Annotated in this window: 66 protein-coding genes and 1 pseudogene; 44 read left to right on the top strand and 23 right to left on the bottom strand. The window is 44.9% G+C overall.

The genetic code is table 11. From position 1 onward, the window contains the following. Together F0145_RS22665 and F0145_RS22660 are read left to right on the top strand one after the other, a co-directional pair. The coding region (locus tag F0145_RS22665; RefSeq protein ID WP_150092299.1) for a transposase at positions 1 to 643 on the top strand (643 nt) is incomplete at its 5' end. 381 nt (positions 644 to 1,024) lie between these two features. Beyond that, complete coding sequence (locus tag F0145_RS22660) at positions 1,025 to 3,208, top strand: bifunctional alpha,alpha-trehalose-phosphate synthase (UDP-forming)/trehalose-phosphatase (RefSeq protein WP_150092296.1); 2,184 nt, start codon at positions 1,025 to 1,027, stop codon at positions 3,206 to 3,208. A 271-nt stretch (positions 3,209 to 3,479) separates the two neighbouring features. Here F0145_RS22660 and F0145_RS22655 read toward each other — a convergent pair whose 3' ends face one another. From F0145_RS22655 to F0145_RS22640, 4 genes are all read right to left on the bottom strand, one after another. Further along, positions 3,480 to 4,256, bottom strand: coding sequence for a LytR/AlgR family response regulator transcription factor (locus tag F0145_RS22655; protein WP_150092294.1), 777 nt, complete (start codon positions 4,254 to 4,256; stop codon positions 3,480 to 3,482). A 171-nt stretch (positions 4,257 to 4,427) separates the two neighbouring features. Beyond that, entirely contained in the window at positions 4,428 to 5,495 is a 1,068-nt protein-coding gene (locus tag F0145_RS22650) for a histidine kinase (RefSeq protein WP_150092292.1), read from the bottom strand. Between the two features lie 4 nt (positions 5,496 to 5,499). Beyond that, positions 5,500 to 6,540: a sensor histidine kinase gene (locus tag F0145_RS22645; protein ID WP_150092290.1), complete on the bottom strand. Its 1,041-nt coding sequence runs from the start codon at positions 6,538 to 6,540 to the stop codon at positions 5,500 to 5,502. Between the two features lie 130 nt (positions 6,541 to 6,670). Further along, a complete protein-coding gene (locus F0145_RS22640) occupies positions 6,671 to 7,909 on the bottom strand; it encodes a hypothetical protein (RefSeq protein WP_150092288.1) in 1,239 nt (412 codons plus the stop codon). 803 nt (positions 7,910 to 8,712) lie between these two features. On the opposite strand from F0145_RS22640, the gene F0145_RS22635 reads away from it, so the two are divergent. From F0145_RS22635 to F0145_RS22595, 9 genes are all read left to right on the top strand, one after another. Continuing rightward, positions 8,713 to 9,960: a TCR/Tet family MFS transporter gene (locus tag F0145_RS22635; RefSeq protein WP_150092286.1), complete on the top strand. Its 1,248-nt coding sequence runs from the start codon at positions 8,713 to 8,715 to the stop codon at positions 9,958 to 9,960. Between the two features lie 157 nt (positions 9,961 to 10,117). Continuing rightward, the gene (locus F0145_RS22630; RefSeq protein WP_150092284.1) at positions 10,118 to 10,993 is read left to right on the top strand and encodes an inositol oxygenase family protein; all 876 of its coding nucleotides are present in this window, start codon (positions 10,118 to 10,120) and stop codon (positions 10,991 to 10,993) included. Between the two features lie 348 nt (positions 10,994 to 11,341). Beyond that, complete coding sequence (locus F0145_RS22625) at positions 11,342 to 11,620, top strand: hypothetical protein (RefSeq protein ID WP_150092282.1); 279 nt, start codon at positions 11,342 to 11,344, stop codon at positions 11,618 to 11,620. A gap of 178 nt (positions 11,621 to 11,798) precedes the next feature. Beyond that, on the top strand, positions 11,799 to 12,659 hold the full coding sequence (locus F0145_RS22620; protein WP_150092280.1) for a LiaF transmembrane domain-containing protein: 861 nt from the start codon (positions 11,799 to 11,801) through the stop codon (positions 12,657 to 12,659). Between the two features lie 169 nt (positions 12,660 to 12,828). Continuing rightward, the gene (locus tag F0145_RS22615; RefSeq protein WP_223816207.1) at positions 12,829 to 13,869 is read left to right on the top strand and encodes a sensor histidine kinase; all 1,041 of its coding nucleotides are present in this window, start codon (positions 12,829 to 12,831) and stop codon (positions 13,867 to 13,869) included. After that, a complete protein-coding gene (locus F0145_RS22610; RefSeq protein ID WP_150092278.1) occupies positions 13,866 to 14,606 on the top strand; it encodes a LytR/AlgR family response regulator transcription factor in 741 nt (246 codons plus the stop codon). The genes F0145_RS22615 and F0145_RS22610 overlap by 4 nt, the downstream gene beginning before the upstream one ends. Before the next feature lie 302 nt (positions 14,607 to 14,908). Further along, positions 14,909 to 15,886 (top strand): Kelch repeat-containing protein, encoded by a 978-nt coding sequence (locus F0145_RS22605; RefSeq protein ID WP_150092276.1) that lies wholly within the window; start codon positions 14,909 to 14,911, stop codon positions 15,884 to 15,886. Positions 15,887 to 16,073: 187 nt separating this feature from the next. Beyond that, on the top strand, positions 16,074 to 17,012 hold the full coding sequence (locus F0145_RS22600) for a polysaccharide deacetylase family protein (protein ID WP_150092274.1): 939 nt from the start codon (positions 16,074 to 16,076) through the stop codon (positions 17,010 to 17,012). Between the two features lie 10 nt (positions 17,013 to 17,022). After that, positions 17,023 to 17,448 (top strand): PH domain-containing protein, encoded by a 426-nt coding sequence (locus F0145_RS22595; protein ID WP_150092272.1) that lies wholly within the window; start codon positions 17,023 to 17,025, stop codon positions 17,446 to 17,448. 531 nt (positions 17,449 to 17,979) lie between these two features. On the opposite strand, the gene glgB is transcribed toward F0145_RS22595, so the two are convergent. The 3 genes from glgB to F0145_RS22580 all read right to left on the bottom strand — a co-directional run bounded on the left by glgB (position 17,980) and on the right by F0145_RS22580 (position 25,522). Further along, positions 17,980 to 19,929, bottom strand: a complete 1,950-nt coding sequence (gene glgB / locus F0145_RS22590; protein ID WP_150092310.1) for a 1,4-alpha-glucan branching protein GlgB — start codon at positions 19,927 to 19,929, stop codon at positions 17,980 to 17,982. Positions 19,930 to 20,167: 238 nt separating this feature from the next. Next, entirely contained in the window at positions 20,168 to 23,497 is a 3,330-nt protein-coding gene (gene treS, locus F0145_RS22585; RefSeq protein WP_150092270.1) for a maltose alpha-D-glucosyltransferase, read from the bottom strand. Positions 23,498 to 23,521: 24 nt separating this feature from the next. Next, a complete protein-coding gene (locus tag F0145_RS22580) occupies positions 23,522 to 25,522 on the bottom strand; it encodes an alpha-1,4-glucan--maltose-1-phosphate maltosyltransferase (protein WP_150092268.1) in 2,001 nt (666 codons plus the stop codon). 396 nt (positions 25,523 to 25,918) lie between these two features. Here F0145_RS22580 and F0145_RS22575 point away from each other — a divergent pair, with 396 nt between their 5' ends. The 4 genes from F0145_RS22575 (at position 25,919) to F0145_RS22560 (ending at position 30,287) form a co-directional block, all read left to right on the top strand. Continuing rightward, a complete protein-coding gene (locus tag F0145_RS22575; RefSeq protein WP_150092266.1) occupies positions 25,919 to 27,310 on the top strand; it encodes an ATP-binding protein in 1,392 nt (463 codons plus the stop codon). A 161-nt stretch (positions 27,311 to 27,471) separates the two neighbouring features. Beyond that, positions 27,472 to 29,133 carry an FAD-dependent oxidoreductase gene (locus F0145_RS22570; RefSeq protein ID WP_150092264.1) on the top strand — a complete coding sequence of 554 codons (1,662 nt, stop codon included), beginning with the start codon at positions 27,472 to 27,474 and terminating at the stop codon, positions 29,131 to 29,133. A gap of 77 nt (positions 29,134 to 29,210) precedes the next feature. After that, positions 29,211 to 29,489: a UBP-type zinc finger domain-containing protein gene (locus F0145_RS22565; protein WP_150092262.1), complete on the top strand. Its 279-nt coding sequence runs from the start codon at positions 29,211 to 29,213 to the stop codon at positions 29,487 to 29,489. Positions 29,490 to 29,726: 237 nt separating this feature from the next. Beyond that, a complete protein-coding gene (locus tag F0145_RS22560; RefSeq protein WP_150092260.1) occupies positions 29,727 to 30,287 on the top strand; it encodes a YcxB family protein in 561 nt (186 codons plus the stop codon). Positions 30,288 to 30,418: 131 nt separating this feature from the next. Here the strand turns inward: F0145_RS22560 and F0145_RS22555 are convergent, their stop codons facing one another. The 3 genes from F0145_RS22555 to F0145_RS22545 form a co-directional block, all read right to left on the bottom strand. Further along, positions 30,419 to 32,206 carry a glycoside hydrolase family 15 protein gene (locus F0145_RS22555; RefSeq protein ID WP_150092258.1) on the bottom strand — a complete coding sequence of 596 codons (1,788 nt, stop codon included), beginning with the start codon at positions 32,204 to 32,206 and terminating at the stop codon, positions 30,419 to 30,421. 437 nt (positions 32,207 to 32,643) lie between these two features. Continuing rightward, positions 32,644 to 32,895 carry a hypothetical protein gene (locus F0145_RS22550; protein WP_150092256.1) on the bottom strand — a complete coding sequence of 84 codons (252 nt, stop codon included), beginning with the start codon at positions 32,893 to 32,895 and terminating at the stop codon, positions 32,644 to 32,646. Between the two features lie 135 nt (positions 32,896 to 33,030). Further along, positions 33,031 to 33,315 carry a SelT/SelW/SelH family protein gene (locus tag F0145_RS22545; protein WP_150092254.1) on the bottom strand — a complete coding sequence of 95 codons (285 nt, stop codon included), beginning with the start codon at positions 33,313 to 33,315 and terminating at the stop codon, positions 33,031 to 33,033. Between the two features lie 286 nt (positions 33,316 to 33,601). On the opposite strand from F0145_RS22545, the gene F0145_RS22540 reads away from it, so the two are divergent. The 6 genes from F0145_RS22540 (at position 33,602) to F0145_RS22515 (ending at position 39,543) form a co-directional block, all read left to right on the top strand. Next, on the top strand, positions 33,602 to 34,150 hold the full coding sequence (locus tag F0145_RS22540) for a TlpA family protein disulfide reductase (RefSeq protein WP_150092251.1): 549 nt from the start codon (positions 33,602 to 33,604) through the stop codon (positions 34,148 to 34,150). 595 nt (positions 34,151 to 34,745) lie between these two features. Further along, complete coding sequence (gene abc-f / locus F0145_RS22535) at positions 34,746 to 36,350, top strand: ribosomal protection-like ABC-F family protein (protein WP_317133202.1); 1,605 nt, start codon at positions 34,746 to 34,748, stop codon at positions 36,348 to 36,350. A gap of 57 nt (positions 36,351 to 36,407) precedes the next feature. Beyond that, the gene (locus tag F0145_RS22530; protein ID WP_150092249.1) at positions 36,408 to 37,022 is read left to right on the top strand and encodes a DapH/DapD/GlmU-related protein; all 615 of its coding nucleotides are present in this window, start codon (positions 36,408 to 36,410) and stop codon (positions 37,020 to 37,022) included. A gap of 219 nt (positions 37,023 to 37,241) precedes the next feature. Beyond that, a complete protein-coding gene (locus tag F0145_RS22525) occupies positions 37,242 to 37,526 on the top strand; it encodes a hypothetical protein (protein ID WP_150092247.1) in 285 nt (94 codons plus the stop codon). Between the two features lie 221 nt (positions 37,527 to 37,747). Then, on the top strand, positions 37,748 to 38,254 hold the full coding sequence (locus tag F0145_RS22520; protein WP_150092245.1) for a GNAT family N-acetyltransferase: 507 nt from the start codon (positions 37,748 to 37,750) through the stop codon (positions 38,252 to 38,254). A 332-nt stretch (positions 38,255 to 38,586) separates the two neighbouring features. Next, positions 38,587 to 39,543: a nitrilase family protein gene (locus F0145_RS22515; protein WP_150092243.1), complete on the top strand. Its 957-nt coding sequence runs from the start codon at positions 38,587 to 38,589 to the stop codon at positions 39,541 to 39,543. Positions 39,544 to 39,751: 208 nt separating this feature from the next. Here F0145_RS22515 and F0145_RS22510 read toward each other — a convergent pair whose 3' ends face one another. The 3 genes from F0145_RS22510 to F0145_RS22500 form a co-directional block, all read right to left on the bottom strand. Beyond that, the gene (locus tag F0145_RS22510) at positions 39,752 to 40,441 is read right to left on the bottom strand and encodes a DUF421 domain-containing protein (RefSeq protein ID WP_150092241.1); all 690 of its coding nucleotides are present in this window, start codon (positions 40,439 to 40,441) and stop codon (positions 39,752 to 39,754) included. Positions 40,442 to 40,444: 3 nt separating this feature from the next. Further along, positions 40,445 to 41,140, bottom strand: a complete 696-nt coding sequence (locus tag F0145_RS22505) for a DUF421 domain-containing protein (RefSeq protein ID WP_150092239.1) — start codon at positions 41,138 to 41,140, stop codon at positions 40,445 to 40,447. A gap of 1,007 nt (positions 41,141 to 42,147) precedes the next feature. Beyond that, a complete protein-coding gene (locus F0145_RS22500) occupies positions 42,148 to 42,573 on the bottom strand; it encodes a DUF1810 domain-containing protein (RefSeq protein ID WP_150092237.1) in 426 nt (141 codons plus the stop codon). A 250-nt stretch (positions 42,574 to 42,823) separates the two neighbouring features. Between F0145_RS22500 and F0145_RS22495 the strand changes: the two genes are divergently transcribed. Continuing rightward, the gene (locus F0145_RS22495; RefSeq protein ID WP_150092235.1) at positions 42,824 to 43,453 is read left to right on the top strand and encodes a class I SAM-dependent methyltransferase; all 630 of its coding nucleotides are present in this window, start codon (positions 42,824 to 42,826) and stop codon (positions 43,451 to 43,453) included. Between the two features lie 21 nt (positions 43,454 to 43,474). Here F0145_RS22495 and F0145_RS22490 read toward each other — a convergent pair whose 3' ends face one another. Then, positions 43,475 to 44,464 carry a 2-hydroxyacid dehydrogenase gene (locus F0145_RS22490; RefSeq protein WP_150092233.1) on the bottom strand — a complete coding sequence of 330 codons (990 nt, stop codon included), beginning with the start codon at positions 44,462 to 44,464 and terminating at the stop codon, positions 43,475 to 43,477. 248 nt (positions 44,465 to 44,712) lie between these two features. Between F0145_RS22490 and F0145_RS22485 the strand changes: the two genes are divergently transcribed. Both F0145_RS22485 and F0145_RS22480 read left to right on the top strand, forming a co-directional pair. After that, positions 44,713 to 45,144 carry a GNAT family N-acetyltransferase gene (locus F0145_RS22485; protein WP_150092231.1) on the top strand — a complete coding sequence of 144 codons (432 nt, stop codon included), beginning with the start codon at positions 44,713 to 44,715 and terminating at the stop codon, positions 45,142 to 45,144. Positions 45,145 to 45,343: 199 nt separating this feature from the next. Next, positions 45,344 to 46,147, top strand: a complete 804-nt coding sequence (locus F0145_RS22480) for a tellurite resistance TerB family protein (protein ID WP_150092229.1) — start codon at positions 45,344 to 45,346, stop codon at positions 46,145 to 46,147. Between the two features lie 153 nt (positions 46,148 to 46,300). On the opposite strand, the gene F0145_RS22475 is transcribed toward F0145_RS22480, so the two are convergent. Continuing rightward, positions 46,301 to 46,894: an RNA polymerase sigma factor gene (locus F0145_RS22475; RefSeq protein ID WP_150092227.1), complete on the bottom strand. Its 594-nt coding sequence runs from the start codon at positions 46,892 to 46,894 to the stop codon at positions 46,301 to 46,303. 215 nt (positions 46,895 to 47,109) lie between these two features. Here F0145_RS22475 and F0145_RS22470 point away from each other — a divergent pair, with 215 nt between their 5' ends. The 11 genes from F0145_RS22470 (at position 47,110) to F0145_RS22420 (ending at position 67,349) form a co-directional block, all read left to right on the top strand. Further along, positions 47,110 to 48,165, top strand: a complete 1,056-nt coding sequence (locus F0145_RS22470; protein ID WP_150092225.1) for a FecR family protein — start codon at positions 47,110 to 47,112, stop codon at positions 48,163 to 48,165. A gap of 160 nt (positions 48,166 to 48,325) precedes the next feature. Next, a complete protein-coding gene (locus F0145_RS22465) occupies positions 48,326 to 51,715 on the top strand; it encodes a SusC/RagA family TonB-linked outer membrane protein (RefSeq protein WP_150092223.1) in 3,390 nt (1,129 codons plus the stop codon). Between the two features lie 11 nt (positions 51,716 to 51,726). Then, positions 51,727 to 53,505: a RagB/SusD family nutrient uptake outer membrane protein gene (locus F0145_RS22460; RefSeq protein ID WP_150092221.1), complete on the top strand. Its 1,779-nt coding sequence runs from the start codon at positions 51,727 to 51,729 to the stop codon at positions 53,503 to 53,505. Between the two features lie 468 nt (positions 53,506 to 53,973). Further along, entirely contained in the window at positions 53,974 to 55,191 is a 1,218-nt protein-coding gene (locus F0145_RS22455; RefSeq protein WP_150092219.1) for a purple acid phosphatase family protein, read from the top strand. Between the two features lie 12 nt (positions 55,192 to 55,203). Then, entirely contained in the window at positions 55,204 to 56,421 is a 1,218-nt protein-coding gene (locus F0145_RS22450; protein ID WP_150092217.1) for a purple acid phosphatase family protein, read from the top strand. 562 nt (positions 56,422 to 56,983) lie between these two features. Further along, on the top strand, positions 56,984 to 58,036 hold the full coding sequence (locus tag F0145_RS22445; protein WP_223816206.1) for a glycoside hydrolase family 43 protein: 1,053 nt from the start codon (positions 56,984 to 56,986) through the stop codon (positions 58,034 to 58,036). A gap of 784 nt (positions 58,037 to 58,820) precedes the next feature. After that, positions 58,821 to 60,236, top strand: coding sequence for a glycoside hydrolase family 125 protein (locus F0145_RS22440; protein WP_150092215.1), 1,416 nt, complete (start codon positions 58,821 to 58,823; stop codon positions 60,234 to 60,236). A gap of 389 nt (positions 60,237 to 60,625) precedes the next feature. Continuing rightward, on the top strand, positions 60,626 to 63,016 hold the full coding sequence (locus tag F0145_RS22435; RefSeq protein ID WP_150092213.1) for an outer membrane beta-barrel family protein: 2,391 nt from the start codon (positions 60,626 to 60,628) through the stop codon (positions 63,014 to 63,016). A gap of 395 nt (positions 63,017 to 63,411) precedes the next feature. Further along, positions 63,412 to 64,398, top strand: coding sequence for an aldo/keto reductase (locus F0145_RS22430; RefSeq protein ID WP_150092211.1), 987 nt, complete (start codon positions 63,412 to 63,414; stop codon positions 64,396 to 64,398). A 226-nt stretch (positions 64,399 to 64,624) separates the two neighbouring features. After that, positions 64,625 to 66,073: a Gfo/Idh/MocA family protein gene (locus tag F0145_RS22425; protein ID WP_150092209.1), complete on the top strand. Its 1,449-nt coding sequence runs from the start codon at positions 64,625 to 64,627 to the stop codon at positions 66,071 to 66,073. A 463-nt stretch (positions 66,074 to 66,536) separates the two neighbouring features. Then, positions 66,537 to 67,349: a class I SAM-dependent methyltransferase gene (locus tag F0145_RS22420; RefSeq protein ID WP_150092207.1), complete on the top strand. Its 813-nt coding sequence runs from the start codon at positions 66,537 to 66,539 to the stop codon at positions 67,347 to 67,349. 190 nt (positions 67,350 to 67,539) lie between these two features. Here the strand turns inward: F0145_RS22420 and F0145_RS22415 are convergent, their stop codons facing one another. Beyond that, positions 67,540 to 68,040 carry a nuclear transport factor 2 family protein gene (locus F0145_RS22415; RefSeq protein ID WP_150092205.1) on the bottom strand — a complete coding sequence of 167 codons (501 nt, stop codon included), beginning with the start codon at positions 68,038 to 68,040 and terminating at the stop codon, positions 67,540 to 67,542. Positions 68,041 to 68,178: 138 nt separating this feature from the next. Here F0145_RS22415 and F0145_RS22410 point away from each other — a divergent pair, with 138 nt between their 5' ends. Then, positions 68,179 to 68,487: a hypothetical protein gene (locus F0145_RS22410; RefSeq protein ID WP_150092203.1), complete on the top strand. Its 309-nt coding sequence runs from the start codon at positions 68,179 to 68,181 to the stop codon at positions 68,485 to 68,487. A gap of 179 nt (positions 68,488 to 68,666) precedes the next feature. Further along, positions 68,667 to 69,971, top strand: a complete 1,305-nt coding sequence (locus tag F0145_RS22405) for an erythromycin esterase family protein (RefSeq protein WP_150092201.1) — start codon at positions 68,667 to 68,669, stop codon at positions 69,969 to 69,971. A gap of 288 nt (positions 69,972 to 70,259) precedes the next feature. On the opposite strand, the gene F0145_RS22400 is transcribed toward F0145_RS22405, so the two are convergent. After that, positions 70,260 to 71,594 carry a glycosyl hydrolase family 8 gene (locus tag F0145_RS22400; protein WP_190277615.1) on the bottom strand — a complete coding sequence of 445 codons (1,335 nt, stop codon included), beginning with the start codon at positions 71,592 to 71,594 and terminating at the stop codon, positions 70,260 to 70,262. A gap of 219 nt (positions 71,595 to 71,813) precedes the next feature. Between F0145_RS22400 and F0145_RS22395 the strand changes: the two genes are divergently transcribed. The 3 genes from F0145_RS22395 to F0145_RS22385 all read left to right on the top strand — a co-directional run bounded on the left by F0145_RS22395 (position 71,814) and on the right by F0145_RS22385 (position 74,646). Beyond that, positions 71,814 to 72,260 (top strand): hypothetical protein, encoded by a 447-nt coding sequence (locus tag F0145_RS22395; RefSeq protein ID WP_150092199.1) that lies wholly within the window; start codon positions 71,814 to 71,816, stop codon positions 72,258 to 72,260. 356 nt (positions 72,261 to 72,616) lie between these two features. After that, positions 72,617 to 73,693 (top strand): zinc metalloprotease, encoded by a 1,077-nt coding sequence (locus F0145_RS22390; protein ID WP_150092197.1) that lies wholly within the window; start codon positions 72,617 to 72,619, stop codon positions 73,691 to 73,693. Positions 73,694 to 73,866: 173 nt separating this feature from the next. Then, the gene (locus F0145_RS22385; RefSeq protein ID WP_150092195.1) at positions 73,867 to 74,646 is read left to right on the top strand and encodes a metallophosphoesterase; all 780 of its coding nucleotides are present in this window, start codon (positions 73,867 to 73,869) and stop codon (positions 74,644 to 74,646) included. A gap of 126 nt (positions 74,647 to 74,772) precedes the next feature. Here F0145_RS22385 and F0145_RS22380 read toward each other — a convergent pair whose 3' ends face one another. Together F0145_RS22380 and F0145_RS22375 are read right to left on the bottom strand one after the other, a co-directional pair. After that, entirely contained in the window at positions 74,773 to 75,210 is a 438-nt protein-coding gene (locus tag F0145_RS22380; RefSeq protein WP_150092193.1) for a hypothetical protein, read from the bottom strand. 24 nt (positions 75,211 to 75,234) lie between these two features. Beyond that, entirely contained in the window at positions 75,235 to 76,044 is an 810-nt protein-coding gene (locus F0145_RS22375) for an alpha/beta fold hydrolase (RefSeq protein ID WP_150092191.1), read from the bottom strand. A gap of 561 nt (positions 76,045 to 76,605) precedes the next feature. On the opposite strand from F0145_RS22375, the gene F0145_RS22370 reads away from it, so the two are divergent. From F0145_RS22370 to F0145_RS22360, 3 genes are all read left to right on the top strand, one after another. Next, on the top strand, positions 76,606 to 79,629 hold the full coding sequence (locus F0145_RS22370) for a SusC/RagA family TonB-linked outer membrane protein (protein ID WP_150092189.1): 3,024 nt from the start codon (positions 76,606 to 76,608) through the stop codon (positions 79,627 to 79,629). An 18-nt stretch (positions 79,630 to 79,647) separates the two neighbouring features. Continuing rightward, positions 79,648 to 81,240 carry a RagB/SusD family nutrient uptake outer membrane protein gene (locus F0145_RS22365; RefSeq protein ID WP_150092187.1) on the top strand — a complete coding sequence of 531 codons (1,593 nt, stop codon included), beginning with the start codon at positions 79,648 to 79,650 and terminating at the stop codon, positions 81,238 to 81,240. A gap of 167 nt (positions 81,241 to 81,407) precedes the next feature. After that, on the top strand, positions 81,408 to 81,596 hold the full coding sequence (locus F0145_RS22360; RefSeq protein ID WP_150092185.1) for a hypothetical protein: 189 nt from the start codon (positions 81,408 to 81,410) through the stop codon (positions 81,594 to 81,596). 6 nt (positions 81,597 to 81,602) lie between these two features. On the opposite strand, the gene F0145_RS22355 is transcribed toward F0145_RS22360, so the two are convergent. Together F0145_RS22355 and F0145_RS22350 are read right to left on the bottom strand one after the other, a co-directional pair. Then, positions 81,603 to 82,763, bottom strand: coding sequence for an MFS transporter (locus tag F0145_RS22355; RefSeq protein ID WP_150092183.1), 1,161 nt, complete (start codon positions 82,761 to 82,763; stop codon positions 81,603 to 81,605). Positions 82,764 to 82,884: 121 nt separating this feature from the next. After that, positions 82,885 to 84,363 carry a glycoside hydrolase family 43 protein gene (locus F0145_RS22350; RefSeq protein WP_223816205.1) on the bottom strand — a complete coding sequence of 493 codons (1,479 nt, stop codon included), beginning with the start codon at positions 84,361 to 84,363 and terminating at the stop codon, positions 82,885 to 82,887. A 434-nt stretch (positions 84,364 to 84,797) separates the two neighbouring features. Between F0145_RS22350 and F0145_RS22345 the strand changes: the two genes are divergently transcribed. Then, on the top strand, positions 84,798 to 85,049 hold the full coding sequence (locus F0145_RS22345; RefSeq protein WP_150092181.1) for a hypothetical protein: 252 nt from the start codon (positions 84,798 to 84,800) through the stop codon (positions 85,047 to 85,049). Positions 85,050 to 85,115: 66 nt separating this feature from the next. On the opposite strand, the gene F0145_RS22340 is transcribed toward F0145_RS22345, so the two are convergent. Together F0145_RS22340 and F0145_RS26330 are read right to left on the bottom strand one after the other, a co-directional pair. Further along, a complete protein-coding gene (locus tag F0145_RS22340; protein WP_150092179.1) occupies positions 85,116 to 86,042 on the bottom strand; it encodes an NAD-dependent epimerase/dehydratase family protein in 927 nt (308 codons plus the stop codon). A 547-nt stretch (positions 86,043 to 86,589) separates the two neighbouring features. Further along, positions 86,590 to 86,928 (bottom strand): annotated as a pseudogene (locus F0145_RS26330) (IS4-like element ISSysp3 family transposase); the annotation flags it as partial.

The following is an 86,928-nucleotide window of genomic DNA, read 5'->3' as shown; positions in this document are numbered from 1 at the left end:
CGAAACCCGCCGCGGCCGCGTAGCCAGGCAAGCGGTAGTGGCTTTACGCTGGGCAAAAGTGGGGTTAGTTATGAAAGGCGTGGGCAAAGCCCTGTATGTGGTAGAAGCCAAGGAAATAGATGCACCCGCCGGGCAAGCGCCCATTTACTGGCGCTTGCTCACGACCCATGCCATCCAAACGCAACAACAGGCGCACCAGCTAATCTACTGGTATAGTCTGCGCTGGAACATTGAGCAGGTCTTCCGGCTGTTAAAGCAGAAAGGCTTGCAGGTGGAACTGCTGGATTTAGAAACCGGCAAAGCTTTAGTGCAACTCACGCTGCTGGCTTTGTTTGCCGCTAGCAAGATAATGCTCTTGCACCTGGCTTCTAAACAGAAAGAAGCCGTGCCGCTGGCAGAAAGCTTTACCCAGCAGGAAGTCGCTTGTATGCAGGCTTTACAAAAACGTTATGAAGGAAAAACAGCCAAGCAGCGGAATCCTTACCCCCAAGACTCTTTACAATGGTGCTACTGGATAATAGCCAGATTAGGCGGGTGGAAACCCCACGAAAAGCAGGCGGGGGTGATTACCCTTTTGCGCGGTTGGAATTACTTCCAGCATATCTTGCACGGGTGGACCCTGGCCCAAAAATTTGTGTCCTAATCGTAGCCCTAAATTAGGGAAGGAGTTGCGGCTAACGCATAAGATAAGCCTAAGTTTTGCATTAGCCAGGCTCCCCACCTTGGCTAAGGAGGGGCAGGGGTGGTTTGATTTATCTCCAGACTGCAACTATTAATGGGCACCTTGTCTTAAATGATAAAGTTTGTTAAAAGACAAACGCCTAGCCCAAAATAATCTAATTCTATCCGGCTTATATTCTTGGCACAAACCGCCAAACCACGCCAAATCAACTTGCGATTAACCTAATATTTTATACTTTGCCAAATTCAGGAAGGGAAGAATACCCGTTTGTACAGGTTATTCCGGTTGTGAAACCAACCAAAACACCTTTTAAAGAGTATCTTTTAGACAGCATTTTTACTTATGGCAAGAAAGATTATTGTTTCGAACCGATTACCGGTTAAAGTTAGAAGAGCAGATGGAACCATGACGTTTGAGCCCAGCGAAGGCGGCTTGGCTACTGGTCTGGGTTCGGTTTACAAAGAAGGCGAGAATATTTGGCTAGGCTGGCCAGGATTGTGCGTAGAAGAAAGCGAAGAACAGCAGGTAATAACCGAGCTGCAAAAAGAACGCATGCAGCCGGTTTTTTTAACTGAATCCGACATTAAAGAATATTACGAAGGTTTCAGCAACGAAACGCTGTGGCCTACTTTTCATTATTTTTCGCAGTTTGCCGTTTACGAACAAAGCTACTGGGAAGCCTACTACCGCGTTAACCAAAAGTTTTGTGAACAAATTGTAAAGTTTGCCAACCCCGACGATACCATCTGGATTCATGATTACCAGTTATTGCTGTTGCCGTCGATGGTGCGGGAAAGTTTGCCCGATAGTACCATTGGCTTTTTTCAGCATATTCCTTTTCCGAGTTACGAGGTATTCCGGATGTTGCCCTGGCGAAAACAAATATTGCAAGGGCTCCTGGGCGCTGATTTAATCGGGTTTCATACCTACGACGATGTGCGGCACTTTGTGAGTTCGGTTATTCATTTGGTGGGTCTGGCGGCTTCGCACGGCATTATCGAAACAGGTAACCGCAGCGTAATGGTAGATGCTTTCCCGATGGGAATAGATTACGATAAATATGCCCAAACGGCCAATTCGGAGAAAGTAAGCGGGATGGTACAAGAATTTCAGGAGGCGCTGCGGCACCGGAAAATTATTTTGTCCATCGACCGCTTAGATTATTCTAAAGGCATTCCGCAGCGTTTGCGAGCCTTCGAAATGTTTCTGAAACAATACCCTGAGTTTCATGAGCAGGTAACCTTAATTATGATAGTAGTGCCCTCGCGCGACCAGGTAGAAAAATACAAAGAACTTAAAATAGAAGTAGACGAATTGGTGGGCCGCATTAACGGCTTGTACCGGACTTTAAGTTGGGCACCGGTGCAATATTATTACCATTCTTTTCCCTTCGAGGAATTATCGGCTTTTTACCGGATGGCCCATGTGGCCCTGGTTACGCCCATGCGCGACGGCATGAACCTGGTTTGTAAAGAATATATTGCCAGCCGTAACGATGGCACCGGGGTCTTAATATTAAGCGAAATGGCCGGTGCGGCCAAAGAACTCTCCGAAGCCATTCTGATTAACCCCAACGATGTACACCAAATGGTAGGGGCGTTGCAGCAGGCTTTAATTGTGCCGGAAGAAAACCAGCGGGTAGCTGTTGCCAGCATGCAGGCCACGGTGCAAAAGTATAACATACACCATTGGGTAAACTTATTTATGGATAGATTAACTTACGCCAAAGAAAAACAGAACGCTTTAAAAACCACTTTACTCAAAGGCGAAGTAAAGAAACAATTAATAAATAATTACCAGCAAGCTCAGCAGCGCCTTATTTTCCTGGATTACGACGGCACCTTAATGCCTTTTACCCGCGACCCCAACAAAACCCAGCCCGACGAAGAACTACTGCACTTATTACAGACCTTAGCCGCTGAAGCGGCTAACCGGGTGGTAATTATTAGCGGCCGCGACCACAAAACTTTGGCTAAATGGCTGGGCCACCTGCCCATTGATATGATTGCAGAACACGGCGTTTGGCTGCGCAAGCACGAAACCGAGTGGCGCATGATTCAGAACCTAGATAATAGCTGGAAAGAAGATATCCGGCCCATTTTTGAGATGTACGTGAGTCGCACCCCGGGCACGTTGCTCGAAGAAAAAGATTTTGCCCTGGTGTGGCATTACCGCAAAGTAGACCCGGTATTGGGCGAAACCCGCGCCGGCGAACTAAGCAGCCACCTGAACTACCTGATTGCAAACCGGAACTTACAGGTAATGGAAGGCGACAAAATTGTAGAAATAAAAAATATTGAGGTAAATAAAGGTATAGCGGCTTCGCGGTGGCTCCACCAATACGGCAGTGATTTTGTGCTGGCTATCGGCGACGACCGCACCGATGAGGATACGTTTCGGGTAATGCCCAAAGACGCGTACACCATTAAAGTAGGCAATATTCGATCGATTGCCAAATACCATGTGCAAAGCCCGCAGCACGTGCGCGAATTATTAAGGCAACTGGTTAACGGCAGCGCCCAATAGGCTAATAATTTGGCAAAGAAGCTTAATACTAATACTCCTACTTAATAGGAACTGCGCTTAAGTGTACATTATTGGTCATCCTGAGCTTGTCGAAGGATCTAATAAAACTGTGAAAAAGTAGATTTAGATGTTTCGACAAGCTCAACATGACTACAATAATAGAAGCGCATTAGCCAATAGGTATGGGTATATGCTTTTGATTATCAGTAATTAACTTTGAATATCAGCCAGGTAAAAGGGCAATGCTTTTATTTTGGAAAGTTGTAATTTATCAAGCGCCGTTAAACCAGTCTTTAAACTCTTGTACCCGTTCGCGGCTTACCACAATTTCTTTATCAAACTCAGCTTTGGGGCGAATTAAGAGGCGGCTGTTGGAGTAAACCACTACATCGCGGATGGCGTTGATGTTGATGATAAACGTGCGGTTTACCCGGAAAAACAAGCTGGGATCGAGGGCATCGTCCAGTTCCTCCATTTTATAATCAATAATATATTTCTTGCGGTTTTCGGCCAGTAAAAACACGTTGCGATCTTCGGCATAAAACAAAGTAATTTCCTGGGCCGGAATAGAGTGGATGTGCTCGCCGGTGCGCACCATAAACCGGTTTTTGTAGTTTTTTTTGTGCAGCATACCCAGTGCCTGCTCTAGCTGCGATAGCTGCGAAGCAGTATTAGCGCCGCCCAGTGTTTTGCGGAGGGTATTTAATTTTTGCATGCTGCCCGCTACCGCCTCGTACGTAATAGGCTTGAGTAAATAATCTATGCCGTTGCCTTTAAAAGCTTCTATGGCGTATTCGTTAAAAGCGGTGGTAAATATTACGGGTTTTTCTACTACGGTCTGCTTAAATATTTCGAAGCTTAAGCCATCGGTTAGCTGCACATCCATAAATATTAAATCTACCTGGTTGTGGGTGTTACCCAGCCAGCTTACGGCTTTCTCCACGCTGTTTAGCCGGTCGGCTACCTCAATGCTGGGATCGTATTTCCGGATGTGCCTTTCGAGCTTTTCCGCGGCCGGTTTTTCATCTTCAATAATTAACACACGCATAGGAGAGTAGGTTTAATATTTAATAGAGTAATATTCAAAAATTAAAGGTTGAATAAGGTTAACAGTTTAGGGTTATTTGGTTGAATATTCTTTGGGCGATTTTTAAATAATTTAATCTGGCTTAACTTCTATTCTTTCAGAAAATCAATTACACATTCACGCATTGAAAACTCATTCGGTAAAAACCGGCGTGGGCGTAGCTACGGTAAGCAGCGGGATGCGCACGGCCACATGCGTCTCGTCCTGGGAACATTCGAGCGGACGATCGGTAAAAAAGCTATACGCACGGGTAAGTTCGGGCCACGGACTTGGGTTAAGATTGGTTACTAACAGGCGTTCGCGTAACTCGTACCGGAAAATCAGGTTCTCGGTGTGCCCTACGTGTACGTGCAGCTGCAGAGGTTTGCAATCGGTAATTAACGAGCGATTAATGGCGTGTTCAATTAATTTTTGCAGCGTACCCGGCAAAATCATTTTGTGGGAAAGCACTTCTGTGGCATTGGTTGGCAGGTGCAGTTGTATAAGGCCCTGGTGCATGTAATTATATAGCCTTATAATATCCTGCGCCGCATTTAACTCCCGGCCAATGGACACCATATCCTGCTTTTTATTTTCGAGTACGTTGCGGTAAATTTTAGATAAATCATGAATAAAGGCATCGGCTTCGTCGGGGTTGTGGTGCAATATTTTTATTAAGGTTTCGAGGCTGGCGTAAAGCAATTGCGGGTTTACTTCGTTTTTTAAAGCATTTACCTGAAACTCCATTTTTTCGCGCAGGTTATGTTCCTGCTCCAGGCGGCGCTGGTTAAAATGGTTGAGGTAATAAATGCCAAAATATACCAAGGTATAAAGCACCACCGAAACAAGGAAAATACTGTTGAGCGTAAGCAACTCTACCTGAAAAGCAGAATAACCCAGCCACCAGATAAAGTAACCCGAAACTACCGCCGAAACCACTACCAGCGAACAAAGCAGATTAGCAGCCAAGTAAATAAAAATACGCCGCTGCACACTCCGGAATACCGGGAAAAGCTTGTTGATGCCTATTAACACCAAACGTAAGCTTTCGGTAAGGGAATAGGTAAGGCCCACACATAGCAAAGCCTCTTCGCTAAAAAAGTTTTGTTCTACTTGCTGAATGCTGTCGAAAACCAGCAATACCAGTACGTACACCAGCAGGCCGTAAACGGGCGGAAATAAAAACCGGAAATAAGGATTATGAATAAATATTCCTTGCATGATTTCAGGCCGCGTAAATCAAAGGCAATTCAATTTTAAACAAATCGGTTTTGTCTACCTTAATATCGGCTTTGGCAAAATAATGGTAGCGTTGCCTGATATTATCGAGCCCTACCCGGAAAGAACTGGCTTTAAAATTATTCTCTACGAGGTTGTTGGTAATGGTGAGCAGGTTTTTATCCGAAACAAATATGCGGATGCGCAGGGGTGTTTCTTCGGATGGAGCGTTGTGTTTAACGGCATTTTCGAGGAGCAACTGCAACGTAAGCGGCGGAATTTTACTGCTTAATACCCGGCGCGGCAATTCTACATTAAGCTGTACAGCATTATCGAAACGGCTTTTCAGCAGGAAAAAATAAGCTTTTATAAAATTTAATTCCTCGGCCAGGCGCACCAGGGGTAAGTTTTGGTTGGCCAGAATATATTGGTACGTTAAGGCCAGTTTCCGGATAAATTCTTCGGCCTGGTTGGGGTTAGAATATATTAACGACGAAATGGTATTCAGGCTGTTAAATAAATAATGCGGGCTCAACTGGCTTTTTAGTACTTCAAATTGTAAAGCCAACTGGGTACTGGCTATTTTAACTTCCTCAATTTGAATAGCGGCGTACTGGTTGTAGCTGTAGAGGGTAAAATCGGTAATGGTATAAATAAACAAGGTAACCACCGCCAGAATACCAAATTTAATAAGCGGGTCGTGGTATTCTTGAGCAAAGAGTGCCCAGGCTATTCCTTCCCAAACTAAATAAAGCCGCAGCAAACCAAAAGAAATTGCTGCCAGGCATATTCCCATTATGGCCAATTCTAAGGCAAAACGCCAGGCAGTAGCCTGGTGCCAGGGCGCTTTTTTATTTAAAAACCGGCTCAGGTAATAAAAGCTTATGCCTACGGCATTGGCCGCTAGTAAACTAAACAAACCGTGTTTTAAGGAGCTGCCGCTAATATTTATATACCCGTTTACCGAATAAAATAAATACAGGAATAATAATATTCCGACCAGGGTACTGATTATAACAGAAATTATTATCCGGCGGTCTGTTTTCATGCGCAAGGTTTAGGGGTTGGGCGGCTGGCAGTAGCACTGAGTTTTAAAATATTGGCTTCTGAATAATTAGGAATAAAAAATAGCCAGTTAGCCGGGTGTTGACTGGTGCAACCAACATCCCAAAAGTAATTTATTCTACGCCGTGCATTACGCGTTGGTATTCGTAGTCGGAGTTAATGGTTCTGGCGGTTTTTACATAAGCGGCCCGTACCTGTTCGTTGTCGGTGGGCATGGTGGTTTTTAGCCTTTGCAGGGTACGGCTTTTTTCTTGCGCCGAGTTAATATCGGCTACTACCGGAAATACCTGCAAATAATTTTGTGGGGTAAGTTTGTGTTTGGTAACCAGGTAAGCTAGGGCGCGGCTTTTTTCGTTATCGGAGCGAATATTCCGGACGGCTGCCAACACCTCATTAAAATGCTGGTCCAGAAATTTCTGGTTACTCATCATGGTAAATATTATCCGGTTCTTTTCGTAGTCCGAATCTATATTACCTAATTGCACAATTACATCTTTATAAGCGCGTTCGGGCAGGGCCGGATGAACAATTACCTGTTTTAAAACTTTGGCCTGCTCGTAATCCGATGAAATTTGTGAAACTGTATTAATGGCCTGGGAAAAATGCGCCGGACTTAACTTGCCGTTTTGCACAATATACGCCACAACTTTAGCTTTTTCGTAATCGGAGCCCATAACGGCTACGGCGTTAAAATATTCCTGGGTTATTTTATCGTTTTGCAACAGATGCGGGCTGGTTTTGCGCAGCAGTTTTCCTTTTTCGTAATCCGATTCAATAAATTTGTTAACGTTAGCAAAAATATGCCGGAAGTCGTTTTCTTTCAGGCGCGGCTGGTTTAGCAGGCAAGAAAAATAAAGGCCTTGCACATGGTCGCTTTCCAGTTTGCCAATCTCGTTTAGTACCCCCTGCAGGCCCGATTTAGCATAAATACGGTGTACCCGGTCTTCGGCCCCTAAGCCGGTGGTGGCAATAATATGGGGTAACATTTCCTGCAGCCATTGGCGGCCTTCGGGTTCGTAAGATTGTTCGGTGCGGCCCACAAAATAGCGTCGCTGCAGTTTGCCATCGTTATCGCTCAGAACCTGAATTTCGCGGCAGTTGCCAAAAGTGGTTTTGCTGTACTTGAAAAAGCCGCCGGGACTAATGCTTCTAATATCGCGCTCATCTTCTGTAAAGTATATTTTGCCGTTGTACGAAAGCGTGGTAGACGAACCATTATCGCGGTGCACCCACGAGTAGCTTCCCCGGCCTTGCCGCAATGAATCAAAATCCGGAATTGGCTTACAAACATTTGCATTGGTGGCAAAAGCGTGGGCAAAAGACAAAAAGCTTAGCAGGATAGTAAAGATCATAACATAGGCAGCTTTATTTTTTATAGTAAACCTTTTCATAATATTAACTTTTTCTGGTAATTTCTCCAACAAAAATCAACAGAAAGCCGCCCGGAAAAAAATCAGAAGCAGCCAGTTGTAGAATTAGGTACATGAAATGCCAATTGCCGGTAGTAAAGGCCGTCAGAAGTTACTGATTTAACCTGGCTTTTAAATAATTAAGCATATTAAAGATGCTGGTGGTAAATATTTATGTGTAGCGTAAATATTTCGTGCTAAGCATTAGCTGGCAAGCCAATTGCTAAATAACCTCACCTTTGCTATGCGTAGAGTTAGCGCAGCGCTCTACGCATTTTTCGGAAAGCCAATCTCTGATTGGCGTATTGAATAAATAAGAAAGAAAATCCAAAAGAATATCTATAGCCATAGCCCTGGTATTATGTTGCTCTTTACGAACTTAGGTTGTTTTGAATATTTTTGTATTTCGCCAATCAGAGATTGGCTTTACAAAAGTGCGTAGAGCGCTGCGCTAACTCTACGCACAACAAGAGATGCAAAAGTTCTCACAACTATAAAGCTTGTTATTTTCCCTTATTTAGAAGCAGCGTTATTGGCCTGGTATTTATTTAGTAGTAGCTGAATATGCCAATCAGAGATTGGCTGTCCGAAAAATGCGTAGAGCGCTGCGCTAACTCTACGCACAACATGGACGAGCTACGCACAACGAGAGCAACCATAATCCTAAAATAAGTAGCATAATTTAATCCAATATTTATTATTCAGCCGCTTCTGATTTATTTTAAATTGCAGAAAAAAGTAAAAGTATGTTAGGAGAACGGAAAGCCGCGCTTAGTTTCATTTTTGTAACCTTGTTGCTCGATGTAATTGGGTTTGGCATTATTATTCCGGTTATTCCCAAATTAATTACCGAACTAACAGGCGGTACGCTGAGCGATGCTTCGCGCTACGGGGGCTGGCTCATGTTTGCTTTTTCGGTTACGCAATTTTTGTTTTCGCCGGTGCTGGGTAATTTAAGCGACCAGTTTGGCCGCCGGCCGGTTTTGCTTTTTTCACTATTTGGTTTTGCCCTCGATTATCTTTTTGTAGCCTTTGCCCCAACCATTACGTGGCTTTTTGTGGGGCGTATTGTGGCCGGCATTACGGGGGCCAGCATTACCACGGCATCGGCGTATATTGCCGATATTAGCACTCCGGAAAAACGGGCGCAGAATTTTGGCTTAATTGGCGCTGCTTTTGGCTTAGGCTTTATTATCGGGCCGGTAATAGGCGGGGTGCTGGGCCAGTATGGTTCCCGGGTGCCGTTTCTGGCCGCTGCCGCTCTAACGCTGCTCAACTGGCTGTACGGTTACTTTATTTTACCGGAATCGCTGAAACCCGAAAACCGCCGGCCTTTTAGTTGGCGACGGGCTAACCCCATAGGCGCGTTGCAGCACCTGAAAAAATATCCGGTTATTACGGGTTTAATTGGTTCGCTAGTATTAATTTATATTGCCGCTCACGCCACGCAAAGCACCTGGACTTATTACACCATGGAAAAATTCCGGTGGGACGAGGCCATGGTAGGCTATTCGTTGGGTGCGATAGGCGTATTGGTAGGTGTGGTACAAGGGGGACTTATACGGGTAATAAATCCCAAGCTTGGGCAGAAACGTTTGGTTTACTTTGGGTTGCTGCTGTATACGGTTGGGTACGTGCTGTTTGCTTTTGCTACCCAGGGCTGGATGATGTTTCTTTTTCTGGTGCCTTATTGTTTGGGTGGTATTGCGGGCCCGGCCTTGCAAGGTATTATATCGGGGCAAGTGCCGGCCAACGAACAAGGCGAATTGCAAGGGGCTTTAACCGGTTTAATGAGCGTTACTTCTATTGTAGGCCCGCCGTTTATGACCAACCTGTTTTCTTATTTTACGAGTAGAGCGGCGCCCATTTATTTTCCGGGTGCGCCTTTTCTGATGGGCGCTGTTTTAACGCTGGTTAGTGTTTTATTAACCATGCGTTCGCTGGCAAATTACCTGCAGGTAGCGGCACCGGTGCCAGAAGAAGTTACCTCTTAAGAAATTATAAATATTGCAAAATTTTGTTTTTGCCAATGCAACTAATAGGGGTTCCGGCACGCATAAAGGGTATCAATGTTTAGCTATATTTTTATGTGTTATAAAATTTTAATATATTGTGCCTCTTGTGTTTAATGGTTAATAAACTCGCCAAAATATGAACAATTCAGAAACACTTCGTCCCGAAGAAATTGCGCCGCTACCTAGCCTGGATGTTTGGGAAGACGATTTATTGGAACGCTATCCCGAGCCCGACGCTAAGGCTAAAGAAGAATACCGGAACTACGATAATCCGGGCCGCGATACCGTGCGCGAATTTTACCGCCTGAACCACCAGTACCAGACCTACGATTTTGTGCAGCAGAAAAAGGCCGAGTTTCTGAAATTTGATAAAAAAGAGCTGGCAATATGGGAAATGTTTGATTACCTGAATACGCTCGTAGACGATTCTGACCCGGATATTGAACTAGACCAGTTACAGCACTTGCTGCAAACTTCCGAAGCCATTCGCGCCGATGGCCACCCCGATTGGTTTGTATTAACCGGCCTGATGCACGACGTAGGTAAAGTGTTGTGTTTGTTCGGCGAACCGCAGTGGGCTGTGGTGGGCGATACTTTCCCGGTTGGCTGTAAGTTCTCCGATAAAATTGTGTACCCCGAATTTTTTGAATTAAACCCTGATTCTAAAGATGAGCGCTACAATACCAAATACGGCGTTTACGAGCCAAACTGCGGTTTACGCAATGTGCACATGTCGTGGGGCCACGACGAATATTTGTACCACCTCATGAAAGACTACCTGCCCGAGCCGGCTTTGTACATGATTCGGTACCACTCGTTCTACGCCCAGCACCGCGAAAATGCTTACGACCACTTAATGGACGACCACGACCGCGAAATGTTTGAATGGGTAAAGAAATTTAATCCTTACGATTTATACTCCAAGAGCCCGAAACCACCGGTAGTAGAAGAACTAAAACCTTATTATTCCAAGTTGCTGGCTAAATATTTGCCCGCCGTAATCCGGTTGTAAATTTATTGAAGTAGAATTTGGGGTAGGAGGTGTTTTTTTCAACCACTTTCGGAGATTTCTACAAAATGAATATTTATTAACTCATATTACGCAAAATATCTTTATAAAGAGTTTGTAGGTCTAAGGAACTCATCTTTGTCATTCAGGAGGAAACTATTTGGTTTCCTGCTAAATAGTTTTCTCCTGAATGACAAGAATGGACTGCTTAACCCCTATATCAAATCTTTGTGTAAGAGGAATTATAAATTAAAGTAAAATGAATAAGCCATGCCCTTACGGTGTGGCTTATTTATTTTACTTTAATTTATATCCAATACATGTAGGGCGAAATCAATTAAAAAGTTTAAAATGTATGTTGAATTAGAAGTTGACCAGGAGTTTGCTGCCATTTGTAAACAAATTAAGGAAGAAAATAAAAGTGAAGCGGAGTGGCGGCTAATAGAAAGCGACAGTATGTTTCAGACCGAAAATTATGAGGGCGGGTTTGATGCAACAGAAATGGAATTCTGTTTTAGCTATTATGATGCAGCAGGGAGGGAATATTGGTTTCAGCTTCCACTTGCCCAAGTACAAGAAATAGCCGCTGGTAAAAGTTTAAAGCTTTACTTAAGAGAAGCCGAAAAATAAAGATTATTTGTATTTGGCCGGGCGCAGAAATATTCAGGCAATTACTTAGTTTAAGGCCGTGCCATTCGCAGGCATAATTCCGCTGTTTACCGGAATAGTAAGGTAGGTAGCCTAAGCGCAATTGCCGCTGCCGCCCGGTTTAAGTACCTTTGAATAAATAATTTATTTAAATACGAAAATGCAAAATACACCAACTCCCCGGTCCAACTCAGGTAAAGCCATGGCCGGATTAATATTAATCGCGGTAGGTGCGGTGCTGTTGTTGTCCCGCCTGGATTTCTTCTTTTTTCCCGGTTGGCTTTTTAGCTGGCCCATGATTTTAATTGTAATTGGCTTGTTCATTGGCGCTAAGCACCAGTACCGCAATCCGGCCTGGATTGTGCTGGTAGGGCTGGGTACCGTTTTCCTGATGGAGCGCTTTTACCCCTCAATTAACTTCAGCCGTTTTATTTGGCCAATTTTATTTATTCTTTTTGGCGTATACATGATTTTTGGCCGTCGCCGGTCGCACCGCTACCAAAACTGGCCTGACCCAAACGGCAATATCCCGATTAATGGGCCAATTGGCCCTGGTGGTTTTAACAATACTACAGCTTCGGCCGATGCCCCGTTTACCGGCAGTGCCGCTGCCACCGATTATGCGGGGAGCCCTTATAATGCCACCGGCAATTCGGCCAATTATGCCGGCGGAGCCTACAGCAGTGATTATTTAAGTTCAACTTCTATTTTTGGTGGTGTAAAAAAAATAATCATCTCTAAAAATTTTCAGGGCGGCGAAATCGTAACTTTTTTAGGAGGTGCCGATATAAACCTGAGCCAGGCCGATATTAAAGGACGGGTAATACTGGATGTAACGCAGGTGCTGGGCGGTACCAAAATTATTGTGCCGCCCCATTGGGATGTGATTTCAGAAGTATCGGCCGTTTTTGGCGGCGTAGAAGATAAACGCTTTTTGCAGCCCGGCACCATCGACCACAGCAAAGTGCTCATAATTCGGGGAACTTCCCTTTTAGGCGGTATTGATATCCGGAGTTATTGAAATTCGTGCATTATTTCAACCACCTGATTTTGCCGCAAGCGTGCCCGCAGCTTAATTTGCAAACCCCATGTTCAGGAATTTAATTATTCATTTTTAATATTCTACGCTTAAGTAAACGGCTTTTACGGGCTGTTTACTTTTATTTATAGCTATTCTTATTATTTAAACGTTGGCTACTTCTCCTTTTGCCTTAATAAAATTTCGCCTGTATTTTGTAGGAGCGTGGGTGGTTTGGGCGCTGCTGCACGCGGCAGTGCTTCATTGGTTTAAGCTCTCCGTTGAAACTGCCCTGCTCGATAGCCTGGTGAGTAATGCTTTACTAGCCGGCGCGTGCTGGTTTATTAGCAGCAACCTGCAATATTACCAACCCGACCAAGCCCGCCTGCTTTACTTTGGTATCTGGTGTTTATTGCTGAGCGGCTTATGGCTGCTGGTGCTGGAATATGTGCTGCCTCTAATAATTGAAAACGACCCGGCTTACGAAATATTCTTAAATAACTCGTTGCCCGTTCGGTTTGGTATTGCGTTTTTAACCATTGGGTGGATGGTAATGCTAAGCGTTTTGTGGTACAGCCAGCAAGATCAAAAACAAAGCGAGCAACGCCAGGCCGATGCTGAAAAGCTGGCCCGCGAAGCCGAATTATTTAAACTCCGGCAGCAATTGCAGCCCCATTTCTTGTTTAACAGCCTAAACTCGGTAAATGCATTAATTGGCAGCCGGCCGCAGGAAGCCCGGCGCATGGTGCTGCAACTTTCCGATTTTTTGCGGGGCACCCTTAAACGCGAAGAACACCAGTGGGTAACCTTAACCGAAGAACTGGAGCATTTACGCCTGTATTTAGAAATAGAAAAAGTACGGTTTGGCCACCGGCTGGCTACCGAAATAATTGCCGATGAAGAATGCGGGAATATGCGTCTGCCCTCTATGTTGCTGCAGCCCCTCGTAGAAAATGCCATTAAATTTGGCTTATACGATACCACCGATGAGGTAATAATTCGCCTGCAGGCCTATTGCCAACCCGACCTGCTGGAAATAAGCGTGCAGAACCCGTACGATGCCCACACCGCCCAACCCCGGCAGGGCACCGGCTTTGGTTTAAGCGGGGTGCAGCGGCGTTTATATTTGCTCTTTGCCCGTACCGATTTATTACAAACTTTTGCCGATAATACTACTTATACGACCCTTGTAAAAATACCCCAGCTACCATGAAAGCAATATTAATAGATGATGAACCCCTGGCCCGTTCGTTGGTTCGGGAATATTTAGCCGCTTTTCCGCAGATAGAAATAGTACAGGAATGCAACGATGGTTTTGAAGGCCTGAAAGCCGTTACCCAGCACCAGCCCGATTTAATATTTCTGGATGTGCAAATGCCCAAGATAAACGGGTTCGAGATGCTGGAATTATTAGACCAGCCGCCAGCCGTAATTTTTACCACCGCCTTCGATGAGTTTGCCATTAAAGCTTTTGATGCGCACGCCATCGATTATTTGCTCAAGCCTTTTAGCCAGGAGCGTTTTAACAAAGCCGTGGAAAAATGGCAGCAGCAAAAAGACCAGGCCGAGCTCATCAAAAATACGCAGGCATTACTCCAGACCACCGCTGCCGCCCCCGACCGGCAAGACCGGATTGTGGTAAAAATTGGTACCAAGATTCGGATAATACCCGAACCTGATATTTTGTACCTGGAGGCCGACGATGACTATATAAAAGTATATACTCCAGACGGCGCTTTCCTGAAAAGCAAAACCATGGGCTACTTTGAGAATAGCCTCGACCCCAAAAAATTTATCCGGGTGCACCGGTCTTACATGCTGCAAATCAGCCAAATTACCCGCATAGAACCTTACGAAAAAGACTCGCACATAGCCATTTTAAAGAATGGGGCCAAAGTGCCGGTAAGCCGCTCGGGTTACGCCAAACTAAAGCAGGTGCTAGGCTTGTAAAAAGAAGCCAACTAGTTAATATATTGGGCTACGTGCAAAAGATTAGTTCGGGATTTTAAGTAGTCGGATAAATTAAAGTATCTGTAAGCAAAGGTGCTGAAAGCTCCCCTCCTATTTTAGGAGGGGCAGGGGTGGTAAAATTTACTTCTTATTTTTTGCCTACTTATTTTGTCCTTGTACTTAATTAAAGCGGGTAACACAAATCAGCTGGGAATTATGCCGGTTTTACTTGTAAATGAGAGAAGAGTATTACCTTTGGGTTTAATTAAATCTAGAATCTGTACTAAAAAATCTTTCTAACAATGAGAAAGCCCATTTTACTAGCCAGTTTGTTTTTTAGCTTGGTGTTGGTAAGTTTTTATGCCAAAAACGCCCTACAGTGGCGTATGGTAACTGGTACCAACGAACCGGTGCCCCGCCACGAAAACGCTTTTGCCCAAGCAGGCGATAAATTATTTTTACTCGGTGGCCGCAATAAATTATTTGTGGAGGCTTACGACCTGAAAAAGCAAACCTGGGAAAAAATGGCCGAAGCCCCGCTGGAAATGCACCACTTTCAGGCCATCACTTTTAAAAACGAAATTTACGTACTGGGTGCCCTTACCGGTAAATATCCGCACGAAACCCCTATTCCGCGCATTTATATTTTTAATCCGCAGCAAAACAAGTGGCGCGCTGGGGCCGACATACCCGAAAACCGGCGGCGGGGTTCGGCCGGGGCAATGGTTTACAATAACAAAATATACTTAGTAGGCGGCATTACCGACGGACACTGGGACGGCCACGTAACCTGGTTTGATGAATACGACCCGGCAACAAATAAATGGCGAATATTGCCCGATGCACCGCAGGCGCGCGATCACGTGTCGGTGGCGGTAGCTAACGGGCAAATGGTAGTAGCCGGCGGTAGGCGTTCTACTGCCAAAATCGGCAAAGTGCTGGATCTAACCATTCCGGAAGTAGATATTTTTGATTTTAAAAGTAATAAATGGCGCACTTTACCCGCCGCTCAAAATATTCCTACCCAGCGGGCCGGCAACTCGGCGGTAACTTTAGGTAGCAAAATATTAATTATTGGCGGTGAAAGCCCGCAGAAATTAGCGCATAACCAAACCGAAGCCTTTGATGTGAAAACCCAAACCTGGACTACGCTGGCACCGATGCAAACCGGCCGGCACGGTACCGGTGCCGTGGTTTACAAAGGTAAAGTATATACCGCGGCCGGCTCCGCTAACCAGGGTGGTGGTCCCGAGCTGAATACCATGGAAGTGCTGGAGTAACAAAATAGCTTTAGCCAAAGCAAAATAATTTTAAATGCTTTTGGTGTTTGCTGCATTACAATGTTGAAAAATTTATCTGGGGCAGCTCTTGTAGGCTGCCCTTAATTTTTATTAATTCCGATAATATTTTTACGCCCAATCCACGCGCGAAAGTGGCCGTAACCTTACTTAATTTCTTTTATCGTACATGCAGTTTACCCTTTGCCCCAACCGGCCGTTTACCCGTTTTACTTTAATATTTTTTGCTGTATTTTTTCTAATTGTTAGTTGTTCAGAACCTGCCCAACAAACTGAAAATACTGCCGCATCCCAAGAAGCTAGTAATATTCAAACAGTATCAGCGTCGGAACCTAAAGCCGAAACGCCTGCTCCTGAAGGTACAAATATTAGCGATGCACTAGCCGCATCGGAAACCAAAGTAGCCGATGCCGCCACTATCCTGGCCCGGAAGCAAGTGCCTATTTTGTGTTATCACCAAATCCGTAACTGGACCAACCGCGATTCTAAATCGGCGAAAGATTATATTGTGCCGGAAGAAACATTCCGGGCGCAGCTAAAAATGCTCTACGACAGTGGTTACCAAACCATTTTGCCAGATCAGCTTTATGCGTATTTAACTACCGGTGCCCCGCTGCCGCCCAAGCCCATCATGCTTACCTTCGACGATACCGACCTGGACCAATTTACGGTGGCGGCGCCCACCATGCAGCAATACGGTTTTAAAGGCGTATTTTTTATCATGACGGTATCGTTAGGCCGGCCGCGCTACATGACCCGGGCGCAGGTAAAAGAATTAGCCGATGCCGGCCACGTAATTGGCTCGCACACCTGGGATCATCAGAACGTGAAAAAATTGAAAGGCCAGGATTGGGTAACCCAAATAGATAAACCCACCGAACAACTAAAAGCCATAACAGGTAAAGAAATTAAATACTTTGCTTATCCGTTTGGTTTATGGAGCCCCGAAGTTATTCCGGAACTGAAAAAACGTGGTTTTACCGCGGCCTTTCAGTTATCGACCAAGCGCGATCCGGAAGAACCGCTTTTTACCATCCGCCGGACCATCGCCAGCGGGTATTGGAGCCCAGGTACGTTGCATAACACGATGCTGGAAAGATTTAAGTAGAATAATTGCGATGACTGCCCCAAACCACAACCGCGTTTATTATTCCAAAATAAGCTGGAGCTTGTTAAGTTTTGTGGTAGTGGCGTTTGCCGCACCTTTAATATTAATGCTGGTACAAGGGCAGTGGGTTGGTTTGGCCATTCTATTGGGCGTAAGTTTATTGCCTTTTTCCATTTATTGGCGAACCTGCTACGAGATCCGGGAAAATCAATTGCTAATTACCTGTGGCATTTTGTATAAGCAAAAGATAGATATTGGCCGCATTCGGAGCCTTCGTGATTCAGACACTATGCTTTCTTCGCCGGCGCTGTCTTTAGATCGCCAGGAAATAAAATATAATACTTACGACGAGGTGTTTATTTCCTTAAAAGATGAGGATAAGGAGCAATTTTACGCTACTATCAAACAGCTCAACCCCGGCGTGCAGTTGCTTTAATTGACTGTGCTAAACTTGTTTTCGGTAATAATATCTATGAAGCTATCAAGCATTTGGATAATTGGAGAAAACCGTTGTTCTTGCTGCGTGTTTGCACCAGCAAGCAGCAAGGGAACGAGCTTTATAATTGGCGGTGATAATACTACCAATGGCGTTAAATTTTCTTCTAAACACAAATACTAACCAGCTTCTATTTCTGCTTAACCAGTAAACCGGTTCGTACACTACCTTTTCAGATAACATTATACTATTATCAATTAATTTATACGCTTAAATTATTGTAGTCATGTTTAGCTTATCGAAATAGCTAAAATGGTTTTTATAATGCTGTTATAGATCCTTCGACAAGCTCAGGATGACCCCTGATTCAATTTATAAGACATAGTAGGTTAATCGTATGTGTTAAACTATTTTATTCCAAATACCCTGAAATATAAGGTAACTAGTCTTACTTGTTTAGCTATTAAAACAGTAAAAGCCAGGAATCTTAACTCCTGGCTTTTACTGTTTTAAATATTTTAATAGTTGGATTTACTCCGGATTATTATCTAGCTTATAATACGTTACCGCCAGCGGTGGCACATCCAGAATTAAGGAGTAAGGTCGGTTGTGGTACGGAATTGGGCGGCTCCAGAAACACGCGTATTCTAAGCCGCTGCCCCGGTAATTTTGGGCATCCGAATTAAATATTTCGGTCCAGGCACCTTTTACGGGTACTCCAACCCGATAATTTTGCTGTACTACCGGCGTAAAGTTGCACACCACCAAAATCATATCTTTTCCCGATTTTCCTTTCCGGATAAAGCTGATAACGCTGTTGGTGGCATCGTTCATATCTACCCATTCAAAACCCTGCGGATCGAAGCCTAGTTCATGGAGCGCGGGTTCCTGTTTATATAGGCCATTTAATTCCCGCACCAGTTGCTGTACGCCTTTGTGGTAGCTGCCATCGTGTACCAGGTGCCATTGCAGGCTGCTATCGTGGTTCCACTCGGCCAGTTGCCCAAACTCCAGGCCCATAAACAAAAGTTTGGCGCCCGGGTGGGCATACATATAACCGTACAACAGGCGCAGGTTGGCAAATTTCTGCCATTCGTCACCGGGCATTTTGTTTACAATAGAACCTTTGCCGTGTACCACTTCGTCGTGCGAGAGCGGCAGCATAAAATGTTCGGTAAAGGCGTAGTGGATGCTAAAGGTAATCTGGCCCTGGTGGTAGCTGCGGTAAACCGGTTCCAACGCCAGGTACCGGAGCGTATCGTTCATCCAGCCCATCATCCATTTCATATCGAAGCCTAAGCCACCTACCGGAACCGGTTGGGTAACCATGGGCCAGGCCGTAGATTCTTCAGCAATGGTAATTACCTCCGGATATACGGCCTCCACTGCCTCGTTAAATTCCCGCAAAAACTGAATAGCTTCCAGGTTCTCCCGTCCGCCAAACTCATTCGGAATCCACTCGCCGGCTTTTCGCGAATAATCGAGGTACAGCATGGAAGCCACTGCATCTACCCGCAAACCATCTATATGAAATTCCTCCAGCCAGAACAAGGCATTAGAAATCAAGAAAGATTTTACTTCGTTCCGGCCAAAGTTGAAAATAGAACTCTTCCAATCGGGGTGAAAGCCTTTGCGCTCGTCGGCGTGTTCGTACAGGTGCGTACCATCAAAAAAGGCCAGCCCGTGCTGGTCAGTCGGGAAGTGGGAGGGAACCCAGTCCAGGATAACCCCAATACCCGCCTGGTGCAGCTTATCGATGAGGTATTTAAAATCCTGCGGGGTGCCAAACCGGCTTGAAGGGGCAAAGTACCCGGTTATCTGGTAACCCCACGAACCGTAAAAAGGGTGCTCCATTACCGGCATAAACTCTACGTGGGTATAACCCATGTACGTTACATAGCCCACCAGTTGGTCGGCAATTTCGCGGTAAGTAAGGTGGCGGTTACCTTCTTCAGGAACCCGCCGCCACGAACCCAGGTGCACCTCATAAACCGAGTAAGGTTTATCCTGGCCGGTGGTTTTACTTTTCCGGTTTTGCATCCACTCCTGATCTTGCCACTCGTAGCTGCTTTCCCACACTACTGATGCCGTGCGGGGTGGCGTTTCGGCAAAAAAGGCGTACGGATCTGCTTTTTCTACGGTGAAATGGTCGTGCTTCGATCGGATGAAATATTTGTAAGCCGTACCCTGACCTACACCTGGCACAAAGGTTTCCCAGATACCCGACCCATCCCAGCGCGCGTGCATCGGGTAACTATAATGATCCCAGAAGTTGAAATCGCCAATAACCGAAACCTGCTCGGCGTTGGGCGCCCACACGGCAAAAAACGTACCTTTTACGCCCCGGTGCTCGCCTACGTGCGCGCCTAGTTTGTTGTACAGGCTATAGTGGCGCCCTTCCCGCAACAGGTGAATATCAAAATCGGTGAGTAAACTCGAAAAACCGCTATCTGTTTCCTGGTCAGCCGGAGCTTCTGCCATAACTGGAACTTCGCTGCCAACTTCCAAAATATTCGTTACAAAATCTGCCAGTTTGCGGCGCACGCCACCTTTTTTAACGGGTGGCGTTTCTCCGGCCGGTGGTAGCTCCGCCGGTGCTGGCGGCGGCAGGGCGGCATCCAGTTTTTTGCTTCGACCGGTGCTTCTAGGCTTTTTAATCGGATTTAAATCAGGCCCGGTACCTGGGCTGCCCAGGTTTTCTGGATTCTCAAAGTTCTCGTTATCTATCGCCATCTAAGTGCCTCCTCATAATATACTTGATGCCTCTGATTGGGATGGAAACCCAATCCGGCCGGTTATTTAATTCATAATTCAATTCGTAGATCGCTTTCTCCAGCAAGTAGGTCTGAATTAGAATATCCAGGTGCCGCTTTTCTGCCGGAATAAAATCGCTGCCTTTTACAGTGTTTAGGTAAGCATCGAGGTAGAACCCGCTAATGTAGTGGTACCATTGTTCGGCCCAGTTTTCCAGCACGGCCATATCTTCTTTGCGCACGCCTTGTAGTTGGAACAGAGCATTGTAAGCGGCATAATGGAAGGAGCGAATCATGCCGGCAACATCGCGCAACGGTGAGCGCTTAAGCCGGCGTTCGCTAAAGGCACGGGCCGGTTCTCCCTCAAAATCAATAATCATGAAATCTTTGCCCGTAAACAGCACCTGACCCAGGTGATAATCGCCATGCATCCTGATTTTCATGGTGGTTATTTTTTCGGCAAATATTTCTTTCAGCACCTCCAGAATATTGTTTTTCATGCCCATTATTTCCTGCGCCTCTACCCTAACCGATTCTGGTAACTTCTTTAGGTTTTTATCCAGGCTTTGGAACGTGCTGCGCACCAACGAAGTGAAAGAAGAATACATGGATCGCTGATAATGCAACGAGAAAGGCTCTGGATCAAAATCAGGGGTTTGCGGACTGGCGTTCAGGGCCAGGTGCATCTGGCCGGTGCGTTGCCCCAGCAGGTTTACCCGCTCTACGTAAGCGCCGCCCAATATAGTTTGGTATTCTTCCGGAACCTGGTCGAAAGTAGCCGGCTCCGATAGGCTTCCCAGGGTTGGTGGCAAATTTTGGAGATTTCCCTGCGCCACCACTCTATCAAAATAGCGTTTCAGCGATTCGCCAAAATAAGCCCAGGCATCTCCCTGATTCGGTACCAACTCCTGCATCATGCCCAGCACCATAGAAGGTCCGTTACCTTGTTTCAGTTCGATGGCTCCTATAAATTTAGGTACCTGCTCAAACTGGGCTACTTCGGTCAGGAAGCGGGTAATTTCTAAATCCGGGTTAATGACACTATCGAGTTTCCGGTAAAGCTTCATAAAATAAGCATTCTCAAAAACTATCGACGTGTTGCTTTGCTCGGCGCTCAACACTTTGGAGTTAACCGTATCACCGGCTTTTTTAATATTATCCTGCACATACAGGTTCAGTTCGCCCGAATCGGCTTTTATTTTTCTCCGTTTGGCCATAAGCTCGAACAAGGCTCCCCGGAAAGTGCTGCTGTAAACCGCATCGTACAAATAGCCCCGCCGTCCACCAACCGATATAGCCGCAATAATGCTCTGCGGACAGGTATTGCGCAGATCTTGTTCCTCTGTTTGTTCGACGAATGAAACCGGTAACTGGTAAAGTTCGGGCAACCCTTCGTTGTAATTCACCCGAATAATAAGGAAACCGGCATTCTCGTTTTTGAGCTGAATAGGCACGTGGTGTACTACCTCCATTTTCTGAATTACCCGCGCCTTGCCACCAAACCACCGGCACTTCCGGAAATAATTAGGGAATGCTTTATCCAGGAGTACCTGTTGCCGGCGTCCGGAAAACATATCTTCCCAATTTTTAACTTCCAGCGCCAGCGGTGCATCATCGGCTCCTATCTGTTCATCTACCTGTTGTTTTTCCAGCAAGAGCCAATAAAATCCGTAAGGGCCAACCGTAAAAAGGTAAGGATCGCTTTTAATCTCTGGGAATTTATTCTGGCTGAAAAGTTCTTTTGGAACGAAGTTCTCGTAACCTTCCAAGGGTAGTTCGGCAGCTTCGGAATACCGCGATAAATTGGCAATTACCAAAATAGTTTGGTCTTCGTAGGTGCGCAGATAAGACAATACCTTGGCGTTAGAAGAATTTAGGAATTTAATATCGCCCCGGCTAAAAGCCTGGTATTGCTTGCGCATGGCAATAATGCGCTTCATCCACCAGAGCAGCGAATTAGTGTTTTTCTGTTGGTTTTCTACGTTCACCGATTCGTACTGGTATTCGGGGTCGATGATAACGGGCAGGTATAACCGTTGCGGGTTAGCTTTGGAAAAACCGGCATTCCGGTCGGGGGTCCATTGCATAGGTGTACGCACGCCGTCGCGGTCGCCGAGGTAAAAGTTATCGCCCATGCCAATTTCATCGCCGTAATAAATAACGGGTGTACCTGGCATCGAAAACAAGAGCGAGTTCATTAACTCTATTTTACTGCGGTTATTATCGAGCAGGGGCGCTAAACGGTGCCGGATACCCAGGTTAATTTTAGCCAGCGGATCTTTGGTGTACACTTTGTACATATAATCCCGCTCCTCGTCGGTTACCATTTCCAGGGTAAGCTCGTCGTGGTTGCGCAAAAACATAGCCCACTGGCAATTTTCCGGAATGGCCGGCGTCTGGTCAATAATATCTGTAATAGGGTAGCGGTCTTCCATCTTCACGGCCATAAACATGCGCGGCATAATGGGGAAGTGGTAGTTCATGTGGCACTCGTCGCCGTCGCCAAAATAAGCCGCCGAATCTTCGGGCCACATATTGGCTTCGGCCAGCAACATTTTGCCCGGAAAATTTTTATCTACGTGAGCCCGCACTTTTTTCAGGAACTCGTGGGTTTGGGGCAGGTTTTCGCAGTTGGTACCTTCGCGCTCAAACAGGTAAGGCACGGCATCGAGCCGGAAACCATCTACGCCCATGTTCAGCCAGAAATCCAGTACCTTAAACACTTCTTCCTGCACCTTTGGGTTATCAAAGTTCAGGTCGGGCTGGTGATGAAAAAAACGGTGCCAGTAATATTGGCCGGCTACAGTGTCGTAAGTCCAGTTAGAAGCCTCGTAATCTTTAAAAATTATTCGTACTTCGTTGTATTTATTCGGGTCATCGGTCCAGACGTAATAATCGCGTTGTACGGAGCCCTTTTTAGCCCGGCGGGCCCGTTGGAACCAGGGGTGTTGCTCAGAAGTGTGGTTCAGCACCAGTTCGGTAATTACTTTAAGCCCGCGCTGATGCGCTTCTTTCATAAACCGTTTAAACTGCGAAACATCGCCGTAAGACGGATTAATGCTGTAATAATCGGCAATGTCGTAGCCATCGTCGCGTAGCGGCGAAGGGTAGAAGGGCAGCAGCCAGATAGCCGTTACGCCTAAATCTTCGAGATAATCGAGTTTTTCCAGCAGCCCCTCAAAATCCCCGATGCCGTCGCCGTTGCTGTCGCGGAAGGCCTTAATGTGGAGTTCATAAATGATAGCGTCCTTGTACCAGAGTAACTGGCCGTCCGTGTTCACCTTATTTTTTGCCATATATGATTTTGTTTTCAGCTTAGATTAAAAAGAATTAAACTGGTCTTGCGGCTGTTTCTGAGCCGGGCGGATGGCCGAATATTCTACCCGGAACACATGGGCCGGGAATAAATAAGGATTCAGCTCTACAAAATTCCACTCGCCTTGCCACTGGTATTTGGCCCCGCCAATCAGGTCGTGTACCCAGTAAGGCTTATCGTCCGGAATGCCCAGTTGTTTAAGCGGTATTTTTACCATGCTTTTCTGCGTGTTCTGGTAATCCAGGTTAACCACAGTAATTAATTGGTTCGAGAAATCAGCCGTGGTTTTGCCGTAGCACAGCATATTGGGGTTGTCGGCCTCCCCAAAAATAATATTGTTGGTTTCCTGCAAGGCCGGATTTTCGCGCCGGATGGTGTTCACCAACTTAATAAACTCGCCAATACGGGTTTCCTGTTGCCAGTTCCAGTGCTTTACCTCGTATTTCTCCGAGTCTAAATATTCTTCCTTGCCCGGCACCGGATCATTAATTCCGAACTCGTACACCGGACCATATAAGCCGTAGTTCGACGACAAAGTGCCGGCTAATATTAACCGCTGAATAAAGGCCGGTTCGCCACCTTTTACCAAGTGCGGCGGCAATATATCGGGGGTGTTGGGCCAGAAGTTAGGCCGGTAATAATATTGCCGGTCGGTTTTGGTAAGCTCCGTTAAATATTCTTTAAAGTCTTCCTGGGTTTCGCGCCAGGTAAAATACGTGTACGATTGGTTAAAGCCTATTTTGCCCAGTTGCTCCATAATACGCGGACGGGTAAAAGCTTCGGCCAGAAATATTAATTCGGGATGTTCCCGGCGGGTTTCCCGGATAAGCCATTCCCAGAAAGGAAACGGTTTGGTATGCGGATTATCGACCCGGAAAATAGTAACGCCCTGCGCTACCCAATAATCCACGATGCTTTTCAGCTCCTGCCACAAATTTTCCCAATCATCGTTTTCGAAATTAATGGGCAATATATCCTGGTATTTTTTAGGCGGATTTTCGGCGTATTGCACAGTGCCATCGGGCCGCCACTTAAACCATTGCGGGTGCTCTTTTACATAAGGGTGGTCGGGCGCACACTGTAAGGCTAAATCCATGGCTATTTCTATGCCCAAATCTTTGGCTTGCTGCACCAGTTGCCGGAAATCTTCTACAGTACCCAACTCCGGATGAATGGCTTTGTGTCCGCCTTCTTCGGCACCAATGGCCCACGGCGAACCCGGATCGCCGGGGTTAGCCGTAGTAGAGTTGTTCAGCCCTTTGCGGTGGTTGCGGCCAATGGGGTGCACCGGCGGAAAATATAACACATCGAACCCCATTTCGGCAACGCGCGGCAGCAGCCTTGCGCAATCCTGAAAAGTGCCGTGCTTGCCGGGCTCCTGCGCCGCCGACCGCGGAAAAAACTCGTACCAGGTGCTAAACTGCGCTCTTTTGCGCTCTACCTCTATGGTATTAAGCTTGTGGTAGGTGGTGGCGTTGCTCCGGTCGCCGTGAAGGTACATAAGTTCGGTTACTTCGGGGCTCAAACCCAGCATCACGGCCGCCGGACCAGTTAGTTTTTTCAGAGAGTTGGCGGTAGCGGTTAGCTTTTTGGCGGCATTGGGCTCGGCGGTAGCCGCCGCTTCCTGCAGCAGTTGCACCCCAATCAGAATTTCAACGGAAATATCCTGTTCGGCTTCAAACTTCTTTTTCAGGGAATATTGCCAGGTGCCAAAATGGTCTATCCAACCCCGCACCGTATATTCGTATGGGCCTAATTCGTCTGGTGTAAAAGTGGCTTCCCAATGGTCGTTAAGTTTAAATTCCATGGGCACCTCCTGCCAGTTTTGGTGGCCCTGCCGCCGGAAAAGCACAATTACTTTTATTACATCGTGGCCATCCGCGAAAACATCCGCCGAAATATTAATTTTTTGTCCGAGCACTGATTTAACCATATATTGGCTACAGCCTATTTCGGGGGAGACATTTTGGATGACAACTCGTTGTTTTCCTGCAAAATCTATCATAGGTACGCGTAAGGATTTACGATAATGGGAAAAATATGAAGTGGATAAGGCGGTAGTTATGGTAGCGGTATTTAAGTTTACGCTTCTTAAATACCGCTACCATAACTACCGCCCTATATTTTATCCTGCCCTATTAAACGGGCGGTCTCCGTTAGGGTTGGATTAAAACGGGGTACTTGCGCCCCATTTGGATTTTTTTTGGGACCTTTTACAGAGATATTACGGCCACCGCTAACCTTACCTTGGTTGATTAGAATACTTTTAAGCTTTGTTTAAATTTTTGTTGGGTGAATATTTAGGGATTGGTATTGCAAATATTCCGCCTAACGAAAATAGCCGCTGCAAAATATTGGCCGGTTAATTACCCGGTTTTCGAAATAATTACCAACTTTAACTATGGCTGATTTTGATGTTGCTTATTTACAAGAGCTCCCGGTTTTTAAAAATATTCCGGGCGAACACGTGCAGTGGTTATTAAATACCGGCGAAATTCAGGCTTTAGCACCCGGCGAGGCGCTTTTTACCAAAGGCCAACCCTCTGATTATATGCACCTGATACTGGAAGGACAGATTAATATTAGCCTGGAGCAAAATGGTACTTATAAATATTTTGTATCGGTAAAGAAAGGAGAAGTTACGGGCGTATTGCCTTTTTCGCGGTTGCGGGCAGCGGCTGGGCAAGGCATAGCCGCGGTGCCTACCAAGGTGCTGTCGCTGCACCGGCAACACTTTCCGGAACTGGAACGGGTAAGCCCGGAACTGGTACAGGAGCTGGTGGGCATTATGACCGACCGCGTGCGGGATTTTACCCGCAGCCAGCAGCAAAACGAAAAACTCATGGCTTTGGGTAAACTTTCGGCTGGGCTGGCCCACGAATTAAATAACCCAGCGGCCGCTATTGTGCGAAGCTCTTCGGAATTGCTGCGCATTCACCACAACGTGCCCGAAAAGTTTAAGCGCATCATGACCATGCACGTTACGCCGGAGCAGGTAGATGCGGTAAACAATATTTTGTTAAGGGTAATAGCCGCGGACTTGCAAAGCAATTTAACTTTACTGGCGCGCAACAGCCTGGAAGACGAAATAATTGATTGGCTCGAAGAACAAGACGTACCGGATGGCTACGAACTCGCCGAAATATTGGTAGAATCGGGCGTTACACTAACGGATTTAGAAGCGATTAAAACTATTTTGGCGGGGAATAATTTGCCCGAAGTACTGGATTGGTTTGCCAATACCCTGAACACCGAAAAATTAATCTGCGACATACAGGCTTCGGCTAAACGGATTTCGGAATTGGTAAATGCGGTAAAAACGTACTCCCACATGGACCGGGGCCAGGACAAAGAAAAAACCGATTTACACCACGGCCTTAAGAGCACCCTCACCATGCTCACCCACAAACTAAAAGAAAAAAATATTCAGGTAGAGCAGGATTATCAGGCCAATCTGCCCCCAATAACCGCCTACGTGGGCGAGCTGAACCAGGTCTGGACTAACCTGATTGATAATGCCATTGATGCCCTGGCCGCCGGTGGCAAGCTGCGGCTAGCTACCCGGCAGGAAGGCAACAGTGTTAAAGTAACAGTTGCCGATAATGGTGCCGGCATTCCGGCCGATGTGCTTAACCGGATATTTGAGCCTTTTTATACCACCAAACCAGTGGGCAAAGGTACTGGCCTGGGCCTGGATATTGTAAATAAAATATTGCTGCACCACGATGCTTCTATAAAAGTGCAGTCGCAGCCCGGCAACACGGTATTTGAAGTTTGCTTTCCGGTAGCTTAAAAATTTAACAGTTAAAAAGAGCGTTGCCGCAGGAGGAAGCCGGTCCGTGAAATACAAAATACTTGTTTGTTCATAACCGCCATTTAGATTTCTTTACAACCAATATTACGATTTTAGCATAGCTTTACTTAAAATAATCCTTCAGGAGAAGATCTCTGATAATGAAACAACCCATCATTTTTGCCCTCGACGATGACGCACAGGTATTGAAGGCGCTGGTGCGCGACCTGCGTAACCAGTACCGGCAAGAATACAGAATTTTGCATACCACATCGGCCGTAGAAGCCCTGGCTAGTTTGCGGGAACTCAAAAACAAAGGCGAGGTAATTGCGCTTTTTATTTCGGACCAGCGCATGCCCGACATGCTGGGTGTTGATTTTTTAGAACAGGCCCGCACCGTTTACCCGGAAGCCAAACGCGTGTTGTTAACGGCTTACTCCGATACCGAAGCCGCCATTAAAGCCATAAACGAAGTGGGCCTGCACTATTATTTACTTAAGCCCTGGGACCCGCCCGAAGAAAAATTGTTTCCGGTTATTTCGGATTTACTCAGCGATTGGGAAGCCAATTATATTCCGGATTACGAAGGCATTAAAGTTATTGGGTACCAGTGGTCGCCGAAGTCGCATGAGCTAAAAGATTTTTTATCGGGTAATTTATTTCCGTACCAATGGCTCGATTTTGAATTCGACGAAAAAGCAGCCGAACTAATCAGGCTTAACCAGATAGATCCTAAAGATTTGCCTGCTGTTTTTTTTGAAGATGGCTCTTTTTTAACGGGTACCGGTTTAGCGCCCATTGCCGAAAAGTTAGGCTTAAAAGCCCAGGCCCAAAACAATTTATACGATGTTGTAATTATTGGTGCTGGTCCGGCCGGGTTGGCGGCCGCCGTTTATGGAGCTTCCGAAGGTTTAAGAACCTTGTTAATCGAGCGGCGGGCACCCGGCGGCCAGGCTGGCACTAGTTCCCGCATCGAAAATTATTTGGGTTTCCCCACCGGTTTAAGTGGCGCCGATTTAACCCGCCGGGCTGTAACCCAGGCCACCCGTTTTGGTACCGAATTTTTATCGCCGCAGGAAGTAGTAGATATTAAAATTAAAGACAAATATAAACTGCTAACTCTGAGCAACGGCACCGAAATAAATGCTTTAAGCTTGGTTATAACCACCGGCGTAGATTATCGCCAGCTCGAAACACCTGGTATTGCCGAATTTACCGGGGCCGGTATTTATTACGGCGCGGCCATGACCGAAGCCCAGGCCTGCAAAAACAAACAGGTATATATAGTTGGCGGGGGCAACTCGGCGGGGCAGGCCGCCATGTACCTGGCCCAGTTTGCCAACCGGGTGCACCTGATTATTCGGCGCGAGGATTTAAGCGCCACCATGTCGCAGTACCTCATCGACCAGATTAAAGGCACCGCCAATATTGCTATTTTGCCGTGTACCGAAATAGCCGAAGCCAAGGGCAATGGCCGCCTGGCAGAACTGGTAATGAAACAAATAACCGATGGTACCCAACAAACGGTACCCGCCGACTCTCTGTTTATTTTTATTGGGGCTAAACCCTACACCGATTGGATTAAGATAAATATTATTAAAAACGCCAAAGGCTTTATTACCACCGGCCGCGATTTATTGCAACACGAAAACTACCGCAAGTTCTGGAAACTAGAGCGGGAACCATTTCTGCTGGAAACCTGCAGCCCCGGAATATTTGCCGCCGGCGACGTACGGGCCGGCGCCATGAACCGGGTTGCCTCGGCCGTTGGCGAAGGGGCCATGGCCATTAAGTTTGTGCACGAATATTTAGCGGAAATTTAGAATAAGCCCAAACCGACACCAATCACGCATCAGCCTTTAACCAAATAAAACAGAACCCCCTTAACCGGCTTAAAATTATGACTATAACCGCTAAAACCTGTATTCACCTGCCCCAAGATCAGGAAATAAAAAAAGCCACCGCGTACCAATGCGACGAATGTGTGGCTACCGGAAGTACCTGGGTGCACCTGCGTACCTGCCAAACCTGCGGCAAAACGCACTGCTGTGATTCTTCCCCTAACAAGCACGCCACCAAACATTACCACCGAACCGGCCACCCCGTGGTAACCTCCGCCGAGCCGCGCGAAGCTTGGGCCTGGTGTTATCCTGATAATTTATTTATGCCGTTGGAGTAGAAGTATAATGCAGTGGTTTTGACCTCCGTTTTCTCAAAGTATTATTAAGCCTTACAGACTAGCTGAAGACTTGTTGTTACCGGACCTACTAGTTACATTATTCTTAAATTGGTGGTAAGTATGCTATCTTAATCTGGAATTTTTGATATTTGGCAAGAAGATATAGGCTATCCTCTTTAATGCTTTTAAAATTAAAATAATTTGCTGTCAGAGCTTTATTCCGAATAAAAACATTTTATGACTATAGATTTTATGACTATAGAATATACCGTAACAGAGGAGGATTTTATGACTTATCAGCTATATATGGCAACTAAGTCGGAGGTAATAAAGAAAAGAAGGCAAAGAAATAAAATTTGGATTTCAATATTATATGTTGCCTTGGGAGTTGGGCTTTATTATAAAGATAATTCTCCCTTTGCTATAATATTTGTAATAATTGGGGTGCTCTGGTTTTTCTTTTATCCGGTTTATGAGAAGAAACGCTATTATAGGCATTACAAAAGCTTCTTTCGGGAAAATTTAAAAGAAAGATTGGGCAGATTAGCCACTTTAACTTTTACCGATGATTTTATTATGGTAAAAGAAAATGGAAGTGAAAGTAAACTATTAACCAAAGAAATAGAGGAAATATACGATATCCCCTCCATCTTCATTGTTAAATTAAAAATCGGTCAGGCTTATATACTACCAAAAAATCAAATTAAAGAAGTCGACTTATTGAAAACCAGACTGGAAGAGCTTGCCCGTTTTTTAAATATTCCGTACAGCATTGAGACCGAATGGGTATGGAAATAAAATTCAGCACCAGCCTTAAACAGTTTAATCTATTTGGTTAGCAGGTTAACAAAACCAATTAGCGGCGCCATCCAGACTAATAAATATCTTCAGGCACCGCTATGAACTTCATAAATCTATCTCTCTTAATCCTACAAAAAATTAGGCAAATCTATTTTCTTAGAAATGCGGTAGGCGGCGTTAACTAATCCTACGTGGCTGTAAGCCTGCGGAAAATTACCCCACTGGCTGCCGGTTTTGGCATCTACGTCTTCGCTGAGCAAACCCAGGTGATTGGTGTACTGCAATATTTTTTCAAATTCTCGCATGGCATCGTCTAAGCGGCCTACACAGGCCAGGGCCTCAATATACCAGAAAGAGCAAATCAGGAAAGTGGTTTCGGGTGTACCAAAATCGTCGGCGTGGCGGTAGCGGTAGAATAAGCCTTCGGGGGTTTTAAGTTCTTTTTCCAGGTTGCGCAGGTGGGTACGGGCTAGTTCGGAACTAGGGTCCAGGTAGCCCATCATAATGAGTTGCAGGGTGCTGGCATCTAAATATTTAGAACCGATGGCATTGGTATAAACGCCGCGTTCGCGGTCCTGGCACTCTTCTATCCGGGCGGCAGCTTCCTGGCGTAGCCGGTTGGCCAGTTTGGTCAGGGTATCGTCTTGTAAATATTGGCCTATTTTCCAGGCGGCGTTGGCACCGGCCCAATGAAATAAAAACGTATAGCAGTGCATTTGCTTCAGGTGCCGGAATTCCCACAAACCCGCATCGGCTTCATGTATGTATTGTTCGAGTTTGTTTACGGTGTGGTAAACCAGCTTAAGCGATTCTACCCGGCCGGCATCAATAAACCGACGGTCGACATACAACGGCAATAAGGCTACTAATACCTGCCCGTACACATCGTTCTGAATGTGGGTATAAGCATCGTTACCAATCCGGACGGGTTTATTACCCAGATATCCTTCTAAATCCAGTTCTTTTTCGGTTAGTTTGCTGGCACCGTTAATGGCGTACAACGGCTGAAAACGATCTTTGGCCTGTACCGATACATTGGCAATGTAATGGAAATATCGTTCCATTTCTTCGAAGTGGCCAATGTTGTTAAAGGCGGTTAAAATATAATAGCTGTCGCGCATCCAGCAGAAACGGTAATCCCAGTTACGGGTGCTGTGCGGTGCCTCGGGCAAACTGGTAGTACTGGCGGCAATAATAGCGCCGGTATCCTCGTACTGGTGAATTTTTAAGGCCAGCGCCGACCGGATAACCTGCGTTTGGTAATAATTACTGATACTGGTACTTTTTACCCAATTACGCCAGTAAGCAATGGTTTTTACCAGAAACGATTCGGCAGTATTAAGCAATGGCGCTTCCAAAGGTTCGCCAAAGGTAAGTACCAGGTATTTGGTTTCGTTTAAAACAAACGGAGTTTCGTCTATAATATACGTAAGCGATACATTGGTGGTAAGCCGCACGTGTTCTTCTAAACCCAGGTAAGTAATGTGATTGCTGCCTCTTACGTGGTCGGGTTGGATGCTGCCGTAATCGCCTACCGGGTTGCAGGTAACTTTTATGTGCGGCGTACCCGAAAGCGGCTCTATTTTGCGAATGAGCATAATGGGTTTAAAATAGCGCTCGCTGTGGTGAAAACGGGGCGCAAAATCGGTTACGCGGTAACGGCCGTGGGTATTTTCAATTTCGGTACACAGCACATTGGTATTTTCGATGTAATATTGGTTGCAACGAAAATGGGGGTCCGACGGACGAACCGAAAATTCACCGCCTTTTTTCTTATCGAGCAGGCTGCCAAAAATAAAACTGGAGTCGAAGCGGGGCCAGCACATCCAGGAAATATTGGTGTCTTTCCCGATTAATGCCAGGTACGCGCAATTTCCGATTACGCCGTAGTCATAAGTATGTTTACTGTTAGCCATCCGGTATGGTAAATAATTGAGGGTTTAAACGCTTGCCAGGTATAAGCAAAGTGTAATGTTGCGCTTTTACCCCAATTTATGCTTTTGAGTTGCTTTGTAGGCGTAAATAACTACCAGCGTGCAATTAGTACTGCGGTAAATGCAAACGGGCTGCCCGGCAGTAATTCATCAACTTAAACCACAAGTAAGCAGAAATAGGTAGTTATTTAATACAGCGCCAGAAGCCGACAGCGCTTATAGAGAAGAAAGCTAAATAGCCTTAGTCGAATAATAATTTGGCCCCACCCAAAAAGATAAATAGCCAGATAAGTCCTTTTATCAGGAAGAACAGGAACCCGGCAACTCCTAGTTTTTTCAGGTAGGTTTTAAACTTCGACATTAGCCTTTAAACGAGCAGCTAATTTAAATATTTTATCTTAATTCTGAAACTTCTGCCCTTAGGCGGCGGCGCGGGCTTCGGTAATAGCGGTTAGCAATTGCTCGTCGGAATAAGTTTCCAGCCAGTTGCGGTCTAGTTGCAGGCGTACGGTTTGGGCCCCGCCGTTGGGCGTACAAACTACCGGCACTTTTCCATCTTCGGTTTCTATGCGGTCGGCGGCTTCTTCAGCAGCTTCTTCTTTCAGGCCGCCAAAAGCCTGCACACAAACCCAATTGGTATTTTCCTGGTCGGTTACTTCTCGTTGTTGCATAAATAATTTAGGTAAAATATTACGTAGCCCTGTTCCGGGCCGAATAAGTTTGGGATTGAACGGCCGCAGCTTTTAAAAGTTATAAATATTTAGAAAGCTGCCGATGGCTGTTATTACAAACCAGGAACTTACCGTTTACACAGGTTCTTTCCGGTCGCTGTGGCCCAAGGGTTTATCGGGGGCAATGCGGTCGCGGATAAGTTGCTTTAGTTCTTTTGCTTCCGGAAAGCGGCCCGCTTCTTTGCGCGAATAAATTAACTCGCCGTTTAGCCGTACATCAAAAACGCCGCCGGTGCCGGGTACCAGGGCTACCTCGCCCATCTCGGTTTCAAAAGTGGTTAATATTTCCTGGGCCATCCAGGCTGCCCGCAGCAACCAGCGGCACTGGGTACAATAATTTATTTCTAAACGCGGATTCATAAATTTATTAGAACTAAAAAGCCTGAAAACTAAACAGCACCAAGTACGGCAATTTTCAGAATTAGGTAATGTTTAGTATTTTATAAATTATACCATCATAAAACGATTCTTACGCTTAGGTGTTTACTACTGGGTCATCCTGAGCCTGCCGAAGGATCTAATACAACCAAATAAAAGTAGATTCAGCTATTTCGACAAATTAAATAGACCAACTCTCCCAAAAATAGATGAATATAAACCTGAACAGTTTCTTTGAATAAAGACGGATAAACCTAATATTAGGGCTATGAAGAGAAGTTATCATTTAATTAAAATATTTTTATTCGCGGCCGTTATTACCAGTTGCAATAACCCCCAAAGTAAGGTGCCGGAAAGCCAGGAAACCGCAACCCAGAACAGCCAATCGCCGGTAAGTGCGCCACCCCAAGCTACCGAAGCCGCCACCGATTTACCACAACTGCCCTTAACCAAACTGGATGGTACCAAACTAATGGCCAACAACCTGACCGGGAAAACCATTTTATTCTTTTTTCAGCCGGATTGTGACCATTGCCAGCGCGAAACGGCTCAAATTCGGGAGAACTTACAGGCCTTTCGTGATTATCAGGTTTATTTTATTACCAATTACCCGCAAGATGCTTTAACCAAATTTGCGCAGGAATATAAACTAGCTTTTGAACCGAACTTTGTGTTTGCCCAAGCCTCCATCGAAGATATTTTAAACACGGTTGGCCCCATGGAGTCGCCGAGTATGTTTATTTACACCGCGGAGGGCCGTTTGGTAAAAGCGTTTAAAGGCGAAACCCCCATTACCCAAATATTGCCGGCTTTGTAGGATAGCTGCTATTTTGCATAATTTTCTTCTAAACAGCTTATTAGTATAAGCAATCTACCCGTGTCATTCAGGAGGAAACTATTTGGCAACCTGCTAAATAGTTTCCTCCTGAATGACAGAATTGGGTTTCTTAAACCTCTTTTCAGACATTTGCAATCCATAAGTAAAATGATTTATTTCAGTTATTTATGAAATTAAAGGTACCACCCACGCTAATATATTAGATGGTAAAGAAACCGAAAAAATTTTATCTAGCTTATTAAAGTATAAGGCCGTAGCGTTTAGTATTTGGATTAAAAGCGAAGTTGGTCGCCATTAGGGCTTTGCCCAACTACTTGCCGGTGAAAACACGCTGCAAGGGCTACTGACTAACGACTTATTTAAATGCTATACAACTAAGCTGGCCCCAAAAGCAATTAATATAGTTTCATCGGTGGGCAATCAGGACTAGTACCCAAACGCATTACAACCAAAAAATTTTTGTAAATTTGCCTGCACCTACCTACTAAAGACCTATTTATGTGAGATATAATTTCTTTCAGGAAGAAAACAGCTAGTGTACCGCTTAGGCGGAACACGGTTATTATTCACTTTTTTGAAGAAAGAAATTATGGTTACCTTACAGCATATTTCCTATACCCATCCTAACCAGGATCTATTATTTCAGAACCTAAATCTCACCCTTAACCGGCACCACAAAGCAGCCTTAATTGGCAATAACGGCGCCGGTAAATCTACTTTACTTAAAATTATTGCCGGTGATTTACCACCAGCCGATGGATTAATAAAAACCAGTTCTAAACCATATTATGTACCGCAATTATTCGGGCAGTTTAACCACCTAACGGTTGCCCAGGCCCTCCGGATAGAAACAAAATTAAAAGCGTTAAAAGAAATTCTGGAAGGCCAGGTAACCGAAGAAAACCTGGAAAGGCTAAACGACGACTGGACCCTGGAAGAACGGTGCCAGGAGGCGCTGCAATATTGGCAACTAACCGATCTGGATTTATCGCAGCCCATGGGCACCCTTAGCGGTGGGCAAAAAACCAAAGTGTTTCTGGCGGGTATTTTTATTCACCAACCCGAAATTGTTTTATTAGATGAGCCCAGCAACCACCTCGATACCGCCGGCAGAGCTTTGTTGTATAAATTTATTCAGTCCACGAGCAGCACTTTATTGGTAGTAAGCCACGACCGCACTTTGCTGAATTTATTGGACCTGGTTTTGGAACTAAGCAAGCGCGGCATAACCGTTTACGGCGGCAATTTTGAGTTCTACCAAGAGCAGAAACAAATCCAAAGCCAGGCCTTAACCGAAGATGTTAAAAGCAAGGAAAAAGCCCTACGGAAAGCCAAAGAAGTAGAACGGGAAACCGCCGAAAAACAACAAAAGCTGGATGCCCGCGGTAAGAAAAAACAGGAAAAAGCCGGACTTCCTAAAATTGTGATGAATACCCTGAAAAACAGCGCGGAAAACAGCACCGCTAAGCTAAAAGGCGTGCATGCCGAAAAAATAGGAGCCATTGCCCAGGAACTTACGGCCTTGCGGCAAGAATTACCCGCTGCAGACAAAATGAAGTTTAACTTCGACCAATCGGCGCTGCACCAGGGCAAAATATTAGTTACGGCCCAGGATATTAACTACGGGTATGCCGGACAATTACTTTGGCAACAGCCCTTAAATTTTCGGATTACCAGCGGCGAACGAATTGCCCTGCAAGGCTTAAACGGCTCGGGCAAAACCACTTTAATAAAAATAATTTTAGGCCAACTGGAGCCAAATTCCGGTACGGTTTACCGGGCAGCTAACCAGGCCGTGTACATCGACCAGGATTATTCTTTAATAAACAACCACCTGAATATTTACGAGCAGGCGCAGCAGTTTAACCGTACTGCCCTGCAGGAGCACGAAATAAAAATCAGGCTAAACCGGTTTTTGTTTACCAAAGACGATTGGGATAAACCTTGTAGTGCCCTGAGCGGCGGCGAAAAAATGCGGCTCATGCTTTGCTGCCTCACCATTGGTAACCAAGCGCCCGATATAATTATTCTGGACGAACCAACCAATAACCTGAATATTCAGAACACCGAAATATTAACCGCGGCTATTAACGATTACCAGGGCACGCTGCTGGTGGTATCGCACGATGCGTATTTTCTGAAGCAAGTAAACATAGAACGAACGATTAATTTGGTATAGCTATCCTTAAAGAATGCGGCAAATGAGCGCCGCTAGCATATTAACTGATTACTCTACATGATACCGATAGACAATTTTATAGAAGACTTTTCCAGCCTGTTGCCTAACCACGGTAACCTGCTGCCCTGGGAGATTACGAATAACCTGAAAAATATCTTATCCGGGATAATTACAAATCTGGGAGCTGAATTTACGATTAACGATAACGTAGCGGTGCACCAAACGGCTGTAATAGAGCAAGGCGTTGTGCTGAAAGGTCCGGCAATTATTGGTCCGCATTGTTTTGTGGGGGCACATGCTTATTTCCGGGAGGGTGTTTTCCTGACCGATTCAGTTAGAATTGGGCCCGGTTGCGAAATCAAAAACAGTATTATTTGCGCCAATACGGCCATTGCACATTTTAATTACATTGGTAACAGCATTATTGGCCGGCAGGTTAATTTCGAAGCCGGTTCTATTGCGGCCAATCATTATAATGAAAGAGCAATCAAAAATATTTCGGTGGTTTACGATTCCAGAATAATTAATACCGGCAGCGATAAATTTGGCTCTTTGGTGGGCGATTATTCCAGAATTGGAGCCAATGCGGTGTTGTCGCCGGGCACTATTCTAAGTAAAAATTCGGTGGTAAAACGGCTGGAATTAGTAGAACAGCATAAAATAGATTCCTAAACGGATTCAGGTTTTTGTAATTTTTAACTGTTTCGGATACCAAAAGTAAGGTGAAAATATGGTTGTTTACCGGCTTCTAAGGTGGTGGTAAGTATGTTTATGCTTCTGAAAAAGCTTATCTCAGATGTTAATTTTTATACGTAAGGGCTAATTTTCGGCTAATTTTAATATACCTGGTTGCCAGATGCCCGTAAGAATAGGCAGATAAATATTTGCGCTATGAAGAAATACAGAATAAATTTTATTGCCCGAAACGATAATACCTCTGGTGGTGGGGTAGATAATAATACTGGTCCACATGCCGGCGACGACAAAGAAAAAAAGCATAAGCTGAAAGGTAGTGATGAGACCGACGACCAGGATGCCGGTAAAGGTAGTGGGGCCGGAAACGCCGGCAATGCTGCCAAAGCCGGTGGTTTAGGCGGCGGCAACACTGGCGGCATGGAAGGCTCGCATTTAACTGGCGGCTTTGAAGGCGATGGCCCGCCGGAAGGTAAATCTTAAAGCATAATAAAAGAAAAGCAAGCTACTAAAGCTTGCTTTTTTATTTTGGATGAGGGCTAACGTATAAACGTAGGCTGGTGGCTAATATCCAGTAAAGTAGTTTAAAAAAACAGGGCCTCCGGCTTGGCTTGTCCGTTCAAATATTTATCTTTCTTTTTTAGTTTATGCGGGCCTTTTTAGCCCTGTGGTTTTCCGTTAGAACATCCTCAAAAACTAACCAGATGAATTTCAAGCTTCGGCCCTGGACCCTGGCAGATTTAGACAGTTTGGTGAAATATGCCAACAATGCCGCCATTGCCCAGTTCATGACCGATCAGTTTCCGCATCCCTATACATCCGAGCATGGCCAAAATTTTATCGGTTTTGCTACCAGCAACACGCCGTCTAAAATATTTGCCATTGAAGTAAACGGCGAAGCAGCCGGAGGCATTGGTATACATCCGCAAACCGATATATACCGGAAAAATGCGGAGTTGGGCTATTGGTTGGGCGAACCGTACTGGGGGCAGGGCATTATTACCCAAGCCATTGGGCAAATGGTAGCTTTTGCCTTTCAAAACCTGGACGTTGAGCGAATATTTGCGCGGCCTTTTGGCTCGAATAAAGCTTCGCAGCGGGTGCTGGAAAAAGCCGGTTTTGTGCTGGAAGCGCATTTAATTAAAACCCTTTATAAAAACGGGAATTTTGAAGATGAACTGATTTATGCCGTAAGACGACCTAAGCTGTAAGTAATAGCGCTGTAAAATTCAGAAAGAAGAACTTGAAGCGGCGGCGTGTTTATTTAATAATTAGTAATTATGCCAAAGGCAAAAGTATGAAGAATATAGGTTTAAGAAACCCACATTTGTCATTCAGGAGGAAACTATGTAGCAGGTAACTAAATAGGTTCCTCCCGGAATACTTGTATTCCCAGAATGACAAATGTAGACTCCAAAGACTTAACTTTTATCTAAATTAAAATAGTTATTTGAATATTTATACAATTACCATAATCAGGAAAGTGGCAGGTTAAAAATTGCTGTAAAGCAAACCTCAGGCCTGAAACTTCAAACCAATAACAATGGAAAAACTTAAAATTGCGACGGCTCAGTTCGAGAATAAAAGCAACGACAAAGTATATAATTTAAGCGTGATTGAAGACCTGAGCCGGCAAGCTGCCGAAGCAGGCGCCAAGGTTATTTCTTTTCACGAGTGTTCTGTTACAGGTTATACGTTTGCGCGTCCGCTTTCTAAAGCCCAGATGTTGGAAGTAGCCGAGTTTATTCCGGATGGGCCCAGTGTAAAACGCTTAACCGAAATAGCCCGCCGCCACGACATTGCAATATTAGCCGGGCTTTTCGAAAAAGACGAAGCCGACAAAATTTACAAAGGCTACGTGTGCGTAGATAAAAACGGACTGGTAGCCAAATACCGGAAACTGCATCCGTTTATTAACCCCAATATTACGCCCGGCAATAGCTATTGTGTGTTTGAATTATTTGGCTGGAAGTGCGGCATTTTAATTTGCTACGATAACAATATTATTGAGAACGTAAGAGCCACCAATTTACTGGGTGCCGATATTATTTTTACCCCGCACGTAACCATGTGCACGCCCTCTACGCGGCCCGGCGCCGGCTTTGTAGAACCTAAACTTTGGGAAAACCGTGAGAACGATCCCACTTCTTTGAGGCTTGAGTTTGATGGCATGAAAGGCAGAGACTGGCTGATGAAGTGGCTGCCCGCGCGCGCTTACGACAACGGCATCTACGTAGTTTTTTCCAACCCTATTGGTATGGACGACGACCAACTAAAAAATGGCTGCTCTATGATTATTGACCCTTTTGGCGATATTATTGCCGAATGCCGGAAACTGGATAACGATATTGCCATTGCCACCCTAATCCCCGATAAACTTAAAAATGCCGGCGGTTACCGCTACAAAAAAGCCCGCCGGCCCGATTTATACCGCGATATTATTGGCCAGCCGCATACCCCCGACCAAAAAGTGGTTTGGCTAAACCCGGGCGAGGAGTAGAACCACCTTTAACTAAACTTTGGATTTTACGATCTATGCCAATCTCGCAGAATATTTCTTTGTGTTTTTAATATGGCAGTTTATAGTTAATAATCTGTAAGGCTATCGGTAACCTTCCGGACGGTGAGGCACCGTCCGGGGTGTTGGTTAGAACCTGGATAAAGGTTAAAGAATTTTTTACAGGTGATTTTTTCTTAAACCAAAAAAGTTAGGTAATTATGGCTTCTTCCCAATCCTGATGATGGCAGCGGTCGCATTCTTCGGTTGGTTTAGGGCCTTTTACAATATTGCCGCAACTGCGGCAGGCATAATTTGCAGGTGCTTTCGGCAACGAGTCCTGAAAATCTTTGTCCCAGGTGGGTAAGGTAGATAAGCCAATTTTTTCATCGGAATATTGCAGGATAGAAAACTTACCGTTGGCTTCTAAGTAAGCGCGTTGCACCCGGCCCAAATTATTAATGCCATTGTGCCGGAACTCGGCCATCAGGCGTTCGCGGGTCAGGCGCGTTTGTTCCATTTTGTCTAGCTGCAAATAGCCATCTTTTACCAGTAAATCCATATCGTCTAGTACCAGGCTTTCAAACTTAGTGCTTTTCATGGCCCGCCAGGCAATATATTTCTGAAAGCTAATAATAACCACCGCAATAATTATAACCGGCAATATTCCGCGCTCCGGCGATTGTAAGGCCACACCGTTAGCCGCAGCCAGGCAAATCAAAGCAATCATTTCGTTGCGGGTAAGTAACGAGCCCATGCGCTTGCCCATTATTCGCATCGATACCATTAAAATAATATAAATAAGGGCAATGCGGAAGAGTGCCTCCATAAAAAAAGCGGGCGGATTCTCGCCAATAAAAATGCGGGCCCAATCGCCGAGATGTATTTCTTCGGGTTTCATACTTTAAACTTCTTTAACGGCGTAAGTCCATTCGTTACAATTACAACGCACACACGCCCTGTTTTTTACATCTTCTTTTAACTCCAACTGCCCACACTGAAAGCAAACACAATATTTATTGTCGCGCGCTTCGGCTTCGTGTAGTTCTGCATCCCGCTCGGGCAAAATAGATAAACCGGGTTTCGGATTTTTTTCCCGGAAAACACTAAACAGGCCGCAAGCTTCGAGGTAAGCCCGCTTTACCTGCCCTAGATGCTGCACATTTTGCGAGCGCAGGTTGGCAAAAAGCTGTTCTTTCGAAACCTTGGCTTTGCTCATTTCTGCAATATCCAGGTAGCCATCTTTTGCCATCAACTGAATATCGCCCTGCGTTAATACTTCTATTTTCTTAAATTTAAAACCCAGCCAGTTTAAGCCCCGCTGAAAAAACAAAGCTGCCAGCAGAATAACCATTCCTACTAATAAACCGCGTTCGGGTACTTGCATAGGCACCGAAACAATACCGCCCAGCGTAATCATAACGGCCAACTCCGAAATAGTTAACTGGGCATTCATGCGCTTACCCAGCAACCGCATAGTAACCGTTAAAGCCAGGTAAATAATTATGGTACGAAGAAGAACCTCCAGCATAAATTCCCACGGTGCATTCCCTAAAAATATCCTTTGAATATCAGATAAAAAGATTTCTTCCTTTTTCATAGCACCTACCTTACGCACTCACTAAAAGGGAGTTATGCCTAAAATTTGGAATAAATACGTAGGTGTTGCTATAAAAAGCAGATTTCTTTAAAAAATTGTTAAGGTTAATATATTGATAATTAATGCCTTACAAAAGGTTAGTTGTTTTTACAGAAAAGCACTTTTGTAAGGAAGCCTGATTAAATTTAGGTTAATTATTTTGGTGGTACAGAAAGGCTTAAGTATAGAGGCAGCAACAACGCCGGATATTTATTACCTAAATGGGATAGCTGTAGGCTGCCACTTTTCTGTTATTTAAAAGAAGAAGTATGTAGGTGAAAATTTTGGCTAGTTTCTCCAAAAGTTAGGTCTTTTGTTTTATACTAAGGTTTTCAAGTTCAACTCTTACTCCATGCCCGAAGCGCATACTGGCTAGCACGATGCTGCTTAAACTGTTTTCAAATTAGCCGAAATAATCAAAAGCAACTGACTAGGCAATAACTTAACGATAACTTTCATGCTATTTCCTTTTTTCATCTAAAATTCATTTTTGGCAAATATCTTAACATTACTGAAAATAAATTTTCTAAAATAATGCCGGAGGGAAACTATGTTGTATTGGCCATACAGGAGGGTACCATTACCTTTTCGGGATTAGATGAGAGTTGGAAATGAAAGAATGAATAATGGAAAGAAATTATATGTCCGTTTGTCAACGTTGCCAGGATAAAACTTCCACCTTACAGTCTTCCTGGTTTAATACACAAATGTTATGTTCGGCTTGTTGCGCGGAAGAGGCCGTTCATCCCCTTTATGCACACGCCCAACAGCTAGAGTTTGCTAAAATTCAAACAGGTGATTATCGGTTTGTTGGAATAGGCTTACCCGATGATCTACAAAGAAAATACTGTTCTAAATAAAACAAGTTCTTTCTTTGCAACAGCAAGGCTGATGGAGGTCCATTTTATATAATCCGGTTTACTGGGCTGCTTAAAGGAGGCTCATAAGCGATTAAATGTAAAGTGTTTTTAATAATTTAATATTTGTAGCGTTTTATCGTCTTTGTTTCCCTGGTAAAACTTGTCTAATATTAATCCGAAAATCGCATGAGTATTTGGCAAGGCAGAAAATAAGGTCATCGAGGATTTTAATTTTAAATCATCCGGACTCCCGAATATAGCATAGGCATCTTGGCTTTCCAGTTTGTATAACTCCTGACAAATATCAACCAATCTACTTCCTAGTAGCGGATGTTCAAGATAGGCTTGCGCTTCCTCCAAATCTTTGATGGCATAAAACTGGGAAGTACTACTATAACCTAAGCCTTTTATTTGCGGAAAGATAAACCACATCCAATGGCTATGTTTGCGGCCGTTTCTTACTTCGGCTAAGGCAATAGGGTAAGCAGTTTCTTGAGCGTCCAGAAATCTTTGCAAGTTGTTCTCTTTTTTCATGTGATTCTAACCGTATTTTACCTACTGCTAAGGAAAGGATTCTTCTCTTATATTATATCCTAGATTTACAATAATTAGGCAGAGTTTAATGACTTTTGTTATATTTAAGAAAAGGCCGTAAGCCGAGACACTGATACCGTTTTTTGCTAGTATACCTGAACTCCTTTCAAATGGCCTAAGGTTAAGGGGCCTAACCTTATACAGGCTGAATTATAATTTGTTTTATTTGGCTTTACAACCAACTATCCGCATGAAAACCAGAGAAGCTTATAATATTTGGGCAACCCAGTACGACACGAATAAAAACAAAACCCGCGACTTGGAAGCAAGGGCTTTGCGTCAGGAATTAAGCCCAATACCTTTTGTTAATTGCCTAGAAATAGGTTGCGGAACCGGAAAAAACACCGTTTGGCTAATTCAAAAGGCGGCGCAGGTTACGGCCGTAGATTTATCGGAAGAAATGCTGGCGCGGGCCAAAGAAAAAGTTAGCGTCAGCAACGTAACTTTTATGCAAGCCGATATTACCGCCGAATGGCCTTTTGAAACGGAAAGTTTTGATTTGGTAAGTTTTAGCTTGGTGCTGGAACACATTGCCGACCTTAATTTTATTTTTGCGCAGGTAGCCAAAGTACTAAAACCGGGCGGGCACGTTTACCTCGGCGAACTGCACCCCTTTAAGCAATATGCCGGCACCAAAGCCCGCTTCGATACCGAAGCCGGCCGCACCGAACTGGAATGTTTTACCCATCATATTTCGGAATTTATGCAGGCCGCCCGTAACCACCAATTAAGGCTCCTGAACCTGAATGAATATTTTGATGAAAATGACCCAACTAAACTCCCTCGCATTTTAACGTTAGTTCTGCAAAAGTCTGTGTAGTAAAGCTAGCCTGGCCAGGGTTTATTTCACTTCGTTGGCAAGTTCGCGCTGGTTGGCAAAATCCTGAATATTCTGTAAAGTAGTCTCGGCAATTTTTTGCAGCGCGTTAGAAGTTAAAAAAGCCTGGTGACCGGTTATTAAAACGTTGTTAAACGAAAGCAGCCTCATAAAAACATCGTCCTGAATTACTTTATTCGATAAATCTTCGAAAAATAAATCGCCTTCTTCTTCATAAACATCTAAACCCAGGTAACTGATTTGTTCTTTTTTCAGGCCTACTATTACCGCGCGGGTATCTATCAGGGCACCCCGGCTGGTGTTTATCAGCATTACGCCTTTCTTCATTTTAGCAATAGAACTGGCATTAATAATATGGTGCGTTTCGGGCGTAAGCGGGCAATGCAGCGAAATAATATCTGATTGGGAATAAAGCGCATCTAAAGAAGAAAATTCCACGCCAATGCTGTCGGCCTCTTCTGATTTTGCTACATCGTAACCCAATACGCGGCAGCCGAAGCCTTTTAAGATGCGGGCGGTAGCTAAACCAATTTTACCCAAGCCAATCAGGCCGGCGGTTTTGCCGTGCAAATCAAATCCCAGCAAACCGTTCAGGGCAAAGTTGCCTTCTTTCACGCGGTTGTAGGCCCGGTGGGTTTTACGGTTTAAGGTTAAAATAAGCGCCAGCGTATGTTCGGCCACGGCATACGGCGAATAAGCCGGTACGCGTACTACTTTAATACCCAGCGAATGAGCGGTTTTTAAATCTACGTTGTTAAAACCGGCGCAGCGTAAAGCCAATAATTTAATGCCCTGGTTTGCCAATATTTGTAGTACTTCGGCGGTAATGGCATCGTTCACAAAAACACAAACCACCTCGTAGCCCTGGGCCAGCACGGCCGTTTTGCTGTTTAAGTGGGCTTCCAGAAAATTCAGTTCGAAATTATATTGTTGGTTTACCTCCGTAAAAAATTGCTGGTCGTAGGGTTTGGCGCTGAAGAATATAATTTTCATAGTTAAAAAATTAAAGCAGATTAGTACTCGAAATATTTCTAAAGAATATTGTACTATTCAGAATCTGGTTTTGAGTTTAATATTTTAGCCGGCGTTCGATTTTCGTTTTTAACTTAATTGTTTTACGCCGGCTAATATTTTAGTGGCTCAAAGTAAAGCGGTTAATTACTTAATTATAATGACAATAATCAGTAAAGCCGCTAATAAATATTGCCTTCTTGCCAGCACAAGATATAAAACTAATCAGGATGAACATATTTGTTAGAGCTATAACCGTAGCGGATAGCACGGCCGTTGCAAGCTTAACTAACCAGCTCGGATACCAAACCACTGCAGCCGAAACTGCTGATTTACTAGCCGAAATATTAAAAAGCAAAACGGATTTAGCCTTGGTAGCCGAAATAAATAAAGAGGTAGTGGGCTGGATTCATGCGTTTTACGCCATAAGGTTAGAGTCGGGGAGGTTTGTTGAAATTGGTGGCCTGGTGGTAGATGCGCCGCACCGCGGCAAAGGCATTGGTAAAATATTAGTAGCAGCGGTAACGCAATGGGCCAGCCAGTACCAGATTACCCATATAAAAGTCAGGTGCAATACCAAACGATTTGCCAGTCACCAGTTTTACCGGCAAGCTGGTTTTACCGAAGTTAAAGAACAGAAAATATTCGAAATTAAAGTTTAATGTAAAAGCGCCCACAAATATTAATTGGGCCGGTACCAGCAGTTGTAAGTAATGCAAAGAATATTTATAGCAGTACGCCGGGCTGTTAAAATGTATAAGTAAGCGGCTAATTCTGAGTTTAGTGGCTCGCAACGGAGAACATTAACTTACTTCCGGTTCGGCACGTTAAGACAAGTTAGAACTATACCAGATAAAACTAATGGAACAAGAGCAGACAACCTTATTAAAAGATTATTCCCTGGAAGAACGGGGTGCGTATTTAGCCGCTTTGGCCACCATGGCCTCGGCCGACGGCCACGCTTCTGATGAAGAACTGGAATTTTTGCGCCTGATGGGCGAAGCCGCCGAACTGCCCGAAAATATTCATGAAGAAGTCGTGCAAATAGCCCGCAATCCTTCGGCCATCAGCCTGCAAAAATGTTTAGACCAGCTTAAAAACAGCCAGTTACGGTTTTCGTTTGTAACCGATATTATCAGTTTTGCCAAAGCCGACGGCAAGTATACGCCCGAAGAAGAAAAGCATATTCAGGATATGGCTAATTATTTAGGTATTAACCAAAAGCAGTTTAGCCTCCTCGATAATTTTGTAAACACCGCCAACGAAGCCCAGCAAAAAGGCGAAGATACTACCTCGCAATCGTTTGTAAATAAAAGTGGCTTTGGCGATATGTTTAAAAATGCCGGTATTTCGCCCCAAATGGTAACGGGCATGTTAGGAATATTGGCTCCCATTGTAATTAGCCGCATGATGAGTGGCGGCCGGCGCCGGAGCCACGGCATGATGGGCGGTATGGGCGGCGGCTTGCTTGGTGGTTTACTAGGCGGTGGCATGATGGGCGGCGGTATGTACCGCGGTGGTTCTGGTGGCAGCGGCCTGGGTTCTATTATTTCTATTTTGGGTGGTTTAAACGGTCGGCGCGGCTATGGCGGCATGAGTTCTGGTGGCTTGGCCGGCTTACTCGGGGGTATTTTGGGCGGCGGCCGTAATCGTTCGGGCTGGTAATAGCAGATTAACAGGAGCAGGATGTTTAATCCTGCTCTTGGGTTATATTAGTTAAGTAAATCCTCCTCCAGTCTTTCCGAAGGGGAATTTGGATAGTTTTGTGAAAGTTTGAATAATATTAAGAAGGTTTTAGCCAGAAATATTCCGGTAACACTATAAAAAGCTAAAGAGAACCCCAATATTAAGGTAAATAACTTTATACAACTTTAGTTTCAGGCGAATAGCCCGTAACGCCTTATTCAGATGGTTCTCGATGTTGCTGTTACTGGTCTGGAGTTTTTCGGCAATTTCATTATTACTTAAACCTTCTAAGCGGCTCATGACAAAAACCTGTTGCCGCACCGGCGGCAAAGCGGTATAGGTTTCTTGAAGCAACTGATCCAGTTCCTGGTAATCCAGGCTTTCTTCGATATAACTTTCAGTTTTGTTTTGGGCACTTGCCAGGTAACTGTGGTAAGCAAATTCATGTACCCGGTGCCGCGCTTTGTTGTAAACAAGGTGGCGGACCATTCGGAATAAATACCCATCAAAGTTTTGCTGTGGGTCGAGTAAATGTTTGCGCTCCCAAATCTTTAAAAATACCTCCTGCACTACTTCTTCCGCATCTTCTTTATTGCAGCCCAATTTTAAGGTAAAAGCATAAAGCTTGGGGCCAAAGCGCTGATAAATTTTTTCAAAAGCCAAGCGGTCGCCGTGTTTTAGCGCTTGAATAATGGCCGGGCTGTTATCCGCGTTTGCTTCCGTCATTTTACCGGTTAAATAAATTTAAGCTTTTTAAAGATTTTGGAGAAGTACTTTACCCGAAAATTAAATATTTCACAAATTATATAGTATTATGATTAGAAAACTAAACATAAAAAAAGGTTAAGTCAAGGTTTTTAAGAAATAAATAAATTTTTTGAAACCGAGGTGGTGCTGACCTTAAGTTAAGTGTATACCCTCCAAACGGCCTTTTATAGGTAATGGAAAATACACTATTAGAGAAATATTTCAGAGGAGAATGTTCGCCGGAGGAGGTAGAAAAAATTTTGGCGTGGTTCAAAGAATCGGAACTTCCCACGCCGCACGAACAGGAATTATACCGGTTGTGGGAAGAAGTAGAAATTGAAGAAGCATCTAAAGAATTTGCGCCGCATTCCGCCGCTATTTTGGCACGTATTAACGGAAATATAGAGAAACAAGCCGCCGCCGATTTGGTAACAGATTACGCTGAATCAGAAACTAACGTTTTAGCCCTGCCGAAAACCCAAACCCAATGGCAATGGTGGCTGAAAGTGGCCGCCATTATATTCCTGCCGGTTTGTTTCCTGTGGTTTTTCTCGGACCAATTCACCCGTAAAAATAAGTCTGTTATTCGGTTGGTAACCATCCAATCAGGTTCTGGAATCCGGAAAAATATTACCCTGGAAGATGGCTCGGTTATTACCTTAAACAGCAATAGCCAGGTTACTTATCCAGCGCATTTTTCCTCGCATAAAAGAGAAATTACCTTAACCGGCGAAGCATTTTTTAAAGTGGCCAAAGATGCCCAACGGCCTTTTATGGTAAAAACCGGTTCGCTGCTTACCCAGGCCTTAGGCACTTCTTTTAATATTAATTACCGCCCCGGTAAACAAAATGTAGCAATAGCCTTAGCTACCGGTTCAGTTAAAATTGAAAAAAATAAACCCGGCAATAAGACGCAACTGGCCATTCTCCTACCCGGCCAGCAATTACAATATAGCCAAACAGCCCTTACTTATAAAGTTTCTGCTTTTGATGCCCAGGAAGTTTTAAGCTGGCGGGCGGGTATTCTATATTTTAAACAGGCAAATTTAGAACAGGTTATTCAAAAACTCGAAGGCTGGTACGGCATTAATATTCAGGTAGTTGGCAAAATTCCGGGGCAAAAAAAAGAATGGCGTTACACGGGCAGTTACCAGGATGAAAGCCTGGATAATGTGCTGGCCGGGATAGCTTTTGTAAAAAGCTTTACTTACGAAAAGAAAGGAAATAAAATTTTAATAAAGTTTAGATAACTAAAGCTTAACAATTATGAAATAATGGAAATGTAAAATTACGCCGCAAAACTTCCGGATAGAAGCTTTGCGGCGCTTGCCTCCGAAAAACCAAATGTTGGCGCATGCAGGTTGCCGGAAGCTTTTGTAAAACAATTGTATAAACAACAAACCCAAATTTATGAAAAAAAATCTATACTATCTGTTTCCCCGGATAGCTGGTTACACACTATTAAGTGTTCTTTTTCAGCTCCTGGTTATTTCGGCTGTATGGGCCGCCGACGATGGCGAAAGGTTGCAAAGCCTGAAAGAAACCAAAATATCCTTATCGCTCCGCAATGCCACTTTGCAGGATTTTATCCGGAAAATTGAAGCCGCCACAGTTTATAAATTTACTTTTGATGAGCAGGAAACCCTGCATAAAGGCCTGATTACCATATCGGCGAAAAACGAATCGCTGGAAAAGGTGCTGGACCAGGTAGCGGCAAGTACGCAACTCGAATTTAAGCAGGTGAAAAATAATATACACGTTCGGTTACGGTTGGTTACCAGCCCCGAAGCCAGCATCTTACGAACCAGTTTAGTGGCCGCGGTAGATATTACCGTTTCGGGTAAAATCACTTCCAGAAGCGGAGAAGGTTTGCCGGGCGTTACCATTTTATTAAAAGGAACCAATAACGGCGCTACTTCGGGTCCGGATGGCAGCTATACCTTGGTAGTACCAAACAGCGGGGGCACCTTAATATTTTCTTTTATTGGCTTTGCCACCAAAGAAGTACCCGTACCCACTTCCGGAGGAACGCTAAATATTACTTTGGAAGACGATGCCAAAGCTTTAGAAGAAGTAGTGGTGGTGGGTTATGGTACCCAGAAAAAAGTAAACGTTACCGGAGCAATTTCGATGGTGAAAGGCGAGGACCTGAATCAAGCGCCCACTACCCACGTAACAAATACTTTAACGGGCCGCGTAGCCGGCGTTATTGCTGTTGATCGTTCCGGCGAACCGGGCGGCGGTGGCTCGCAATTATTTATCCGGGGCCAGAGTACTTTAGGCGATAATTCGCCGCTGATTGTAGTAGACGGTATTCCAAGCTTGTTAGGCGGTTTAGATAAACTCAACCCCAACGACATTGAAAGTATTTCGGTTCTAAAAGATGCTTCGGCTTCTATTTACGGCTCCCGGGCCGCCAACGGGGTAATTCTGGTGAAAACCAAAAGAGGCAAAACCGGCAAACCTACCCTCGATTATAGTTTTAACCAGGGTTTCGTAACACCCACCCGCATGCCCGAAATGGCCGATGCGGGTTTATATGCCCAGTTAACCAACGAAATATTAGGTTACGCCGGCACCCGGCCCAAATATACCGATGAAGATATTCAGAAGTTTAAAGACGGTTCTTCGCCCTGGACGCACCCCAACACCGACTGGATTGATGCGGTAATTAAACCTTGGTCGTTGCAGAACCGCCACAACCTGAGCTTGCGCGGTGGCGGCGATAAGGTACGGTATTTTGTTTCACTGGGCAGTGTTTACGAAGATGCCGTTTACCGCAACAGCGCCACCAATTACAAACAGCAAAACCTGCGCATTAACCTCGATGCCGATGTAACCGAAAATATTAAGTTAAATTTTGATGTACAGGGCCGGCATAGCAATAAAAATTATCCGCCGCTGGGCGCCAGCGATATTTTCCGGTTTATTCAGCGGGGCCGCCCCACCGAAACAGCAGTTTGGCCCAACGGCTTACCCGGTCCCGATATTGAACAAGGCAATAACCCGGTGGTAACCTCCACCAACACCATTGGCTACAACAAACACGACATAAACCTGGTAAACGCCCTTTTTGGGTATACGGTTAAATTGCCTTGGGTAAAAGGCTTGTTTATTGATGGTAACCTGGCGGCCAGTAAAGAACTGACTTACAAAAAGAACTTTATTAAGCCCTGGACGCTCTACACCTTTGGCGGGTTTAACGGCCAGAACGAGCCCATTCTGAATTCCGCTGAACGCGGCGTAAGCGATCCGCAGTTAACCGAGTCTTTTGTACATAGCCAGCAAATAACCCTTAACTCCAAAATTAATTATGCCCGTACTTTTGGCCCGCACAGCATTAGCGCGTTTGTAGCGTATGAGCAAAACGAAGAAAAAGGTAATGACTTTTACGGTTTGCGCCGGTACTTTATTTCGGCAGCGGTAGACCAATTATTTGCCGGCGGCCAGGACGAAAGACAGGTGAGTGGCTCGGGTTATGAGACGGCCCGAAAAAATTACTTTGGCCGGGCTTCTTACCAGTTTAAAGATACATACCTCTTCGATTTTAACTGGCGCTACGACGGCTCCCAGAACTTCCCGCGCGACAAACGCTTTGGCTTTTTCCCGGGCTTCTCGGCCGGCTGGGTTCTTTCAAACGAAAACTTCTGGAAGAACAATATTAACCTGGTAGATTTCTTTAAAGTGCGCGGTTCGTGGGGGCAAATGGGTAACGATAAAGTGGCCAACTTCCAGTACCTGAGTAATTACGGTTTCGGGTCCGGTTCTATTTTTGGCAACGATCTGGGCTTAAATCCTTCTATTTATCCCATCCGTATTCCGAACGAAAATATTACCTGGGAAGTAGCGAATAATTTTAACGTGGGTATCGAGAGCCAGTTATTTAATGGCGCTGTTAGCCTGGAGGTTGATTATTTCCGCACCAAACGCTCCAATATTCTCATTGCCCGTTCGGCCTCGGTGCCGGAATATACCGGTATTGTGCTGCCCGACGAAAACCTGGGTAAAGTACAGAACCAAGGCTTCGATGCCCAATTATCGCACCGCAAATCTTTTGGCAAATTCCGGATGGAAACTGCCGGTACCGTATCGTTTGCCCGCAATAAAATATTGTTCTGGGACGAACCCGAAAATATTCCGGATTACCAAAGATACACCGGCACCCGCATCGGGTCGAGTTTGTACTACGAAGCCATGGGCATTTATAAAGATGTGGACCACGTAAACAGTACGCCCCACATGGCGGGTGCCCGCCCCGGCGATGTTATTTTCCGAGATGTAAACGAAGATGGTAAAATTAATGCTCTGGATCGTACCCGCTTTAATAAATCGCAGTTTCCGGAGTTGACTTACGGCTTAAACATGAATTTTGTGTTCGGCGATTTAGATTTAAGCATGTTGTGGCAGGGTGCCGCCGGCGCGAACCAATACGTGCGTACCGAATCGGGCTTAATAGGTAATTTCCCGCTGGCTTACGTCGAGAACCGCTGGACCCCGGAAAATACCGATACCGATGTAGCCCGGGTTTTTGATAACCGCGAATACTGGATTACCCAACAGAACTCTTACTGGCTTTATAATACCAACTACCTCCGCTTAAAAACCCTGCAACTTGGTTATAATATTCCGGAAACCCTGGTGCAGAAACTAAAAATGCAGCAACTGCGGGTGTACGTGAGCGGCCAGAATTTACTCACCTTCGACAAAGTGAAAATATTTGACCCCGAATTACCGAACGGTGCGGGTCATTATTATCCGCAAATTAAAATATATAACGCTGGTTTAAGCTTAACTTTTTAAAGCCGAAAAGGATGAAATTTATATCTAAAAAAATATTTTTCGTGGCCTGCGTGCTGTTTCTGGGCGGGGCTACTTCGTGCGATGAGGATTTTCTGGAAAGAAAGCCGCTGGATGCCATTAGTGATGCCGACGTGTGGAAAGACCCGGCTCTGGTAGAAGCTTTTGTAAACGATTTGTACGGCCGCATCTGGGACCCGTTTACTGATAGCTGGAAAGTAATGCACACCGCCGTTTCGGACGAGGGCATGTACCTGCGCGACAAAGGCACCGATGTGGTGGTAAAAGGTACGCTCACCCCCGAAAATATGGGCACGCTTACCCAATTTGGGCAGTGGGGTAATTATTACAAAGGCATTCGTAATTGCAATATTTTTCTGGAGCGGATTAATGAGGTACCTTTTAAAGATGAAACTTTAAAAAACCGGCTCACCGGCGAGGTGCGTTTTATTCGGGCTTATTATTATTTTAACCTGGTTAGCCATTTTGGCGGCATTCCGTTGGTAAAAGAAAATTTTAGCCTGGAAGATAGCGAAGGCATGTTTGTGCCCCGGAATACTTTTGAAGAATGCGTGAACGCCATTGTAGAAGATTGCGACAGTGCGATTGAATTGCTGGGGGCCAGTTATAACAACGATAACCTGGGCCGGGCTACTAAATATTCGGCCATGGCGTTAAAATCCAGAATGTTGTTGTACGCGGCCAGCGATTTATTTAATAAGCCGGGTAATACCAATGCGCTGGTAGGCTACACCAGCGGCGACCAAACGCAACGGTGGCAAGCTGCCAAAGCCGCCGCCAAAGCCCTCATCGATAACCCCGGCAAACACGGTTTGTACACCCCCACCGATTCGGGCGCCGAAAATTATACCCGCATTTTCCTGGATAACCACAACCCCGAAATATTATTTGCTAAATTACACAACAAGCAGCTAAAAGGCACTTCTGTAGACTTGTGGAACGGTCCGAACGGTTACCATAACTGGGGTGGCAACCTGCCGATTGAGAATTTTGTAACCGGCTACCAGCTTAAAGACGGTACGCCTTTCAGCTGGAATAATCCGGAGCACGCCACGCAACCTTACAAAAACCGGGACCCACGTTTTTACGCTTCTATTTTGTATAACGGCGCCGTGTGGCGGAACCGGCCAGCCGATGCCGCCGCTACTGAACCCGAAGGCATTATTCAAACGGGCAGCAAGGAAGTTTGGAATGCAGCTACGAACAAAGTAGAAGTGGTTTGGGGCGTCGATACCCGTTTTAGCCCCATCGAAAACTGGAATGCCTCTACCACCGGTTATTACACCCGTAAGTTTTTAGATAAAAACGTTGATGGCCAATTTTTCCGCGGCGACCAGCCCTGGATTATGTTCCGCTACGCCGAGGTATTGTTAAATTACGCCGAAGCCTGTTTAGAGCTGGGCGAAACCGAAGAAGCCCGTACGTATATAAACAAAGTACGCACCCGCGCCGGAATGCCCGCCATAGCGAGTTCGGTTGCCGGACAAGCCCTGGAAGATTTGTACCGCTACGAGCGCAAGTACGAACTGGCTTTTGAAGGTCACCGGTATTTCGATATTCGCCGCTGGCTCATTGCCGAGCAGGTCATGAATGGCCCGGCTAATGGCATCGATATTGTGGCTAAACTTAATCCCGATAAAACCACCCATACCCTGCAGTACAATATTGTGTCGGTGGGGCCGCGGTCGTTTCATCCGAAGGGTTATTTTTCGCCGATTCCGGTATCCGAAATCCAGAAAAATGCCAAACTCGAACAAAATCCGAATTATTAAGAAGCTGTTAATTGCCGGTCAGAACCTAATTAAATTAAGAAGCTGTTTAGTATTTCTGTTTCGGGCAGCATCTGGTGCCAATGGTGGTGTTATCACCGCCAATTCTAAAGCTGCTGCTAAACTACTTGCTGGTGAAAACACGCAGCAAGGGCAAGGGCAAGGGCTTGATCCATTGTATAAAATGCTAAACAGCTTCTAATATTTTGACCAGTAAATAATTCTAAGTTTTCAGTTATGCTACCAACTAAGTTTACCTGACTTGCCGGCTGGCGAAATATTCTTTAGGTTAAGAAGAATATTTTGCCGGCCGGCAGCAGAAAAGCATTTATTATTTTTCTTTAATAAAACCAAAGCCGGTTTGCCGGGGAAAATTCTTTAGCCTGAAAACCAGTTTAAAAGCTAAATATTTAGCACCGCTAAGCCGCCGCAGAAATAAATTAATTATCTATTTTTAAAATTATACACCACATGGAAGAATTATCTAATGATATAAACCGCCGCAAATTTATATCATCTTTGGGCCTATTAGGAGTAGCGGGCTTAAGTTCGTTGCCGTCGCTGGCCGAAGCAGGAGAGACAAAGACTTCAGCTCCGGATGTCCCAATTATTAAAACCGAACCTTATTTACAATCGGCGCTGCCCAACCAAATTACAGTGCGCTGGCTTACCAACGTACCCTGCTACAGTTGGGTAGATTACGGCCAAACCCCCGATAATTTAGATAAAAAAGAAGTAGCCGTAGACGATGGTTTGATTCAGGCTTATAACACGGTACACGGCATTACTTTAAAAGGGCTTACACCGGGGCAGAAATATTATTACCGCATCAACTCAAAAGTTATCGAAGAATTTAAACCCTATAAGGTAACCTTCGGCAATACTTTTGTGAGTGAATCTTATACCTTTCAAACGCCTGGTTTAGATGCCAAAAGTGTTTCGTTTCTGGTGTTTAACGATATTCACGACCGGCCAAATTCTTTTGCGCATTTAATGCAGTATGGCGGCGAAGACAAAAAAGATTTTGTGTTTCTGAACGGCGATATGTTCGATTTCCAGACCGATGAAGACCAACTGGTAAATCATTTGCTGAACCCACTTGGCCAATTATTTTCTACCAATACGCCCTTTATTTTATCGCGCGGCAACCACGAAACCCGCGGTAAGTTTGCCCGCCACTTAGGTAATTATTTTAACAACCAGGAGCAAAAATATTACTTCTCGTTTCAGCAGGGGCCGGTTTACGCCATTGTGCTCGATTCCGGAGAAGACAAAACCGACGGCGACAAAGAATATTACGGCCTGGTAGATTTTGATAAATACCGGTTGCAGCAAGTGGAGTGGCTGAAGAAAGAAGTTCAGAAAAAAGCTTTTAAGAAGGCCAAGTACAAAATAGTTTTCAGTCATATTCCTTTTTATTATTCGGGCAACGGGCACGGTACCTTGCATTGCCGCGAAGTATTTGGGCCAATTTTAAACCAGGCCAAAGTAGATTTATTAATTTCCGGACATACCCACCGGTACGGCATTCACCCCCCGGTAGCCGGACAGCATAATTACCCCATTGTAATTGGTGGCGGCCCCAAAGAGGGCGCCCGTACCATTATAAAAGTTAAAGCCGACCAGAATGCTTTTGCGCTCGAAATGATTGGCGATACCGGCACCCCCGTGGGAAATATTAAAATTTAAAGCAATTTAAATATGCCTTTCAACCGAAGATTATTTATTCAAAAGCTGTCTAAAATTGGGGTTTTAAGTACGCTATCGTTGCCGGCCTTAAGTGCAGTTAATAATAATAAAACCAACGAAAAAAATACTTTTATTGCCGGACCTTATTTGCAAAATCTGCAGCCCAACGAAGTGACCATTGTTTGGATTACAAATAACAACAGCTTGAGCTGGGTAGAGTACGGCTCCGGTACCTACCTGAGCTTAAAGGCTTATACTGCCCGAAATGGCCTTATTCAAGCGAATAACCGCATTAATAAAGTTACGATTAAAAACTTAAAACCCGGCTCTGAATACAAATACCGGATTAACTCCAAAGAAATATTGCATTTTCAAGCTTCTAAAGTAACGTACGGCGAGCCGCTGCAAAGTATCATTTACGGTTTTAAAACGCCGGCCGTAGACGTGGAAGCGTTTAAAATGGTTATCTTAAACGATATTCACGATCGGCCCCAAACCATTCCGCAATTATTATACAAGCACGGCTACACCGGCAATACCCGCGACTTTGATTTTGTGGTTTTAAACGGCGATTGTTTCGACCACGTGGATAGCGAAGAGCAGGTAATAGACCATTTGCTGAAACCTTGCGCCGAGGTGTTTTCGAAAGAAGTGCCTTTTATTTTTGTGCAGGGCAACCACGAAGTTAGAGGCAGTTTTGCCCGGCAACTACCCGATTATTTTACTTACCCCACCGATAAATATTACTACGCGTTTACCCGTGGGCCGGTGCGCTTTGTTATCCTGGATTCCGGCGAAGATAAAACCGATGACAACTGGGAATATAACGGCTTAGCCGCTTTTGATGAGTACCGCGAAGTGCAGCAAAAATGGTTGGAAAATGAAATAGAATCCGAAGCGTTTAAAAAAGCAGCTTTCCGGATAGTGCTGATTCATATTTCCCCTTATCATTCCGGCGATTGGCACGGTACCCTGCACTGCCGGCAGCTTTTCGGCCCCTTGTTTAACAAGGGCAAAATAGATTTAATGCTTTCGGGCCATACGCACCGCTACGCCACCCACGATGCCGATGCTACCCATAACTACCCAATCGTAATTGGCGGCGGACCGCTGGAGGGTAAAAGAACGCTGATAAAGCTACACGCCACTAAAAAAGAATTAAACTTAAGAATGATCCGCGACGACGGAGAAGAAGTAGGCAAATACAGTATTAAGAAAAAGTTTGTTTAAGGTGTGTATACAGTCTGCCAGTTATTTATTTAACTGTTCTGGTTGATGATTTCTGCCGCTGTTTGTAGTCTTCCGCAGGAGACTACAAACTTTTCATGAAATGGGAAGTCTCCGACTTCCTACAAGAAAGGAGAAAATAATACCCCTATCAAATTGAAAGTGCGCTTAAAGGTACATTATCTGTCATCCTGAGCTTGTCGAAGGATCTATAACAGCCTTAAATAATTATTAGATGTTTCGACAGGCTCAACAGGACTACAATAATGTAAGCGCAATAACCAATCAATATTCGTATAAATTCTCATTTGGTAGTTCTATCCGGATAGTAATCTTTGCTGGTATTTACCGGAACAGAGTTCCTCCGGTTGCATTAAAAGTCTTAAGTCTTCCTTCGGAAGACTCAAAATAGCTGAGGTTTTGTTTTAAGGACAAAGCAGCCGTTTTGTTTTTTTAGCATTAGTGTTCGGGCAAATAGTTTACCTTATGAGGTTCGGGTAACCTAATTCCGGAAAAGGAATATATTTGTGGGCTTTACCAGCCCATACTATAAATATCATCCGCAATGGAAATGAATATTTTTGCCAAGCCTGATGCTTTAAAGCAAGTAAAATTGCCGCTGTCCTTTGTTTCTGTTTTGTTCCTGCTTTTCTGGTCTGGCCCGGTAGCTTTTGCCCAGGTAAAACCAGAAAACAGCCAGACCGATATTTACCTCGCCGACCCAACCATATTTTACCACGAAGGGCAATATTATTTATACGGCACCGGAGGAGGTAATTCCAACCTGGGTTTTATGGTTTATACCTCCAAAGATTTAAAAAGCTGGGAAGGTCCGAAAGGGGTAAACAACGGCTACGCCCTTCGGAAAGGCGATGCTTTCGGCGAACAGGGTTTCTGGGCGCCGCAGGTATTTTATTACCAGAATCAGTTTTACATGGCTTATACCGCCAACGAGCAAATTGCCATTGCTACCAGCAGTAGTCCGCTGGGCCCATTTACCCAAACCCAAAAGCAGCCGCTTACCGCCCCGGTAAAGCAGATAGATCCTTTTGTGTTTATTGACGACGATGGCCGCAAATATTTATACCACGTGCGTCTCACCCAGGGCAACCGCCTCTTCGTAGCCGAAATGACCGACGACCTAAGTGCCATTAAACCCGAAACCCTGAAAGAATGTATTACCGCCGTAGAACCCTGGGAAAATACCGCCAAGGCACCCTGGCCCGTAGCCGAAGGCCCCTCTATCTTAAAACATAAAAACCTGTATTATTTTGTTTATTCTACCAACGATTTCCGGAACCCCGATTATGCTGTTGGCTACGCGGTAAGTAATAGCCCTTATGGCCCCTGGCAGAAGTACACAGGCAACCCCATTATCAGCAAAAACAATATAGGCCACAACGGCACCGGCCACGGCGATTTTGTAAAAGATAAAAAAGGAAATCTAATGTACGTATTGCACACCCATTTTTCAGCTACTAAAGTCAGTCCCCGTAAAACGGCTATTGTAAAAATCCGGTTTGTAAAAGATAAAACAACCAAAACAGATAAACTGGTAGCCGACGAAAAAAGCTTTTATTTCCTGCAATCCCAAGCCAAAGAAGTAGGCAGCCGTTAATATTTAAAGCGAGTATTTGGATTTTGCTTTAGTTGATTTTAAAAAGTATAGAACTCAATATTATTTTGAGGAAATGCTTAATAAAACAACCACCCCCAACCCCTCCTAAACTTAGGCGGGGAGCCAGCCTAACAGTTAATCGCGGCCTGAAGATTATAGAATAAGCTTTAAGAAATATTTATTGTACTATATTTTAATATTTATTGTACTATATCTTAATATTTATTTTGCTATAATTTAATAGGGAATAGCAGCAGCTACGAAGTAAACTACAGCAGTTTGGGCGATGAGGGCCTTTCAGGTTTCCGGTGCGTAGCATTCCGACGGAGGAGGAAAGGAAAGATGAGCAGCCCGAATGACCAAACGGGCCCCGCCGGGCAGGAGGCAACTTAGGCTTGAAATATTAGTTAGCACTTTTGCATTGAAAGATGTAATCTTTCAAAAGGTAAACACCTAACAATCTTTCAAGTAAAAAATCTCTCTAGTAAATAATAACAAAAAGTAGCATAATATTGCTTTAAAGAAAAGTCCTTTGAGCAAGCTAACCACAGGAATTATCTTACCAACTCAAACCGCTTCAAAATCTGTTAAATTTTATTTTCCTCATATTCTTCCTACTTTTCGTGTTAATTAAATAATGGAGAAGAATAGTTGAATATTTGTTTACGCCCAAGACTTTTTTACCGTGTGTAGCAGGCAGCATGATTTATACTTCCTGAGAAGCAAGCGCAAAAGTGCGGCAACAGGAGTTACTAAGTTTTGTATGCCTAAATATTAATTTAGAATGAAAAGAAGAACCTTTATCCAAAACGCGGCCTTACTGAGCGCTGGTGCCTACTTAAACCCCTTAGCATTAACAGCAGCAGCTGATTTTCCGGTGGTGCGTGTACCCGCTGCCAAACGTAATTTCAGCAGTAAATCCGTTGAAAGTGCTATTGCAGAATTTAAAAAGAAAGTAAAAGATAAAGAACTGGCCTGGTTATTTGAGAATTGTTTTCCGAGCACCCTCGATACCACCGTTACCCACACCGTAAAAGACGGCAAGCCCGATACGTATGTTATCACCGGCGATATTGATGCCATGTGGCTGCGCGACAGCTCGGCGCAAGTGTGGCCTTATTTAAAGTTTCTGAAAAAAGATGAACCGCTCCGACAACTGGTGGCCGGGGTAATTAATCGCCAAACCCGCTGCGTCATAAAAGACCCCTACGCCAATGCTTTTTACGGCGACGATACCAAAGTTGGGGAGTGGAGCAAAGACTTAACCAAGATGCAGCCCGGCGTACACGAGCGGAAGTGGGAAATAGATTCACTGTGTTATCCTATCCGGCTGGCTTACCACTACTGGCAAACCACCAACGATACCAAACCTTTCGATAGCCAGTGGCAGGAGGCCATCAAAGCTACCCTTAAAACTTTCCGGGAACAGCAGCGCAAGGAAAATAAAGGCCCTTATAGATTTCAGCGTACCACGCCGCACGCGACCGATACTTTGCCCATGAGCGGCTACGGTTATCCGGTAAACCCGGTCGGTTTAATTTGCTCTTCGTTCCGGCCCAGCGACGATGCCACTGTTTATTCTTTTTTAATTCCGTCTAACTTTTTTGCGGCAGTGAGTTTACGGCAAGCGGCCACCATGATGGAGAAAATTGCCCAGGACAAAGGCACTGCCGGAGAACTGCTGACCTTAGCAAACGAAGTAGAAAAAGCCTTACAGGAGCACGCGACGGTAAACCACCCGAAATACGGAAAAATTTATGCTTACGAAGTAGATGGCTTTGGCAGCGCGTATTTAATGGACGATGCCAATGTACCCAGTTTACTGTCGCTCCCTTACTTAGGAGCCATTTCCCCGACTGATGCCGTTTACCTGAATACACGCAAATTTATACTCTCCAAAAATAATCCTTTCTTTTTTAAAGGTAGTGCGGCCGAAGGTATTGGCGGGCCGCACGTTGGTCAGGACATGATTTGGCCCATGAGTATTACCATGCGCGCCCTCACCAGCCAAGACCCGCAGGAAATTAAAAGCTGTATTCAAGCCTTAAAAAGTACCCACGGCGACACCGGATTTATGCACGAATCTTTTCATAAAGACAACCCGAAAAAGTTTACCCGCTCGTGGTTTGCTTGGGCTAATACTTTATTCGGCGAGTTACTCTGGAAAACTTACCAGGAAAATCCGAAGCTTTTAGCTTGATACCAAGGCGTAGCTCCAGTATTAAGGTATGCTGACTGATGTTCTTCGGTTTTGGGTGCATAGCATTCCGGTAAAGAAGCAAAGGATAGGTGCGCAAGTACCTATCTTTTTTCGTGGGGAGGTGGGAGGAGACAGACCAAACAAGGCCGTTCGGGCTGGCACAAACTTAGGAAGCGCCATATTTCCCAACTTTAATAACCAGTTAATTTTTGAGAATATTTTGACCTATATTAGTTCAATTCTGTAAATCGGTTTGTAATTTGCCGATATAATATTCACTTAAACGCCTGCATCAAAGCCTTATCCACCTCATAATTATGTTTAAAATTATACTTTTCAAAAAAAGCAAAGTTTACTTAACCGGATTTAGTTTTTTATTACTCTTGATAATGCCGCTATTGGGCCTGGCTCAAGCTGCAAAAAAAGATGCCGTAAAAGGGAAGGTGCAGGATGCGGTAACCGGCGAACCATTACCTTACGCCACCGTCCGGTTATTTAAAAGCACCGATAATGCTTTGGTTTCGGGCAATATTACCAACGAGGCCGGCCAGTTTACGCTGGATGCGCCGCTGGGTGAATATTATGCCCTGATTGAATTTATGGGTTACAAAGCTTTTAAATCACCCGCTTTTGCCTTAACCAACGATAAAACAGAACACCAGTTAGGTACTTTAAAACTGGAAGCATCGGCGGGCAAAACCCTGAACGAGGTAGTGGTGCAAGCCGAAAAAAGCACCATGGAATTATCGCTCGATAAAAAAATATTTAACGTTGGTCAGGATTTAGCCAATGCCGGCGGTTCGGCCACCGAAATATTAAGCAATATTCCATCGGTATCGGTAGATGCAGAAGGTAACGTAAAACTGCGGGGTAGCGAAAACGTGCGGATTTTGATTGATGGGAAGCCTTCGGGATTGGTAAGTTTTAAAGGCGGCAGCGGTTTGCAGCAACTACAGGGCAGCTTAATCGAAAAAGTAGAAATTATTACCAACCCCTCGGCCCGTTACGAAGCTGAAGGTATGTCGGGGATTATTAATATTGTTTTAAAAAAAGAGCGGAAAAGCGGGTTTAATGGTTCTTTTGAAGTTATTGCCGGCGAGCCTACCAATTACGGCGGTTCGGCCAACGTAAATTACCGGCACAAACGCGTTAACTTTTTCCTGAACTACGGCTTGGCTTATCGCCTGACTCCAGCCCGGGGCTCGATGTACCAGGAGTTAAAATCCGACGATGAAACCTTTATTACGCGGCAAAAATTTAATACCAACCTGCGGGGCTTTAACAACAATATTCGGGGCGGGCTCGATTTCTTTTTCACCGAAACCAGTATTTTAACAGCCTCTTATTTATTCCGGCGCAGCGACGTAAACCGCATCCGCAATATTCGCTACGACGATTACCTGGGCAACGAAACCTTGCAAAGCTTTACCAAACGTAAACAGGACGAAGACGAAGACGAAGTAAACGCCGAATATGCCCTTAGCTACAAGAAAACCTTTGCCAAAGAAGGGCAGGAGCTTACCGCCGATTTTCGGTTCCTGGATTATTGGGAGAACTCCGACCAGATTTATACCCAAGATACGTATGCTCCGGATGGTAACCGCGACCTTTCTAAATCTTTGTTTCAGCGGTCGTTGAACGATGAGTTCGAAAAGCAATATTTAACGCAGATTGATTACGTGCAGCCTTTTGGCGAAGGTGGTAAATTGGAAGCCGGTATCCGGAGCAGCTTCCGGGACATGGTAAATGATTATTTAGTAGGCAACCAGGACGGCAACGGCGAAATAACCCCTTTACCCGGCCTGGATAATTATTTTATTTACGACGAAAATATTAATGCGGCTTATGGTATTTTGGGAAATAAAACCAAAAAAATATCGTACCAGGTGGGTTTGCGCGCCGAGCGAACCGATGTAAAAACTACCTTGCAAGAAACCAACGAAGTAAATCCGCGCCAATACACCAATTTATTCCCGAGTGCGCATTTTACTTATAATTTGCCCAAAGACCACGCCTTGCAGGTGAGTTACAGCCGCCGGGTGCGTCGGCCGGTGTACAACGAGTTAAGCCCGTATTCTACGTTTTCAGATAGCCGGAATGTAAACACCGGTAATCCCAACCTCGACCCCGAGTTTACGAATGCGTTTGATGCCGGCCACATTAAATATTTCGATAAAGGCACGCTTTCTTCTTCGTTGTTTTACCGGCACTCCATTGGTCGCATTGCTACTATCCGGCGGGTAAACGCCGCCGGAATTGCTTCTTTTCGCCCCGAGAACCTGGAAGGTGAAGATGCTTTTGGCGCAGAATTTACCGGTTCGTTTAGCCCTGCTGCCTGGTGGAAACTGGACCAAAGCCTGAATTTTTTCCGATCGGTTATAGACGGCAGCAATTTCGAAGAAAATTTCAGCACCAATACCTATAGCTGGTTTGCCCGGCATACTTCGCGGTTTATCCTGCCCCAAAATATTGATTTCCAGGTACGGGCCAACTACGAAGCGCCCCAGAAAACCCCGCAAGGCAGTATGCGGGCTTTATATTATTTAGACCTGGGCGTTAGTAAAGATTTGTGGAATAAAAAAGGCACGATTACCCTGAACGCCCTCGACTTATTTAACAGCCGCATTAACCGGTCGGTTTACCGGGGGCAGAGTGGCGAAGGCGTTACCTTTTACACCCGCAGCGAAAACCAAGGCCGAAGAAGACAAGTTAACCTCACCCTCAGTTATCGCCTGAACCAATCGCCTACGGCCAAACCCAAAACCTTGAGCACGGAGTAGCCTAAAAGTTTAGGTAATAAAATCCCGGAATTGATAATTAGTCTATTCCGGGATTTTTCGTTTTAGATGGTATTCTGATTTAATAACTTACATCATATAACATAAAGTTTAAGTAACTCACCGGTGTCATTCAGGAGGAACCTATTTAGCAGGTCGCCAAATAGGTTCCTCCTGAATGACAAATATGGGCTCAATGAATATTAAAAAGGTTTAAATTCAAATCAAAACAGCCTTTTAAGTAGCTCTGCCTAATATTTAATCTGAACCTTGGAATATTTTTTATAAACCTTCTTCAAAAATTTACTTTTGCGTAAAAGCTGTAAACTTTATAGCGCTATGCGGTTGAGGTTGAAAATAATACCAAGGGTTTTATCAGATTGAACAAAATTAATAAAATGAAATACAGAAAATTAGGAAAAACCGGGATAGAAATATCCGAAATAAGTTTAGGTACCTGGCAGGTAGGCGGGAAGTGGGGTGAAACATTCAGCCATGAAAACGCCGATAATATTTTGAACGCTGCCGTAGATGCGGGCATTAATTTTATTGATACCGCCGATGTGTACGGCGACGGCGAAAGCGAAAAAGCTGTTGGCCGGTTGGTGCGCAGCCGCTCCGAAAAAATTGCGGTAGCTACCAAATGCGGCCGCCGCCTGAGTCCGCACGTGAACGAATCGTACACGCCCGAAGCCCTGCGCAAGTTCGTGGAAAACAGCCTGGAAAATATGGGCCTCGAAACTCTTGACCTGATTCAGTTGCATTGCCCGCCCACCGATGTGTATTACCGTCCCGAAATATTCGAGCTATTCGATCGGCTGAAAGAAGAAGGCAAAATTTTGAATATGGGCGTAAGTGTGGAGAAAGTAGAAGAAGCCCTGAAAGCGATTGAATACCCGAACGTAACCACGGTGCAGATAATATTTAATATGTTCCGGCAACGCCCCGCCGAGTTGTTTTTTAAAGAAGCCAAGCGCCGAGATATTGGCATTATTGTGCGGGTACCGTTGGCGAGCGGTTTGCTCACCGGCAAGTTTAAACCCGATACCCATTTTGCACCCACCGATCACCGCAACTTTAACCGCAACGGCGAAGCTTTCGACAAAGGCGAAACTTTCTCAGGCATTGATTATAATTTAGGTTTAGAAGCGGTGGAAGAACTGAAGAATTTATTCCCGGGTCAGGAAAATTTGGCTCCGGTGGCTTTGCGCTGGATTTTACAGTTTGACGAAGTAAGCTGCATTATACCGGGCGCTTCCAAACCCGAACATTTAACTTCTAACTTGCAGGCCCTGGATATACCGGATTTAACAACGGAGCAATTAGCAGGCGTTAAAAATATTTACGAGAGCCAGATTAAACCGCTGGTCCACCAAATTTGGTAGGCTAACTGAATTATTAAGCATTTACCCGATTAACAGCACAAACGCACAAACAATATAGTTGTGTCTTGTCTGTGCCCTGGCCGTGTCTTATGACCGGCCTTTGCTTTTTAAATAGATGCCTTCAACAGATGTTTTTTTAATCAATATTTAAGCTTGTAAACAGTGTTAAGTAGTGTATTTTTCCTAAATTTCTAAACGGAACGTTTGCCTGAAATATAGAACAAAAATGCCTGCCAAAAACGATTCATCCGCTGTATCGCGCCGCGATTTTATTAAAAACAGTTCCTTAGCAGTAGCGGCCTTTACTATTGTGCCACGGCATGTGCTGGGTGGCAAAGGCTTTACTGCGCCCAGCGATAAATTAAATATTGCCGCTATTGGGGCTGGCGGAAAAGGCATGGTAAATATTACCAACAGCTTTAACAACGGCACCGATAATATTGTAGCCCTCTGCGACGTAGACGACCGGCAGGCCAAGGCAGCCCGCGAAAAGTGGCCGCAAGCTAAATATTACAAAGATTACCGCAAACTCCTGCAAAAAAAGGAAGCCAAAGGCATTGATGCTGTTATTGTAAGTACCCCCGACCACATGCACGCGCCTATTGCCATGGCCGCCATGCAGTTAGGCAAGCACGTGTACGTAGAAAAGCCTTTAGCCCATGATATTTACGAAGTCCGGATGCTGACCCAGGCGGCTAAACGCTACAAGGTAGTAACTCAAATGGGCAACCAGGGCAGCAGCGGCGACGATACCCGCCTGATTGAAACCTGGGTACAACAAGGCCTGCTCGGCGATGTACACACGGTACACACCTGGACCAACCGTCCGGTCTGGCCGCAGGGTATTCCTACGCCCACGCAAAAAATGCTTGTACCCGCCGAAGTAGACTGGGATTTATGGCTGGGCACCGCCCCTTACCGCGATTACCACGAAGCGTATATGCCTTTTAGGTGGCGCGGCTGGTGGGATTTTGGTACCGGTGCCCTCGGCGATATGGGCTGCCATATTATGGATGTGCCGTTCCGGGCTTTAAAGCTTAAATATCCCGAATCGGTGGAATGTAGTGTGGGTTCGGTGTACAGCGATTTTTTTAAAGAAGCGCATTTCCTAGATAGTTGTCCGCCTTCTTCGGCTATTTACCTGCGTTTCCCGGCCCGCGGCAACATGCCGCCCGTTGATTTTAGCTGGACTGATGGCGGTATTCTGCCCAAACGCCCCGAAGAATTATTACCCGAAGAACCTTTCGGCGACATTGATGGCGGAATGCTGTTAATAGGTACCAAAGGCAAATTGGTGGCCGGTATGTGGGGCCGCAACCCCATGCTGTTGCCATCTTCGCGCATGAAAGAAACTACTTTACCAGCCGCTGCCATGCCCTTGGTAGCAGGCGGACCGGCCGGGCACCAGCAACAATGGGTACAAGCCTGCAAAAAAGGTTACGGCGCTTATACCAGTTCGCCGTTCGAGATAGCCGGGCCTTTAACCGAAACCGTAATTATGGGCAACCTAGCGGTGCGCAGCTACCAGTACCAGCACCCCACCGCTGATGGCAAAGGCTTTACCAACCCCGGCCGGAAAAAGCTATTGTGGAACGGCGAAGAAATGAGAATAACCAATTTTGACGTAGCTAACCAGTTTGTTAAAAGAAATTACCGGCAAGGCTGGCACTTGTAAGGTTTTATAAAGAGTATCCGGATTATACTTTCGCGGGCGTTCGGCTCGTGAAGCTGCTGCTGGCCTCCGGCGGCTCTGCTGGTGATTAGAATATTACACATTACTAAGCAAAGCCAAGACTGTACCTCCCACTCACTGCGGTCATTCTGGAAGAATCTTACCAGCAAGTAGCCAATAAGATTCTTCCAGAATGACCGCAGTGAGAGGATAGTTGGCTGTAATTATTTTATTGTTTTTGAAGCACGACTCCTGTTTCATATTGGTATTATTTACCCTTGCCAGAAGCTTAATAACGAAAAGAACTGGGTTAGCGCATGGCTTAATGTTCCTCGCTCAAGCCTCATGCGCATTAACCTGATGCTGTGTAATATTATTTAACTGTACAGAAAAGTAAAAGAGCATAGAAATATTCTGTGATTTATTTATAAATTTTCTTAAATTAGTTTAAATAAACTACAACAGCATGAATCCGAATAAAGCATTATGGGAAAAAGGTGACTTTACCCAACTTGCCGAAACCATGCGGGAAAGTGGTGCGGCACTAATAAATGAACTGGAGATTACCAAAGAACTTAACGTGCTCGACCTTGGGTGCGGTGATGGTACTACTGCCATACCGGCCGCAAAATTAGGCGCTAATGTTTTAGGGGTTGATATTGCCCGGAATTTGGTTGAAGCGGGCAACAAACGGGCACAAGCACAAGGACTTACTAATTGCACGTTTCAGGAAGGGGATGCCACCGATTTGCAGGAACTACAGGATGCAACTTTTGACCTGGTGGTAAGCATTTTTGGGGCCATGTTCGCTCCAAAACCGTTCGATGTAGCCAAAGAAATGGTTCGGGTTACCCGGCCAGGCGGCAGAATAGTGATGGGCAACTGGATACCGGGCGATCCGACCCTGGTGGCCCAAATACTCCGGATTAGTTCTGCGTATACACCACCTCCGCCGGAAGGTTTTATTAGTCCTATGTTGTGGGGAGTAGAAGAACAGGTGCTAGAACGGTTTGGGCAGGCGGGCATCGCAAAAGAAAATATATCTTTTGTGAAAGATACTTTTACTTTTAATGCCGCTTATTCACCAGCAGCGTTTGTAAGTAAATTTAAAAACTACTATGGCCCTACCATGAATGCTTTTGAAGCCGCAGAGAAGAATGGTAAAGCTTTGCAATTGCAGCAGGAATTAGAAGAATTATTTAACAATCAGAATAAAGCCTCCCAGGAAAATACCACTTCCATACCAGCAACTTACCTGCGGGTTACCGTTAAGCGTTAAATATAGCTTAAAATCCAGGGCGTTACAGAAGCATGTTTTAAAATTATAAAATAGAAAATGCGCTTTAAAAGAGTTTTGTCATCCTGAGCTAGTCGAAGGAGCTATTACAACTATATGATAGTAAATTTAGCTATTTCGACAAGCTCAACATGACGTCTGTAGATTGCGCATTAGCCACTTGATAGTAGTATTACTTTGGCGGAATGGCCTGCATGTCGCAGCCCTCGCGTTGGATGTTGTAGCTTAGGTTTACAATGCGCCAACCCTGCGGCGAGCGGTACAACTGAAAAGCATCGGTGCCGCAATGACTGAATTTAGCACCGTTGAAGAATGCGTACCGGCACCAGAAAGAAGCCAAATCACCATCTATCTGCACCTGACTATCCCAATAGCGTTCGTCCAGGGTTTGGGGTGGCTTAGCAATTATTTGCGCCAAAAATTGCTTTCCGGTTACTTCTCGGGTTACGGTTTGCCCGGCCGGGTTTTGCGTTAAAACAATAATGCGGAAATTAGGTGCCATAACCAAACGGGCCATAGCTGTATCACCGGCCCGCATGCTATCGAATAAAGTACGCACCGCTGCTTCTAGGGCTTGCTGGTCTTTAGCCGTGGGTTTGGTTGATTTAATGGTTTGGGCTACCAAGTTGTTCGTTAGCAGCAGGAAAAATATAATAAATGTAAAATATTTCATCTGGTAGGTAGGAAGCTTTAAAAGAGATAATTTATTCGCCTAAGTTACGCCGGGAAATATTGGATAAGCAACCAGGTTATTTATTTTCCGGTTTACGTATCAGGAAAATTTAACAGCTTAACTCTTGCTCTCTAAAACATGCAACTCATCCAAATATTATTACCCCTTTACAACAACCAAAAAGAACCTTTCGCAACTGACATATTCACCCGCATCCGGCAGGAATTAACCGAGAAGTTCGGCGGTATTACGGCTTTTTCGCGCGCTCCGGCAACCGGTTTATGGAAAGAAAACGAAGATAAAACCGTGAAAGACGAAATAATTATTTACGAAGTAATGGCTGATACCTTAGACCAAGCTTGGTGGCAGAACTATAAGAAAAGCTTAGAAAACACTTTCCGGCAAGAGGAAATTTTGATTAGAACTTGGGAAATTCAGGTCTTGTAGGTTGCACAATATTAAGATTGTATTTTGAGAAGCTTTTTGTTCGATTATTATAAATTTTATATATTAGCAATTGCCCATTTCTTCTGCCAAATGCGATATAAACGCTAGTAATGCGTTTAGCCAATAACAAAAGTTGGCCATTAGGAAAGTAAATATTAAATGTCCTTCATCAACTTAGTATGGGAAGAATAATCTTTCTTTTAGTGTGCCTGCTGCTCCCGGCAACTTCCCTGATGGGGCAATCCAGTATAAAAGAATACGTACTGGAAAATACTACTAAAATTTATTCTATTGACCCTAACCAAGATGATTATGCAGATCTGGAAGTAATTGGAAAAGCAATCGGCAATGCACAGGTGGTTATGTTGGGTGAACAGGACCACGGCGATGCCCCAACTTTCCAGGCGAAAACCCGGTTAATTAAATACCTGCACGAAAAAAAAGGTTTTAATGTAGTGGCTTTTGAAAGTGACTTTTATGCCTTGCACCGAGGCTGGGAGCAGGTGTTGAATAATAAAATGTCAGCTAGTTCCCTGATGGCAAATAATATTTTTTCTGTCTGGACCAAATGCCAGGAGTGTGATGATGTATTTTCCTACATTAATACTACCCAAACATCGAAAAACAGGATTCATGTTACAGGTTTTGATATTCAACTACATGGCTTTTACAGCCAAGAAACATTTATTTCAGAGCTTACCGATTATTTAACCGCTAAAGAGATTGATTTTCTAAAGACTCCGGAGTTCAAAAAACAATTTCTGCCACTACTGGATTCTTTGTTATACTATACTCAAGCAAGATCCTTTTTTCGTGACGAAAAAACAGTTCATCAACTGGAAAATTACCTGCGTCTGATTTCTTCACAAATCATGGTAAAGAATAGGATGGACACTTTTTGGCATCAGGCCCTGGAAAGTGTCAAGGCTCAGACTACATCCATGATTTACCGGAAAAATATGTGGGTATCCAGGACGGATGTTTCAAAAGGACTTAATCTGCGGGATGAATATATGGCTAAAAACCTGCACTGGCTCGCCTCTAATACCTACAAAAACGAAAAAATAATTGTATGGGCGGCTAATGGGCATGTCAATAAAGGTGCCCTAAACGAGGAACATGAAACGGCTGTCTCCAATAATATCACACGGCCCATGGGCTATGTTTTTACCAACATAGCTGGCAACTTAGATAAAACTTATATTTTAGGTTTTACTTCTTATGAAGGAACCGCGGGGCGGGTTACTATGCCTAACAAATTTGCCGTATTCACGCCCCAAAAGGATGGATTGGAAGATTGGCTGGGAGGATTAAATTATTCTTTTTCTTTTACGAATATGCAATCTGGCCAAAGAAATAAAAAAATTGCGGAAGGGTTCTTTTCGGCCAAGTTAAAGAGCCACCGGAATGTAACAGCAGCATGGACGAAAGGCTTTGATGGCATATTTTATATTCATACCATGTACCCTTGTCAAGCAAAATAAATTCTCCTAACAATGCTTAATACGTCAGCCGGATTGCATTCCAACATCCAACGTAGAATATTACTAATCTGGTCTTTCCTAGAGGGTAAGAATAACAAAAACTTTCCTGCCGCCATGAAACCAATTCCGTTGAAGCAAATATCAAAAATGAAAAGAATACACTTGTTTGCATTTTAAGACTTTTCATGGTTTCCGAATTGGCTTAACTGGCCTACTAAATAAAAATATACCCAGCCTTGGCAAAATATTGCCTGAAGCTGGGTAGAAGTAAAGTGCAATCAGTTAAGCTTACCGGGGTTCGTAAATCCGGAACTGACCGCTGCAATGTAGTAAACTCATCAGGTACAATAAGCCATCGTAATAGCGTTCGCCTAATTGGTCCGGAATTGGTTCTTGCCAGAGCGCCTTTACAAAATCTTTAGCTAACGGGTGCGTGGCCGCTAGGCTAGCGGTGGCGTTAGTAGCTATTAAGCCGGTAGTATGGCTGTTGCCCATTTTTTTGCCATCTACGGTGTATATTTGGCCATAATTATTAATCCCTTCGGAAGCAAAAAACGACTGGATGCGGTTGCTTAATATTTGTTCGCGCGGGTCTTTCTGCCACCAGGCCCAATCTACGCTCCAGTTCATGGCGGTACGCCACGAGTCGTAGGCAAAGTGGTGTGCGTTGGCGTTAAAACGGACGGTTACGGGTTTGCCGTCGAAGTCGGCGTAATCCGATGAAAGGCCGGTTTTAGGATGCGTGGCTCGCTGGAAATAATTGCGGCTGGTATCGGCGGCGGCAGCCCAGAATGCCCGGTCGTTTTCGGGTCCCCATTTGGCCCAGAGTTCGTAAAAAGCCGGCAAGTGGTACGATGGGTCCGAAAAATTGCGGCCGGCACCCTGCGGCACAAAAAGGATCATTTTTCTTTCTTCGTTTACCATGTTGCCCACCGTTTGCGTGCCGTTTTTGGTTGGTCCGGTCTTCATGGGGTGGTGGCGCATGGTAGTTAATATTTTATCGGCCCAGGCTTTATAGTTGTAAATGCCTTCGCCGTTGCCCCAGCGGCCCGACGCAAAATACAGCGCCGTTAAAAAATATTCTTCGCCATCTGGGGCCGGTGTTTCGGAGTTAGGCGTACCGTCTCTTTTCAACGACCAGGCAAAATAACCTTCGGCCGGGTGGTTGGGGTTGCTGACGTACATGTGCGTGAGGGCGTAATTCCAGAGGGCATCAAACTCGGCTTTTTTATTTAGCTGTACCGCTATCATCATGCCATAAGACATGCCCTCACTCCGGATATCGTTGTGGTATACATCGGCAACGTAAGCCTTAGGACCATTGGCATTTTGCCCGGCCATAAAATAAATAGCTTGGCTGGCCGAGTCGCCGTGAAATAATTGCTGGTAAGCAGCTTCTATTTTGCGGTTAATATCGGCAGTGGCAAAGCCATTCTCTTCAAATAAATTCCGGTATTTTTTGGTAGCATAAGCCCCTTTACCAGCGTTAGCGTTTGCTTTAACCGCCGTATCTACTTTGGCGCACGAACCTAAAAATATTGCGCCTGCCAAAATTATTAAGAGCGCCAAACGGTAGCGTACGGGTAAAATATAATAAAGCAAGTGGCCAATATTTTGTGGCATAACAAATGAATTATATTAGTTATTGTAATTTATACAATATTAAACAATATCCGGTAAAAAGCCTTGCGTATGGTTAGTTTAGCCTGGCTTATTTACTAAAAAAATAATCTCTCCGGCTCCCCACAACTTATTTAAATCTTTAACGAAAAAGAATATTAAACCGCCTGCCAAAGAATCTGGTAAAAGGGCGTTGCCGGCCTGGCCTTTAACTGTAATACTATGAAGAACAAGGAGCTTTACGACAAAACCATAAAAATATTGGTAAACGCTTACCTCAACGATTCTTTGGTGCAGGGTAATTGCCATGCGTGTGCCGTGGGTAATATTATAGCGGCTAACTTAAATATTAAGTACGACCAGGATTTAAAATGGATTAACCGGCAAGTGGCCTGGTCGCAGGTGTTTGTTACGTTAAGTAATAAAATTGCCCAGGTAAAACGCCCCTGGGCTTATACCGGCCCGGCCCGCGAACAAATAAATGCTACCGGCTACGCCTGGCCCGAATTAGCCCGTCTGGAATACGCCTTTGAAAGAGCACCCCGGGGTAAAACCAAAGAAGAACGAATATTTAATGGCTTAATGGCCGTGGTAGAGGTGCTTACGCAAATCCACGAAATAGATGAGCAAACTAAAGTGGCTACCCGTAAATTGTTCCAGAAAGCTTAACCGCAATTTTTTTAGAATATCTTCTTAATTTTTTTAGGGCGAATGAACGAAAAGTTCAATCCTGTATAAGCCTTTAAGCTAACTTACATGCTTGTTAAAGTTTATGCTTAAATTAGTATATACAATAAATGTATATAATTCATTTACAGCTAAATTATGTTAATATTTTAGGTTTTGGTAATTGGTAATCCTGTTGCTGATTAGCTGGTAAAGCCTTGTATGGGTTAATAGAAGCTATTTCTGGAGAAGTTATTCGGGTAAACTAGAATTATAATTATTTAGTCAGTTAATTTTTTTATTTGTGTTATAATTATTTTTAGATAAATTACCCAAAACAAACAAACCCAAAAACAAGCATGAAAAAAATTTCCAAAAAATTGTTCTATTCTTTTTCGCTGGCATTAATGCTGGGATGTTCGGTTAATTCGCCGGAAGAAGAGTTTGCCCTGGATGGTGGCGTTTCGAATAGTGAAGATGCCCAGGCCAGTGGCGAAAGATGTGCAACCATGAAAGTGCACGAAGAGAAAATTAAAGAAAATCCGGGGTTGCTTAAAAAGATGCAAGCCATTGAGGAGCATACCCAGCGTTTTGCCCAGGGCCGGGCAAACAAAACCGGCGGCCAAACCAGCAACACCGGCGACATTACGACTAACGCCGTAAACGACGTAAATACAACCATCGAAATTCCGGTGGTAGTAAACGTAATTTATAGTTCTAGCCAGCAAAATATTTCGGAAGATCAGATTCAGTCGCAGATAGTAGTGCTTAACCGCGATTTTCAGGCACAAAACACCGATTATAGCTTGGTGCCAGCTACTTTTACGGGCGTAAAAGCTAATATGAATTACAAATTCACCCTGAAAAGTATCGTACGGAAACAATCGTCTAAATCGTCGTGGGGTACCCGCGATGCCATGAAAAGCAGTAAAAAAGGCGGCATAGACCCAACTACCCCAGATAAAACTTTAAATATTTGGGTATGCAATATTGGCGGCGGCATATTGGGGTATGCCCAGTTTCCGGGCGGCAGCTCCACTACCGATGGCGTAGTAATTGGGCCGCAATATTTCGGTAATAAAACTTTCATGGCCAGCCCCAACAGTGCTTACCTGGCTACACCTTATGACAAAGGCCGTACGGCAACCCACGAAGTAGGCCACTGGATGAACCTGCGCCACATTTGGGGCGATGCTACTTGCGGCTCCGACCTGGTTAACGACACGCCAACCCACAATACGGCAAATTACGGCTGTCCGGCGGCAAACCACAAAAGTACTTGTGCCGGCGCGCCCGTAGAAATGACCATGAATTACATGGATTACACCGATGATGCCTGTATGTACATGTTCTCGGTTGGCCAGAAAACCCGCGCCCGGGCAATATTTGCCAGCAATGGCCCACGGGCTGGTTTTAGTGCGGTAGCAGTGCAATAATTAAGTTAAAATATTGCCTTAAAAAGAAAGCCTTGTTTACACAAGGCTTTCTTTTTTTATAACCGGGCTTGTTAACCCAAATTCATCTGGCTGGGGCAAGCTAAACATTTCAGAATTAAACCGGTAAACGCAACATGTAATATTCTTAAACCAACTATTTTTAATTAAATCAGATGAGAAGATTTGTATTTTCTGATAGCCACGGAGGGTATAAAGCCATGGTGCAATGCCTGGAGCGGTGCGGATTTAATAACGACCAAGACCAGTTGTTTTTTTTAGGCGATGTGGTAGATGGCTGGTCCCAGACCAAAGAAAGCATTCAGCTTTTATTGGGCATCCGGAATTTAGTGCACTTATTAGGCAATCACGACCAATGGGCCATTAAAGGTTTTAGCGATAAATCATTTAAACAAGACTCAGAAGACCAGAACGAACATTATTTCTGGATAATGCAAGGCGGTGATGCCACCGTTAAATCGTATGGGCCCAGCGGCGAAATGCCACCGGAGCACCTGCAGTTTTTACTTAATGCCAAGCCTTACCACGTTACCGAAGATAATATCTTGCTGGTGCACGCGGGTTTCGACCCGGAAAAAGACATAGCAGAAACCGATACCGACTGGTTAATCTGGAGCCGCGATTTTATTAATAAATGTTACCAACTGTACCGGAAAAATAAATACAGGTTACAACCCGAAAAGGATTTAGTTATTCCGGGGTATAAAGAAATTTATATTGGGCATACGCCTACCACTAACCTGAACCAAAACCAAACCACACCCTTAAAAATGGGAAATCTAATATTAATGGATACCGGCGCGGCTTTTTCCGGCTGCCTCTCTATTATGGATTTAGATACCAAAGAAGTATGGCAATCTAACCCTGTAATGACCTTGTACCCGGATGAAGGTGGCCGAAACGGATTAAGCTGGAACGCATTACGGCAAGCATAAAAACAAGCATAGAATTATTAAGCTTTTAATTAACTTAAGAAATTGCTAACCTACGGCTATTTCAGCAGGTTAAAGGCAGGTTTGGTAATGCTTGTAAAGCCAGGTATTGGCAGCTGTTTTCGGGGCTTAGCTCCGCAACCAGGCTTCGGCTTCGGCATCGGTGGTAAAAGTTTCTATTTGTAAATATTGGTGCCCAAACTGGTAAAAGTTCTGAAAAGAGCTTTGCCCATAAACGCCCGGTGCCATTACATGCGCAAAATAAGCTAAGCCCAGATTTTTAGCTTGCAAGGCCCATTTACTACCCAAAAATGAAGCCCCATCGTGCCAGGGGCCAATTAACTCTTTGTTGCTGTTTAATATAGCAGGGCAGGGTTGCGCCCGCAGCATGTGCAGCAACTGGCTGGCACCCAGCAGCACCATCTCCAGCGACTGTATACCAATCCAGTTTACGTGAATATACGCGTTGTCAGCTTTCCGTTCTGCCTCAAAAAATGTATTGCCGTTTGCTTTCTTTAACTCTTTCTTAATCATCCCACTTATGGTCCGGCCTTTACCGGCTAGCATAAACTGCCGGCTATGCAATATTCTTTATACAATAACGGGTTCGGGTGCTAAAAATTTTTTGATGGCCGCAATGGTTTCGTCGGGGGCACTTAAATTTGGGCAATGGCCGGTGGCGTTTAATATTTCTAATTGGCTGTTGGCCAGGTGTTGGTGCATGTATTCGCCTACTTCCAGCGGCGCAATGCGGTCCTCCTGGCATTGCAGAATAAGAGAGGGGGTTTGCAGCTTTTGCAGGTCGGGGCGGTTATCGGACAAGAAAGTAAGGTAAGCAAAGTTTTTGGCAAATTCTTCGTGGCTGCGGCAAAAGCTGCTGGCCAGTTCTTCGCTTAGTTCGGGTCTTTCGGGGTTGCCCATAATTACTGGCGCAATGCCCACCGACCAGCTTAAATAATTGCTATCCAGCGCTTCCAGTAATTCAAATATTTCTTTCCGGTCGAAGCCGCCAGTATAGCCCATCTCGTTTATGTAGCGCGGCGAAGGGCCAATGAGTACCAGTTTCTGAAAAAGATTAGGCGCTTGAATAGCCGCCAGTACCCCAATCATGGCGCTTACCGAATGGCCCACCAGAATTACATCGTGCAGGTTAAGGCTGCGGCAAATTTCCAGCAAATCTTCGGCGTAGGCGTGTAAAGAACCGTAGGTTTTTGGTGAATATTCTGAAACATCGGATTGCCCAAAACCAATATGATCGAAAAGAATAATTTTATAATCGTCTTCAAAAGCCGGGGTTATAAACCGCCACATATTTTGGTCGCAGCCATAACCGTGGGCAAAAAGCATTGGGGTTTGTCCTTTACCCGTTACGGTTACATTATTTCTTTTAAGTACATCCATGGGGAAATGCTAACAGGGTTAAATAAAAGAAATAAGTTCGTGCAAGTATAGACTAATATTGGTAAAAACGTTTTATTAATTTTTTCGTAAAAGATTTTCTTTTCCAAAGAAGTAAGCGTACGCCAGCTTTTAAAGTACCTAAATATTGCCCTGCTGTTACACCCCATAGTAGTACTATTCACTTAGCCCTTGCTGATAATGCCCGACCTGTTGCCTTCCTGCTTTTGAAGGTAAATATTCTGGCTGCTTACCTTTTAATAGGGTGCTGCACAACTTAACAAAGGCATAATATTCCGGTGAAATTCACTTAACACAAAAGCATTCTTTTTGTGCGATAAACCAACATCGTACCTATGTTTTTTGGTCAAAAAAATAATTATATTAACAGGGAATTTAACTTTTTATGGAATAACTTACTATTAAAATTATTGGTAAGTTGCTTTTCTCGTAAAGGGCGCCGTTTGGCCAGAAACAGTCGCCACCTGTAGTACGATTACCTGGCGCACCAAGCTCATTAAGCTCATTGAGGTTTATCCGTATTCAACTAACACACACACATCCATGAAAAAAAACTTTTACCGATTGGCAGTGCCACCGCCTGCCACCTTATTTTCGGCTGCCCTGCTTTGTTTATTCTCTTTATCTCAGGTGCAGGCTGAGGTTGCCAGCAACGTACCCGGCAACAGAAATATTAGCCCAACAGTTACGGGCAAATTCCTGCCCGATGCGAAAGAAGAAATTGAGGTTACCGGCACCGTCCGCGACAAGCAAGGGCCGCTACCCGGCGCTACCATTATTGTTAAAAACACGAACCGCGGTACCACCGCCGATGCCAATGGCCGCTTCCGGATTACGGTAAACCGCAACGAAACCTTGGTTTTTTCAATGTTGGGCTACCAGAATGCTGAACGCGTGGTAGATAATGCCGAAATAAATGTGGTGATGACCATGGACGCCAAACAACTATCGGAGGTGGTAGTGGTGGGTTACGGGTCTACTACCCAAAGTGATGTGACGGGTGCCATTAGTAGTATAAAAAGCGGCGATTTTAACGCCGGCGTAAATAACGCACCCGACCAATTACTGCAAGGCAAGGTAGCCGGCTTAAACGTAACCCGCAGCGGCGACCCCAATGCCAATGCTTCTATTATTCTAAGAGGCCCATCCACGCTCCGGACCGGAGCGGCGCAGGAGCCTTTTTACGTAATCGATGGCGTGCCGGGCGCTTCTATTCAGGTAGTTGCCCCCAACGATATTGTTTCGATTGACGTGTTGAAAGATGCTTCGGCCACGGCGATTTACGGCTCCAGGGCAGCCAACGGCGTAATTATTGTAACTACCCGCCGGGCCAAACAAGGCGAACCGGTGCTTTCATACAATGGTTATGCCGCCGTCGAGAATATTTCGAACCAGATCGATATGTTGTCGGCGGACGAGCTCCGGGCTTTTTTAACGGCTAATAATAAAACTGCCGGCAAAGACGATGGCGTGAGCACCGACTGGCAAAAAGAAGTTAGCCGGACCGGTATATCGCACAACCACAACCTTTCTTTAATGGCCAATACCGGCAAAACCAGTTACGATGCCAGCATTAATTACCTGAATAACGAAGGTATTATTAAGAACTCGTCGCTGGACCGCTTAATACTACGGGGGCGCGTGGAGCAGCAGGCTTTTAAAGATAAGCTAAAACTCAGCATCTCTATCAGCAACAGTGTTACCAACCAAAAAACTTTTCCGGTAGAGTTGTTGAGCAACATGCTCAATTTTATGCCTACTTTAAATATTAAAGACGAAACCGGCCTTTACCGCGAAGATTATGTAAACGGCGTATTGAACCCGGTATCGTTGCTCGATAATAATGAAAACGACGCGAAAATCCGGACCTTTCTGGCCAATGGTATTGCCGAGCTGCAATTATTGCCCGGACTGAAATATACCTTAAGTCTGGCTTCGCAGGATGAGCAGGTAAACCGGAATATTTATTTTGGCCGCTTATCTGGTTTGGCGCAAAATGCCGGCGGGGTGGCCCTCCGGAATGCTTATTCCAATACCCGCAAAGTGTTAGAATCTTATTTTAACTACGATAAAACTTTTGATAGGCACAACTTAGGTTTATTAGCCGGCTATTCGTGGCAACAGGATCGCACCGGCGAAGGCTTCCAAACGTCCAGCCAGGGTTTTACTTCGGATGTGCTCACGTATAATAATTTAGGTTTGTCGAGCCCGCGGCCCGGTTTTGTACCCAACTACGGCAACACTACTATCCAAACCTTGCGGCTGATTTCGTTCTACGGGCGGGTAAATTATTCTTTTAACGAAAAATATTTATTCCAGGCCTCGTTGCGGCAGGATGGTTCTTCGGCGTTTGGAGTAAATAACCGTTGGGGCTTGTTCCCGGCTTTCTCGGCGGGTTGGCGCTTAACCCAGGAAGAATTCTTAAAAGGTTTTGCTTTCCTAAACGACCTGAAATTACGCGTGGGTTATGGTGTTACGGGTAACTCCCTCGGCTTCGACCCGATGATTGCTACCACCCGCTACGGCTCTACAGGTTATTTTTATTACAACGGGCAACTTACCAATTCCATCGGCCCAACCCAAAACCAGAACCCCGATTTGAAATGGGAGCGTACGGCTATGACCAATGTGGGCGTTGATTTTTCGGTGCTGAATGGGCGCTTGGGCGGTGCCGTTGATTTTTACGATAAAAACACTTCGGACCTGATCTGGAATTACCCGGTTTCGACTACCCAATATTTTGTAAACACCTTAATTGCCAACGTGGGTGAAATGAACAACCGGGGCGTGGAAGTACAGTTAAACGCGGTGCCCATTGATAAACCTAATTTTAGCTGGCGTACTTCTTTTAACGTGGCGCACAACAAAAACAAAATCGAAACTTTATCCAATGAAAAATTCAGCTTAACCGAAATCAAAACGGCGCAGCTTGGCGGGCAAGGGCAATCCGGTAACACTTCCCAAATTATTCGGGAAGGTATGCCACTGGGTACTTTCAACATCTGGCATTTTGTAGGTAAAAACGACCAAGGCGTATCGCAGTTCCAGAAAGCCGATGGCACCATTACCACTACGCCGTCTTCGCTCGATTTTACCATTGCCGGCAATGCCCAGCCCAAATTACTGTACGGCTGGAACAACACCTTTAAATACGGCAATTTTGATTTAAACTTTTTCGTGCGCGGGGTTTACGGCAATAAAATCCTGAACGCGACGCTGGCAAACCTAAATAACCCGGCGGCCGCCCAAATCCGGAATATTCCCAAGTTTACGCTGAACGAATCGACCAACGATTTTAATGCTTATTTTGTATCAGATCGGTTCCTCGAAAGCGGCTCGTACCTGCGCATGGATAATGCCTCGCTGGGTTATACTTTCGCTTCGGAGAGCAGCAATACCTTCAAAAATTTAAGGGTGTATGTAACCGGTACCAACCTGTTTACCATTACCGATTATAAAGGCATTGACCCCGAAATTTCGCTGGGTGGTATTGAGCCGGGCATTGATAACCGGAATTTCTATCCGAAAACCCGGTCGTTTTTGCTGGGGGTAAATGTTAGTTTTTAATATTTTAAGCGCACGCACATGAAAAAAAATATATTTATCAGCGCCGTTCTGTTTTTTACGGCTTTTTTACCGGCCTGCACCGATTTAGACGTGGATATTGAATCGGAGTTAACGCCAGCCAACTTCCCGAGTACCCAGGACCAATTTATTGCGGCCACCGGCCCCTTGTATTCCCAATTGAGTTCTAATTATGCCATTAATTATTGGCGCCTGCAGGAGCTTTCAACGGATGCGGCTATTATTCCAGCGCGGGCCGGCAACTGGGACGATGGCGGACAATACCGTTTCCTGCACAAACATACCTGGAATGTTGATCACCCGACCGTACGGGCCATCTGGGAGTGGGGTTTTGGGGGCATTAATACGGCTAACCGGGTACTGCAAATATTTGAAGGAGCTGCCGAAAGCGCCACCCGTACCGAATCTATGGCCCAGGTAAGAACCATGCGGGCTTTGTATTATTATTTTATGATGGATACTTTCGGTAATGTGCCTGTTATTAAAACCTTTGGCAATACCGATTTGCCGGCTACTGCCCCGCGGGCGCAAGTATTTGCCTTTATCGAAACCGAGTTGAAAGAATCGTTGCCGAATTTAAGCGAAGCCACCGGGGCGCTTACCTACGGGCGGCCGAATAAATTTGTAGCGCTGGCTTTGCTCACCAAATTGTACCTGAACGCTGAATATTACATTGGCAAACCCATGTACACCGAAGCCGTGGCCATGGCCGACCATATATTGGCAGCTAATAAATATTCTTTAACTGCCGATTATTACGCCATGTTTGCGCCGGATAACGGGCCTGGTATTCAGGAAACTATTTTTGCGGCCGTGTACGATGCCAACGTAATTAAAGGCAACCAGTTTACGCGCTACGCCATGCACTACGCGCTGCAGCAAAAATACCGCATTCCGTTTACGCCCAGCAGCAGCCTCATGACTTTGCCGGAATATTTTAATAAGTTTAATTTGCCCAACGACATCCGCAACAACCAATGGTTATCGGGTAAGCAATATAATGTAGATGGCACGCCGGTAATCATAAAAACCACCAACGTAGGTTTTGATAAAGATTATAAAGGTCCTAACCCTACGGCAGCGGTAAACTGGCACCTCGAAATATTCCCGAACCTGATTCTGGAAAACGAAGCTTCTATGGATATTGGCAACGACCAGTTAAGCCAGGCTTACGGCGTCCGTTCGATAAAATACGCGCCCGATCCTAATTCGGCCACCGACCGCCACCAGAACAACGACATTCCCATATTCCGGCTGGCCGATATTATGCTGATGAAAGCCGAAGCTATTTTACGGGGGGCCACGGCTACTACTGTGGGCGGTGAACTGCAAACCACGGTAATATTGGTAAATAAAATTCGGGCGCGGGTAAATGCGCCGCTGGTTACCGATATTGATTTGCCAGGATTGCTCGAAGAACGGGCGCGGGAACTGGCTTGGGAAGGCTGGCGCCGCAACGACCTCATCCGGTTCGGGCAGTTTGAAAAACCGTATGGCTTTAAAACCGACAGCGACCCGAACAAACGGATTTATCCCATTCCGGCTACCGAGCGTTCATTGAACCCTAACTTAACCCAAAACCCGGGGTATTAAATATTTCGGAAAAATGATTAATCTGATTATTCAAAGCTGATTTTTATACCCGATAATCTAAAAAGTAAACCTCACCAGTTTTTAAAACGGGTGAGGTTTTTCTTTTAATATTGTTTATCTTCTGAGGTAAAAACCTTTAGTTAGTATAAAATATTGAAGCTTCTAAAATGAAAACCTCTTTTAAAACCCAGGGCACGTTGGTTAGCCTTAAAACTTTAGATTACCAGGTAGCGGTTTACCCGGGCATGTTTGTGCTGCTGAACCAGAAATATTATACCGTGCGGCACGCTGTTCTGGATTTAGAAAAAGAAGAAATACTAGTAGTAGTGGAGCGGAGTTTAACCGAACCGGCTTAAAACAAGTTAAGCTTCCTGCAATTCGCCGGCGGTTTTCTTCTCCAGTTTAAAGAACAACTGCGAAATAGGAATGAGCATTATACCCGCTATAGCAAAAGCCACAAAAGAAACTTTCAGGTTAAAGGCATGCGCCAGGTAGCCAATCATGGGCGGCCCCAGGAGCATGCCCACAATACCAAAAGTAGCAATTAAAGAAATGGCAATGCCCGGCGAATAAGTTTTAGAGGCGCCCGCCAGCGTATAGGTCATGGGGATAACGGCAGCCGTACCAAAACCCACCAACGAAAAGCCCACCATTGCCGGCCAGAAACTCGGAAACAAGATGGCTAGTAGAATGCCCGAGAAAATGAATATAGCGCTCATGGCATAGGTAGTAGGCATCCCTAATTTGGCAATAATCCTATCTGAAACAAACCGCGAGAATGCCATAAACGCCATAAAAATGAGGTAGCCCAACGTAAACACGTCTTCCCGTACTACCTGCTGAAAATAAATACCGCTCCAATCGAACATACCGCCTTCGCAGATGGCCGCAAAAAATACCATTAGCCCTAAATACAAAATATAAGGGTCGGGCTTGTTTAGGGCCAGCTTGTTACCCGTAGTAGATCTATCGTTGCGCAGTAAAAACCGGAATGAGAACAAGGTTATTACAATGGCAGCGGCAGATACGATAAATAAATGCGGTACAATGGGAACGCCAAAAGAAATTAATAAGGTGGTAAACCCAACGCCCAAAATGCCCCCGGTACTCCACAAACCATGAAACGAGCCATTTATTTTGCGGTCGTATTGCTTTTGCAGCGTAATGGCTTGGGTATTTACGGCAATATTAAACATCCGCATGCTAAGCGAGTACAGAAAAAGCGTAAAAACCAGGCTCATGGTAGTATTGGCCAAACCAATAAAGGCCAGGCAAATCGCACTTATGCTAAAACCTACGGTTAGCGGTATCCGGGTATCGAGTTTACTCACCAGCCAACCCGATATAGGCAACCCAACCAAAGAACTAATGGGCATGATCAGTAGCACTGAACCCAATTCTGCCTCATTGAGGCCAAGGGCCGATTTAATAGTTGGAATACGGGAAGCCCAACTGGAAAAAGTAAAACCCGAAAGCAAGAAAAATAAACTCAGCGCAATGCGCTGTTTTGTAAGCTGCTGCATTATTTTAAAAAAGAGTGCAAAGGTCTTAAATTATTTTGTTTTCTACCCACTAAACCTGTTTCTTTTACCAATTCGCCACTGTCAACGTCTAAGAAATCTTCCCTAAACCAAAATAATTTCACTAAGCAACCAGTACACCCGTTGGCGTAAACTGAAGCGGTACCGCCAACAAAGCCCGGAACTGTTTATAACCGGCTTGTCCCGGAAAATAAGCGTGCAAAAACAACACCGGCTTGCCGTCGGGGCCATTTACCACCGAAGGGTGACCGGGTGCCCACCACTTGGCCGTGGACTGCAAAAACGGTTTTGGCATTTTGTTGTATGGCCCTAGCAGCGCATCGGCTATAGCTACGCCAATACCGTACTGGTCCGTCGAAAAATCGTTGCCGGCATAAAACAAGTAATATTTATTTTCTTGCTTGGTTACCCACATGCCTTCTACCAGGTGTGCTTCCCAGGCCAAATCGTTCTGAATTATTTGGGTGCGTTCGCCAATTAAGGTGGTGCCATCACTGGACAAAGGCTGGGCAAACATGGGCGTTTTCATAAACTGCATTACCAAACGGATAGCCTTCTGTACCGGCGCTGGCTGATAATCTGCCAATACTTGCAGGTGATTGTAAAAATCTGAGTAGACTGCAATTACGGCTTCAATTAAAAGTTGCTGGGTTAAAAATCGTTCCATGGGTTCCAGCATTTGGGTCCAGGGCCAGAGCGTAATAATAAAAGAAGCAGTTACCTGGTCTTCGGGGGTAGCAAAAAGTTCTTTAATTAAGGTTGGATTGGCGTAAAGTAATTCGCTTAACTTACCCGGCCACACATCGTTGTTGTCTTCTTTCCAAAACAAATAAGTTTTACCATCTTCCTGCACGTAAATATGCGGGTCTATCACCTTACCTTTTAGCAAAGGGGCTTCTTCCGGTTTAAAAGGGCCTTCGGGATTTTGGGATTTTGCCAGGCCAATGCAAAGCTCGCGGGTATGTTTATCGCGGGCTACAAAATATACCCGGAACTCTTCTTTAACCTGGTGCATTTCGGGCGCCCAGTAATCACTAATCAGCTCGCCATCGGCGGCCCAAATTGGTTTATTCCCTTCTGGAAACACATAACCTACAAATTCCCAATCCTGAAGGTTACGCGAGCTAATAATCGGAAAAGAATCGGGCGCATCGTTGGAGGTAGCGAGCAAGTAATATTTACCAGCTTCCGTTGGAGTATTCGTGTTTACCCGGATTACCGCCGGATCGCCGTAGCCGTAAAGCATGCCGGGATGCAAATTATTACGGAGCACCTCCTGGTATTCGCTATTTAGGGTAGGTTTTGGTTGCCCGGTGCGGCGGTTTTGCGGTAATCGCAGCCCAAAGGCAATAGATAATTTTTCGAAAAAATCGAGGTAAGCCGTATGTTCTTTGCCGGTAAGCTGGTAGTGGCAGGTTTTCTGCGTACCCGATTTCGGGTCGGGGCCGGTAACTGCAAAAGTATGGTTTGCACTGTTCCCTTCCACTGCTTCTCCAATAATTACCGAAAACCCGAAAGGCGTACCCGCCGGAGAATCCAGCATTATTTTATCGACGAGGGTTGCTTCTGTTTTGCTATTCATGTTTTACGCCGGGTTTAGGGCTGTTTTAGGCAGACCGCGGTAACAGTTACGAGAGAACCTCTAAAAATCCTTTAACCTTATTTCCTCGCTTATTTATCAAAAAATTAGGGTAAAGAATTTTATAAATATTCCTTTTTTGCATTTCTGCTCAAACGCATAAATGCCCTATACAAAGTAATAAAACTAGGTTAGGACTAACGTTATGCTATTAACTTCTTAAGTTTCTCCTAAACGGTACCCGCTTAGTCAGGTTAATATTTTCTTTGGTTTTTGGATTTACTTAATGCGGAAGCAGCCCCGATAAAATTTGAAGTGGCGGTTGGGCAGGTGTAAAGAATTTTGAAGCGCGAAGTTTAAGTATAACACGTTATAACAGGCACCCGTAAGTGAAACAGAATAACAGATAAGCAAAAAAATATTAAAGCAGCATATTTATGGAAGATAACAAAGAACAAAACAAGCCAGCTCCTGATGCCGGAAAGGAACCTGATAATACATCAGGAACAAATAATTTGCGCGGCGCGGCGGGCAAAACCGGTGTAAGCGGCAAAACCATGATAGGAGAAAACAGCATTGAAAATACCCAGGGAAGCGGCATTACAGCGGGCAGTGTAGTTGGTGGCGTTAACGACGAGGCTGAAGATAACGCCGGTGTTGGTACCAGCGGTGCCGGCAGTCACATCTAACTCGTTAGCTAAATCGCCAGGGCCGGGTTAATTTTAAAACACCTGCGGCAAGAAAAAACCGGTGGGTTAAGCCGGTTTGAAAAGCGTTTGCGAAACCTGCTGCACACCATCGGCATAAGGGGTGGGCTTTACCCCAAAGGCCTGCTCGAACTTATCAGAATTAAAAATATAATCATACTGATACTGGTAATAAAGTTCGGCGGTTTCGCCAACGGCTTTGTTAAACAAGCCAAGGGTTTGTAGCATCAATTTATTAACTTTCGTAAACTTTGGTGGGGTATTATAAACTTTAGCAGCCAGGTTAATAAATTCATGGCCGGTAAGGGCCGGCGCAGTGGGTACGTGCCAGATTTGGTTACTGCTTTCGGGGTGCTGCCCGAGTAAATACATTGCTTTGCCAGCATCTGGAATGTAGGTAAAACTGTGTTTGCTGTTGGGGTTGCCCAGCCACATGGCTTTTTGTTTTTTAGCGTATTTTGCCAGTACCATGCCATCGTAGAAGCTATTCAGGCTTTCGGCGCCGTAAAAATCGGCGGCCCGCGCAATGGTGGCGTTAATATTACCGGTTTTGGCTTCGGCCATCAAATTATCGGCTATTCGGGCCCGGATTTCGCCTTTTTTGCTGCTGGGGTTGAAGGGTGTGTCTTCGGTCATGGGGCCTGGCACGTGGCCATACATATACACGTTATCGAAAAATATCAGGCGGGCACCTGTGGCTTTGGCGGCATTAATCAGGTTTTGCATAATGAGCGGCCATTCGGTTGCCCATACTTTTTTATCGTACCGCAAACCGGCGCATAGGTAAATTATAGTAGCGCCTTGTACCGCCGCTAGTACCTGCGCATAATTTTTCAGGTCGGCATAAACCCAGGTAGCCTTACCATTGGTTGTAATTTGTCGCCGGCTTACTAGGCGCACAGTTTCGCCTGTTTGTAAAAGTTCTTTTGCCAAGGCATTACTTACCGGTCCGCCGGCTCCTAATATAACATGCATGGTTCTTCTGTTTTAAGTTTTTACAAAGCTAAGTGGTGCCCCCGGCGCAAAACGTTAACAAAAGATAATTAATGAATAGCAGGAGGTAATATTTATATGGTTTGGATAAATTAACCAGGTAATCCAAAAACGTTCAGGAATCTCATTATGTCTTTCAGGAGGAGCCTATTTGGCTGATGCAAAGGTTTTAGCTACTAGCACCAATGCTTTTTAACGATATTCCATAGAAAGCCTGATTTTTTGTTTATCTTTTGAAAGATTCCATCTTTCAATGCGGAGGTGCTAATTGTATTTGAAAGCCTAAGTTTGCTCCCGGCCGCGGGGCCCCGTTTGGTCATTCGGGCTGCTCATCTTTCCTTTGCTCGTACCTCGCAATGCTGCGCACCGGAAACCTGAAAGGCCCTCATCGCCCAAACTGATGTAGTTTGCTTCGTAGCTGCTGCCTTCCTAAGCCTAAATTATTGTTAATAATTAACAAGCCAGCTCAACAAAGCAAATCCGCAACAATACGGTTCGGCCGAACTCCTTCCCTAATTTAGGGCTACGATTAGGACACAAATTTTTGGGCCAGGGTCCACCCGTGCAAGATATGCTGGAAGTAATTCCAACCGCGCAAAAGGGTAATCACCCCCGCCTGCTTTTCGTGGGGTTTCCACCCGCCTAATCGGGCTATTATCCAGTAGCACCATTGTAAAGAGTCTTGGGGGTAAGGATTCCGCTGCTTGGCTGTTTTTCCTTCATAACGTTTTTGTAAAGCCTGCAGACAAGCGACTTCTTGCCGGGTAAAGCTTTCTGCCAGCGGCACGGCTTCTTTCTGTTTAGAAGCCAGGTGCAAGAGCATTATCTTGCTAGCGGCAAACAAAGCCAGCAGCGTGAGTTGCACTAA

This window comes from Adhaeribacter rhizoryzae (assembly GCF_008629685.1).
GTDB lineage: Bacteria > Bacteroidota > Bacteroidia > Cytophagales > Hymenobacteraceae > Adhaeribacter > Adhaeribacter rhizoryzae.
This window is presented reverse-complemented; position numbering and strand designations above follow the sequence as displayed.

Bases quoted from the DNA above. Each gene is read 5' to 3' on its own strand.
- F0145_RS22660 (WP_150092296.1), top strand. From the start codon at position 1,025: ATGGCAAGAAAGATTATTGTTTCGAACCGATTACCGGTTAAAGTTAGA.
- F0145_RS22655 (WP_150092294.1), bottom strand. From the start codon at position 4,256: ATGCGTGTGTTAATTATTGAAGATGAAAAACCGGCCGCGGAAAAGCTC.
- F0145_RS22650 (WP_150092292.1), bottom strand. From the start codon at position 5,495: ATGCAAGGAATATTTATTCATAATCCTTATTTCCGGTTTTTATTTCCG.
- F0145_RS22645 (WP_150092290.1), bottom strand. From the start codon at position 6,540: ATGAAAACAGACCGCCGGATAATAATTTCTGTTATAATCAGTACCCTG.
- F0145_RS22640 (WP_150092288.1), bottom strand. From the start codon at position 7,909: ATGATCTTTACTATCCTGCTAAGCTTTTTGTCTTTTGCCCACGCTTTT.
- F0145_RS22635 (WP_150092286.1), top strand. From the start codon at position 8,713: ATGTTAGGAGAACGGAAAGCCGCGCTTAGTTTCATTTTTGTAACCTTG.
- F0145_RS22630 (WP_150092284.1), top strand. From the start codon at position 10,118: ATGAACAATTCAGAAACACTTCGTCCCGAAGAAATTGCGCCGCTACCT.
- F0145_RS22625 (WP_150092282.1), top strand. From the start codon at position 11,342: ATGTATGTTGAATTAGAAGTTGACCAGGAGTTTGCTGCCATTTGTAAA.
- F0145_RS22620 (WP_150092280.1), top strand. From the start codon at position 11,799: ATGCAAAATACACCAACTCCCCGGTCCAACTCAGGTAAAGCCATGGCC.
- F0145_RS22610 (WP_150092278.1), top strand. From the start codon at position 13,866: ATGAAAGCAATATTAATAGATGATGAACCCCTGGCCCGTTCGTTGGTT.
- F0145_RS22605 (WP_150092276.1), top strand. From the start codon at position 14,909: ATGAGAAAGCCCATTTTACTAGCCAGTTTGTTTTTTAGCTTGGTGTTG.
- F0145_RS22600 (WP_150092274.1), top strand. From the start codon at position 16,074: ATGCAGTTTACCCTTTGCCCCAACCGGCCGTTTACCCGTTTTACTTTA.
- F0145_RS22595 (WP_150092272.1), top strand. From the start codon at position 17,023: ATGACTGCCCCAAACCACAACCGCGTTTATTATTCCAAAATAAGCTGG.
- glgB (WP_150092310.1), bottom strand. From the start codon at position 19,929: ATGGCAGAAGCTCCGGCTGACCAGGAAACAGATAGCGGTTTTTCGAGT.
- treS (WP_150092270.1), bottom strand. From the start codon at position 23,497: ATGGCAAAAAATAAGGTGAACACGGACGGCCAGTTACTCTGGTACAAG.
- F0145_RS22580 (WP_150092268.1), bottom strand. From the start codon at position 25,522: ATGATAGATTTTGCAGGAAAACAACGAGTTGTCATCCAAAATGTCTCC.
- F0145_RS22575 (WP_150092266.1), top strand. From the start codon at position 25,919: ATGGCTGATTTTGATGTTGCTTATTTACAAGAGCTCCCGGTTTTTAAA.
- F0145_RS22570 (WP_150092264.1), top strand. From the start codon at position 27,472: ATGAAACAACCCATCATTTTTGCCCTCGACGATGACGCACAGGTATTG.
- F0145_RS22565 (WP_150092262.1), top strand. From the start codon at position 29,211: ATGACTATAACCGCTAAAACCTGTATTCACCTGCCCCAAGATCAGGAA.
- F0145_RS22560 (WP_150092260.1), top strand. From the start codon at position 29,727: ATGACTATAGATTTTATGACTATAGAATATACCGTAACAGAGGAGGAT.
- F0145_RS22555 (WP_150092258.1), bottom strand. From the start codon at position 32,206: ATGGCTAACAGTAAACATACTTATGACTACGGCGTAATCGGAAATTGC.
- F0145_RS22550 (WP_150092256.1), bottom strand. From the start codon at position 32,895: ATGCAACAACGAGAAGTAACCGACCAGGAAAATACCAATTGGGTTTGT.
- F0145_RS22545 (WP_150092254.1), bottom strand. From the start codon at position 33,315: ATGAATCCGCGTTTAGAAATAAATTATTGTACCCAGTGCCGCTGGTTG.
- F0145_RS22540 (WP_150092251.1), top strand. From the start codon at position 33,602: ATGAAGAGAAGTTATCATTTAATTAAAATATTTTTATTCGCGGCCGTT.
- F0145_RS22530 (WP_150092249.1), top strand. From the start codon at position 36,408: ATGATACCGATAGACAATTTTATAGAAGACTTTTCCAGCCTGTTGCCT.
- F0145_RS22525 (WP_150092247.1), top strand. From the start codon at position 37,242: ATGAAGAAATACAGAATAAATTTTATTGCCCGAAACGATAATACCTCT.
- F0145_RS22520 (WP_150092245.1), top strand. From the start codon at position 37,748: ATGAATTTCAAGCTTCGGCCCTGGACCCTGGCAGATTTAGACAGTTTG.
- F0145_RS22515 (WP_150092243.1), top strand. From the start codon at position 38,587: ATGGAAAAACTTAAAATTGCGACGGCTCAGTTCGAGAATAAAAGCAAC.
- F0145_RS22510 (WP_150092241.1), bottom strand. From the start codon at position 40,441: ATGAAACCCGAAGAAATACATCTCGGCGATTGGGCCCGCATTTTTATT.
- F0145_RS22505 (WP_150092239.1), bottom strand. From the start codon at position 41,140: ATGAAAAAGGAAGAAATCTTTTTATCTGATATTCAAAGGATATTTTTA.
- F0145_RS22500 (WP_150092237.1), bottom strand. From the start codon at position 42,573: ATGAAAAAAGAGAACAACTTGCAAAGATTTCTGGACGCTCAAGAAACT.
- F0145_RS22495 (WP_150092235.1), top strand. From the start codon at position 42,824: ATGAAAACCAGAGAAGCTTATAATATTTGGGCAACCCAGTACGACACG.
- F0145_RS22490 (WP_150092233.1), bottom strand. From the start codon at position 44,464: ATGAAAATTATATTCTTCAGCGCCAAACCCTACGACCAGCAATTTTTT.
- F0145_RS22485 (WP_150092231.1), top strand. From the start codon at position 44,713: ATGAACATATTTGTTAGAGCTATAACCGTAGCGGATAGCACGGCCGTT.
- F0145_RS22480 (WP_150092229.1), top strand. From the start codon at position 45,344: ATGGAACAAGAGCAGACAACCTTATTAAAAGATTATTCCCTGGAAGAA.
- F0145_RS22475 (WP_150092227.1), bottom strand. From the start codon at position 46,894: ATGACGGAAGCAAACGCGGATAACAGCCCGGCCATTATTCAAGCGCTA.
- F0145_RS22470 (WP_150092225.1), top strand. From the start codon at position 47,110: ATGGAAAATACACTATTAGAGAAATATTTCAGAGGAGAATGTTCGCCG.
- F0145_RS22465 (WP_150092223.1), top strand. From the start codon at position 48,326: ATGAAAAAAAATCTATACTATCTGTTTCCCCGGATAGCTGGTTACACA.
- F0145_RS22460 (WP_150092221.1), top strand. From the start codon at position 51,727: ATGAAATTTATATCTAAAAAAATATTTTTCGTGGCCTGCGTGCTGTTT.
- F0145_RS22455 (WP_150092219.1), top strand. From the start codon at position 53,974: ATGGAAGAATTATCTAATGATATAAACCGCCGCAAATTTATATCATCT.
- F0145_RS22450 (WP_150092217.1), top strand. From the start codon at position 55,204: ATGCCTTTCAACCGAAGATTATTTATTCAAAAGCTGTCTAAAATTGGG.
- F0145_RS22445 (WP_223816206.1), top strand. From the start codon at position 56,984: ATGGAAATGAATATTTTTGCCAAGCCTGATGCTTTAAAGCAAGTAAAA.
- F0145_RS22440 (WP_150092215.1), top strand. From the start codon at position 58,821: ATGAAAAGAAGAACCTTTATCCAAAACGCGGCCTTACTGAGCGCTGGT.
- F0145_RS22435 (WP_150092213.1), top strand. From the start codon at position 60,626: ATGCCGCTATTGGGCCTGGCTCAAGCTGCAAAAAAAGATGCCGTAAAA.
- F0145_RS22430 (WP_150092211.1), top strand. From the start codon at position 63,412: ATGAAATACAGAAAATTAGGAAAAACCGGGATAGAAATATCCGAAATA.
- F0145_RS22425 (WP_150092209.1), top strand. From the start codon at position 64,625: ATGCCTGCCAAAAACGATTCATCCGCTGTATCGCGCCGCGATTTTATT.
- F0145_RS22420 (WP_150092207.1), top strand. From the start codon at position 66,537: ATGAATCCGAATAAAGCATTATGGGAAAAAGGTGACTTTACCCAACTT.
- F0145_RS22415 (WP_150092205.1), bottom strand. From the start codon at position 68,040: ATGAAATATTTTACATTTATTATATTTTTCCTGCTGCTAACGAACAAC.
- F0145_RS22410 (WP_150092203.1), top strand. From the start codon at position 68,179: ATGCAACTCATCCAAATATTATTACCCCTTTACAACAACCAAAAAGAA.
- F0145_RS22405 (WP_150092201.1), top strand. From the start codon at position 68,667: ATGGGAAGAATAATCTTTCTTTTAGTGTGCCTGCTGCTCCCGGCAACT.
- F0145_RS22400 (WP_190277615.1), bottom strand. From the start codon at position 71,594: ATGCCACAAAATATTGGCCACTTGCTTTATTATATTTTACCCGTACGC.
- F0145_RS22395 (WP_150092199.1), top strand. From the start codon at position 71,814: ATGAAGAACAAGGAGCTTTACGACAAAACCATAAAAATATTGGTAAAC.
- F0145_RS22390 (WP_150092197.1), top strand. From the start codon at position 72,617: ATGAAAAAAATTTCCAAAAAATTGTTCTATTCTTTTTCGCTGGCATTA.
- F0145_RS22385 (WP_150092195.1), top strand. From the start codon at position 73,867: ATGAGAAGATTTGTATTTTCTGATAGCCACGGAGGGTATAAAGCCATG.
- F0145_RS22380 (WP_150092193.1), bottom strand. From the start codon at position 75,210: ATGCTAGCCGGTAAAGGCCGGACCATAAGTGGGATGATTAAGAAAGAG.
- F0145_RS22375 (WP_150092191.1), bottom strand. From the start codon at position 76,044: ATGGATGTACTTAAAAGAAATAATGTAACCGTAACGGGTAAAGGACAA.
- F0145_RS22370 (WP_150092189.1), top strand. From the start codon at position 76,606: ATGAAAAAAAACTTTTACCGATTGGCAGTGCCACCGCCTGCCACCTTA.
- F0145_RS22365 (WP_150092187.1), top strand. From the start codon at position 79,648: ATGAAAAAAAATATATTTATCAGCGCCGTTCTGTTTTTTACGGCTTTT.
- F0145_RS22360 (WP_150092185.1), top strand. From the start codon at position 81,408: ATGAAAACCTCTTTTAAAACCCAGGGCACGTTGGTTAGCCTTAAAACT.
- F0145_RS22355 (WP_150092183.1), bottom strand. From the start codon at position 82,763: ATGCAGCAGCTTACAAAACAGCGCATTGCGCTGAGTTTATTTTTCTTG.
- F0145_RS22350 (WP_223816205.1), bottom strand. From the start codon at position 84,363: ATGAATAGCAAAACAGAAGCAACCCTCGTCGATAAAATAATGCTGGAT.
- F0145_RS22345 (WP_150092181.1), top strand. From the start codon at position 84,798: ATGGAAGATAACAAAGAACAAAACAAGCCAGCTCCTGATGCCGGAAAG.
- F0145_RS22340 (WP_150092179.1), bottom strand. From the start codon at position 86,042: ATGCATGTTATATTAGGAGCCGGCGGACCGGTAAGTAATGCCTTGGCA.